The sequence below is a fragment of the Arthrobacter sp. 05L417 genome, assembly GCF_056397865.1.
In genome coordinates, this window is record NZ_JBFTOG010000015.1 from 1 (window position 1) to 101477 (window position 101477).

Annotated in this window: 88 protein-coding genes and 4 pseudogenes; 47 read left to right on the plus strand and 45 right to left on the minus strand. The window is 63.2% G+C overall.

The genetic code is table 11. The features are described 5' to 3' along the window. Nucleotides 1-283 precede the first annotated feature (283 nt). Nucleotides 284-1999, minus strand: coding sequence for an amidohydrolase (locus tag AC1DJW_RS12820; protein ID WP_476901573.1), 1716 nt, complete (start codon nt 1997-1999; stop codon nt 284-286). Nucleotides 2000-2336: 337 nt separating this feature from the next. On the opposite strand from AC1DJW_RS12820, the gene AC1DJW_RS12825 reads away from it, so the two are divergent. After that, on the plus strand, nt 2337-3509 hold the full coding sequence (locus AC1DJW_RS12825) for an MFS transporter (RefSeq protein ID WP_476901574.1): 1173 nt from the start codon (nt 2337-2339) through the stop codon (nt 3507-3509). Between the two features lie 71 nt (nt 3510-3580). Then, on the plus strand, nt 3581-4993 hold the full coding sequence (locus AC1DJW_RS12830) for a pyridoxal phosphate-dependent decarboxylase family protein (protein ID WP_476901575.1): 1413 nt from the start codon (nt 3581-3583) through the stop codon (nt 4991-4993). A 148-nt stretch (nt 4994-5141) separates the two neighbouring features. On the opposite strand, the gene atzF is transcribed toward AC1DJW_RS12830, so the two are convergent. Genes atzF through AC1DJW_RS12855 form a run of 5 tightly spaced genes read right to left on the minus strand, consistent with a single transcriptional unit; the run spans nt 5142 to nt 13910 of the window. Next, nucleotides 5142-7088, minus strand: a complete 1947-nt coding sequence (gene atzF, locus AC1DJW_RS12835) for an allophanate hydrolase (protein ID WP_476901576.1) — start codon at nt 7086-7088, stop codon at nt 5142-5144. Then, on the minus strand, nt 7085-10783 hold the full coding sequence (gene uca / locus AC1DJW_RS12840) for an urea carboxylase (RefSeq protein WP_476901577.1): 3699 nt from the start codon (nt 10781-10783) through the stop codon (nt 7085-7087). Before uca ends, atzF begins: the two co-directional genes overlap by 4 nt. Then, the gene (locus tag AC1DJW_RS12845) at nt 10780-11469 is read right to left on the minus strand and encodes an urea amidolyase associated protein UAAP2 (RefSeq protein WP_390280367.1); all 690 of its coding nucleotides are present in this window, start codon (nt 11467-11469) and stop codon (nt 10780-10782) included. The genes uca and AC1DJW_RS12845 overlap by 4 nt, the downstream gene beginning before the upstream one ends. Next, the gene (locus AC1DJW_RS12850) at nt 11466-12353 is read right to left on the minus strand and encodes an urea amidolyase associated protein UAAP1 (protein WP_476901578.1); all 888 of its coding nucleotides are present in this window, start codon (nt 12351-12353) and stop codon (nt 11466-11468) included. Before AC1DJW_RS12850 ends, AC1DJW_RS12845 begins: the two co-directional genes overlap by 4 nt. Nucleotides 12354-12395: 42 nt before the next feature. After that, nucleotides 12396-13910 (minus strand): amino acid permease, encoded by a 1515-nt coding sequence (locus tag AC1DJW_RS12855; RefSeq protein ID WP_476901579.1) that lies wholly within the window; start codon nt 13908-13910, stop codon nt 12396-12398. A 240-nt stretch (nt 13911-14150) separates the two neighbouring features. On the opposite strand from AC1DJW_RS12855, the gene AC1DJW_RS12860 reads away from it, so the two are divergent. Continuing rightward, nucleotides 14151-14834 carry a TetR/AcrR family transcriptional regulator gene (locus tag AC1DJW_RS12860; RefSeq protein WP_476901580.1) on the plus strand — a complete coding sequence of 228 codons (684 nt, stop codon included), beginning with the start codon at nt 14151-14153 and terminating at the stop codon, nt 14832-14834. Between the two features lie 337 nt (nt 14835-15171). Beyond that, nucleotides 15172-16305, plus strand: a complete 1134-nt coding sequence (locus AC1DJW_RS12865; protein ID WP_476901581.1) for an ABC transporter substrate-binding protein — start codon at nt 15172-15174, stop codon at nt 16303-16305. A gap of 190 nt (nt 16306-16495) precedes the next feature. Here AC1DJW_RS12865 and AC1DJW_RS12870 read toward each other — a convergent pair whose 3' ends face one another. From AC1DJW_RS12870 to AC1DJW_RS12905, 8 genes are all read right to left on the minus strand, one after another. Beyond that, the gene (locus AC1DJW_RS12870; protein WP_284755540.1) at nt 16496-17125 is read right to left on the minus strand and encodes a helix-turn-helix domain-containing protein; all 630 of its coding nucleotides are present in this window, start codon (nt 17123-17125) and stop codon (nt 16496-16498) included. Nucleotides 17126-17154: 29 nt separating this feature from the next. Beyond that, on the minus strand, nt 17155-18411 hold the full coding sequence (locus AC1DJW_RS12875; protein ID WP_476901582.1) for an allantoate amidohydrolase: 1257 nt from the start codon (nt 18409-18411) through the stop codon (nt 17155-17157). Nucleotides 18412-18493: 82 nt separating this feature from the next. Then, nucleotides 18494-19633 (minus strand): FAD-dependent oxidoreductase, encoded by a 1140-nt coding sequence (locus AC1DJW_RS12880; protein ID WP_476901583.1) that lies wholly within the window; start codon nt 19631-19633, stop codon nt 18494-18496. Continuing rightward, nucleotides 19633-21006 carry an FMN-binding glutamate synthase family protein gene (locus AC1DJW_RS12885; protein ID WP_476901584.1) on the minus strand — a complete coding sequence of 458 codons (1374 nt, stop codon included), beginning with the start codon at nt 21004-21006 and terminating at the stop codon, nt 19633-19635. The genes AC1DJW_RS12880 and AC1DJW_RS12885 overlap by 1 nt, the downstream gene beginning before the upstream one ends. 11 nt (nt 21007-21017) lie before the next feature. Continuing rightward, the gene (locus AC1DJW_RS12890; protein WP_390280381.1) at nt 21018-21728 is read right to left on the minus strand and encodes a GltB/FmdC/FwdC-like GXGXG domain-containing protein; all 711 of its coding nucleotides are present in this window, start codon (nt 21726-21728) and stop codon (nt 21018-21020) included. Beyond that, nucleotides 21716-22624, minus strand: coding sequence for a class II glutamine amidotransferase domain-containing protein (locus AC1DJW_RS12895; RefSeq protein WP_476901585.1), 909 nt, complete (start codon nt 22622-22624; stop codon nt 21716-21718). The genes AC1DJW_RS12890 and AC1DJW_RS12895 overlap by 13 nt, the downstream gene beginning before the upstream one ends. Nucleotides 22625-22653: 29 nt before the next feature. After that, on the minus strand, nt 22654-24057 hold the full coding sequence (gene glnT, locus AC1DJW_RS12900) for a type III glutamate--ammonia ligase (RefSeq protein WP_476901586.1): 1404 nt from the start codon (nt 24055-24057) through the stop codon (nt 22654-22656). A gap of 274 nt (nt 24058-24331) precedes the next feature. Continuing rightward, nucleotides 24332-25867 carry an APC family permease gene (locus AC1DJW_RS12905; RefSeq protein WP_476901587.1) on the minus strand — a complete coding sequence of 512 codons (1536 nt, stop codon included), beginning with the start codon at nt 25865-25867 and terminating at the stop codon, nt 24332-24334. Between the two features lie 476 nt (nt 25868-26343). Between AC1DJW_RS12905 and AC1DJW_RS12910 the strand changes: the two genes are divergently transcribed. The 8 genes and pseudogenes from AC1DJW_RS12910 to AC1DJW_RS12945 all read left to right on the plus strand — a co-directional run bounded on the left by AC1DJW_RS12910 (nt 26344) and on the right by AC1DJW_RS12945 (nt 32623). Beyond that, nucleotides 26344-27147 carry a hypothetical protein gene (locus AC1DJW_RS12910; RefSeq protein WP_476901588.1) on the plus strand — a complete coding sequence of 268 codons (804 nt, stop codon included), beginning with the start codon at nt 26344-26346 and terminating at the stop codon, nt 27145-27147. A 44-nt stretch (nt 27148-27191) separates the two neighbouring features. Next, on the plus strand, nt 27192-28559 hold the full coding sequence (locus AC1DJW_RS12915; RefSeq protein WP_476901589.1) for an NAD(P)-binding domain-containing protein: 1368 nt from the start codon (nt 27192-27194) through the stop codon (nt 28557-28559). A gap of 51 nt (nt 28560-28610) precedes the next feature. Beyond that, nucleotides 28611-29045: a cupin domain-containing protein gene (locus AC1DJW_RS12920; RefSeq protein WP_390280395.1), complete on the plus strand. Its 435-nt coding sequence runs from the start codon at nt 28611-28613 to the stop codon at nt 29043-29045. Between the two features lie 3 nt (nt 29046-29048). Then, nucleotides 29049-29570, plus strand: coding sequence for a dimethylamine monooxygenase subunit DmmA family protein (locus tag AC1DJW_RS12925; protein ID WP_476901622.1), 522 nt, complete (start codon nt 29049-29051; stop codon nt 29568-29570). After that, complete coding sequence (locus AC1DJW_RS12930; protein ID WP_459341838.1) at nt 29567-30538, plus strand: PDR/VanB family oxidoreductase; 972 nt, start codon at nt 29567-29569, stop codon at nt 30536-30538. The genes AC1DJW_RS12925 and AC1DJW_RS12930 overlap by 4 nt, the downstream gene beginning before the upstream one ends. Next, nucleotides 30538-31521: a heme-dependent oxidative N-demethylase family protein gene (locus AC1DJW_RS12935; RefSeq protein ID WP_459341839.1), complete on the plus strand. Its 984-nt coding sequence runs from the start codon at nt 30538-30540 to the stop codon at nt 31519-31521. The genes AC1DJW_RS12930 and AC1DJW_RS12935 overlap by 1 nt, the downstream gene beginning before the upstream one ends. Nucleotides 31522-31927: 406 nt before the next feature. Continuing rightward, nucleotides 31928-32164 (plus strand): annotated as a pseudogene (locus tag AC1DJW_RS12940) (cellulase family glycosylhydrolase); the annotation flags it as partial. Nucleotides 32165-32245: 81 nt separating this feature from the next. Next, nucleotides 32246-32623: a X2-like carbohydrate binding domain-containing protein gene (locus AC1DJW_RS12945; RefSeq protein WP_284755544.1), complete on the plus strand. Its 378-nt coding sequence runs from the start codon at nt 32246-32248 to the stop codon at nt 32621-32623. Between the two features lie 353 nt (nt 32624-32976). Here the strand turns inward: AC1DJW_RS12945 and AC1DJW_RS12950 are convergent. The 4 genes and pseudogenes from AC1DJW_RS12950 to AC1DJW_RS12965 all read right to left on the minus strand — a co-directional run. Then, nucleotides 32977-34046, minus strand: a pseudogene (locus AC1DJW_RS12950) (maleylacetate reductase); the annotation flags it as partial. Then, on the minus strand, nt 34043-34393 hold the full coding sequence (locus AC1DJW_RS12955) for a GNAT family N-acetyltransferase (RefSeq protein ID WP_390280404.1): 351 nt from the start codon (nt 34391-34393) through the stop codon (nt 34043-34045). The pseudogene AC1DJW_RS12950 and the gene AC1DJW_RS12955, both read right to left, overlap by 4 nt. 20 nt (nt 34394-34413) lie before the next feature. Then, the gene (locus tag AC1DJW_RS12960; protein ID WP_390280551.1) at nt 34414-34926 is read right to left on the minus strand and encodes a YceI family protein; all 513 of its coding nucleotides are present in this window, start codon (nt 34924-34926) and stop codon (nt 34414-34416) included. 253 nt (nt 34927-35179) lie between these two features. Continuing rightward, nucleotides 35180-35650 carry a MarR family winged helix-turn-helix transcriptional regulator gene (locus AC1DJW_RS12965; RefSeq protein WP_459341842.1) on the minus strand — a complete coding sequence of 157 codons (471 nt, stop codon included), beginning with the start codon at nt 35648-35650 and terminating at the stop codon, nt 35180-35182. A 191-nt stretch (nt 35651-35841) separates the two neighbouring features. On the opposite strand from AC1DJW_RS12965, the gene AC1DJW_RS12970 reads away from it, so the two are divergent. The 3 genes from AC1DJW_RS12970 (at nt 35842) to AC1DJW_RS12980 (ending at nt 38078) form a co-directional block, all read left to right on the plus strand. Next, the gene (locus AC1DJW_RS12970) at nt 35842-36813 is read left to right on the plus strand and encodes a ring-cleaving dioxygenase (RefSeq protein ID WP_390280409.1); all 972 of its coding nucleotides are present in this window, start codon (nt 35842-35844) and stop codon (nt 36811-36813) included. 7 nt (nt 36814-36820) lie between these two features. Beyond that, nucleotides 36821-37459, plus strand: a complete 639-nt coding sequence (locus AC1DJW_RS12975) for an alpha/beta hydrolase (protein WP_476901590.1) — start codon at nt 36821-36823, stop codon at nt 37457-37459. Between the two features lie 199 nt (nt 37460-37658). Beyond that, nucleotides 37659-38078, plus strand: a complete 420-nt coding sequence (locus tag AC1DJW_RS12980) for a hypothetical protein (protein ID WP_476901591.1) — start codon at nt 37659-37661, stop codon at nt 38076-38078. Nucleotides 38079-38163: 85 nt separating this feature from the next. On the opposite strand, the gene AC1DJW_RS12985 is transcribed toward AC1DJW_RS12980, so the two are convergent. The 3 genes from AC1DJW_RS12985 to AC1DJW_RS12995 form a co-directional block, all read right to left on the minus strand. Beyond that, nucleotides 38164-38511: a hypothetical protein gene (locus AC1DJW_RS12985; RefSeq protein ID WP_460455360.1), complete on the minus strand. Its 348-nt coding sequence runs from the start codon at nt 38509-38511 to the stop codon at nt 38164-38166. Then, entirely contained in the window at nt 38468-38698 is a 231-nt protein-coding gene (locus AC1DJW_RS12990) for a DUF1508 domain-containing protein (RefSeq protein WP_390280415.1), read from the minus strand. The genes AC1DJW_RS12985 and AC1DJW_RS12990 overlap by 44 nt, the downstream gene beginning before the upstream one ends. Before the next feature lie 100 nt (nt 38699-38798). Next, nucleotides 38799-39146, minus strand: a complete 348-nt coding sequence (locus AC1DJW_RS12995; RefSeq protein WP_390280417.1) for a fibronectin type III-like domain-contianing protein — start codon at nt 39144-39146, stop codon at nt 38799-38801. Between AC1DJW_RS12995 and AC1DJW_RS13000 the strand changes: the two genes are divergently transcribed. Beyond that, on the plus strand, nt 39133-39597 hold the full coding sequence (locus AC1DJW_RS13000) for a GH36 C-terminal domain-containing protein (protein WP_476901592.1): 465 nt from the start codon (nt 39133-39135) through the stop codon (nt 39595-39597). The two genes, AC1DJW_RS12995 and AC1DJW_RS13000, sit on opposite strands and share 14 nt — an antisense overlap. A gap of 75 nt (nt 39598-39672) precedes the next feature. Here the strand turns inward: AC1DJW_RS13000 and AC1DJW_RS13005 are convergent, their stop codons facing one another. Beyond that, nucleotides 39673-40293 carry a hydrolase gene (locus AC1DJW_RS13005; protein WP_459341847.1) on the minus strand — a complete coding sequence of 207 codons (621 nt, stop codon included), beginning with the start codon at nt 40291-40293 and terminating at the stop codon, nt 39673-39675. 257 nt (nt 40294-40550) lie between these two features. Between AC1DJW_RS13005 and lpdA the strand changes: the two genes are divergently transcribed. Both lpdA and AC1DJW_RS13015 read left to right on the plus strand, forming a co-directional pair. Next, nucleotides 40551-41954, plus strand: a complete 1404-nt coding sequence (gene lpdA, locus AC1DJW_RS13010; RefSeq protein WP_390280423.1) for a dihydrolipoyl dehydrogenase — start codon at nt 40551-40553, stop codon at nt 41952-41954. A gap of 43 nt (nt 41955-41997) precedes the next feature. Further along, complete coding sequence (locus AC1DJW_RS13015; protein ID WP_459341849.1) at nt 41998-43620, plus strand: MFS transporter; 1623 nt, start codon at nt 41998-42000, stop codon at nt 43618-43620. A gap of 75 nt (nt 43621-43695) precedes the next feature. Here the strand turns inward: AC1DJW_RS13015 and AC1DJW_RS13020 are convergent, their stop codons facing one another. Genes AC1DJW_RS13020 through AC1DJW_RS13040 form a run of 5 tightly spaced genes read right to left on the minus strand, consistent with a single transcriptional unit; the run spans nt 43696 to nt 50111 of the window. Next, entirely contained in the window at nt 43696-46092 is a 2397-nt protein-coding gene (locus AC1DJW_RS13020; RefSeq protein WP_476901593.1) for a bifunctional salicylyl-CoA 5-hydroxylase/oxidoreductase, read from the minus strand. 14 nt (nt 46093-46106) lie between these two features. After that, nucleotides 46107-47762, minus strand: coding sequence for an AMP-binding protein (locus AC1DJW_RS13025; protein WP_476901594.1), 1656 nt, complete (start codon nt 47760-47762; stop codon nt 46107-46109). Nucleotides 47763-47798: 36 nt separating this feature from the next. Next, complete coding sequence (locus tag AC1DJW_RS13030) at nt 47799-48716, minus strand: acyl-CoA thioesterase (protein ID WP_476901595.1); 918 nt, start codon at nt 48714-48716, stop codon at nt 47799-47801. Nucleotides 48717-48720: 4 nt separating this feature from the next. Next, the gene (locus AC1DJW_RS13035) at nt 48721-49209 is read right to left on the minus strand and encodes a cupin domain-containing protein (RefSeq protein WP_476901596.1); all 489 of its coding nucleotides are present in this window, start codon (nt 49207-49209) and stop codon (nt 48721-48723) included. Between the two features lie 5 nt (nt 49210-49214). Continuing rightward, nucleotides 49215-50111 carry a fumarylacetoacetate hydrolase family protein gene (locus AC1DJW_RS13040; RefSeq protein WP_476901597.1) on the minus strand — a complete coding sequence of 299 codons (897 nt, stop codon included), beginning with the start codon at nt 50109-50111 and terminating at the stop codon, nt 49215-49217. A 159-nt stretch (nt 50112-50270) separates the two neighbouring features. Between AC1DJW_RS13040 and AC1DJW_RS13045 the strand changes: the two genes are divergently transcribed. Continuing rightward, entirely contained in the window at nt 50271-50669 is a 399-nt protein-coding gene (locus AC1DJW_RS13045) for a RidA family protein (protein WP_390280437.1), read from the plus strand. Nucleotides 50670-50810: 141 nt separating this feature from the next. On the opposite strand, the gene AC1DJW_RS13050 is transcribed toward AC1DJW_RS13045, so the two are convergent. Next, complete coding sequence (locus tag AC1DJW_RS13050; protein WP_459341855.1) at nt 50811-51236, minus strand: acyl-CoA thioesterase; 426 nt, start codon at nt 51234-51236, stop codon at nt 50811-50813. A 192-nt stretch (nt 51237-51428) separates the two neighbouring features. On the opposite strand from AC1DJW_RS13050, the gene AC1DJW_RS13055 reads away from it, so the two are divergent. Beyond that, entirely contained in the window at nt 51429-51569 is a 141-nt protein-coding gene (locus tag AC1DJW_RS13055) for a hypothetical protein (protein ID WP_390280439.1), read from the plus strand. 65 nt (nt 51570-51634) lie between these two features. Next, a complete protein-coding gene (locus AC1DJW_RS13060) occupies nt 51635-52498 on the plus strand; it encodes a PaaX family transcriptional regulator (RefSeq protein ID WP_476901598.1) in 864 nt (287 codons plus the stop codon). A gap of 116 nt (nt 52499-52614) precedes the next feature. Here AC1DJW_RS13060 and AC1DJW_RS13065 read toward each other — a convergent pair whose 3' ends face one another. From AC1DJW_RS13065 to AC1DJW_RS13090, 6 genes are all read right to left on the minus strand, one after another. Beyond that, nucleotides 52615-54291, minus strand: coding sequence for a thiamine pyrophosphate-binding protein (locus AC1DJW_RS13065; protein ID WP_476901599.1), 1677 nt, complete (start codon nt 54289-54291; stop codon nt 52615-52617). After that, the gene (locus tag AC1DJW_RS13070; protein WP_476901600.1) at nt 54288-55064 is read right to left on the minus strand and encodes a cyclase family protein; all 777 of its coding nucleotides are present in this window, start codon (nt 55062-55064) and stop codon (nt 54288-54290) included. Before AC1DJW_RS13070 ends, AC1DJW_RS13065 begins: the two co-directional genes overlap by 4 nt. An 8-nt stretch (nt 55065-55072) precedes the next feature. After that, nucleotides 55073-56662: a phytoene desaturase family protein gene (locus AC1DJW_RS13075; protein WP_459341858.1), complete on the minus strand. Its 1590-nt coding sequence runs from the start codon at nt 56660-56662 to the stop codon at nt 55073-55075. A 15-nt stretch (nt 56663-56677) separates the two neighbouring features. Further along, nucleotides 56678-58462: a flavin reductase gene (locus AC1DJW_RS13080; RefSeq protein WP_476901601.1), complete on the minus strand. Its 1785-nt coding sequence runs from the start codon at nt 58460-58462 to the stop codon at nt 56678-56680. 51 nt (nt 58463-58513) lie between these two features. After that, a complete protein-coding gene (locus AC1DJW_RS13085) occupies nt 58514-59755 on the minus strand; it encodes a styrene monooxygenase/indole monooxygenase family protein (protein WP_284753018.1) in 1242 nt (413 codons plus the stop codon). A gap of 195 nt (nt 59756-59950) precedes the next feature. Then, nucleotides 59951-60745, minus strand: coding sequence for an SDR family oxidoreductase (locus tag AC1DJW_RS13090; protein WP_390280451.1), 795 nt, complete (start codon nt 60743-60745; stop codon nt 59951-59953). Nucleotides 60746-61044: 299 nt separating this feature from the next. Between AC1DJW_RS13090 and AC1DJW_RS13095 the strand changes: the two genes are divergently transcribed. After that, nucleotides 61045-62028, plus strand: a complete 984-nt coding sequence (locus tag AC1DJW_RS13095) for an AraC family transcriptional regulator (RefSeq protein ID WP_476901602.1) — start codon at nt 61045-61047, stop codon at nt 62026-62028. A 39-nt stretch (nt 62029-62067) separates the two neighbouring features. After that, nucleotides 62068-62406 (plus strand): hypothetical protein, encoded by a 339-nt coding sequence (locus tag AC1DJW_RS13100; protein WP_459341863.1) that lies wholly within the window; start codon nt 62068-62070, stop codon nt 62404-62406. 4 nt (nt 62407-62410) lie between these two features. On the opposite strand, the gene AC1DJW_RS13105 is transcribed toward AC1DJW_RS13100, so the two are convergent. Beyond that, nucleotides 62411-63001, minus strand: a complete 591-nt coding sequence (locus AC1DJW_RS13105; RefSeq protein WP_459341864.1) for a TetR/AcrR family transcriptional regulator — start codon at nt 62999-63001, stop codon at nt 62411-62413. A gap of 121 nt (nt 63002-63122) precedes the next feature. Here AC1DJW_RS13105 and AC1DJW_RS13110 point away from each other — a divergent pair, with 121 nt between their 5' ends. Both AC1DJW_RS13110 and AC1DJW_RS13115 read left to right on the plus strand, forming a co-directional pair. Then, the gene (locus AC1DJW_RS13110; RefSeq protein ID WP_459341865.1) at nt 63123-63476 is read left to right on the plus strand and encodes a cupin domain-containing protein; all 354 of its coding nucleotides are present in this window, start codon (nt 63123-63125) and stop codon (nt 63474-63476) included. Between the two features lie 30 nt (nt 63477-63506). Further along, the gene (locus AC1DJW_RS13115) at nt 63507-64820 is read left to right on the plus strand and encodes a flavin monoamine oxidase family protein (RefSeq protein WP_459341866.1); all 1314 of its coding nucleotides are present in this window, start codon (nt 63507-63509) and stop codon (nt 64818-64820) included. Nucleotides 64821-64855: 35 nt separating this feature from the next. On the opposite strand, the gene AC1DJW_RS13120 is transcribed toward AC1DJW_RS13115, so the two are convergent. Further along, nucleotides 64856-65467 carry a TetR/AcrR family transcriptional regulator gene (locus AC1DJW_RS13120; RefSeq protein ID WP_390280462.1) on the minus strand — a complete coding sequence of 204 codons (612 nt, stop codon included), beginning with the start codon at nt 65465-65467 and terminating at the stop codon, nt 64856-64858. A 224-nt stretch (nt 65468-65691) separates the two neighbouring features. Between AC1DJW_RS13120 and AC1DJW_RS13125 the strand changes: the two genes are divergently transcribed. The 6 genes from AC1DJW_RS13125 to AC1DJW_RS13150 all read left to right on the plus strand — a co-directional run bounded on the left by AC1DJW_RS13125 (nt 65692) and on the right by AC1DJW_RS13150 (nt 71697). Next, a complete protein-coding gene (locus AC1DJW_RS13125; RefSeq protein ID WP_476901603.1) occupies nt 65692-67146 on the plus strand; it encodes an APC family permease in 1455 nt (484 codons plus the stop codon). Nucleotides 67147-67190: 44 nt separating this feature from the next. Continuing rightward, nucleotides 67191-67994, plus strand: a complete 804-nt coding sequence (locus tag AC1DJW_RS13130; RefSeq protein WP_459341868.1) for a MoaF C-terminal domain-containing protein — start codon at nt 67191-67193, stop codon at nt 67992-67994. A gap of 49 nt (nt 67995-68043) precedes the next feature. Continuing rightward, nucleotides 68044-69456 (plus strand): aldehyde dehydrogenase family protein, encoded by a 1413-nt coding sequence (locus tag AC1DJW_RS13135; protein WP_476901604.1) that lies wholly within the window; start codon nt 68044-68046, stop codon nt 69454-69456. Beyond that, the gene (locus AC1DJW_RS13140) at nt 69456-70304 is read left to right on the plus strand and encodes an SDR family NAD(P)-dependent oxidoreductase (protein ID WP_476901605.1); all 849 of its coding nucleotides are present in this window, start codon (nt 69456-69458) and stop codon (nt 70302-70304) included. Before AC1DJW_RS13135 ends, AC1DJW_RS13140 begins: the two co-directional genes overlap by 1 nt. Before the next feature lie 511 nt (nt 70305-70815). Further along, nucleotides 70816-71394, plus strand: coding sequence for a VanZ family protein (locus AC1DJW_RS13145; protein WP_284753030.1), 579 nt, complete (start codon nt 70816-70818; stop codon nt 71392-71394). A 114-nt stretch (nt 71395-71508) separates the two neighbouring features. Further along, nucleotides 71509-71697 (plus strand): hypothetical protein, encoded by a 189-nt coding sequence (locus AC1DJW_RS13150; protein ID WP_476901606.1) that lies wholly within the window; start codon nt 71509-71511, stop codon nt 71695-71697. Here the strand turns inward: AC1DJW_RS13150 and AC1DJW_RS13155 are convergent. The 5 genes and pseudogenes from AC1DJW_RS13155 to AC1DJW_RS13175 form a co-directional block, all read right to left on the minus strand. Further along, on the minus strand, nt 71694-72380 hold the full coding sequence (locus tag AC1DJW_RS13155; protein ID WP_390280474.1) for a glycoside hydrolase family 25 domain-containing protein: 687 nt from the start codon (nt 72378-72380) through the stop codon (nt 71694-71696). The two genes, AC1DJW_RS13150 and AC1DJW_RS13155, sit on opposite strands and share 4 nt — an antisense overlap. A 265-nt stretch (nt 72381-72645) precedes the next feature. After that, the gene (locus AC1DJW_RS13160) at nt 72646-73173 is read right to left on the minus strand and encodes an NAD(P)H-dependent oxidoreductase (protein WP_476901607.1); all 528 of its coding nucleotides are present in this window, start codon (nt 73171-73173) and stop codon (nt 72646-72648) included. A gap of 16 nt (nt 73174-73189) precedes the next feature. Continuing rightward, nucleotides 73190-73495 carry a tautomerase family protein gene (locus AC1DJW_RS13165; protein ID WP_284753033.1) on the minus strand — a complete coding sequence of 102 codons (306 nt, stop codon included), beginning with the start codon at nt 73493-73495 and terminating at the stop codon, nt 73190-73192. 148 nt (nt 73496-73643) lie between these two features. Next, entirely contained in the window at nt 73644-74603 is a 960-nt protein-coding gene (locus AC1DJW_RS13170) for a GlxA family transcriptional regulator (protein WP_476901608.1), read from the minus strand. Nucleotides 74604-75319: 716 nt separating this feature from the next. Beyond that, a pseudogene (locus tag AC1DJW_RS13175) lies at nt 75320-75718 on the minus strand (FadR/GntR family transcriptional regulator); the annotation flags it as partial. On the opposite strand from AC1DJW_RS13175, the gene AC1DJW_RS13180 reads away from it, so the two are divergent. Then, on the plus strand, nt 75712-75876 hold the full coding sequence (locus AC1DJW_RS13180) for a LamB/YcsF family protein (RefSeq protein ID WP_476901623.1): 165 nt from the start codon (nt 75712-75714) through the stop codon (nt 75874-75876). The pseudogene AC1DJW_RS13175 and the gene AC1DJW_RS13180 overlap by 7 nt on opposite strands. A gap of 98 nt (nt 75877-75974) precedes the next feature. Here the strand turns inward: AC1DJW_RS13180 and AC1DJW_RS13185 are convergent, their stop codons facing one another. Beyond that, nucleotides 75975-76934, minus strand: a complete 960-nt coding sequence (locus tag AC1DJW_RS13185; RefSeq protein ID WP_476901609.1) for a 2-hydroxyacid dehydrogenase — start codon at nt 76932-76934, stop codon at nt 75975-75977. Beyond that, on the minus strand, nt 76931-78130 hold the full coding sequence (locus AC1DJW_RS13190) for a pyridoxal phosphate-dependent aminotransferase (RefSeq protein WP_476901610.1): 1200 nt from the start codon (nt 78128-78130) through the stop codon (nt 76931-76933). Before AC1DJW_RS13190 ends, AC1DJW_RS13185 begins: the two co-directional genes overlap by 4 nt. A 254-nt stretch (nt 78131-78384) precedes the next feature. Here AC1DJW_RS13190 and AC1DJW_RS13195 point away from each other — a divergent pair, with 254 nt between their 5' ends. Further along, a complete protein-coding gene (locus AC1DJW_RS13195; protein WP_476901611.1) occupies nt 78385-80541 on the plus strand; it encodes an amylo-alpha-1,6-glucosidase in 2157 nt (718 codons plus the stop codon). A 284-nt stretch (nt 80542-80825) separates the two neighbouring features. Here the strand turns inward: AC1DJW_RS13195 and AC1DJW_RS13200 are convergent, their stop codons facing one another. Beyond that, complete coding sequence (locus AC1DJW_RS13200; RefSeq protein ID WP_390280526.1) at nt 80826-81506, minus strand: GntR family transcriptional regulator; 681 nt, start codon at nt 81504-81506, stop codon at nt 80826-80828. 119 nt (nt 81507-81625) lie between these two features. Between AC1DJW_RS13200 and purU the strand changes: the two genes are divergently transcribed. The 4 genes from purU to AC1DJW_RS13220 all read left to right on the plus strand — a co-directional run bounded on the left by purU (nt 81626) and on the right by AC1DJW_RS13220 (nt 86728). Further along, nucleotides 81626-82540, plus strand: a complete 915-nt coding sequence (gene purU, locus AC1DJW_RS13205; RefSeq protein WP_476901612.1) for a formyltetrahydrofolate deformylase — start codon at nt 81626-81628, stop codon at nt 82538-82540. Between the two features lie 61 nt (nt 82541-82601). Further along, the gene (locus AC1DJW_RS13210; RefSeq protein ID WP_476901613.1) at nt 82602-85094 is read left to right on the plus strand and encodes a GcvT family protein; all 2493 of its coding nucleotides are present in this window, start codon (nt 82602-82604) and stop codon (nt 85092-85094) included. A 135-nt stretch (nt 85095-85229) separates the two neighbouring features. After that, the gene (locus AC1DJW_RS13215; protein ID WP_390280531.1) at nt 85230-85856 is read left to right on the plus strand and encodes a cyclodeaminase/cyclohydrolase family protein; all 627 of its coding nucleotides are present in this window, start codon (nt 85230-85232) and stop codon (nt 85854-85856) included. After that, nucleotides 85853-86728, plus strand: coding sequence for a bifunctional 5,10-methylenetetrahydrofolate dehydrogenase/5,10-methenyltetrahydrofolate cyclohydrolase (locus AC1DJW_RS13220; protein WP_476901614.1), 876 nt, complete (start codon nt 85853-85855; stop codon nt 86726-86728). Before AC1DJW_RS13215 ends, AC1DJW_RS13220 begins: the two co-directional genes overlap by 4 nt. Nucleotides 86729-86794: 66 nt before the next feature. Here AC1DJW_RS13220 and AC1DJW_RS13225 read toward each other — a convergent pair whose 3' ends face one another. Then, on the minus strand, nt 86795-87460 hold the full coding sequence (locus AC1DJW_RS13225) for a GntR family transcriptional regulator (protein WP_476901624.1): 666 nt from the start codon (nt 87458-87460) through the stop codon (nt 86795-86797). Between the two features lie 189 nt (nt 87461-87649). Between AC1DJW_RS13225 and AC1DJW_RS13230 the strand changes: the two genes are divergently transcribed. The 10 genes and pseudogenes from AC1DJW_RS13230 to AC1DJW_RS13275 all read left to right on the plus strand — a co-directional run. After that, nucleotides 87650-89989, plus strand: a complete 2340-nt coding sequence (locus AC1DJW_RS13230) for an FdhF/YdeP family oxidoreductase (RefSeq protein ID WP_476901615.1) — start codon at nt 87650-87652, stop codon at nt 89987-89989. Further along, nucleotides 89982-90586, plus strand: a pseudogene (gene folE, locus AC1DJW_RS13235) (GTP cyclohydrolase I FolE). The gene AC1DJW_RS13230 and the pseudogene folE overlap by 8 nt, the downstream one beginning before the upstream one ends. 271 nt (nt 90587-90857) lie before the next feature. Beyond that, the gene (gene fdhA / locus AC1DJW_RS13240) at nt 90858-92075 is read left to right on the plus strand and encodes a formaldehyde dehydrogenase, glutathione-independent (protein ID WP_476901616.1); all 1218 of its coding nucleotides are present in this window, start codon (nt 90858-90860) and stop codon (nt 92073-92075) included. A gap of 188 nt (nt 92076-92263) precedes the next feature. Further along, complete coding sequence (locus tag AC1DJW_RS13245) at nt 92264-93523, plus strand: molybdopterin molybdotransferase MoeA (protein ID WP_476901625.1); 1260 nt, start codon at nt 92264-92266, stop codon at nt 93521-93523. Nucleotides 93524-93589: 66 nt separating this feature from the next. After that, nucleotides 93590-94393, plus strand: coding sequence for an IclR family transcriptional regulator (locus AC1DJW_RS13250; protein WP_284753068.1), 804 nt, complete (start codon nt 93590-93592; stop codon nt 94391-94393). Between the two features lie 192 nt (nt 94394-94585). Next, nucleotides 94586-95683: a quaternary amine ABC transporter ATP-binding protein gene (locus tag AC1DJW_RS13255; RefSeq protein WP_476901617.1), complete on the plus strand. Its 1098-nt coding sequence runs from the start codon at nt 94586-94588 to the stop codon at nt 95681-95683. Continuing rightward, a complete protein-coding gene (locus AC1DJW_RS13260; protein WP_476901618.1) occupies nt 95680-97767 on the plus strand; it encodes an ABC transporter permease in 2088 nt (695 codons plus the stop codon). The genes AC1DJW_RS13255 and AC1DJW_RS13260 overlap by 4 nt, the downstream gene beginning before the upstream one ends. A gap of 10 nt (nt 97768-97777) precedes the next feature. After that, nucleotides 97778-98758, plus strand: coding sequence for an ABC transporter substrate-binding protein (locus tag AC1DJW_RS13265; RefSeq protein WP_476901619.1), 981 nt, complete (start codon nt 97778-97780; stop codon nt 98756-98758). A 331-nt stretch (nt 98759-99089) separates the two neighbouring features. After that, a complete protein-coding gene (locus AC1DJW_RS13270; RefSeq protein WP_476901620.1) occupies nt 99090-100592 on the plus strand; it encodes an MFS transporter in 1503 nt (500 codons plus the stop codon). Between the two features lie 395 nt (nt 100593-100987). Continuing rightward, the coding region (locus tag AC1DJW_RS13275) for a radical SAM protein (protein ID WP_476901621.1) at nt 100988-101477 on the plus strand (490 nt) is incomplete at its 3' end.

The window sequence follows — 101477 nt, forward strand, 5'->3', positions numbered from 1 at the left end:
GCATCCCGGCGGGCCCGCTGCCCACGATGAGCACGTCGACCTCCTCCGGAAGGTCCACGGGCCTGTTGACGCCGACACCGGCGGCCGGCTGGACCCGCGGGTCACCGGACACATAACCATGATGGTGGAACTGCATGGGCTTTCCTCACTTCGTCGTGTGGTTGTTCATCGCCACCCTTTGTGGTTGGGTACTCGGCAATTGAACACGGTATTCAATAGCCAATGCGTGGTTCAGATCCGTTCGCTGCCTAGAAGGACCATGCAGTGCGGATTGCCCGAGGTCTTACATGACGGACTGCCTTCGGTCATAGACTTTCTTGCCTTCAAAGTACGTTGCTTCGACTCTTGTCGCATGAATCTCATGCGCGTCGATTGCGAAGATGTTTTGATCCAACAGGATGAAGTCGGCGGACAGTCCGGGTTTGATCGAACCCGTTACCGCGCCCAGACCCATGGCGGCTGCCGGGTTTCTAGTGAATGCGGCTATGGCATCACTAACAGTCAGCTTCTGTGAGGGGTTGAGTTCGCCAGCTACAGTCGGGTCAATGTTGGCCCTGGTCACAAGTGTTTGAATTCCGATCCATGGGTCCGGAGAAGGCAGTACGCACGGCCAGTCGGAGCCGGCTGCAAGAAGCGCCCCGGAATCAATCAAGTCCTTTGTGGCCCAGCTTGCATTCACAGTCTCAGCGGGGATTTGGTTCCCGATGCTTTCCTGAATGACGCCTGGGTACCAAATATACGGAGAGGCATCAGGTATTACTCCCAGCGCCGCAAATCGTGGAACGTCCGCCGCGTCCACGAACTCGACATGAGCGATCTGGAACACCGGACCCGGCCCGCGCCTTTCGCGCATGATTTCGATTGCGTCGAGCGCCAGCCGAACGGACGCGTCGCCCGTGGCGTGAAGTTTTCCGCTCAGGCCGCGGTCGTAGCAGAGCTCAATGGCTTCGAGGAGCTCTTCAAGGGTCCAGTACGAGGAACCGACGTAACCCGGGTCTTGCTGGTCATGGCAAACATAAGGCCGCAGCATCGCTGTGGTCCGCGTCATCGGAACGCCATCGAGCACAAACTTGACGAAATCCGGGCGCAGATGTTCACTCCTGTATCCGGCGGCAATTCCGAAGAGCTCTTCGCCGACATACCCGGATTCGATAAAGGGGCGCGCAGGCATGGACCCTACAACCCAGGCAGACATCTCACCACTGGTTTCGATGGCCGAAAGCGCCTTCCAGGAATACTCCATGGTCGCGGCGTCTTGAACCGCCGTGATCCCGAAGGAGTTCACGACCTCGAGGGCCTTTTTCAGTGACGCAATGTTGCGAGAGTCGGGATCCGCGATCGAAGAATCAAATGCTGCCTCGGCGTTTGCCGAGGCGAGTTCATGCAGGACCCCGGTAAGCCGACCCGTGGTGTCGCGAACATAGCTTCCGCCTTCAAGATCCGCAGTGTCACCGGTAACTCGCATCAGATCGAGTGCGCGCGTGTTCACCCAGCGGTTGTGCATCGAGTCGTCTCGCAGGAGTACGGGTCTTCCGCCGGCCGCTTCATCGAGCGATGCCAGGTCGTATACGTTCATCACGGCGTCCATGACGGTGCTGCCGACAATGCCACCGACAATCCACTCATCGGGCCCCAAATTTGCAGACCAGCCCTTGATCTTCTCGAAGATTACCTCTTTCGAGTCGGTGGGCAGAATGGGAAGCTCCCATGCTGCCTGACTACCGCCGAGGCCCAGATGAATATGTCCATCACTCAGGCCTGGTAGAACAAGTTTTCCGCCGGTGTCGAGAACGGTCGTTGTATCAACTGCAAACCCGCGGATTTCGGCCTCTGAGCCGACCGCGACTATCTTTCCGTTCTGCACCGCAAAGGCTTCAACCCACTCAATTTGGGGGTCTGCTGTATAGACCGGGCCCCCGACCACGATGAGCTCAGGGGAAAGGACATCGTTCACGATTCTCTCCTTGGGATTTGATGCGCTTGAACACTGGGTTTTCATTGCCCAGTGTCCTCTGCAAGGTTGCAGGTAGTCTTCGCCTCACGCGCACAGGAGTATTCGCAGGGCGCACAGATATTGCAGCCCGGGCATTGGCGGGCAGAGGTTGGATCTCCCGGCTATCGGTTCGGTGGCTTGGAAATCCCCCGGACGATCCAGTGACAGCCGCGATCGATGAGTGCTCCTATATTTCCCGGTGCAGGATCGCGAGGCCCGTAGTGAACTCCGCCCAGGCAGCTTTAGTCAACTTCTCTGCGCGCAAAGAAAAGTGCGAGATATAGGTCACATCTACATTAGGTCTATTCGACGAACAACCATTCCTCATTGAAAGCCACTTCCAATGACAAGTCTCATCAAAACCCCTGGAGCCGCAGTGTCGACCTCAAGCCGAGGGACATACACGTACATCGCCGCATACAGCGCCGTGCTTTACACCGTACTCCTCATTGCCCCCGTGATCGCAGGCAAGTTGATAACTCAGTTCGCACTGACGCCAGTGCAGGTGGGGGCCCTGTTCTCCCTCGAACTAGGCGCCTTCAGCTTGGCAACGGTCCCCGCCTACCTCTGGCTCAATCGCGTAAACCTGCGGACGGCCACCTACGTTTTCACTACTATCGTAATAGCCGGCAACGTCGTGTCCGGATTGCTTGATGACTTCGGCCTGCTGATGGCTACACGCGTCGTTACATCGCTCGCGGCAGGGTCCATTACGGTGATTATTCTTACGTTGAGCGGCAAAACCGCCAACCCGAGCAGAGCGTTTGGCGTTTTCGTCGTGTGCCAACTGGCTATGGGTGCACTGATCCTGGCCGTCTTTCCGGCATTGTTCTCTCAGGCGCCTGTGTCAGCTATCTACTGGACGCTAGCCGGGCTCGACGTTCTCTGTCTACTGGTGGTCAATGGCATCGACGGAAACGCGCTAAGACAGTCGATTCCCCGGGACCACACCCGCGCTAGGGTTCCTGCGGTCAGATTTGCATTGGGCCTGGCCGCGGTCCTGTTGTTCTATGTTGCACTCAGCGGCGTGTGGTCCTTTATCGCACAGATTTCTGCGGGTGCTGGAATCGATCTATCTTCGAGCAGCCTTGTTCTGTCACTCGCCACGGTCGCGGGTATCGTGTCCGCATTGACGGCGACGATTCTCGGCGACACCCCACAAAGGAAGCTCTACCTCATCGCGGGATACGCGGTCATGTCGATAAGCGTCGCTTTGCTCTTTGGAACACCAGGGCTGGCGCGTTTCGCAATGGCCGCCGTCATCTTTAAGTTCGCTTGGACCTTCATCCTGCCCTACCTGCTATCCACGCTTGCTGATCTTTCCGGCGGTGGCCACATCATGAACACAACCAACCTCATGATCGGCGCCGGTTTTGCCATCGGGCCAGTGGTCAGCGGAGCTTTAATCCAGTCCGCCGGGGGCGCGTTTACAGGCATGCTCATGCTCGGCGTAGTCGGTGTGTTGACCTCCTTGGTCTGCATTTTGACAGCACAGCGGAAAGTAGTGCACGCCTGATTCCCGTACGACCAAAAATACCGTAGGCCCCACAGCGCTGCGGAACCCCCGACAATTCAAAGGACAAGAACATGACCTCGATGCTTCCGGGAATGAGCGCGGATGCAGAACTCCCACTGAAGGATTCGGTTGAGAAGGCGATTTCCGCAGTCTCTCGATGGATGGAAGAGTACGGGGACTTCAAGCCGCACCCAACGATGGACGTTAAGGCCGACCTCCTCGCTGCCGTCCACGATGATCTGATCAACAGGCTCCGTGATAACTATCCATTTTTTCATCCTCGTTACATCGGGCAGATGCTCAAACCGCCTCACCCCGCGGCGGTCGTGGCCTACGTCACTGCGATGTTGATTAACCCGAACAACCACGCCCTCGACGGCGGTCCGGCAACGGCCCGAATGGAGAAGGAGGTTGTCGCACAACTAGCCGAAATGTTCGGTTATGAAGAGCACCTCGGGCACCTGACCAGCAGCGGAACGATTGCCAATCTCGAGGCACTCTTTATCGCGCGCGAAATCCACCCGCGCAAGGGCATCGCTTATAGCGCGGATGCTCACTACACACACAGCCGCATGAGCCACCTTCTGGGCATGACCAGCCACTCAGTGCCCGCCGATGCCGCCGGCAAAATGGATCTGAAAGCCTTGGAGACGATTCTGTCCACTGGAACGGTCGGAACGGTTGTCATGACAGCCGGGACAACCGGACTCGGGGCAATTGACCCCATCGATCTGGCACTGCCAATCTGCGAAAGGTACGGGGTGCGGGTGCATGTGGATGCCGCCTATGGAGGGTTCTTCAGGATAATCGCCGACGACTCCGTTGACGGCGTGGCCCGCGCTCCCTTTGAAGCCATCGCTCACGCCGATTCCGTTGTTATCGATCCACACAAGCATGGCCTGCAACCATATGGATGCGGGGCAGTAATCTTCCGTGATCCAAGTGTGCAACGCCACTATGTACATGATTCGCCTTACACCTATTTCACTTCTGAGGATCTTCACCTTGGAGAGATTTCCATCGAATGTTCGCGTTCGGGAGCAGCCGCCGCAGCACTGTGGATGACTTTTCGGCTCCTCCCGCCGACTGAAGAGGGGCTCGGCCAAGTCCTGCGCGCGGGGAGACGTGCGACCGTTGCCTGGGCAGAGCGAATTAGAGCGTCCGAGGAACTTATCCTCTTCCAGGAGCCGGAACTGGATATCCTGACCTATCTGCCCGCCGAATCTACGTTGTCAGAAATCGATCGTGTCTCCGGCCATGTCTTGCAGGCCGGAATCGCACTTCCGCCAAGCGAGGCCCTGTATGTTGCTACCTATGACGTTTCGGCTGCAGACATGGCGCTTCGGGGCTTCAGCTTGGAGGCGGACATCGAACGAGGCCGCATCCTACGCAGTGTTCTCATGAAACCAGAGACTGAGGACATCGTCGAAGAACTCAACGAACGTGTCGAGAACCTAGTACGTTCAGCGCACGACAGATCGTGACACTAAGACACGGGACCGTCGGTGGCTTAGACAGCTGCTTGGGCGGGCTGCACTTCGGCCCCTCATGCCCAGCCCTGCTCCCGCTGCCGGAACGGACTCCGAGCCCGACAGACACGCCCGGGCATGTTGGCGGAGGCTCGCCTTCTTCCTAAGCTCTCCCCCGCTGCAGCCCCCTGACGAGCGCTTTGCCGACCTCGCGCCAAACGCCCTTCCAGGCCGGTTCCCGTTCCACCTCTGCCGTACCGTCGGCCTCCACCTTGGAGCCGGACTCGGCGGTCTGGGCCGCCTGGGCGGTCTGGGCGGCGAGCCAGTCTCCAAAGTGCGTAATGTCCTCGCCCCGGGACGCCGCGACCGCGTCGCACGCGAAGCCCACTGCGCTTGAACCGTCACTCAGCAGCACGGATCCCAACAGCATGGGTTCGGGCAGCTCCGAGAGGAAGGAGCCCAGGGCCGCCTGGGAGAGCAACCATCGCTCAGCGGCGAGTTCGGCGCCGTCGTCGGAGCGGACCACGCCAGGTTTGGGCGGCCGGGTGTCCAGCGAGACCATCCGGTACCGGGGCGCTGTCCTGACGGGACCGTCCCAGAAAGCGCCAAGCCGTTCCAATTCCGGGACCAACGGCTGGCCCTTCCGGTGGGCGCCCACCACCACCAAGGGCACGACGGCGGCCCCCGCCGCTGCGGGCCACGGCACCCGCCGCAAGGAGGCCGGGGCCGGCGCGGCGCCGGTCGCGAAAAGCCCTGGCCTCGCCGGGGTGTACTCGACGCGCCGCGCGATGTCGGCCACGACGGCGTCGTCGAAGGTCCGGCCGACCACCGTCAGGCCGAACTGCGATGCCCCCGGCGCCCCGCCGTCGTCGGTTCCGTCGCTGTCCACCACAATGCCGGCCGGAACAGCTACGGCGCACAGATCGAACAGGTTACAGAAGTTCGTGTACGTGCCCATGCGGGAATTCACGCCTAACGGATCCGCCGCGACCTCTGCCAGCGTCGGATGGAACGGCGCTGTCGGCACGATGAGGGCGTCAAAGCCTTCAAACCGGGACATCGCCTCGCGCTTCAGTTCCTCCAGCGCCCCGGTGTCCGCCACATACTGGTGGGCGGGCACGCGGCCGGCCGCACTGACGATGCCCGCCACGGTCGGATCCAGCCCGACGCCGGAGTCAGCTCCACCGGAAAGTGCGCTGTCGATGAAACTCCCGACGGCGGCATAGCGCTCGGCGACCAGCGCGCCGTCGTATAGCAACCGTGCCGCCTGCAGGAAGACATCGAATTCGATCGGCTCCGCATCCACGCCGGTAGCGCGCAGACGCTCGATCTGGACCCCGAACTCCACAGCCCAGGCGCGATCCAAGGCCGGGAGGTCCGCCGGATAGGCGACACGCGGCTTCGAGGGAGCGGCCATGCGGATGTTTGTGGGCCACGTCCGGCTCTGCCCGGCCATGACGCCCATCGCGAGTTCGGCGGTCTCCAGGTCCCGGGCGAGGATGGTGGCCGTGTCCCAGGATCGGCAGGCCGGGACTATGCCGGCGGTGGAGACCACGTTGAGGGTGGGTTTGATACCGACGATTCCCTGTAGTCCTGCCGGGACACGGCCGGAGCCGGCCGTGTCCGTACCGATGGCGATGTCCACGAGTCCCAACGCCACAGCCACAGCCGAACCCGAGCTGGATCCCCCGGAGATCCGGTCAGGCCGGCGTGAATCCCGGACTGGACCGTAGGGGCTCCGCGTGCCCACCAGGCCCGTGGCGAACTGGTCAAGGTTTGTCACGCCGAGCACCAGGGCGCCCGCATCGCGCAACCGCGCCACGGCTACCGCGTCCTCCGTCGGCACATAACCGAACCCCGGGCACGCCGCCGTCGTTGTGAGGCCGGCAACGTCCACGTTGTTTTTGACCGCCAGCAGGAGCCCAGCCAGCGGCAGTTCGGAGCCGGATGCCACCGCGGCGTCAATGCGGGCCGCTTCGGCCAGCAACTCTTTTTCTCCGCGGATTTCAATCCAGATCTCGGGCCGGTCCACGTCGTCAATGGCGGCCAACGCGTGCTTGACGCGTTTGGCGGCCGTGGCTGCACCGATCTTTGTCTCCTGGGTGGTCATGCTGCTGCCTCTTCCAGTTCAGGTTCGCTCAGTTCATCCGCGCCCACGAGCACCACGATGGCCTCACCGGCCACCACTTGGGAGCCCGCGGTCGGCAGCACTTGGTGGACCACCCCGTCGCACGGAGCTGACAAGACGGTTTCCATCTTCATGGCCTCAAGGGAAACCAGCGGCTGTCCTTGTGTCACACGGTCTCCGGGGGCGACGTCCACCTTCCAGACGCTGGCGGCGAACGGCGCCGTAACGAGTGTTCCGCCGTCGGGCACCACTACTTCCCCGGGATCGGGAACGGCGACGGCGGCTACGGCTTCCGCGCGATCAAACTCGCCGGCGTTCTCCCAGGCCCGCCGCTCGATCGCGAATGCCGCCGCCTGCCGCTCCCTGAAGACGCCGATCGATTCGCGGTTCTCCGCCAGGAACGCCTCGTGTTCGGCAAGGGAGAAGGTGCCGTCCTCGATCTCGACACCCCGGCCGCGGCCGGCGGCCATGTCGGCGCGCAGGTCCAGCAGCTCTTCGGGGCTGACGGGGTACCAGGAGATGCGGTCGAAGAAGCGCAGCAGCCACGGTGATCCGGGTTCGAAGGGTGCGGAGTCGGCGTAGCGGGACCATACCTGGGTGGTGCGGCCGACGAACTGGTAGCCTCCGGGGCCTTCCATGCCATAGATGCACATGTAGGCCCCGCCGATGCCCACCGCGTTCTCCGGCGTCCAGGTCCTGGCCGGGTTGTATTTGGTGGTAACCAGCCTGTGCCGCGGGTCAAGCGGCGTGGCCACGGGCGCGCCGAGATACACGTCGCCTAGGCCGAGCACGAGGTATTCGGCGTTGAAGACGGTGTCGAAAACGTCATTCACCGAATCCAGGCCGTTGATGCGGCGAATGAACTCGATGTTCCACGGGCACCATGGAGCGTCGTCCCGGACACCGGTCATGTAGCGTTCGATCGCCTCGCGCGTGGCGGGGTCGTCCCAGGACAGCGGCAAGCTGACGGTGCGGCTCGGCACCACGAGCTCGGAACTGGCCGGCAGCGCGGCCTCGATCTCCTGGACGAGGCCCAGCAGCAGCCGGGTGGGAAGGATCGATGGGTCCACCTTGATCTGCAGTGAGCGGATCCCGGGCGTAAGGTCCACCACTCCGGGGATGCGGGCCTGCTCGATGTGCTGGTGCAGGGCATGGACCCGCGCGCGCAGGCCGAGGTCCAGCACCATGTCGCCAAACTCCACCAGAAGATTGTCGTCCCCGGACCGCCGGTACGTGACCGCGGGCCGTCCCTCGCTTCCCGCCACGCGACGCAGCACGCCGTCGTCGCCGTCGCCCTTTGGCGTCCGGGCTCGCACGACGGCGGCTAGGCCGTTTGTGCCGGTGCCGGCACCGCCCGGCAGGATCAGCTGCCGTCCCGGGCCAAGGTCCTTCGCCGACGGAGCCTGGGAGTCCGTCACCGGCACGAAGCGGACTTTATCGCCCGGACGCAGCTGGCCGAGCTTCCAGCGTTCTCCGCTCACCACCGTGACCGGGCAGACGAAACCGCCGAGGCTCGGGCCGTCAGGGCCGAGCAGGATGGGGGTGTCGCCGGTGAAGTCCAGGGCGCCCACGGAGTAGGGGGTGTCGTGGATGTTGGAGGGGTGAAGCCCTGCCTCACCGCCGTCGGTACGTGCCCAACGCGGCTTGGGGCCGATCAGCCGCACACCTGTCCGTGCCGAGTTGAAATGCACCTCGTAGTCCGTCGCGAAGAGTTCGTCGATGTCCTCGCGCTTGAAGAACTCCGGGGCGCCGTGTGGACCTTCGACCACCCTCAGTTCCCAGTGGGACGTCAGGGCGGGGCGGCTCTCGACGGGAACCGGCCACGAAGGGAGGTTGTCCGATGGCCCGCCAGCCGAACGCAGCACGTCACCGGCGCGGAGCACGCGGCCGCCGTGGCCGCCGAACTGACCAAGGGTAAACGTGGAGGCACTGCCGAGGTAGTGCGGGACATCGAGCCCGCCTTGGAACAGGACATAGCCGCGCAACCCGGCCGCATCGGCGGAACCGATGTCCAGCAGGCCGCCCGCGGGGACCGTGATGGGTTCCCAGGCTGGGACAGATTCGCCGTTGAGGGTGAGGCTCACGTCGGCCCCGGTCACGCACACGGTAGTGGCGTGGGTGAACCGCAGAGCGGGCCCGGCCATGGTGAATTCCAGGCCCGGGGCACCCTCCGGATTGCCCAAGGCCTTGTTCCCCAAGCGGAAGGAGAGATCATCCATCGGGCCGCTGGGCGGCACCCCGACCTTCCAGAGTCCGGTTCTGCCCGGCCAGTCCTGAACGCTCGTCTGGAGGCCCGGGCGTTCCACGGTGATGCGGGGTTCGGGATCGCCCACGGTGTCCAGGGTCCCTGTGGAATGGTTCGCGGCCCGAACCGCGTCGAGTCCGGTTACTGCGCGCAACATGCCCAGATTGGTCTCGATGCCGTCGATGCGGGTCTGAGCGAGAGCATCTGAGAGGGCGTCAAGCGCGGCATCACGGCTGTCGCAGAAGGTGATGAGTTTGCCGAGCAAGGGGTCGTAGTTGGTGGACACCTCGCTGCCGGTCTCCACCCACGCGTCCACCCGCACGACGTCGGTGCTCGGGTACTGCGCGTTGGTGACGGTACCCGCACTGGGCTGGAAGTTGCGGGCAGGGTCCTCGGCGTAAATACGGGCCTCGACCGCGTGGCCCGTCACCGGAACGCTTTCCGGGACACCCGCGAGGACAGGCCGTGCTTGGGCCAGGTTGAGCATCCACTCTACGAGGTCAACGCCGGTGATCGCCTCGGTCACCGGGTGCTCCACTTGTAGTCGGGCGTTGACTTCAAGGAAGGAGGCCTCCTTCCGGACGGGATCGTAAACGTACTCAACGGTCCCAGCCGAGCGGTAGCCCACCGAGGCACACAATGCACGGGAACTGCGGTGGAGCTCTTCCCGGAGCGCTGCCGGCAGGTCCGGCGCAGGGGCTTCTTCGAGCACCTTCTGGTGCCGGCGCTGCAGGGAACAGTCGCGATCTCCGAGGCTTACCACCCGGCCTTCGCCGTCGCCGAAGATCTGCACCTCAACGTGGCGGGCGTGTTCGACGTAGCGCTCGGCGAACACTCCCGCGGTGCCGAAACTGGAGCTCGCGAGGCGGGCCACGCGGGCGTAGCTTTCAGTCAGTTCTGCTTCGTTCCGGCATACGGCCATGCCGATACCGCCGCCGCCGCCGGTAGCCTTCAGCATCAGGGGGAACCCGATCTCCCCGGCGGCTCCGATGGCGGCGTTGAGGTCTTCAAGCAGGCCGGAACCGGCAATCATGGGCACGCTCGCTCGCTGCGCCGCGTCCCTGGCGGTGTGCTTGGTGCCGAAGATCCGCAGTTGTTCGGGGGTCGGACCGACGAACACCAGCCCGGCGGCTTCCACGGCCCCGGCGAACCCGGCATCTTCGGAGAGGAAACCGTAACCGGGGTGGATGGCGCCGGCGCCGGTGGAGGCGGCGGCCGCCAGGATGGCGTCGACCCGGAGGTAGGACTCCTTGGCCGGCGCCGGTCCGAGCAGCACGGCTTCGTCTGCGAGGCGAACATGCTTCGCGCCGCGGTCCGCCTCGGAGAATACCGCGACGGTCCGCAGCCCGAGCTTTCGGGCGGACTCGATGATCCGGCAGGCGATCTCGCCGCGGTTGGCGACAAGGAGGGTATCAAAACGGTTCACTGTCATGCCTCCGGGCGGGTGACGATCATGCGCACGGGCGTCGGTTTGAAGCCGTTGCAGGGGTTGTTGATCTGGGGGCAGTTTGAAACCAGGACCAGCACGTCGGTTTCGGCCCGGAGCGCCACGCGCTTACCGGGAGCGGAGAGCCCATCCACGATGCCGAGGGCACCGTCGGGATCGACCGGCACATTCATGAACCAGTTGATGTTGGAGACGATGTCCGGCTTTCCCAGTCCCCATTTGGACCCCTCGATCAGGAAGTTCTCCACGCAAGCATGCTGTTCATGGGTGTGCTGGCCGTAGCGCAGTGTATTTGATTCCTGCGAGCACGCTCCGCCGATGGTGTCGTGGACACCCACCTCGTCAGCCTCCACGGTCATCAGGGCGTCGCCATCGTCCGAGCGGAGGACGGACCCCGTGGTCAGAATGATGGACTGCTGGGCGGCAATGGTGACGGCGGCAGAATAGCGAATGGCGACGTCGGTCGCCGAGTAGAGAAGGCAATCCACGGCCTGGTTGCCCTCGAGGTCCACGATGGTCAGGACATCCCCCGCTGCGACCACGGCCGACCAAGGGCCTCGGGCTTCAACGTATTCGTCAAGGATGACGCGTCCGGACACCAGCGCAGCGGACTGGACGCCTGGCTGGCAGTGGACGTCTGGCTGGGGAGCTGTGGCAGTGGCGGCGGTCATGCGGAGGTCCTCGCTTTGTGGTCGTGTTCGGTGTTCTGCAGCGCCAGAAGCTGCTCGGGGCCCGGTTTTAGCCCAAGTTCTCCCGCGGCGAGTGCCCACAGGTCCTGCGGCGCCTGCCAGGCGACGATGTCCACTGCACTGCCCGTGAAGGTCGGGCGGGGGTCGAGGGGATGGGCGGTGTTGGCGAGGACCAGCACCAGGTCCATGTGGAGCAGGAGTTCGACGCCGGGCCCCGCACCGGCACTGCCGTCGAAACGGATGCCGCCGCCGGGGTCGACCGTGATGCCCTTGAAGAAGGACACCGACGGCGGTAGCTCGCGCTGGCTGATCCCGTGCTTGAGTGCGCCAAGGGTCAGCAACTCGCGGCCGGCCGGTGACGCGCTGTGTGCGCTGCCGGCACCGTACTTGGCCTCGTTGCCGGCCCGGTTTGTGGTACCGGTGAGGGCGTCGTGGCGCCCCGAGGAGTCGGCGACGACGGTGGCCATCAGTCGGCCGGCGTCGGAAAGCAACGGATGGCCTTGCCCGAGGTAAGCCTGCCACGGGACCTTGACGGTATCCGCGACGTTGATGCGCTCGTGGTGGGAGCCGCCGCGGAAGAGAACCGCGTGGACGCAGGCGTCGCCGTCCGTGTCGGTCAGACGGATCCGCGTCCCTCGCGCTAGTTCGATGTGCGTGTAACGACCGAAGGCCAGCGATTCGGCCCACGTGACGGCTTCGCGAGCCCGGGCGTCCAGCCGGGCCGTGAGCCGTTCCGGAGCCGATACGGCGGGCACGTGGATCATGGTGTTGGCAGTTCTGGCGTGCTGTGAGCGTGCATGGGCGCGGGCGCCTGCTGTCGTCGCCGTCCCAACGACCGTTTCAGTGGTTTCAAGAGTGTGCGTCATGTCAGTTCGTTTCTGCGTGGCGGTTTCGTTTTCGTGTCGGCGTCAGTCGGCCCGTGTGAGGTCAGCTACCTTCCGCTTCCGCACCCAGATGCCAAGGAGCAGCACGGCGCCCACTATCAGCGGAGCGGAGAACAGCAGTAGTCCGTTGTCGCCAGCGGGGTCATAGACCTCGGGCCGGGGCCAGGCGAGGTTCACCACCATCAGGGCGCCGTAGAGGACTGCGAGGATGTTGACCGGAAGCCCCCAACGTCCGAGCGAGAACAGCCCTTCGGGCATCGTCTTGCCCGTGCGGACCCAGTCTCCGCGCAGCCGGTTGATCAGCAGCGGCACCGTGACCAGCAAGTAGGCGAGGTAGAGCATCACGATGCAGACGCTGCACAGGGACGTGAACAGCGCTGGATTGCCGATGTTGATGGCCAGTACGGCGATCGCGAGCAGGCCCACGATGACTGAAGGCCACAGTGGGGTGCCGCTGCGCGGGCTGACGGAGGACAGTGCTTCCGCCGCGGGGAGCTGGCGGTCGCGGGCCATGGAGAAGACCAGGCGCGAGCCGGCAGTCTGGATGGCGAGGGTGCAGACGAAGATGGCGATCGCGACGTCCACCAACAGGATCTTGCCCCAGAAGGTCCCAAGAACGGCGGTCAGCACGTAGGGCAGGCCTTGGCTGGCCAAGTTGCCGTCATCGAGGCTCGGGGCCGCCATGAGGGCACCGATGATCATCAGGCCGCCGCCGAGTCCGGAGATCAGCAGGGCGGAAATGATGGTGCGAGGCGTGGTGCGCCGCGGGTTCTTGGTCTCCTCGGACAGTTCGCCCGCGGAATCGAACCCGACCATCACGTAGGCGGCCATCAGGCCGGAAACGAGGAACGCGCCCACCGGGCCGAGGTCCGAACCGCTGACGAGCTGCGTGTCCTGGACGACGTCGGGGCCGCGCTGCGCCACGGAAACAAGCGCCAGGATCACGGCGGCGACGCCGACCAGTTCGCAAGTGACGCCGATCGAATTGATGTGGGACATGAGCTTCACGCCGACAGCGTTGATGGCCGTGGTTGCGACCAGCAGCACAGCCCCGAGAATGACCGCATTGCTCGCCCCGGTGACCGTATTCAACGCGGGGTCGCCGCCGACGAGCTGAAATCCGTCCCAAAGCTGGGGCAGGACCACCTGAAGGGCGATCGCGGCCGCGGCCGCGGTGATCACTTGGGCGATGGACATGAACCAGCCGGCGAACCAGCCAACCGTTTCTCCGCCGACTCGCCGCGACCACTGGTAGACGGCACCGGAAATCGGGTACCGCGCAGCCAGTTCGGCGAAGTTCAACGCCACCAGCAGCTGGCCGAGCAGAACGATCGGCCAGGTCCAGAAGAAGGCCGGCCCGGCAAAGGAGTACCCGAAACCGAACAACTGAAAAATGGTGGTCAGGATGGAGACGAACGAAAAGCCTGCAGCGAAGGAAGCGTATCGGCCTAGTTTGCGATGCAACGTCGGCTGATAGCCGAGCGACGTCAGGTCTGCATCGTCGGCGTGGGAGGCCGCCGTCGAAAGGGTGGAAGTCATCGGTTTCTCCGTGTCTGGAACGGGGGGAGGGTGACCTCGGAAGCGGTAGTCTCTGACAGCATTCCGTAATACCGGTCAATTGATAGTTTTCCAGCGGGATGTCCCGTTCCCGTTTCGCCAATGTAAAAGGTGGATGACGGCGCATTTCAGGCTTATGAACATATCCTCACCGGAAGGCTGGACTGCCGGACGGCGTCGGAATCGGGCACGTCGGCACCTCAGGCGATGTAAGAATGTGGGGTGACCTCAGCCGGACCGGGCAGACCCCGCAAACAGCAGCCAGTTCGCCCAGGTGCCACCGCTCGGGACGAAATCCTCGATGCGGCGGCCGAGTTGTTCACCAGCCAGGGCTTTGCAAACACCTCCACCAGGGCCATCGCGGACGCTGTTGGAATCCGCCAATCGTCGCTCTACCACCATTTCGCCACCAAGGACGAAATGCTGGCGGAGCTCCTTGACGGCACAGTGGCAGGAGGGCTGGCCTTCGCGAACGCCCTACATGCCAGCCCGCCGCCGCCCAGTTCGCGCGCCGCGGCCGCACGCCTGCACGCCGTGGCACATTACGACGGAAGCCAGTTATGCAGCGCCCGCTGGAACCTCGGTGTCCTCTACCATCTACCAGAAGCCCGCGCGCCGAGGTTCCAGCGCTTCATGGATGACAGGCAGCGACTCCGGCAGTTGTACCGGGAGCTGGGGCAAGCCGTTGAGGAACTCACCCCGGAAGAGGACCAGCATGGCGCGGCATCGATTGGCGACCTCCTCTTCCGCTTGGTCGAATCCCTGATCAACCTGCGTGCCGATGGTTTGGTAGGCGCCGATTCAGCCCTGCAGACGGCAGACGCGGGCATTGTGCTTGCCGGGATGGCTGCAGACCTGGATGAAGTACGGGACATAAGCGCGGGGATGATCCGCGAATTCGGGTAGGTCCGCCATCTCAGGGCCTGGAATTCCAGCCTCGAAATGAGCAGGGAAATCCGCTTTCCGCAAAACTATTTGGCCAGCTGCGATCTGCCCGCCCTGCGAACCGTGAGATGAAGGTTTTAGTCCTCTCATGACGCTGTGCGTCGGGAAATTAATCTGCGCGTCTCCCAATTACCGCTGGTGTCATGTCCCGTTGTCCGCATGCAGCGGGCGTCCGTAATCTCAATCCATCCACGGCGTCCGAAGGGGCCTCGCGGATCATCCTCTTCACCCCCGACAACTCTCCGTTCCCAGGCCTGGACCACAGTGCAGGCCTCCCCAACCCTGAAGGAATACTTCCGTGTCATCACCTCATGACAACTCGACCACGCGCATCGTCGCGGGCGAGAGCAGCAAGCCCAAGCGCCGCCGCACGCTCGAGATCGGCATCGCCGTCGGGCTCGTCCTGCTGATCGGTGCCGGCGCCGCCGTCGCATCGGTCGTCGCGAAGAACAACGAAACCCAGGCCGCGGCCTCGACGTCTCCTGCCGCCGAGCTCCGGCTCGGCTACTTCGGCAACGTCACCCACGCCCCGGCGCTGGTGGGCGTGAGCAAGGGCATCATCGCGGGCAAGCTGGGCGGCACCAAGCTGAGCACCCAGATCTTCAACGCCGGACCGGCCGCGGTCGAGGCCCTGAACGCCGGCGCCATCGACGCCGCGTACCTTGGCCCGAACCCGGCCATCAACTCCTTCGTCCAGAGCAAGGGAGCGTCCATCAGCATCATCGCCGGCGCTGCCTCCGGCGGAGCGCAGCTGGTGGTCAAGCCCGGCATCAACACCGCGGCGGACCTCAAGGGCAAGACCCTCGCCTCGCCGCAGCTCGGCGGCACCCAGGACGTGGCGCTGCGGGCCTGGCTGGGCAAGCAGGGCCTGAAGACCAACCCGAACGGCGGGGGCGACGTCGCGATCAACCCGACGGACAACGCCCAGACCCTCAAGCTCTTCCAGGACGGAAAGCTCGAAGGCGCGTGGCTGCCTGAGCCGTGGGCCTCGCGCCTGGTGCTCCAGGCCGGCGGGAAGGTCCTCGTGGACGAGAAGGACCTGTGGGACAAGGGACAGTTCCCCACCACGATCCTGATCGTGAGCAAGAAGTTCGCCGCCGACCACCCGCAGACCGTGACCGCCCTGCTGCAGGGCCACGAAGCCTCCGTCAACTGGCTCAACACCGCCTCGGCCGCGGACAAGGCCGCCGCGATCAACGCCGCGCTGAAGGCGACCGCGGGCAGCACCCTGCCGGCCGACGTGATCGACCGCTCCCTGAAGAACATCACCTTCACCGTGGACCCGCTCGCGGGAACCTACAAGAAGCTCCTCCAGGACGGGGTCGACGCCGGCATCACCAAACCGGCCGACATCAACGGCATCTTCGACCTCCGCGCCCTCAACAGCGTGACCGGGCAGAAGACCTCCGCAGCCGGTCTCGGGCAGGAATAGCCCGCCAAGACCCAACTGGCTCGCAATAGTTGTCGTTTTGAGGCCTCAAAACGACAACAACTGCAGGGCCCACGCCGCCACCGCCTCCCTGGCCTCGCTTGCGAGGCCAGGGAGGCGGTGGGGACAGTTGGGTGCCTTCCTTTGCTCTCAGGAACGCTACGACCACGACCAGGTCCGGAGTGAGCTGTTACTAGTGCGCCTGCCTCGCCGCTATGGCGAGGAACCTGATGGGCAGGTCCAACAGTTCCAGGGGGCCATGAGGTCCTTCGCCGTCCAGAAGAAGTGAATCCCCGGGTTCCATTGTGTATTCGTACGCACCGTGACCGTAAATCATCTTTCCCGAGAGTATGTAGATGAATTCAGTTCCTGGGTGCTGGAACAGTGGGAAGACATCCGAGGCATCCGTGAGAGTCACCAGGGTCGGCTCTAGCGCGTCCGTGCGGCCCTTGAGGGTGCCCAGAACACGGTACTCATGCCCGTGCTGTGTTCCGCTGCGGACAGTCAGGCTGCCTTGGCCGTCCTTTGTAAACGTCGCGTCCCGGTCAGTGTCAGCGCCCCTGAAAAGTGCTGTGACAGGAATCTTAAGTCCATCGGCAAGTCTTTGCAGGGTGGTCAGCGAACAAGACGTGCTGGCGGTCTCGATTTTTGAAATCATCGCTTTGGACAACCCAGTCCGGGCTGCGAGTTCGGCCGACGAAAGCCCCTCTGCGTTCCGGTAGTGGCGGACTTGGCCAGCGATGATCCGCTCAAGCTTACCGGCCGCTTCTTCGGTCGCGGTCCGGTTGGTCGCGCCTATTTCTTCGCCAAGACTATTCATCATTCAGCCATCATAGGTGGCTACTGCCGTCCTTAACCGAGCACCCGCGCCTCGCCCAACAGACCTGCCAGAATATCTGCCAAAGCCGAGGCCCCTGCTTCAGCGTCCGCGTCCTCGACCAGTTCCTCGGGGGAATGCGAGATGCCGCTGGGGTTCCTGACGAACAGCATGGCGGTGGGGATGTGGGTTGCGAGCACTCCAGCGTCGTGGCCGGCCCCGGTATCCAGGACCGGCGCACCGGGGAGCAGGGCCTGGAGCTGGTCCCGCAGGCCGGTGTCGAAGTGGACTGTGGGGCTGAGCGATTCAGTGCCGAAGGTGACAGTGCAGTTTTCTTCGGCGGCGATGACCTGGGCGTTGAGGTGGATGGATTCGACGAGGGCGGCGGTGACTTCGTCCCTGGGGTGGCGGACGTCGATCCACAGGTCGACGCGGGAGGCGATGACGTTGGTGCCTCCGGGGACCGGCTGCAGGCGGCCCACGGTCGCGCGGGCGTCCCTGTAGTTCCTGGCCGTGTCGCGGATGCCGATCATGATTTTGGCTGCGGCGATCATCGGGTCTTTCCGGTCTTTCATGAGGGTGGTTCCGGCGTGGTTGCCCTGACCGTGCACGGAGAGCTTCCACCGCCCGTGGCCCAGGATGGAGGATCCGATCGCCACCGGTTTGCCCAGGTCGACCAGTCCCCTCCCCTGTTCGACGTGGAGTTCAACGAACAGGCCCAGTTCCTGGAGGGTTGTGTGGTCTGCGCCGATGAACCGGGGGTCTTGTCCATTGGCCGCAGCCACCTCGGCGTAGGTGTTGCCCTCGGCGTCTTTGAGCTTGCGGGTTTTGTCCGGGTCCAGGGCTCCGGTGAAGAGCCGGGAGCCCAGGCAGGCGACGCCGAAGCGGGATCCTTCCTCTTCCGGGAACACCGCGATCGCCAAGGGTCGGCGCGGCCGGACGCCGCGGGCCTTGAGGATGTCGACGGCGGCCAGTGCCGAGGCGACACCCAAGGGGCCGTCGTACTCGCCACCGCCGGGAACGGAGTCGAGGTGGCTGCCGGTGACGACGGCGTCCTTGCGAATGCCGGTGCCGGTGTCCCACCAGGCCCAGATGATCCCGTTGTTGTCGGTGGTGACCTCCAATCCGCGCCGGTTCGCCTGTTCGATGAACCAGCTTCGCAACTCGGTTTCCGCGTGGGAGAAGACGGGGCGGGAGTAGCCGCCGCGGTGTGCATCCATCCCGACGCGGGAGATGTCCCGCATGAGGGCGGTGACGGTGCCGGTTGCCGCTTGGGTCACCGAGGAGGTCATTGGCTGGGTCCGTTTCTGTGGGTGTGTCGTCTGGCTTTCAGGGATTAGTCGGCGCTGAACCGCCTAGGCGGTGCTGAACGGGTCAGCTGGCGCCCACCTTGGCGGTTGCGTGGCGGAACCGCGCCGGGATCTTGCCGGTCCCGGTCGCCAGCTCGGCGGCCCATTGCCCGATCAGGGGCGCGAATTTCGCGCCGTGCCCCGAGCAAGGCGAGACGATGGTGAGGCGGCCGGTCTGGTCGATGAGGAAGTCCTCGTTGGGGGTGTTGGTGAACAGGCAGGTGGTTTCCGCGTACGGTTCGGGGTCCAGGCCAGGCAAGTACTTCCGGACGTAGTCCACCACCCGCCGTCGGTTGACCGGGTCCACCAGGCCGGTCTGCTGAAGAGCCGAGGGGATGAATTTGCCGCCGTTGTATTCGGCGACCTTCTGGCCGGCGAAGCCGGCATCCCGTCCTCCCGGCAGCCCGTACGTCTGGATGTCCGCGCTCTTGTGGATGAAGGTGGGCCACGGAGCATCGTCGGAGCGGTAGCGGAAGTGGTAGGCCTGTTCCTGCCGGACGGTGAACTCCGGCAGCCCGGCCAGGAACCCGGCAGGAAGGGACAACTGTCCCAGCAGTGAAGGCAGCCAGCCGCCGGCGCTGATGATGACGTTGCCGGCGTCGAGCGTTTCCCAACCGTCAGAAGACAGCCTGTAGCCGGATCCCCGTTTGTCCACCCGTGCGACGTTCCAACCGGTCAGCAGCCTCGCGCCGAGCTTGACCGCCTGTTCGATCATGGCGTTGACTGCGCTCTCGGCGTCGATCACGCCTGCACCGGGGTGCCAGAGCACGGCGGTGTCGAAGGCGATGTGCGGCCAGTGCTCCCCTGCTTCTACCGCGCTGAGGAGTTCGTGTTCGACGCCGGTCTCGGCGAGGATCCGGGCGAGCTGCTCCGGTTGCCGCTCGGGGCCGTAGTCCACCGCCCCGAAGGGCGTGATGAGTTCCAGTCCGCTGGCCCGGTGCAGTTCATCCCACAAGGCTTTGGATTCAATGACCGCCCGGGTGTAGAACTCGTCCGGGTAGGCGTAGCGGAAGATCCGGGCGGACCCATGGGAACTGCCGTCGTGGGCCGCCGGCTGCGTGCGTTCCAGGATCGTCACGTCATGGCCCCGCAACGCCAGCTGCCAGGCCGTGGCGGCACCGGCAAGACCGGCGCCGACCACGACGTATTCGGAAGACTCCGGCATCACTTCGCCCCGGGAATCCAGTTGGTGCCGGCCAGGGGCACCCGCGCCATGGCGGAGGCTTCGATGGTAAGGGCCACGAGGTCCTCGGGTTCCAGGTTGTGCAAGTGGGATTTCCCGCAGGCCCGGGCAATGGTCTGCGCCTCCATGGTCAGGACGCGCAGGTAGTTGGCCAGGCGCCGCCCGCCCGCCACCGGGTCCAGCCGGGAGGAAAGCTCGGGATCCTGCGTGGTGATGCCGGCAGGGTCGCGTCCGTCCTGGAAATCGTCGTAGAACCCTGCAGCCGATCCCAGGGCGGCGTATTCGGCGGCGTAGCGGGGGTCGTTGTCCCCCAGCGCGATCAGCGCGGCGGTGCCGATGGCGACGGCGTCGGCACCCAGGGCCATGGCCTTGGCGACGTCGGCTCCGGTGCGGATGCCGCCGGAGACGATGAGCTGGACCTTGCGGTGCAGGCCCAGTTCCTGCAGGGCCTGGACCGCCTGCGGAATGGCGGCGAGGGTAGGGATCCCGACGTTTTCGATGAAGACCTGCTGCGTGGCGGCGGTGCCGCCCTGCATTCCGTCGACGACGACGACGTCGGCTCCGGCCTTCACGGCCAGGGCGGTGTCGTAGTAGGGGCGGGAAGCACCGATCTTGACATAGATCGGTGTTTTCCAGTCGGTGATCTCGCGGAGTTCGCCGATCTTGATTTCCAGGTCGTCCGGCCCGGTCCAGTCCGGGTGACGGCTGGCGGAGCGCTGGTCAATGCCCACCGGGAGGGTGCGCATACCGGCAACCCGTTCGGTGATCTTCTGGCCCAGCAGCATGCCTCCCCCGCCGGGCTTCGCGCCCTGGCCGAGCACGATTTCGATCGCGTCGGCTTTGCGAAGGTCGTCCGGGTTCATGCCGTACCGGGAGGGCAGGTACTGGTAGACGAGGTGCTTGGACTGGCCGCGCTCCTCGGGCGTCATGCCGCCGTCGCCCGTGGTTGTGGACGTCCCCACTTCGCTGGCGCCGCGTCCCAGGGCCTCCTTGGCGTTGGCGGACAGCGCGCCGAAGCTCATCCCGGCAATAGTGACGGAGGTCTGCAGGTGCAGCGGCCGGCTCGCGTGCCGGTCGCCGAGGACGACGTCGGTATCGCACTTTTCGCGGTAGCCCTCCAGCGGGTAGCGGGACATGGAGGCGCCGAGGAAGAGCAGGTCATCGAAGTGCGGGACCTTGCGCTTGGCGCCCCAGCCGCGGATGTCGTAGACGCCGGTGGCGGCTGCGCGCTGGATATCGGCGATGGTTGCGCGGTCGAACGTGGCGGATTCGCGCAGGCCAAGCTCCTCGGTGTGCTGGGCGGGGATACCCCCGGCGCGAAGAACAGAGTCCTGGGGCAGTGAAGTGATGGTCATGGGAGTGTCCTTTAGTACGAGGCCGAGTTGTGGACGCTGAAGTGGTAGAGGTTCCGTGCCGAGCCGTAGCGTTTGAAGTCCGCCGGGTTGTCGGTGCGTCCGGCAGCGGCAAGCAGGCCTTCCAACTCCTCAAGGTGTTCGATGTTCATCGGCTTTTCGATGCAGTCCGCGCCCAGGGAAGCGACGGTTCCCTTGACGTAGATCCGGGCTTCGTAGATGGAGTCACCCAGTGCTTCGCCGGCGTCGCCGCAGACCACCAGCCGGCCGGCCTGGGCCATGAACGCGGACATGTGGCCGATGTTCCCGCCGACGACAATGTCCACGCCCTTCATCGAGATCCCGCAGCGGGCCCCGGCGTTGCCGTCAATGACCACGAGCCCGCCATGTCCGGTGGCCGCCGCCGATTGGGAGGCGTCGCCTTTCACGTGCACCGTTCCGGACATGATGTTCTCCGCGAGCCCGACGCCGGCATTGCCGCTGATGGTCACGGTGCCCGTTTTGTGCATCCCGGCTGCGTAGTAGCCGGCATGGCCATTGATGGCGACGCTGATGTCGGCGTCGATTCCGACGGCGAGGCTGTGCTTGCCGCCGGGGTTGGCGACGGTCCAGGACTGGCCGTCGGTGGCCTCGTGCAGGGCCTGGTTCAAGGCCCGGACCGGGCTGTCGGCCAGGTCAATGGTGGCTGTTGGGGTTGTTGTTTCGGGGGCTGTCAGAGTGACCATGTGTAGACCTTTCCGGGTTCCGGTTCAAAGATGCGGGCTGTTTCGATGCCGGGCAGGGACGCCAGGGCACGGTATTCGGACGCCATGGCCACGTAGTCCTCGGTTTCGGCGATGATGGCGGGCTTGCAGGCGATCGGGTCCCGGACCACGGCCATGCTGTCCGCGGTAGTGACGACCAGGGTGTAGAAACCGTCGAAGACCTTGCCGAGGTTGATCAGGGCCGTCTCCAGGTCGTCGCCCTGCTGCAGGCGCGAGGCGATGTAGCGGGCGCCGACTTCGGTGTCGTTGTCCGAATCGAACACGACCCCTTCGCGCTTGAGCTCCCGGCGGATGGTGGCGTGGTTGGAGAAGGAGCCGTTGTGGACCATGCACAGGTCGTCCGCCACTGAGAAGGGGTGGGACCCGCCGGCAGTCACGGCGGACTCGGTGGCCATGCGCGTGTGGGACAGGCCCTGGCTCCCGGCCATGGCCTCCAGCCCGTGCTCGGCGGCGATGTCCATCGGATGGCCGACGCTCTTCATGACCGCCACGTGTTCGCCGCGGCCGATGACGGTGGAGCCCGGGAGGGTTTCGCGCACCGCCTTCACCAGCAGATCGGTCCCGACGGCGGCGCTCACCAAGGTGGTGTCGCCCACGACCCTGACGGCCGGCGTCGCCGACGGCGAGAGCAGGCTTTCCAGTGATTCTGTGATCTCACCGAGCGGCAGGCCTTGGTCTTTGCCGAGGAGGCTGAGGGTGGAAGTGCCTTTGGAAACGAGGCCCGGGGTGTCGTAGACGGCCAGGCCGGCGGAGTCCGGTCCGCGGTCCACGATCTGGCACATCATGGAGGACAGGAGACTGCCCATTTCGGGATGCAGCGAGGGGTTGCGCAGCTGCAGCGCGGCAATTCCGCACATTGGTGTGTCCTTTGCTAGTAACGGGGTTGTCAGATCGAGGTCAGGTAGGTGCGGATTTCCCAGTCGCTGACCTGGTTGTGCCAGCTCAGGAACTCTTCTTCCTTGGCATCGGCGTAGTACCCGCCGATCGCCGCATCGCCGCTCAGGCTCGAGAGCATCACCGGGTCCCGACGCAGGGCCTCGACTGCGTGCAGGAGCGTCGCGGGCAAAAGGTGGGCACCTTCGCGTGCTTCGCCGGGGCCGGACGGCGCGCCGGGGTCGGTGCGGTTCGTGACGCCGTCGAGCCCTGCTTCGATGGCCGCGGCGATGGCCAGGTACGGGTTGGCCGAGCCGTCCCCCGAACGGAGTTCGATCCGTTTTTCGTCCGGGACCCGGATCATGTGCGTGCGGTCATTGCCTCCGAACGAGGCCTTGCGCGGTGACCAGGTGGCTCCGGATGAGCTGGTGGTGGCGCCCGAGCGTTTGTAGGAGTTGACCGTCGGGGCGAGGAACGCTTGAAGGGCCGGCGCATGCTCCAGGATGCCCCCGATGAACGAGTAGGCGAGGTCCGAAAGCCCAAGTCCCCTGCCGCCGTCGTCCGCGCCATCGTCGTCCCGCGGGAACAGCGCGTCCGCGCCGGACCACAGGGACAAGTGGAAGTGCAGGCCGGTGCCGGTCCGGTCGGTGAACGGTTTAGGCATGAACGTTGCGGTCATGCCGCGCTGTTCGGCGAGGATGTTCAGGATGTAGCGCAGCGTGATCACGCGGTCGGCCGTGGTGAGGGCGTCGGCGTAATTGAAGTTCTGTTCAAACTGCCCTGCGGCGTCCTCGTGGTCGTTGGCGTAATTGCCCCAGCCCAGGCCGTTCATCGCCTCCGAGATGGAGGTCAGGTGTTCGTACATGCGGGTGACGCCGCGGGCGTCATAGCAGGGACGCGGCGAGTCATCGCGGGCGTCGGCGGTGCTCAGGGAGCCATCGGGGTTCTTGTTGACCAGGAAGTACTCCACTTCGGCGCCGACCTTGGCCTGCATGCCCTTCTCCCCCAGGCGGGCGAGCGTGTTTTTCAGGATGACGCGCGGGGCGTAGGGCCACGGAGTGCCGTCCACGTGCGGGTCGCAGTGGATGATCGCCAGGCCCTCCTTGATGAACGGCACAGGCGTGAAAGAGGTGAGATCGGGTATTGCGATGAGGTCCGAATCCTGGGGCTTCTGCCCGATCAGCCCGGCGGCGTAGCCGGCGAATCCCATCGCGCCGGCCTCGAGCTCGTCCGCGGCTTCGACCGGGACCAGCTTGGCGCAGGGCTTGCCGGTCATGTCCACGAAGGTGGCCAGCAGGAAGCGCACGTCATGGGCCTTTGCGATGTCGGCCAGGGAAATCTGTCCGGCCTCGGCCGGCAGCCCGGCGTTTGATAGCGCTGATGCGCTCAGTACTGCAGGGGTTGCGACACTTGTCATCGGAACTGTCCTGTTCAATTTGGTGTTACCTAGCGGGAAACGTTGTTGAACCACAGTAGTCAGAGTGATGTTACAGCGGCTCTCCAGGGACGTTAAATCCATGTTTCGCGGTGAGAAGAAAAGTCAGCCGTATGCAACAGATGAACTGACACTGCGGCGACGCAGTTATGTGCCTAATGCGCTCAGCAGCCAGGCCCTCGTTCGGTTGAGGACCCGACTGCTGAGCTGTTGAGTGATTCTGTCCGGGCGAACGGGGGTTAGACGCCTGCCTTTTCTAGACGCCTGCCTTTTCCGGGACGAGGGAGAACGTCGCGATGCCGGTCGCGGGAATCGCATCGGCTGCCGGCGCGGTTCCGCGGAGGTAGGGTTTCTTCCACCGCATGTAGAGCAGGCCGGCGCCGACCACGAGCGCTGAACTCAGCAACGTCAGCCAGTTCTGCCACCATGGCCCGTCCGGAGTACGAGGCCACGCCATGTTGATCATGCCGGTCACTCCCCAAGCGAGTGCCAACACGTTTACGGGCACGCCCCATTTGCCCAGCTTGAACTGACCGCCGGGCTTCCAGCCTTTGAGTCGTGCCCGGAGGGCCGCAAGGACAACCATTTGGAATGCGAGGTAGATTCCCATCGTCGCGAAGGACATGATGGCCATCAGCCCCTCTTCAGAGAATTTCGAAAGCACGACGATCAAAGCAGGCGCGATTCCGGCCAGGAGCAACGCGAATGGCGGCACTCTGCGGCTCCCGCTAAACCTCGTCCATAGACCGCTCAGCGGCAGCATCCGGTCGCGGCCCATGGCGTAAGTCAGGCGGCTCGTCGCCGCCTGGAAGCTCAGCAGGCAGGAGATGAAGGAGATCATGACGACGGCGAGGACCACTTTGACTCCGACCGCTCCGAAGGCGGATGAGAGGACAGAGTGGACCGGGTCCGCGTCCGCGCCGGACATGACGGCACCGAAGTCCGGAACGGCGAGGAGTAGCGAGAGGCATACGAACATCGACGCCGCTCCCCCGATGTAGATTGTCACCCTCATGGCCTTAGGAATGGTTGTCCCGGGATTTTTGACTTCCTCCGCCACATCGCCACAGGCCTCGAAGCCGTAATACTGGAAAATTCCGATCAAACCGGCCGCGGCAAATGCGGCGAAGTACCCATCGCCTCCGCCCGCACCGAATGTCTGGAAAATGACCGAGATATCCTGGTTTCGGGAGGCGATCAGCAGCCAGCTGCCGACGACGATCGCCCCGCCGAGCTCGGCGATCAGACCGATCATTGCCACGGTATTGAGGATCTTGGTCCCGCAGAGGTTCAACGCGGTGGAGATGGCGATCAGGACGATTGCCGCCGCAATGGTTGTGTCTACTCCGGGTTCGAATCCCAAGAGGTCTGCCACGTACGGACCGGCTCCGTAGCCCACGGTGGCAATGCTCGTCAGCAGGGCGAACAGATAGATCCATCCGCTCATCCAACCCCATTTACGGCCCCAAAGGCGTCGCGACCAAGGGTAGATACCACCGGCCACGGGGTAGCTCGAGACTACTTCGCTAAAGACCTGGGCTACGAGGAACTGGCCGGCGCCCACGATAACAAGCGACCAGATCATCGGCGGCCCACCGATGCCAAGGGAGCTGGCGAACAGGGTGTAGATACCGACAACCGGTGACAGGTAGGTGAAGCCGAGGGACACATTGCCCCAGAACGTTACATCGCGCTCGAATTTCGTCTCATAGCTGTAGCCGAGTTCGCTGAGATGTTCGGCGTCCCCATCCGTCTCTGGCGAAGGGGGGTGGGGGGTTGTGATCGTAGTCATTACACTCCTTGGATCAAGGCAACTAAGGGTTGATACGGCTTGGGAAGGTGAAAGGTCTGGCGTCTTCGTCGGCGGCGAATATCTCAAGGGACCGAAGCCCGAGTTGAATGAGTGGCTCGACGTGGTTTTTCAGATGACAACTGATATGAAACCAGTGTGACTGACAGTGAACCAGCGGTGGGTTTCGGGGTTGTAAATTCCACGTTGCCTCTTGCCTTGGAAGCCTTTGGATCCCGCACGCGCAAGTGAGGCGGGAGGGGATGAGAGCTTCAAGGCCCCCGAGTGAAACGCAGACTTAACGCGGATGAAACCCACCGAGGTCCACTGTGGGTAATCATGGTTTCACAAGGCTAAATCAGGGCCGCGAAGCCACCTTGTGGCAGGCCAACGATTGGCCGGAACCCTTCCAGCTCTCATCAAGATTCCCGTGGCACGGCTGTGCCCGACGCGGGGCAAGACCGGCAGGAGCTACACGGATGCATGTTGCTAGCGACGTCAAAGAGCATCTCTTCGACGTGACCATCGACGGGTCTCCCCGCCGTCCCGGCGAAGTCATGGCCGGCTGGTCGCCACACGACCGGTTCGGCATCGTTGTGCGGGAACCCTTCGGGGCGCTGGGAGCGAGCCTTCTCATCCAGCTGGCCGCGCTGCAGTTCTACGAGGCCCGGACCGGAAGGCGCGACGAAAACCCGCAATACCCCCAGACCTACCTCTTCCACGTCGGCGGCGCCTTCGGAGATCACAGCAGTTTCGATGTCTGGCCCGCCCGGCATGAGGTCATGGTCACCGACGCCCCCTGCGCCCTTTTGGGGGAAATCAATGACAGGGGCATCACGCGGCTGGCGGTGCCTATCGGCCGGGCCAGGCCGCTGGACTACCTCCAGGCCCAAGCGAGCGGCTGGACCGACAGGTCCGCCGCCTTGGATCGGATAAGCAGTGTCCTGGTCTATTCGCCGGACGGCCACGTGCCTGACCACGATGTGACGGTACGCGCGGCCGACCGCCAGCTGGAACTGATGACCAGCTGGAGCCTTGACGCAGAGGGAACCAAGAGGCACTTCGACGGCCTGACGGACCAAGAGCTCGTCGAAATGGAAATCGGGCCGAGCACCGCGACTGACCTGCGGTCATGGACCGCGGCATTCGGCAAGAGAATCAACGAGATCCCACGATCACAACGCAAAGCCCTTGCCCTGCGCAGGCGCCAGGAAATGCCCGGACTTGTCCGTACCGAAACGTTCCGGCGCGTAACTGTGGACGAGGGCCTCGCGCTCCTTTGAACACGGATGTGTACCCCACCCATTCAGAATGGAGTTCTGTAGAAATGACCACGAAAAAATTGCGAGTAGGCATCATTGGTGCCGGCCCCAGCGGAATGGCGCAGCTGCGCGCCTTCGAATCCGCCCGAAGGCAGGGCGCGGACATCCCCGAGATCACCTGCTTCGAAAAGCAAGCGGACTGGGGCGGGCAATGGAACTACAGCTGGCGAACCGGCCTGGATGGCCATGGCGAGCCTGTTCACAGCAGCATGTACCGCCACCTCTGGTCGAACGGGCCCAAGGAATGCCTGGAATTCTCCGACTACTCCTTCGACGAGCACTTCGGACAGACGATTTCGTCCTACCCGCCTCGCTCTGCTCTCTTCGACTACATCGAAGGAAGAGCGGTCAAAAGCGATGTCCGCAAGTACATCCAGTTCAGCACTGCGGCGCGCTGGGTTGACTACGACGACGCCGCACGGGAATTTACGGTCCTGGTCGAAGACCTGGTCACCAAACAGACCCGGAAGCATGTCTTCGACAAGCTCGTCGTCTCTACCGGACACTTCTCTACGCCCAATGTGCCGGAATTCGAGGGCATAGGGACCTTCCCGGGCCCCGTGCTCCACGCCCACGACTTTCGCGGTGCGGAGCAGTTTGCCGGCAAGAACGTTCTCCTGATCGGGAGCAGCTACTCCGCAGAAGACATCGGCATGCAGGCCTATAAGATGGGCGCGGCATCGGTGACGATCAGCTACCGGAGCAAACCGATGGGTTTCCGCTGGCCGGAGGGAGCCCGCGAAGTCCCCACCATAGAGCGCATCGACGGACAGTACGTCCATTTCGCGGACGGCAGTTCGGGACGGTTCGACGCGATGATCCTGTGCACGGGCTACCGCCACAAGTTCCCATTCCTGCCTGGCAGCCTCGCGCTGAGCACGCCCAACGTCCTGTACCCGGCCAACCTCTATAAGGGGATTGTCTGGCAAGGCAACCCCGATCTCTTCTACATCGGCATGCAGGACCAGTACTACACCTTCAACATGTTCGACGCCCAGGCTTGGCTGGCCCGTGACTACATCATGGGGCTGCACGAGATTCCGGGGAGCATTGAGCGGCAGGAGGACATCCAGTTTTGGCTGCAGAAGCAGGAAGCCCTCCACACACACGAGGACGAGGTCGACTTCCAGACCGATTACGTGAAGGACCTCATAGCCCTGACCGACTACCCGCCGTTTGACTTGGACGCGGTTGCAGTCCTGTTCAAGCAATGGATGCATGACAAGGAAGAGAACATCCTGGGGTACCGCGACAGCGTCCACACTTCAGTGATGACGGGGACTACAGCCTCGGCGCACCACACGGCATGGCTGGACGCCATGGACGACAGCATCGAGGCGTACCTTTCCACCCCCGTGGTGTCACGGCCCTGACCGGGTCACGTCCCGGATCCAGGGAATTAACATCCCCGAAACCCATCGCAATTGAATTTCAGTAAAACTAGTTTCACCACAGTAAATCAAGCAGAGGACAACACCATGACTACAACTTTGAGCGGCACGATGTCCAAGGGCGGTTCCATCCACAAGGTCGAGAATGGCTTCCTGGACCTGCCGAAAATGGATGAAGAAGGATGCGAGGCGTTCATCAATGACTCCTTTGCGAACCCCGAAGGCTCCTCGATGTGCGCAGGGTTCTTCGAGCTCAAGGCCTCGGAGCCACTCGTCTACGAATACACCTACGACGAGATGAAGCTGGTTGTCCAGGGCGAATTCATCCTCACGGACTTGGCCACCGGAGCCGTCACGCACGCCAAGGAACGCGACGTCCTGTTCTTCCCCAAGGGAACCACGGTGAAGTTCGAGACACCGGACTACGCCCTGGGCTTCTTCACAGGCGACCGTACCTTCGCCCCGTAAGTGATGATTCCACGCCATTCCAGCGTGCCCCGGCCGGGGGCGGTTCCGTCCCCGGCGCGGGCCCGCGAGTACTTCGCAGTATCCATCGGAAACGAAGGATTCAAAGAATCGGATGCATGGCTGCGGCGGCTGGACCACTCCATCCAGCGCCAGCATGTGGCGTTCCGGACGGGCGACGACGCCGCAGCCGCCGCGCTGCAGGCGCGCCTGGCGTCCGCCGTCGTCGGGATCCGGGTGGTGTTGGCCGGGCCGGAGGCCGACGTCTACACCCTCCGGGCCCTTGCACTCAGAATGGGCGCCGTGGACGAGGAAGTGTTCCTGCTGGTGACGCCGGATGGTTCCCGACGGGTCCATTGCCCCCATTGCCAGTCCACGACTGTCACGGACCGGTCGGTCGGCGAGGTGGTCGTGTGCACGGGGTGCGAAAGAAGCCTCGTGATCTACCACCATTTCTCACGCCGCACGGCAACGTACCTGGGCTACATGGTGGATGCCGAAGAACGAGCTAAGGAGGATGCCGCATGACAGCGACAGCGGAAGCGTCGGCACCCGCGTTGCACGACGCCTTGGAACTTGTCCTCGCGGATGTCACCGACCGGACACCGTCAATCCGGAGCTTCACGTTCCGCGACCCAGCCGGAAACGAGCTGCCTCCCTACGTCCCCGGCAGCCACATAATTGTCCACTCCGGGGACAAGGCCAATGCCTACTCCCTCACCGGCTCGGGTGTACTTCCCGCTGAATACACCATCTCCGTACTGCGGGTCGACAACGGCGGAGGCGGCTCCGCCGCACTGCACCAGCTGGCGCCGGGTGCCCGGCTGAGTGTGTCCCGCCCGCGCAGCGCCTTCGCTCCCGTCGCGACGGCCAGGCACCATTTGCTCATTGCCGCCGGCATCGGCATAACACCCATGCTGTCCCATATGCGCGCCGCAACTGAATGGGGCCATTCCGCATCCCTGCTGTATGCCTACCGGCAGGGCGAGGGAGCCCATCTCGACGACGTTCGGGAACTGTGCGGGAAGAACCTGCTCGAGTGCACGGACCGAAGCAGTTTCCTGGCTGCGCTCGGCGTCCGGCTCGGCGAACAGCCCCTGGGCACCCACCTGTATGTGTGCGGCCCTCAGGGCTTCATGGATACGGTGCTCAGCGCGGCTGCCGTGGCGGGATGGCCGCCGTCGCGGCTTCATTCGGAACCGTTCGGCACCGCGGACCTGGACCCGGGCCAGCCGTTTAGCGTCACGCTTGGCCGGAGCGGCGCCGTCGTCGATGTTCCTTCCGGCACCTCCCTGCTCAAAGCCCTGGAAGACTCCGGCCACAAAGTGCCATTCATGTGCCGCCAGGGCGTCTGCGGCGAATGCATCCTGCCCGTCCTCCGTGGCACGCCTGAGCACAGGGACCTCTACTTGTCCGAAGCCGAGAAAACCGCCAACAATTCGATAATGTGCTGCGTTTCACGCAGCCGTGATGCCGGACTGGAGATTGACCTTTGATGTTGAGCACGCAGGAATCAACCCTCACGCCGTCCGCCCGGCGCTTCCCATTCCCATTCCGCGAAGACTCCTACCGGTACAGCACCAATGTGGAACCAGCCCCGCAGTTCGTGCCGACGGATGCCGGTGGATGGGGAGACCGGCTGATCGAAATCGATCCCCATTACGGTTCCGAACTGGAGGAACGGGCGGCAATACTCGACCGTGACCCGTCACGCATCGCAATGCTCCCGCATATGGGTCCAGCCGTCTGGGACACCATCACCACCTTGCTGCCAGTGCTGGCTGCCGACTATCCCGATGTCATGTGCTTCACGCGCGAAGGCCGCCGCTGCCATTGGCGCAACGACCTCTTGGGCTTGGATATCGACTTCGTCATAGGGGACGCCTCGACCCTGCCGATGGAGCCCCTGCGCTTCATCGGCAGCCAGATCCAGGACGACATCGCATTGCTGGATCAGCGCGAAGACGCCCTCTGGCTGGACGCCGGCGTGATCACCTTTGCCGCAGACTGGTCGTTAGGCTTCGACGTCGGCATGCGCTTCCTCGAGGTCCACGGCCCGGTGCCCCGGGTCCACGAAGAGCAGATCATTACGCGGGCCCAGCAATTCCTGATGAGGCTCCAGCCCGGAGAGAAGTTCCGGCGGACGAATTGGACCATGACCGTGGACCGGCGTCTCGACACCTCCACGGAGACCTATCCCGAATGGGGGCCGGACCGGCTAGAGGTGGTCGACGACCCCGACCTGCCCAAACGGCTCCACCTGCGCGTCGAAGTCCAGCACCTCATCCGGCTGCCGCATTCAGGCGCCATTCTCTTCCTCGTCCGCACCCACATGATCTCGTTGGCCGAAATTTCGGCCGTTCCGGCGTGGCGACAACGCCTCGGCCGGGTGCTGGCCGAGCTGCCGGAGGACATGGCGGACTACAAAGGAATCTCCCGATACCGCCATGCGGCGGCCCAGTGGCTGCTCGGAGGCTGAGGCCCATGCCCGGGCACCAAAGTCTGGCGCTTCTTCAGGGGTATTGCTGCGTACCGCAAAGCCGACAGGACCCTCATTAACCGGGCCGCCGGACAGCCAGTCGTTGCTGAGCTCACCGACGCGTTTGCCGAACCGTTCTGGCGCCCATTTCTCTGAATTCGTCCAACACGGCAATTCCCGAATCCTTTGAATGGGGTTGGCCCGGGATCGACTCCGTCGGCCGCCTGTGACCGTGCGCGAGCAAGAACGCCTTCGTGGTGGACTTCCGTTTCGGGCGTCATCGTGAAGACGATTGAAGCCGCTGCGATGGGCCCAGTGGGCCTGATCGGTTGCCCCCGCGAGGGGTGACTTCTGCGACAGAGGGAGTCAAGCCTCCGAAGCGCTTGGCGAGCCATACGGCTTCTGGCCCTTCAGCACAAACATCGCCGGCTACACCAAGCATGACCAGCAGGTGCAGGGAATGCTGGAGAAGAACTTCCAGAGTCAAGTCGATGCCTTCATTTCCAAGGGAATCCCGGTGATTATCGGCGAGTACGGCCTCCTCGACGGGTACGACAAGAAGGTCGAGCGTGGTGAGGCCCTGAAATTCTTCGAGGATTTCGGCTATCTCGCACGCACTTCGGGCATCACCACCATGTGGTGGGACAACGGTGATCGGTTCGACCGGGTCGCACTCAAGTGGCGTGACCAGGAGGAGTTCGACTACATCAAGACCGGGTGGACCATGCGCTCGGGTACAGCCTCCTCAGACCTCGTGTTCATCGACAGCTCAAGCAAGGTAAAGGACCAGACCGTCGCGCTCAACCTGAACGGCCTCAAGTTCAAGGAGCTCCGCTTCGGTAGCGAGGTTCTGAAGACTGGCCGGGACTACTCGCTCGACGGCGCTACTTTGACCCTCAAGGCGAAGCTGCTCAAGACTCTCCTCGGCGATCGCAGCGTCGGCAACAGCGCGCCGCTTACGGTGGGGTTCTCGGCGGGTATGCCGTGGAAGCTCAACGTGATCAGCTCCGCTGCGCCCGTCGTCCACGCTGCGACAGGAACCAACGCGTCGCTTCCTATCCCTACGGCCTTCAACACGAGCGTGAACGGCGTGGCCCCCTAAAACCGCTAGCCGTTCATGGGACCTTCTGCATGCAGCTTGCCGGCTCCTGGGCCTTCAAGGTGCACTGTGGCCCGGACCACCAGGCTATCCGGGGCGGTGTCCATCTCAACCAGGGTTTCGTGGGCGTTCAGGATGGCGAAGACTTCGGAACCGGCCTCGACCGTCAGTCCCTTGGCTTCCGCCGTCTGCCTGGCGTTGTCCAAAGCCTCGCGCTGAAGCTCCTCAACATACTTGCCGTCATCTTCGCGAGCGGCATCGCCGAATGCCCAGCCAAACAAAGTCCCGGTGTTGTCCATGGCAGCGATATTACTCGCAACGGCTCGGGAAGAGGTTTCGTAGCGGATATGCTCGCCCGGTCGGACACCGGCGTGGGCTGCCGCCAGCAACGCTGTGAGGTTTTCCTCGGTGACGGGACGGGGGTTGGAGGCAGGGATGGTGGGAAGGATGAGCTGGACAGCTTCGGTTATGCTCTCCTTGGCCAGTCCGAGGTCCTTGAGTGCAGTGGGTGTGCCCAGCGTGTCCTGCAGTGCGTTTAGGCCGTCCAAGGCGTTCTCGGTTCCGAAGGCAGCTGCGATTCTGTGGACTGCACTGGTGGCGGCGGGGGCGTTGAATGCCAGGACATATGGGAGCACGACGGCGTGGGTTTGGGCGTGAGGAAGGTTCCATCTGCCGCCCAGGACATGGCATATCTTGTGGTGCATCCCGGATCCCGCGGACGCGAAGGCAACGGCGGACAGATAGGCCCCGTACAGTGCCTGTTCCCTGCCGCGGAGATCGTTCAGGTTCCTGCCTATAACCGGAAGCGCGTCGTTCAGGGCGCGGATGCCTTCGACGGCAAGCGCCTGGTTGATGGGGTCGGTGCGGGGCGCCCACAAGGAGTCGATGCAGTGGGCCAAGGCGTTCAGGCCCGAGGCGATGCTCAGCTCCCTCGGCAGTGACAGGGTCAGCTCGGCATCGTAAATGACGGTCACGGGCAGCACACGGTCATCGACACCGGTGGTCTTGCGTGCTGCTTCGGTCAGCCCCCACACGTTGGTCGCCTCCGAGCCTGCATACGTGGTCGGAACGGCGAGGATGGGCAGGCCGGTTGTCAGGGCGATGGCTTTGGCGAGGCCCGTGGCGGAGCCGCCGCCGACGCTGACGAGCAGGTCGATGCCGTTCCGGATCGCCGCGTTTCGGGCCGTGTCGGCCTTGTGCAGGGGACGTGCGGGGCGACGTCGTCATAGCTCAGCGTCACGTTGATGCCGGCCGTGACCTTTTCGGCTTCTGGCCGTTCCCTGGCGGAAGCAATGACCATGACCTTCCTGGCTCCAAGGCGCTTGATCTCCCCGGTGAGGTGTTCGGCCGCCTTACCGGCGCCGAACAGCACCCGCTGGCCCAGGGTGATGTGTTCAAATGTACGTCCCGCGCCCGTTCCGCTCACGGCTTGTAGAAGCGGTCGACGGCGGCCAGGTGCCCGGGCCGGATCGGCGCGGCGTGCTGCTGGTAGTCCGGGTGGCGGCGTATCCAGGCCTTGATGTAGGGACACACCGGGATGATGGTCAGCCCGGCGGCTATGGTGTCGTCCAATGCATGCTTGGCCAGGACCGCGGCAAGGCCCTTGCCCGCGTAGGCCTCGCTGACTTCGGTGTGGTAGAAGATCCTTTCCCTGTCGGCCGGGTCGCTGGCGGGCACGTACTCGGTCTTGCCGATGGCGCTCTCCTCGTCGACGAGCTCGTAGCAGTGGTTGACGGGGACGTGCCGGACGGCGATGGTTTTCTCCGGATCCATTGTGACTCCCGGGTGACGCGTTAGCTGGCGGGGAGAACGAAGGCCGAGTCGATTGTGATGGTGACCTTGTCGCCGACGAGGACTCCGCCGGCTTCCAGGGCGGCGTTCCAGGTGATGCCGAATTCCTTGCGCGAGATCTGTGCGGAAGCGGAGAACCCGGCGCGGGTCGCCCCGAAGGGATCAATCGCCACGCCACCGAACTCAACGTCGAAGGTCACCGGCCTGGTGGTTTCCTTGATGGTCAGGTCGCCGCTGAGGCTGAACTTCTCCTGAGTTCCCTGGACCTCGGTTGCCGTGAAGGTCATGTTCGGGAACTGCTCCACGTTGAAGAAGTCCGGTCCCTTGACATGGGCGTCGCGGTCATTGTTGTTGGAGTCAAACGAGGCGGTCTTCACGCTGGCCTCGACGGACGAGGTGCCGAGGGTGTCGCCGATGACGAGCGTTGCGTCTGCCTCGGCGAACTGACCGCGGACCTTGCTGATGCCGGCGTGGCGGACGGTGAAGCCTACTTCGGTGTGTGCCTGGTCAAGCATCCAAGTGCCGGGGATGAGTTCAATCGTGGTCACGGTCTGTCTCCTTGGTTGGGTCGTCGCGCGTTGATTTACATGCGTATGCATATAACTATCGCCATACCCTCGGCGCTTGTCAACTGAGAAGATTCTTTTCGGCAAATAATTTGCTGGAAAGCTTTCTAGTGGCAGGCCTCCCTGGTTTCTACCTCAGGGGCCGGGCGACGACCGCCGCGGGACACGTTCGAGCCTCCTGCGCGCAGGGGCGGCCGAGAACCTACAAGGTGGAGTTGGCTTCGCGCAATTCGGCCATGGCTTCGGCGACCACTGCCGCCCTATCGGCCCCGAGAACGTCGATGTAGGTTTTGCGGACGATGTCCGCAACCAGGTTCTGGAGTTCGTCGGCCAACTTAACGCCGGCCGCGGTCAGTTCGAGATAGACCACCCTTCGGTCGTCGGCGCAAGGGGTTCGGACGACCAGGTCGCGTTTGGCCAGGCGGTCCGCGATCTTGGTAAACCCGCCCGTACTGAAGGCCGCCTCACGAGCCAGCGCCGCCATGGACATCCTGCGCTCGGGGCTGCGGGTGAGGCGCAGCAGCGTCTCGGCTTCGGCTGGATCCAGGGAGAAAGCGGCGGCCACCGCCCGGTGCAGCTTCCTGTTCGTGATCTGGAAGCCTTCGATAACCAGCCCCCACTGGGTGACCGGATCAAGATTCCGGCCGGCCACCGCTTCCGCATGCTCCGTCATGTCCAATCCTTTCCGTTCCCAATGATACTGCGCCAGAGAAGCTACTTCCGTGGAACCTACTTGCTCAGCACTATCTTGCCGCCTTGACGAATTTATCTTCCTAGGAAATAATTTTCTCGATAGATGCATTTGCATATACATCACCGGCCGGGGGCTTCCTGACCGGATCAGTCCGAACAGGAGGGGTCAACATGACCGCGAATACCTCAGGCTTGCACCACGTCACAGCTATCGCCGGCGATCCGCAGGCCAACATCGACTTCTATATAAGGGGCCTAGGCCTGCGCATGGTGAAGAAGACGGTCAACTTCGATGATCCGTCCACCTACCACTTGTACTACGGCGACGAGTCCGGCCGACCCGGCACCCTCATGACATTCTTCCCGTGGCGGGGCATCGCTCCCGGCCGCATCGGGGCAGGACAGTCGACCTCCACCGCGTTCTCGATCCCGGAAGGCACGCTGGGCTGGTGGCAGGAGCATTTCAAGGCACTCGGCGTCGAATCCACAATCACCCGTGAGTCTGCCGACGAAGAGCGCCTCTCCCTGCGGGATCCGGACGGGCTGCAGCTGGATCTGGTCGCATCCTCCACCAGCGATCCCCGGAACCCCTGGGATTCCGCCTCCGTGCCCGCCGAGTATGCCGTGCGCGGCCAGCACTCCTCTGTGCTCACCGTGGCCGACCCGGACAAGACCGTGGCCGTGCTGACCGAGGACCTTGGCCTGCACCTGGTCGGCACCTCCGGTAACCGCACCCGACTGGCGGCCGGCAACGGCGGTCCCGGAAACCTCATCGACGTCATCGCCGACCCCAAAGCCCAGCCCGGTCTCACCGCAGGCGGCACCGTGCACCACATCGCCTTCAGGGTCCCTGACGCCGCGACCCAGGAGAACTGGCGCCAGGAACTGGTCGGACGCGGTTTCCACGTCACGGACATCCTGGACCGCCAGTACTTCACCTCCATCTACTTCCGCGAACCCGGCGGCGTGCTTTACGAAATCGCAACCGACACCCCCGGCTTCGACGTCGACGAACCGCTCCTCGAACTCGGCCGCTCCCTGAAGCTGCCGCCGTGGCTCGAGCCCTCCCGCGAGGCCATCGAACATTCCGTGGCACGCATCGAATTGCCGGCCGAGAACAACCCCGCCCTGGCTGGACGGTAGTTCGCCGATGAGCACTCAAACCAGCATCGTCACCGGCCGGCCGCATCTTTTCAGCCCCGGCGAGGCAGGGACCCCAGTGCTGCTGATGCTGCACGGCACCGGCGGCAACGAGCACGAGATCGCCTCCCTCGCCGCCGAACTCCAACCCGACGCCGGCGTACTCGCACCCCGCGGCCAGGTGCAGGAGCACGGCATGCTCCGATGGTTCCGGCGCCACGGCGAAGGGCTCTTTGACGTCGACGACGTCATCGCAAGGGCAACAGATCTGGCAGTCTTCCTGGACGCCGCCCGAGAACACTACGGATTCGGCAACAGGCCCGTGATAGCAGTCGGCTTCTCAAACGGTGCCAACATTGCCTTGGCCGCAGCCATCCTGTACCCCCAGACCCTGGATCAGGTCATCGCATTTTCCGGCATGTACCCCTTTGGGGACCGGGAAAATGCGACCGACCTCAGTGGCAGCAGGCTGCTGATCCTAAACGGCGAGTCCGACCCCATGGCCCCGCTTCCCAGCGTCAGGACACTCATCGCCGCCCTCCACCAAAACGGCTCCGATGTAAAACAGGTCCTGCGTCCCGGCGGACACGGCATCGCGCACGCCGATCTCGAAGCCGCAAGACAGTGGCTGGAAGAAGCCAGCAGATAAACGAAAATCTCGATACGGTTTTGACTGAGAGGATGAACCGGAATTAGTGGGCCCAACATGAGCAGAAGGGGATTCGGTTCACGCTTTACCTGACCGGTCCCAAGCTTTCCTTAGCGCGCTACTGACTGAGCATTTCGTGCTGGAGTCTGCCAGGGGAATAACCGTTGCCGAGTCCGGCAGCAGAGCTTCGCTGTACTTGATGACACTGTCGAGTTCGCTGGTCGCGTATGGCTTCCTTGCACAGTCTTCTGTCGCCTTCCATTTTCTCGCTGTCGTCATTCCCGTGGTCGTTGTGCTGGGCCTCTTCACCTACGAGCGGCTGGTCCAGACTTCATTGGAAGACGTCGCCGCTTTGAACTCGATGCAGCGTATTCGCAGGTATTACGCCCGCATTCTCCCTGGGGCCGATGAATTCTTTCCCGTTCCACACGGACAACACGCACTGAATGAGCTACTTGAGATCGAAAGCCGAGGATCCTGGCGCGGCGTCTTCTTCACGATGTCTACGGCCATAGCTGTAGTGAATTCCATCGTGGCGGGCGCCGGCGTGGCACTTATCAGTGTCACACCACTGTCCCTGATTCGCATTATTCTTGCGGGACACCGCCCCCACCGATAGTGGCAGTTGCTCATCTGGCCCCATCGTTAGCTCCTGGCCGGCCAAGTGCTCAAGCCGTCGGTCAAGCTCTCGGGAACGGGGAGATTCATTGCCCTTTTCTGATAACAGGCAAAGGTGCTGTGTCGAAGAATCGGTATTCCCCCATGGGGGCGCGGATTGTTCCGGCGGCTTCAGCTTTCCCCCGGATGAAGTCATGGTCATCTCTGGACAGCACCACCTGTCCTTTCGGGTCAAACTCAATGTCCCCGCACGGGTCTTTGCGGAATTTCGCCGACATTGCCGGGGGCAGGAGCAGACTTGCCGGATTTTCCAGAAGCCATGTCCGGGTCTCGGAATCGAGCCGGTCCCACTCATCTCTAATGTTCACTGTGACCTTCCTTGACCGCTCGTCACGACTGTCGGGAATGGGATTTAGTTGTGCAGTCCACAACATGCGCCGTGGCCGCCTGTTCCCGGATGTCCCTGACGGCGGCGGCTGCTGTCGCCATGTCTTCGTACGCCTCCGACTTTGCCAGGGTTTCCCCGGCGGAATTGACGAGGTTTATCCGGACCCCTCGCGGTTCAGCGTCTACAAGTTCGAATTGGCCAGGCATCGGTGTCCCCTTCACGATTGGCTGCATTGACGTTCGTGCTGGCGAGCGTCGCCGAAACAATCATTATATGACAACTATGTCAATAATTATGAATTTGACGGAAAAAATACCTGTTATTCCTGCGCGGTCAGTTGATCGGGCCGCCGATCGACCATGGTGTGCGCAGCACGCGCTCCGCAAGCAGTCGCCGCTCGCCGATGATAGCCACCTCGGCCGTCACCGCGGCCTCGGCAGCCGACGGGCCAGCGATGAGCCGCAACGGGCCGGGGTCGGCTCCGAGCGCCCCGTCTTCGCCGGTGATCGCGAGCCGGGCAGCGTCCACGCGGAAGGAGACCGTCCGCGATTCACCGGACCCGATCGGGATCCGTGCGTACCCGATGAGTTGTACGGCCGGGCGAACTACGGGGGCCGACGGGAAGGCCGCGTAGAGCTGGTCGACCTCTACGGTGTTATCGCCGTCATTGCGTATCGTCACGGCCGCGTCGAGCGAGCCCCCAGTGCTGAGGTTCGCGGCGGCCCGCTGGATCTCCGCATATCAGGAGCATCGGGAACTCATCAGCACCGGCCGGGTCGTCGCCGACGGCGACTTTGACCCTGACGGGCCGGCCTTGCGCGGTGTCGTTGCCACCGACGGCTCGGAGGCGATCTACACAATCGTGACGCCGCCGCTGTCCGCGGATTCGCGACGTCGGGTCCGCCTGCCAGGACTTTTGGCAGAGGCACGGTACCGCGTCGAGTCCGCCCGCCCAGGCTCGCTCGGCCCCTCGTGGCTGAGCCCGTACTGGCTAGACGAGACCGCCGGTCTCGACTCCGTCGCCGAGGCCCCGTCCTACTCTGGGAGCCTTGTCCGGGAGGCGGGTCTCGACCTGCCCGCCTTCCACCCGGACCGGACCCTCGTCTTGCGGCTGGTCCGCGTCGACGCCTGACCCTTCGCGATCCGCCGCGCCCGCACACCTTCGGTACCGCCAACGACGTCAAATGCGCCCTATTTCAACGGTCTCCTAACCCAGCTTGAGGAAGATGCCTGCTTCAGTGAGTTCGTCGACGAACGCCTGGACCGTGTCGGTTCGATTCCAGTCCCGCTGCAGCTCGCAGGCCAGCTGGGCAATGCTGACCGGCTGGGCGCCAGCCCGTGTGACGCGCGTGATCGCTGTTTCGTGGGCGATGACCGAAGTGCCACCGACCGCGTCAACGACTGGAAAGACCTCAAAGCCCTCGCGCAGCGCATCGAGGGTGGGGAAGGTGAGGCATGCTTCGGTCCAAAGCGCGGCTATGATCAGCTTCTTTCGCGCGGTCGCGCTGACTGCCGCTCGAAATGCCACATCCTCCCACGCGTTGATTGATGTTCTGTCCAACGAGGGCACGCCGGTCAGTAAGTCGGCGAGGGCTGGGATAGTGCCCTTGTTTCGACCAGTGGCCACGTTTACCGTCGATAAGACGATCGGAATATCGAATGTGCGAGCGAGCTTTACCGTCGTAGCGATGTTTCGGATGAGTTGTGCCCTGTCGATCGAGTTGATCGACTGCACTTGTGTTGGCTGGTAGTCGATGACGAGGAGGGCGGAGTTTTCCGGGGTGAGAAGTCCGTCGGTGAGTGGATCGCGGCGAGGCTCGCTAGTCATTTGGGGAGCGCCTTTCGTGCAGGAGATGTTGATGGAGGAATGTCGCCGTGTAGTTGTGTGCGTCATCCAGAGCTGCGCTGGTTCCAAGCCTCTACCCCGGGTTCACTATCGTCAACGTCCCGCAGCAGGAGGCGCACATGTAATGCTGCCGGGGCGGGGAAGAGAATTTCACGGTTGCGCGGGACATATCGCAACTATGCTGAATCTGCTGTCATCGGTGGGCTACGCGCGCCCGAACCCAAGGAGAGTTGGTTGTCATGAGTGAACACTTCGACGTCGTGATTCTCGGGGCTGGCCCCGGCGGCTATGTCGCGGCGATTCGTGCCGCGCAGCTTGGTCTGCGGGTGGCGGTGGTCGAGAAGAAGTACTGGGGCGGCGTGTGCCTGAATGTCGGCTGTATCCCATCGAAGGCCCTGCTGCGCAACGCGGAGCTTGCACATATATTCAATACCCAGGCGGAAATGTTCGGAATCATAGGGGACGTGTCCTTTGACTTTGGCGCCGCCTTCGACCGAAGCCGACAGGTTGCCGATGGACGTGTCAGGGGCGTGCATTTCCTGATGAAGAAGAACGGGATCACCGAATACGACGGCTCCGGATCCTTCACGGACGCCCACAGCATGGACGTGGACCTGAACACCGGGGGAACCGAGACCCTCACCTTCGACCACGCCATCATCGCCACCGGATCAACGGTCCGAATGCTGCCAGGGGTCGTGGCAAGCGCGAATGTCGTGACATATGAGGAGCAGATTCTGGACCGGGAGCTGCCCCGATCCATCGTGATAGTCGGCGCCGGGGCCATTGGCATGGAGTTCGCCTACGTCCTGCGCAACTACGGGGTCGACGTAACGATCATCGAGTTCTTGGACCGAGCGCTCCCGACCGAAGACGCGGACGTTTCCAAGGAAATATTCAAGCAGTACAAGAAGCTGGGCGTCCCAATCCTCACCTCGACGAAGGTGGAAACGGTGCTGGATGAGGGATCATCAGTCACTGTCACCTACACCGGCCGCGACGGTGCGGCCGGAAGCCTCCGGACGGACAAGGTGCTGGTTTCGATCGGGTTTGCCGCGAACGTCAGCGGCTTCGGACTGGAAAGCACGGGGGTGGCTCTAACAACCGACCGAAGGGCGATCGCCATTGACGACTACATGCGGACCAATGTTCCGCACATCTACGCGATCGGCGATGTGACGGCCAAGCTTCAGCTCGCCCATGTCGCCGAGGCACAGGGCGTTGTAGCTGCCGAAACCATCGCCGGAGCGGAGACCATGCCCTTGGGCGACTACCGCATGATGCCGCGCGCCACATTCTGCCAGCCGCAGGTGGCCAGCTTCGGCCTTACCGAACAGCAGGCCCGCGACGAAGGCCGAGACATCAAGGTCACCACATTCCCGTTCACGGCCAACGGCAAAGCGCACGGCTTGGGAGGGCCCACGGGCTTCGTCAAACTGATCGCCGAAACGCAGCACGGTGAACTGCTGGGCGGCCATCTCATAGGGCCGGATGTCTCTGAGTTGCTGCCCGAGCTCACGTTGGCCCAGAAGTGGGATCTCACTGCCACTGAACTGGCACGGAACGTCCACACTCATCCGACCCTCAGCGAGGCCCTGCAGGAAACCTTCCACGGGCTCACAGGACACATGATTAATCTTTGAAAGGTACGGCAGACGGACGTGGCAACTGAGGCAGGTGGAGTCGATGGCTGACCAGATACGCCAGGGCACCGAGCCGTCCACCTGGGCGCCGATGGCCTCGGCGATCTTCCGGGGCCTCTGGTTCGCTCAGCTTGGCTCCAATGTGGGCACTTGGATGCAAACTGTAGGCGCTCAGTGGATGCTGGTCAATGAACCGAATGCGGCCGTCCTGGTTTCCCTGGTGCAAGTCGCGACCACGCTGCCGGTGATGCTGCTGTCCCTGCCTTCCGGCGTCCTTGCCGACCTGCTCGACCGACGTCATTTGCTCATTTCGGTGCAGACGGCGATGGCCCTGACGGCCGGCCTTCTGGCGGTCCTCACCTGGGCCGGGGTGACCACTCCGGTGGTGGTGTTGGTGCTTTTGTTCCTCATGGGATGTGGTCAGGCCCTGACTGCTCCGGCCTGGCAGGCGATCCAGCCGAGTCTAGTGCCAAGGGCGCAGATTCCAGCGGCTGCAGCGCTGGGCAGTATGAACGTCAACGTCGGGCGCGCCGTGGGTCCGGCAATAGCCGGGGTGCTGGTGTCGGTATCGGGCCCGACCCTGGTGTTCGGGCTCAACGCGCTCTCTTTCATAGGGGTCGTTGTGGTCCTCATTGCCTGGCGTGAGAAAAAGCCGGCCGCACAGGCCCTGCCGATGGAACGCCCCGTTGCTGCGTTGGGCTCCGGCCTGAGATTTATCCGCAACGCCCCCGCGGTGCGGCGAATCCTTCTGCGGTCGGTGTTGTTCATCGTTCCGGCCAGTGCCCTTTGGGCGCTGCTGCCCGTTGTTGCTCACGGCGCCCTGCACCTGGAGTCGGCGGGCTACGGTGGTCTTCTAGGTGCACTTGGGCTGGGTGCGGTGCTTGGCGCATTCGGCCTTTCCCGGCTCAGGATGCGGTTCAGCGCCAACGAGCTGATGGCGGCCTCAGCGATCGTTTTCGGTGGCGCGACGGTGGGGCTAGCCTTGGTCCCCTCCGTGATCGTGGTCGCGCTCGTCCTTATTCTTGCGGGGACCGCCTGGCTGGTGGTGCTCTCCACCTTGAATTCGTCGATGCAGCTGATGCTCCCCAACTGGGTGCGCGCACGGGGCCTGGCCGCATACATGGTTGTCTTCATGGGTGGCCAGGCGGTCGGGTCGCTACTTTGGGGAGGCGTTGCCGGGCTGACGGACACCGTCTGGGCGTTGATCGTATCCGCCATTCTGTTGGGTATTTGTGCCATGTCGGTGGCAACCTGGCCGCTGCCGCCGACTATTGGCCAGCTCGACCTCACGCCCTCGGCGCATTGGCCCGAACCCGCACTGGCCTTTGAACCCGACCCCTCAGACGGCCCGGTCATGGTCCTGAAGACCTATCAGGTCGCTGCGGAAGATATTGATTCCTTCACCTCGCTGATGTGCAAGGTCGGCGAGGCACAACAACGCTCCGGCGCAATGCAATGGGGGCTCTTTGCCGATGGCAACGCCCCCGGCCGTTTCGTCGAGAAGTTTCTGATTCGTTCCTGGGAGGGTCACCTGCGCCAACACCAGGAAAGGAATACCGCCGCCGATCAGGCCGTTCAGGCGCAGGCAGAAGCCCTGAGCATCGAGAGGCCAACCGTCAGGCACCTCATAGCGGCAACGGCTAACGCACCCCGGGGTGGAAAGTAGCCGGGTCCGCCTCCTGGCGGCACCCGGCCCTACCCGAGCCTTGAGTCGTCCGCGGCCCAGGTTACTCCCAAGCCGTCAGGGGGCCAGGACGCCTTCCGGTGCGAGGGCAGCTGGCGTCCAGCGCAGGTGTGACGTAGTCTGCACATCCGTATCCAGTTCCCTGAGCAGGGAGAGCCGGGGGCGGACTGCATCGGTGCGGCTGCTCGGCGGCTTCCGGCGTCCGGCCCTGAACTGCGGAACCCAGTCTGCTCCGTCGCCTTGGTATTCCTGCTCGGCAGCTGCATGCAGTGTCCACTGCGGGTCGTACAAGTGTGTGCGCCCGAGGGCCACGAGATCGGCGCGGCCCGCGAGCAGGACCGAATTGACGTCGTCGTACGTGGAAATGGCGCCGACGGCGATGACGGCCGCTCCCGCGGGCTCGGCGACTTCCTGTCGGATGCGGTCCGCGAAAGGCGTCTGGTAGCTGCGGCCGAAGGCCGGCTTCTCCTCCTTGGCGATCTGTCCGGTGGAGACATCTATGCCGGCAGCGCCGTGGGCGATAAAGGCCTTGGCTATGGCCAGTGAATCATCGGAGGTGTTGCCTCCTTCGATCCAGTCGGTCGCCGAAACGCGGACGGTCATCGGCTTGTGGGCAGGCCAGACCTTCCGAACAGCGTCGAAGACCTCCAGGGGGAAGCGCAATCTGTTCTCGAGGCTGCCTCCGTACTTGTCGGTCCTGCGGTTGGAGATCGGAGAGAGGAATGACGAGAGCAGGTAGCCGTGCGCCGCGTGAACTTCCAGGAGATCGAAATCGGCCTCGGCGGCCCGGTGTGCGGACTCCACGAAGTCAGCCTTGACACTTTCCATTTCGGCCCGGTCGATCTCGCGGGGGATCTGGTTTCCCGGGCCGTAGGGTAGCGCAGATGGCCCGACCGGCTCCCAGTTCCCTGTCTCCAGTGGCTCGTCGATGCCCTCCCACATCAGGCGCGTGGATCCCTTGCGGCCGGAATGTCCGAGCTGGACACCGATTTTCGCCGTCGACCGCGCGTGGACAAAGTCAACGATGGATTTCCAGCTGTCCCGTTGGCCGTCGGTGTAGAGGCCGGAGCAGCCGGGGGTGATACGGCCTTCGGCGGAGACGCAGACCATTTCCGTCATGACCAGCCCTGCTCCACCGAGTGCCTTGGACCCCAGATGCACCATGTGGAAGTCCCCGGGGATCCCGTCGGTAGCGGAGTACATGTCCATCGGAGAGACCACGATCCGGTTCTTCAGTTCCAGCTCTCCGATGCGGTACGGCTGGAACATGGCCGGGGCGACGGTCGGCAGTCCCTGGAGTTGGGCGAAGTTCCGGTCTACGTCGTGGGCGAATTCGGGGTCGCGGAGCCGTAGGTTTTCCTGGGTGATGCGGCGGGATCGGGTGAGCAGGTTGAACGCAAACTGGGTGGGGCCCTGGTTCCTGTATTGGCCGATCCTTTCGAACCATTCAAGCGAGGCCTGGGCGGCCCGCTGGGTGGATTCGACGACGGGCCGCCGCTCCACCTCGTAGGCGGACAGTGCGGACTCGAGGTCAGAGTGTTCATGAAGGCAGGCTGCCAGGGCCAAGGCGTCTTCCATGGCGAGCTTGGTTCCGGAACCGATGGAGAAGTGCGCGGTGTGGGCCGCGTCGCCGAGCAGGACGATGTTGCCGTGGCGCCAGCTGCTGTTCCGCACCGTGGTGAAGTTCAGCCATTTGGAGTTGTTCGCCAGGACTTCGTGGCCTTCCAGCTCGTCGGCGAAGATGCGGCGGATCTTCTCGATGGCCTTTTCATCGGAGACACCGGGCGGGAAAACCTCGCTGGCGGTTTCGTCGAAGCCGGCCGCCTCCCACACGTCGGGAGACATTTCGACGATGAACGTGGATCCTTCGTCAGAGTAGGGGTAGCCGTGAATCTGCATGACGCCGTAGTCGGTTTCTTTGACGAAGAACTTGAAGGCTTCGAAGACCAGGTCGGTGCCCAGCCACATGAATTTGTTGGCCCGGGGATCGAGCTTGGGGCGGAACGAGTCGGCGTATGTGGCTCTGATCTGCGAATTCACACCGTCCGAAGCGAGCACCAGGTCGTAGCCGGCTTCGAGCTCGTGGATGGGCGGGGCGAGTGTGCTGAACCGCACGTCCACCCCAAGTTCGAGGCAGCGGCGCTGCAGGAGTTCCAGCAGCTCCTTCCGGCTCATGGCCGCGAATCCCTGGCCTCCAACGGTCAGGGTTTCGCCGCGGAAGTGGATGTCGATATCCGACCAGCGTGCGAAGCGGCGACTCATGTATTCGGCCACCACGGGGTCGGCGTTTCCGATGCCGCCCAGCGTCTCGTCAGAAAACACGACGCCGAAGCCGAATGTGTCCGTGGCGGCGTTGCGTTCCCAGAGCGTGATGTCGTGGGCAGGATCAAGCTGCTTCATCAGTGCTGCGAAGTACAGGCCTCCGGGGCCGCCTCCGACGATTGCGATCTTCATGGATCGGGTCCCTTCTAGGCTTGGGTTGCGGCCGCGTCGGCCAGCTGGTCGTTCTCGTTTTCGAGGTACTGCCGCAGCCGGAAATGCTGCAGTTTTCCGCTCGGGTTTCGTGGCAGCTCATCCACGAAGCGGATGTCGCGCGGGTATTTGTACGGGGCAATCGTCAGTTTGACGAAGTCCTGGATTTCCTTGCGTTTGGCCTCACCGGCCTCCACGCCTTCACGCAGGACGACGAACGCGCACACAACGCTTCCGCGGTCCGGGTCGGGGCGGGCGACGACGGCATTTTCCAGAACGTCCGGGTGCTGGTTGATGGCCGCCTCCACTTCGGGGGCGCCGATGTTATACCCGGAGGAGACGATCATGTCGTCCGACCGTGACTGGTATATGAAGAAGCCGTCCTCGTCCTGGACGAAGGTGTCACCGGTGATGTTCCAGCCGTTCCAGACGTACTTGGACTGCCGCGGATCATCCAGGTAGCGGCACCCGGTGGGGCCGACCACCGCCAGCCTGCCGGGTTGGTGAGGACCCAGTTCGGCGCCGTTGTCATCGAGGATGGCCGCCCGGAATCCAGGGACGGCTTTGCCGGTCGCCCCGGGCCTGCTGTCCTCACCGGGTGCTGAGATGAAAACGTGCAGCATCTCCGTGGCACCGATGCCGTTGACGAGCCGGACGCCGGTTTCATCGTAGACGGCCTGCCACGTTTCTTTGGGCAGGTGTTCGCCGGCGGACACTGCGATGCGCAGGCGGCTAAGCAATTCACCGCGGCCGGCCTTCAGGATGGCGCGATACGCGGTAGGTGCCGTGAAGAGTATGGAGGCACCGGCGTCGGCCGCGTTTTCCGCAAGTTCCACCGGAGCCGCCCGCTCCGTCAGCAGTGCGGAGGCGCCAAACCGCAGGGGAAACACCACCAGGCCACCGAGCCCGAACGTGAAGGCGATTGGCGGAGACCCGGCGAACACGTCGTCCTGGGTTGGCTGGAGGATGTGGCGGCCAAACGTGTCGGCGATCGCGAGGATGTCGCGGTGAAAGTGCATGGTGACTTTCGGGTCTCCCGTAGTCCCCGACGTCGGACCCAGAATGGCGACGTCGTCCGCCGCGGTTTCGACGTTCGTGAAGGTTCCGCTCTTGGCAGCGCACCGCTGGACGAAATCTGCTCCGTCCGTGCCGCCGTAAGCCAGGAGGCTGACAGGTTCGCGTTCGGATGCGGAGGCCAGGTCTTCCATGAAGCGATAGTCCGAGACTGCGAGGACCGGCCGTGTGAGCCGGATAAGTGTCGCCACCTCTGAGGCCCGCAGCATCGGCATGGTGGTGACGACAACTGCGCCAACCTTGAGAACACCCAGCCAGGCGGCGACGAGCCAAGGGTTGTTGGGTCCGCGCAGTATGACGCGGTTGCCAGGGAGTACGCCGAAATCTTCGGTGAATACCTGGGCGGCTTGGTTGGAGCGGCGCTGCAATTCAGCGTAGGTCCATACGGTGCCGTCCGGCGTCCGGAGGGCCGGTCGCTCGCCTCCGAATTGCGTTACAGCCTCATCGATGAGAACTGCGGCCGCATTCAGCTGTTCAGGGTATTGGAGCTCGGGGAGGGTGAACTCCAATGCCGGCCAGGTTGAGGCCGGCGGCAGGTGGTCCCGCGTAAATGTGTCCACATGGGCCGATGTGCTCATGCCGCTCCTTCTAGGGTTCATGCTTCTGATGTCGGATTAGGATCCGGGCCGGATCATGCCTTCTTGGGCGACGGTGGCCAACAGGCGGCCGTCCCGGTCGAAGAAGTGGCCAAGAGCCATTCCCCGGTTGCTCTGGCCGGAGATGGCCTTCTGCACGTAAAGGACCCATTCGTCGGCTCTTCCGTCGCGGTGGAACCACATGGAGTGGTCCAGGCTGGCCGTGGTGAGGCCGGGCGAGGACCAGTGCAGGCCCTGGACCCGGAGGAGAGGCTCCAGGATGGTGTAGTCGCAGACGTACGCAAGGGCTGCGCGGTGCAGATTGGAGTTCAGTCGCTCGTCGCCGAGGTCGGGCAGGCCATCGAAGGCCTTCACCCAGATGGCCTGATGGGCCTCCCGTCCCCCTTCGACCTCCACGTAGACCGGGCCCGGGACGTGACGCATGTCGAAGCTGCGACCGGTGGACCAGTACTCAGCGGCGCGGCCTTCGACGCCGGCGAGGACCTCGGCCGCACTGCGCTGCGATTCCGGATCGAGTTCCGCGGGGGCTGCTTCCGCGGGAACAGGGGTCTGGTAATCGGTTCCGCCTTCCGGAACCTGGAAGGATCCCATCGCCGCGAAGACTGTCTTCCCGTTTTGATAGCCGCGCACGCTTCGTGTGGAGTAGCCGCGGCCATCGCGCAGGTGCTCGACTTCGTAGCGCACGGTTGATCCAACATCCACGGGACGCATGAAGTAGCTGTGCATGGAATGGAGCGCCCGATCAGCGTCGACCGAGCGCATCATGGCAGCGGCCGACTGTGCCACCATGTCTCCGCCGTAAGCCTTGGGCCAGGGAACGTACTGGGTGGTGGCCTCGTATGCCTCCTCGTGCACTTGGGCCGGAACCGGAGTCAGTTCCACGGCGCGGAGAAACGTCGCTGATGTCAGGGTCTGGGCCGGCGTTGTCGCATTCATGGTGCTACGCCCGGCGATAACCGGCGAGGGTGTCATCTGCAACATCTTCGAGGTTGACCACGATGTTCTCCGGCGTGCGGGTCGTGAGCCAGACCAGTTCCTCTGTCACGGACATGTTCGCCTCGACATGGGGCATGAACGGAGGAACGAATACCCAGTCCCCTGCCTTCATGTCCTGGTACTCGGAGAAGTTGTCGCCGTAGTAGATCCGGCCGTGGCCCCGCAATACGTATCCGCCGGTTTCGGCTTCGCCGTGGTGGTGGGGCAAGGAGCGGTATCCGGGGACGTTGGAAACTTGTCCGAACCAGATCTTCGTTGCCGGGGTGTGTTGTATCGAGACGCCGGATACCCGGACACAGTCTCCGGACTGGGCAGTGTTGGTGTCTTCCTGCCCGGCCCGGGTGACGACAGGAACAACTTTGCCGTCGGCTCCCGCGTAGATGGAGTTGTCTCCCTCGGTCCGGTACTGGGTCTCTGTAGTGAGGTCGGTCATGGTCTTCACTCCTTGGTGTTTGTGGTGGGCGCGGGGATGCGTGGGGTGGCCGCGCCATCGTTCGAATGGATACGGATCGGGTTTTCCAGGCGTCCGATGCCTGATATTTCGGTCGTCAGGACGTCTCCGTCCTGCAGGAAGCGGGGAGGGGTCATTCCCATTCCCACTCCCCCGGGGGTACCCGTGAGGACGAGGTCTCCCGGGCGAAGGATGGTGAATTGTGAGATATAGGACAAGAGGCGCGCAGGTCCGAAGACCAGTGTGCGGGTGTTCCCTTCCTGGACGAGTTCGCCGTTCACGTAACCGCGGACCTCAAAGTCTCCAGCGACGTCCTCGGGCGTGAGCATCACCGGGCCGACCGGGGTTGTCGCGTCGAAGGCCTTTCCTTGGAACCATTGCAGGGTGCGGTTCTGCCAGTCGCGCATCGAAACATCGTTGGCCACGGTGTAGCCAGCGATCGCCTCCTTGGCCTGCTCTTCGCCGGCCTTAAAGAGCGGGCTTCCGACGACGACAGCCAGTTCTGCTTCCCAGTCGACCTTTTCGCTTCCCCGGATGTCGATCACGTCGGTTGCGCCCGTCAGTGTGTCCGCGTGCTTGGCGAAGAGCGTCGGGTATTCGGGAAGATCCCGGCCCATCTCCTGGATGTGGTCACCATAGTTCAAGCCGCAGCAGATGACCTTCCCCGCCTCGGGCACCAGTGGCGCAAATATTGCACTACCGGCATCAATCGTCGTCCTGCCGGCTTTCGATCCCCCAACCGCGGCCTCGACGGTAGCGCGCCAGTTCGGATCGGCCAGAAGGGCTCCAACGTTCGGGTAGGACAACGGCAGAAACGCATCGGCGCCAAGCCCGATGACCGCCGTCGTGCCGCCCCAACTTGTGCGGAGTGTGGCAAGTTTCATCCGTCCGATTCCCTTCGGTCCGTGCCAGGTTGCGTGAGATTATTGATATGTCGACTTTTTTACGGTCGTCACATATGCTCAAGGTAGCACGACGGAATCGATCCGAACAAGGGTCTTTTTCATCCATAGGAACCACCACTCATTTTCAGGAGGAGCACCATGAGCAAGAGGACCGTCAACCCCGAAACACTGCCCGCGCCGTCCGGTTACGCCCACGGCATCCTCGCCGGAAACGCGGTTTACCTCGGAGGCCAGACCGCACTCGATCGCGACATGCACATCGTCCCCGGCGGCATCGTGGAACAGTTCAGGCAGGCGTTCTCGAACGTCCTGACCACCCTGGCGGAAGCCGGCGGCCAACCCGAAGATCTGGTGAGCGTCACCATCTACCTGACCGATGTGGACGACTACATTGCCAACGGGAGGGAAATCGGGCGGATCTGGCGCGAAATGGCAGGCTCGGAGTATCCCGCAATGGCAGGAATCGGCGTTACCCGCCTGTGGCAGAAGGAAGCCATGATCGAGATCCAGGGAGTCGCCGTCATCCAGGATCGCTGAAGGCCGACTTAAGAATTCCGACGGCGGGGACTCCCCACCCTCGGGACCGGAACCTCCGGTGACGCAGGCACGCTCGGATTGAGCCGCTGGGATCGCCGGAGGTTCTTTTGCGCCGCAATCCGCCCTGCTTGCGCGGGCCTGCTACTCCGCGTGCTGAGAGGCAACCGCATCCACGACGGCGGCAGGCCAGGGTTGCGCTTTGTCGGACCCGGGCGGGACGTGGGCGACCGTCACTGTACCGAAGGCGGCAAGGCCACCAGGCAGTTCGCCGTGCGGATGACTTCGAACCTCAAAGGCATATGTCATGGAAGCCCTACCCAGCTTGGAAATACCCACTGTTGCAGTGATGCGCTGCCCGAACCACAACTTGGCTTTGAAGTGGATCTCCTGGTGGACGCGAGGCACGCTGGGAAAATAGTCGGGCAGCTGGAGCCTGCGCAGGAAGAGCTCCGCCTCGGCAGACTCCACCCAGCGCATGATCGCCGAATTGTGTTGATGCCCGGACGCATCGGTATCCACCCACTCCACTGTGCGCTCGACACTGGCGCGGGGACTTATGCGGGACATGCGCTCCATAGCGGCTCCTCTCGACATTCCGAACCCCAGGATCGAAACTCCTGACGGTCCTAATTTCTCAACCATAACAATATATAGAGAAGTATTTACGAGCGTCACCATAGCGTCATACACTTGATTCATGCCGCATGTATCGCGGACACAAGAGTGTTCCGTTCTACTTGCATTTCCAAGGAGACGACGATGTCTGGTTCACGCTTTGAAGAAGACAAGGGAAATGCCCACGAACTGTCCGTGAGGGCCTTGCTTGAGGAAGAGTTCAGGGCCGTGTTTGGTGGCAGCACACCTGTTGCAACTGCCTGGGCCGGCCTGACGTTCATCTGACACCGGGGCCTGCCGATGTAGCCTATGACTGTCACTGAAACCCGAACCAATAGAGGTAGTACTGAATGGCCAACGCCGATGCTGTCCCCGACGTTGCCCCGATGCCACGCCATCAACACCTGATCGTTACCGTGTATGGCCTCTACGCCCGCAACCAGGACGGGACATTCGCTGTTGCCGACCTCATCCAGCTTCTAGGCGACCTGGGAGTGGAGTCGGCAGGTGTACGGTCTTCCGTGTCGCGGCTGAAGAAGCGCGGCGTGCTCGTCAGCTTGAAGCGTGGAGGCTCCGCTGCCTACAAGCTTTCACCCGAACTTGAGGACGTCTTCACGGCAGGCGACGAACGTATTTTCGCTCCGCGCCGCGCCAAGAAGGACGACGCCTGGCTCCTGGCGTCGTTCTCTGTCCCCGAGGCCCAGAGGCACCTACGGCACAAGCTGAGGACCATTCTGACCCGTATCGGGTGCGGCCAGGTGTCCCCGGGGCTGTGGATCGCACCCGGCAATTTGGCACACGAGGTGGAACAACTACTTCGACGCGCCGGCCTCATGGACTATGTCGATCTGTTCAAGGCGACTCACCTGACCGAGGGACACATCCACGAGAAAGTGGGGCAATGGTGGGACCTGCCCTCGCTTGAAGCGCTCTACACCGACTTCATGGAGCAGCACGAGCCTGTCCTCCAGCGGTGGTTGCAGCACGAACAAGAGGATTCCGAGTCCCCCGAGCTGCTGAAGCAGGCCTTCGCCGACTATGTCCCCATGGTCACCCAATGGCGTCGGCTGCCCTACATGGACCCTGGACTTCCCCAGGAGTACCTGCCCGATAACTGGCACGGCCTCGCCGCCCAGCAACTATTTACAAGATTGCACGAACTCCTTGGACCCAAGGCCCAGCGCTACGCCTTGTCCGTCGTCGGCGCAAATTAGTCCGGACAGCACAGCCGCCCGAAGGGGCCGGGCCCGTTGTGCCGGCCCCGGCCCCTTCGCTGAATCAACGCCCCTTCGTTGACGGCCCGGCCTGCGGGTTCCAGGCCGATGATGGGTCAGTGGCCTTGGAACGCCTCCGCCAGCCACCAGGATCCGCCATCCGAGGCGATCTTTGCATCGATCACGAGAGGGCGTTCCTGCTTCCCGTTGCGGTACAAAGCAACCCAGTCACGCACCGGCTGGAGGTCATCCACCGTGCGGACCGTGACGCCGTCGGCGCCGTATCCCCTGGCGATGGCTGCCACGTCGGTATCCGGGAAGCACACGGTGCCCAGCTCTGCGTCCTCGTGGTGTTCGGCGAAGTGGTGGACCTCGGCGCCGTAGGCGGCGTCGTTGTAGACGATGCAGACGAGGGGCAGCTTGAGGCGCACGGCCGTTTCCAGTTCCGTGATGCCCATCAGGAACCCGCCATCCCCTGCGCCGAGGACAGGCAGGCGATCCGGGCGGGCGACGGCTGCACCTATGGCCGTGTACAGGCCCAGGCCGATTGCCTGGAAGGCCTGGGTGAAGCAGAAGCCAAACTCGTCCGGCACCGCCAGATATTGACTCGGGTATCCCATGAAGTTGCCCGAGTCGACGGCGACAATCCTGTCAGCCGGGAGGATCGAATCGAGTTCCCGGCTGATCACCCGCGGATCGATGGACGTCGCCGTGGACAGGTCCGGTGTTTCAACGTCCCGCCACCGTGAGCCTTGCTTGATGATCAACGCGTTCTGCTCGGTGCGGTACTTTTCCGCGGAGGCCGGCTGGATCCTGCGCAAGGCCGCCACGGCGTCCTCCGCCACGAGGGCAGAGTCGCCCAGCACGCCGAGGGTGATCGGCCGGTTGGCGGCCAGGGCTGCGTCTTCGACGTCGATCTGGATCACTTTGGTGCCGGCGGAGATCAGCCTTCCGTGCCGCATGGTCCACATGTTCAAGGTGCAGCCCCATCCGACAATGAGGTCCGCTCCGCTGATGAGCTCCGCAGTAACCGGGGACGAAAAGCCACCGGAAATGCCCAGGTTGTGTGAATCGCCGTTGAACAGGCCGCTTGCGACGGCGGAAGTTGCCACGAGCGCCCCCGCATGCCGGGCCAATGCCAGTATGGAGTCCCTGGCGCTCCTCCCGCCGCGTCCCGCGACGAAGACCGGACGGCGGGCCTCGGCAATCAGGCCCACAAGTTTTTCCACGGCAGCGGCATCGGGCCTGATCCGGGATGGTTCCTGAATCCCAATATCGCCAAGCAGATCCGGCGCCGTTGCGTTTTGCACGTCGAGGGGCAGGTTGAGGACAACGGTGCGACGTTCATTGACGGCGGTCCGGAAGGCCCTCACCGTGTCTGCGATTGCGGTGTCGGCTGAGTGGATCCGTTCGGCCACAGCCCCGACGCTTCGGGCAAGCGCGTCCTGGTCAATCTTGAAGTTCGACCGGATCGCGGCGGCCTGGGTGTCGGCAGTGAGCACGATGAGGGGCGTGCGGCTCTTCGCTGCTTCACCGATTCCCGTGATGGCGTTGCTCAAACCGCAACCCTGGTGGGTTGTCACCACGCCCACCTTCCCGGACATCCTGGTGTAGGCATCAGCCATGGTGGCCGCCCCGCCCTCGTGCCTGGCCGCGGTATAGGGAATCCCTTCCTTGATGAGGGCATTGGTGACCTCAAAGTTGCCGCTGCCAACAACGCCGAAGACGTGTCCGACTCCCAAGCGGGCGAGGGTCCTCCCTACCAGCACGGACACTTGAGCCTTCCCGTTCATGAAGCCTCCACCAAGGCGTAGACACGGCTCGGGCTGCCGGTTCCACCAACGATCGGCAACGGCGCGACCACCAGGGTGGCGCCTACGACCGGGAGGCGGTCTAGCTGCCGGAGCGATGTCACTCCGTATTTGTCCGCCCCGAGGAGGAAGGAATGGACCGGGAACATGGGGTCCATGTTTGCCGCCTGGCCGGCATCGATGCCAACGGTTTCCACGCCGAACCCGCTGATTCTGTCGTTGCCGGCAATCCACTTGGCGCCTGCAACAGAAACTCCGGGAGTATGCGGACCGCTTTCGTCTGCATTGACGAAGTCCGCCGCATTTCGTCCGCGGGCGGACCAGCCGGTCCTGAAGATCACCCAGCAGTTCTCGGGCAGTTGACCGTGCTCTCGTTGCCACTGTTCAAGGTGCTCCGGTTCGAGCAGAAAATCAGGGTCCTGAGCTACCTCGGCCCTCTTGTCGATGACGACGGCGGGGCCCACCAGGCGCCGGGGCTCGATCCGGTCCACCGACTTTCCCTCGCGGCCCGTAATCCAGTGGACAGGTGCATCCAAGTGGGTGCCGGCATGCTCACCGACGGTGACGTTGTTCCACGCCCAGGCGGGTCCGGCGTCGTCGAAATTGCTCAGCGGCGAGAGCGTGAGACCTACAGTGTTGGCGAGCGGCTGCGGCAGGCTAAGTACGGGGGTATCACCGCTGAGGGGTGTCGTAAGGTCGATGACTTCGATCGAGCCATCGGACAGGGCCGCCATGAGCCCGCTGAGGACAGACATTTGTTCTCCTATGGTTTTGATGATTTGTTCAGTCTTTGGGCTACGAGGTGACCCGAGCCGCCGGAAAGCCCGGGACCGGGGTGGGTTGAAGCGCCTATATGCCACAACCCCCTGATCGGGGTCCTGTGTCCTGCGGCCTCAGGGAAGGGACGCCACAGCAGATTCTGGAAGAGCTCAGCAGATCCCCCGTAGGGGTCGCCTTTGACGGCGTTGGGGTTCTCCGAGGCCAGGTCAGTGGGTGCCAAGATGTCCCATGCCAGCACAGAGTCCCGCGTACCCGGCGCGAAGTGTTCAATCCGCGACAGGACACGTTCCATGTACTGTTCCTTCAGCTCTACGGACCAACCGTCGTCCACGGCAAGCACCCCTGCGGCATCCCCTTTGGGCGCGAAGGGCACTTCCTGCAGTTGCACCCAGAGCGTCGCCTTGCCACGGGGGGCCCGGGAAGGGTCGAGTACGCACTGCTGCCCGACCACCACGGTCGGTTCCGCCGGCAGCAGACCCGCTTCGGCCTGGGCGCACGCTATGCCTGTACTGTCGGAGCCGTTGCTCACGTGCACGAGGGGAACCGCGTTCAGCCTGGCGTCCAGCCATTCCACGGGTTTGTCCAGAGCGAGGTGGATCTGCATTGCGCCGCGGCCGTTCTGGTACCGTACGGCGGCTTTGGCTGTGCCGTCCGGTGCTTGGCTGAGCAGCCGGGAGTACAGGGCTTGCGGAGAGACGTTGGCAAGGACCGTGTTCGTGTCGATGGGGCCGTTGGACGTCTTGAGGCCCACAACTTTGCCGGCTTCCACGAGGACTTCGTCCACATCTGTATCCAACAGAATCCGTACGCCTTTTTCACGTAGCAGGGACTCAAAGGCGGCAACAAAGTTCGAGGCACCACCTTTGACCACGGGAAGGCCGTAGGCGTGCATGCTCATGGCCATGACGGGCAACATGACGCCGCCAGTGGCCTGGTCTGGGCCAAGACCGGCATGGAGCAGCCATGGGGACCAGAGCTGGTCTGCCTCCCACCCGTCGAACCGGCTCCTGAGGTAGTTCCGGCCGCTCATCACTGAGTCCCGCACGAACGCCTCCGTGCCCTTGATCTTCCCTCCCTTCAAGGCGCCGAAGGCGATTTTCAGGACCTGCTTGAAGGATCGAAGTTCAGCGCCGAACGCACCGAAAACGGTGCCGGCGTTACGGCCGAGATCTTCCAGCATCGTGAGGTAAGCGCCTTCGTCCTCCGGGGCATGGAGCCCCGCCGCAGTGACACTCGGGTCGCGGTGGGCTATGACAACCCGCTGTGCGCCGGTCCGGGGGTCGCCAGCCACGCTGGCTGTTACGGCGCCGTCCGTGTTGCAGTATTCCAGCCCCCTGGCATGCAGTTCCCGTCCCAAGGACTGATAGGCGCCTCCCGACACGAACAAGGGATGCCACGAGGAAAAGGTGTCGTGGACAAAGCCCGGCAGTGTCCGTTCCGAGGAGTGGATGAAGCCGCCGAGCCTGTCCTGCCGTTCGATCAGGCACACCTGCTTCCCCGCGAGGGCGAGCTCCGCTGCGGCCACCAGGGAATTGATCCCTGAACCGATGATCGCTATTTCAATGGAGGTCATGCGGTGCCTCCTCTCTCAGAAGTCCGGATGGCTGGCGGTGGCGTGGTACTTCCCGCCGTGGAACACCAGGGGCGCCCCGCCCGGGTTTTCGTATTTCTCCACCACGCCCACGTAGATCACATGGTCGCCGGCGTCGTGCCGGGATACGGTCCTGCACTGGAATGTGGCCACCGCCCCGTCCAACAGTGGAACTCCCGCAATTCCTTCCGATGTCTCGGCTCCCTCGAACTTGTCGATAGAGGGAGTGGCGAATTGCCGCGACAGCACGTGCTGGTCGCTCGCAAGGATGTTGATCGCGAAATAGGTGGATTCCTCAAAGTCGGTGAGGCTTGGAGCCCGCTTGCTGGGGCACCACAGCACCAGAGGGGGTTCCATGGAGACGGAGGTGAAGGAGTTGGCGGTCATGCCCACTTTCCGTCCGTCCGCCGCAAGGGTGGTGACCACGGTGACGCCGGTGGCAAACTGTCCAAGCGCGCCCCTGAAGTCCCTCAGGTCAAAGGCGGCGGAGTCTTCCGATTTCTTGGACTGCACGAAATCTTCCGCTGCCGCGGGGTCAAACCACCATGGATGGAAGGTTCGGGGATCATCAAATCCGGCCGCGATGCTTGAAGCCAGGGCAGGATGCTCCGAGGCCTCGCCCAACGCCGCCTTTTGGTGTTCCCTGCGTGGCTTGAGCATGTCATTCGTCCACGTGACCGCCCATTGACCCCAGCCACGCCAGAATTCGTCGAAGGTCCTTTCCATCCATTTCCGGTCGAAGGCTTCCTGCCCCCTGCGAACGATGGAGTCCAGGTAGTACCGGGAAGCCAAGGTTGCGTTGTTTGAGCCTTGGCCCGTGAGCGGGTCGTTGAGCAGCACCGCATCTCCGAGGCCGAAAACCAGTCCGCCGTTGCCCAACTCCCCCACTGCGGAACGCACGGTAGGGGTGATGCGTCCCAGGAGAGTCGCACCTTCGTCCGTGAGGACTGCATCCGCAAAGTTCTTTGCTTCATGCGGGAAGTGTTCCTCCAGGATTTCCAGTGAACGCTGAAGCTGCTCGACCGGCGTGCGGACGTCGCTCCAGCGGTCCATAGGACCACCCACGACTCCCTCGAAGACCATCATTTGGCAGGGCCCTGAGACGGTCAGTCCGGGAAAAGTGAAGAACTCCCCGACCCCGGGCACCATGGACATGCGAATGCTGTCATCGCGCTGCCCCGGCAGCTCTCCGGCACCGGGCTCTTCTTCCGCCCCAGGCTGCTCCCCGCCCGGCTTGCCAACGCTGACATAGTTGAGCGCGAGGACCCGCTGTGGACGATCGAAGGGTGACTTGGCCTTGTCCCTGGGAAAGATCTGGCCGATCTCGCCCTTGCCGGTGCTGACGATGACCAGTTCGTAGTCGCGTGCGAGTTCCTCGAGCATGCGCGGAGTGACCTTCTCGATTCGGAAGTCCCCGCCGGCGGCTACGAATGCCTCGATCCACGCGGCACTCTTGATCCGCTGGTCGATCGAGCGTGCCGGCGCATCCAAGGGGGCCTCCCAGTCAATCGGATCCGCCGAGCCTCCCCCGTCGACCCGCACTCGGATGGCATTGATGGCGGGCACCGCCCCGCTGTCATAGAGTCCGCTTAGCGCCGGGCCCAGCTGGGCCTCCGCGGCGAGGGCGGTGGCAAACATGCACTGGCTGGACATGACCTTGCCCGTCCGGATTTGGATGGCTGAGCGATCCGAGAAGAGCGTAATCGCGTACCCCTCCCGCTGCAGGCCCAGGGCCAGCTGGGCGCCGGATTCGCCCGCACCGATAATTGCAATCTTTCGCATTTCCAGACTTCCTTCACACGACGTTGTTCAGCAAATTGCCAGAGGGCGTGGCTAGGAGACCCTGGCGGCGTCGACGCTCGCCAAGTAGGCGGCCGCCTTGTCCGGGGACATGAACCACTCCTGGAAGTCCGGCGGGTTGTTGAATCCGTTCACGAACCGGTTGGCGATTTCCGCCGACTGGTTCGCTGCACCAAGAAGCTCCAGGACATGCGGCGGGGGCGGCGCGAGGAGGGCATTTGTCCATTGGGCTACGTGCTTGGCGTAATTCCAGTAGCTTTCGAAGGTGGCCTGCATGAAGGCAGCGTCGAAGACGCCGTCACCGTGTTCTTTGATGCTCTTCAGGTAGGAAGCTGCGCATTTGCTGGCGTTATTGGATCCTTGGCCGGTAATTGGATCGTTGAGGACCACGACGTCGGCCAGGCCCAGCACCTGCCTGCCGCTGGGCAACGTAGCGATGGGGTGGCGGACCGTCGGCGGGAACCGTCCCTGCAGGAAACCGTTCGAATCGGTGAGTTCGACGCCGGAAGCACGGTCTGCTTCCCACGGGAGGAAGGCTTTGAGGATGTTCTTGGAGGTTTCCAAGTGCTCCTGCGGCGTGAGGCCTTTCCAGCAGTCCATCGGGCCGCCTGGAATGCCTTCGAAGACCATGATTTCGCAGGGTCCCGTGGTTGTCAGCGCGGGGAAGGCGAAGTATTCCCCGACCCCGGGGATGAGGTTGAAGGAAACGGCAGAATATTCCTCCCGGGGCGTCATGCCGTTCACGTACGTCAGCGCAAGTGCTCGCTGCGGTGCGTCGTAGGTGCTTCGCCCGGCGTCCCGGGTGAAGAGCTGCGCAATTTCGCCCTTACCCGCTGCGACAATGACGAGATCCGATTCCCGTGTGTATCTTTCGAGTTCCTCTACTCCCGCATCCTCAAATATCAGTTCGCCGCCTCGTTGAACAAAGGCTTCCATGAAGCGCGGGAATTTCACTCGCTGGTCAATCGACTTGGCAGGGTTGTCCAGCCGGGAGGCCCAGCCAATGGCCTTCTCTCCCGGATTTTCAGGATGGGGAACGGTGAACGAGATCCCGTCGACAGTCGGGGCGTCCGGCCAGAAATCCAGTTCAAGGCTGCGTTCGTGTTCCAGCGCGTCGTGGAAAATGCACTGGCTTGAGGAGACCTTGCCCTCCCGGATTTCCTCGGGAGTTCGGTTGGAAACCATGGTTACGGCGAACCCGCCATCCAGCAGCCCGATTCCCAGTTGCAGCCCCGACTGCCCTGCTCCAACGATGGTGATGTGACGTTGTGTCATGTTGTTGCCCCTTTGTCCTTAGATCTTCTCGGCATGTCTGAATGATTTGGGTCCCGCTGCCGCGAACACGGTATGGGAATCCAGCCCCATTGGGAGGGGAAAACTAGTTGATGGCCGGCCTTGGCGCCGGTTTGGGCAAGTTTGTTCCCATCCCTGGCGCGGTTCGTGAACCACCTTGACGTTCTTCACTTGCACTCACCTCTCTTCAGCCGCGAGCAGGGGTATGGTCTCCTCGGCACGTTCCGGGCCCAACGCGGAGTACCCGCCGTCGACCGCCCAGTCAGCACCGGTGACGAAACTTGCCCGATCACCTGCGAGGAAGGCGACGACGTCGCCGATCTCCTCAGGACGGCCAACCCTCTTCAGCACATGAAACGGCGCGGCAACAGAATCCGTCTTGCCGATGTTTCCGTTGCTGAGGGTATCCATGATGTTGCTCCAGACCCACCCCGGACTCACCGAGTTGACCCTGATCCCGTCCTCGGCGAAATCGACCGCCATGCTTCTGGTCAGCTGAACAAGGGCCGCCTTGCTGGCGGGGTAAAGCCATCTCCCCGTCTGGGCAACGGAACTGGAGATCGAAGTGAAGTTCACGATGGCGCCGTGCCGGGAGGCCTTCAGGTGGGGCCGCGCGGCCTTGGCAGCCATCACAGCGCTGACCAGGTTGACGTTCAGTGCTTCAAGCCAGTCGCTCCGGCCGGATTCCGCACCGTCGTCCTTATAAGTGCAGGCCAGGTTCACGAGGATGTCGACGCTGCCGTGCCGTGCGACAGTTTCATCCATGAGGCGGGACAGCGCCGCATCGTCAGTGATGTCGGTCTGCGAAAAGTGGATGCCGCCGCCCAGGGCATCCACCTGGGCGCCTCCTGCGGCGTCAATATCTGCGACGACGACGGCGGCGCCCGCGTCGCGTAGTGCGGCAGCTACGCCCTGGCCGATCTTTGTCACGCCTCCGGTAACGATTGCGGTCCTGCCTGAGAGTCCGGACATCGCCAAACCTTTCATCGGTAATCAGTGGGATGGTTGATTGCTTGGGTGGGACGGTCGCTTACTTCGCGGACGGTCTTGGGATTGGCCGTGGGTGAGTCCGTTCCCACTCCACGCGCCGCTCGTGCACGAGCTTGACGTTCTTCATTTCCGCTCACCTCGCTAAGGTGGATTCGTTGTTGCTGTTGCATGACCTGCGTCATACTTGTCCTAGAAGTGACTCTATTCACACCCTGAAAACCGGTATATCCACTTGGCGCAGGGCACATCCGAAAAGCGAAACCCTGGGAAAGTCGGTGCCAATGGTCAGGATTCTTCCGCGCGACGTCTTGAGGGGCCTCCCCACGGTCGCCACGACCGACGTCGATGACGCACACGAGAAGATTGCCAATTTGTTCTGCGGCCACGACCTCGTTCCTCGCACGCGTGGAACGTCGGTGGACATGAAGCTACGCTCCCTGCACAGAGGCGACGTCGGAATCGAGTACCTGGACTACGGTGCGGACGTCCGGATCGCCCCCCAAGGCCTGGAAAACTTCCATCTGATCCAGATTCCACTGGCGGGGCACGCCCGCATGGACGTGGGCTCAAGCACCGTGGATTCCAGCCCCAGGGTCGCGACCGTTCCACCCGTCGATCGTCCTTTTTCAATGGCCTGGGATCAAGGAACCCCCCATTTGATCGTCTACGTGCGCCGCCTGGCACTCGCTACCGTGGCCGAACAGGTCTATGGTGAGGCTGTCAGCAAGGCGGTGGACTTTGGCTATTCGATGAACCTCGCCACAGCCGCCGGACGCGCTTTCCTGAGATCCGTCGTCGAACTCCACGACGACATGATCAGCGAGGCCGACGGCGCCGCGCCCGTTTTTGTCCAGAAGCTTCTGGTGGACACCATGCTGTCCCGACTGCTCATGGCGATGGACGACGCCCCCGCGGAAAGCGGTGACCGCAACCCGGATTCTGAGAGCAGATTGATTCGGCGCTTCAGGGAGCTCCTGGAACATCATTCATCGGAGGATCTTGCCGTCCCGGACATAGCGGAGAACCTCGGGGTTTCGGTCCGCACCCTTCAACTCGCCCTACGCTCCGAGACAGGGGCAACGCCGTCGGAACTGCTGCGGAGGGTACGGCTGGACCGTGCCCGGGAAATGCTTCTCGAGGCCGAGCCGGGCGAGCAAACCATCATTTCGATAGCCGAGCGCTGCGGATTCTCCCATCAGGGACGTTTCTCTGCTTTGTATCTGGACACCTTTGGGGAACTGCCCTCGGAAAGTCTGCGGCGGTAACAGAGAACGCTTCCGCGATGGCACGGGACCGGTGAACTCATGCCGGAAAAGATGATCGCGCTGATCGGCATTCCGAGGCAGCGCGCCATGTCGGCAGGGACACCGCGGCACACGATCCGAGTCAGTGACGAACTGCGGAACGAAGCCCACCGCAAAGCAGTGCGGGAAGGCACGTCCGTGTCCGAACTCATCCGCACCCGGCTCCGTGACTACGTCTCGGCGCCGGCCGAGCACCGGCACACCATCGCCGACTCCCTCGTCTACTTGGTCCCTAACCATTTCAACGACCTGCACGGCCCCGCGACCGGAACCATGGAACTCCCCCTGCACCTGGCTGATGGTTTCCTCCTCGCCGGCGGCCAGGCCCTGATGAGATAACCCTTCACGCCTTGAGGTTTGGCAGGGATCCGGCTTCGGCCGACCGGGCCAGGATTGTCCACAGATAGCGGATGGCACGCTCAACGCCTTCCTCGTCCACGCCGGCGATAAGTTGGAGCACCAGGCCGTCGAGGGCCGCGAAGGCGGCCTGCGCCGCCCCCGAATCACTGCCTAATCCCAAGCGGCCAAGTCCGGCCGATAGCGCCGAAATGTAGCTTTCGTAGAGGTGGCGGACCGCGCCAGCGAGTTCCGGACGCCGTCTTGCCTCCAGGATCATTTCGTACTGGAACGTCTGCAGGTCCGGGTTTTCGCGTATGAGCGCCATGAGGCTGCGGCAAAAATCGTCTTCATTCGAGGGCAGGTTCTCCAGCCCGGACAGGCCAATCGACCGGCTGACCGACCACTCCAGCGCCGCCTCGATCAGGGCATCCCGGCTACCGAAGTGATGTGCAACAAGCGTGTTGTTAACGCCGGCGATGTCAGCGACGGCACGGTACGTGAGCCCTCGCAGCCCCTTCCGTGCCACCACGTGAACCGTAGCGGCGAGCAGGGCTTCCCTGCCGGTGCCATAACCGGCACTGACGAACTCTTCCATAAGGCAGAGTCTAATGCCCTTCGAAACAGTCTTGACGGCATAGCTAAGCAGATGCTTAGATGTGATCCTCACCACAACTAAGCATCTGCTTATTTTCAGCATCAAACACCAAGGAGACACCATGTCCACACCCACGTCCGCACTTGAATTCACCGTCCACGACGCCTTTGACCCGGAAAAGTATGAGCCGTTCGACCGGGGACGGGTGCAGTGGGTCCGCCGGCCGGGCGACGGGAACCGCGCCGCCCTGTCCGCCGGATTCTGGCACGTGACACCCGAGGAAGCACCGGAGCCCTTCGATTTGCTGATCGAGGCCGACGAGACCATCCACATCATCGAAGGACACCTCCTGATCGAAGTTGAAGGAAGCGAGAGCTTTGACCTGAAGCCAGGTTCGGCTGCGTCCTTCAACAAGGGCGCCCGGACCCGCTGGAGCGTCGTTGAAACCACCACCGAGTTCTTCGTCTACTCCTAACCCGACTCCCCGAATAGGACCACCAAAGGCATGATGATGAATGAATCCATCTCCTGGACCGAACACGCAGACGTCGTCATTATCGGTGCCGGCTTTGCAGGTCTGACGGCCGCCCGCGAACTGCGCCAGGCCGGCCGCTCCGTGATCGTTGTGGAAGCGCGTAACCGCATCGGGGGGCGGACTTGGCTCGACACCCGATTGGGCCGCCCGCTCGAGATTGGCGGCACCTGGGTGCACTGGACCCAGCCGTACGTCTGGGCAGAAATGAAACGGTACGGCCTGGGGACCGTGCAGAGTCCGGTCCCGGAGACCGCCTATTGGTGGGCGGACGGGAAGCGACACCAGGGCGACCCAGAGCAACTGCTAGGTGATATCGACGCATCCAACCGTAGGCTCATGGACGAATCACGCCGGTATTTCCCAGAGCCCTTCATCCCGTGGGCGAATCCGGAAATCAGGGAAATTGATGCAACGCCACTGCCGAAGAAGATCGCAGAGCTGCAGATCACCGACTATTCCAAGGACATCCTGGAATCCTTCTGGGCACTGAACTTCAACGGACCCCTAGACGATGCGGCATTTACGCAGGCCCTCCGCTGGGTCGCGCTCACCAACGGGGACTGGATGGTCAGCTTTGAAGCGTGCGCCACGTTCAAAATCCAGGGCGGCACCGAGGCGCTCATCCAGGCCATGGCCGCGGGCACAGCCATCCGGCTGAATGAGACGGTGGTTGCGGTCGAACACGACGAGGCGGGCGCTACCGTCAGGGCCGCGGACGGCTCCATCTATCGGGCGAATCACGTGGTCTGCACTCTACCCCTGGGCGCAATGCATAGGATCTCCTTCGAGCCACCGCTCCCGGAATCCAGCAAGAAGGCCGTTTCCGAGGGGCAGGTCTCCCAAGGCATCAAAGCCTGGATCAAAGTCAAAGGAACGCGGAAGCCATTTGTTGCACTGGGGTCCGCCGGTTGGCCGCTTAACTTTGCCCAGACAGAGTATGACCAAGACGAAGACACCATCCTTGTGGCCTTTGGCCCCGATTCCTCAAAGCTGGACGCCTCGGACCTCGGCCAGGTGCAAGCCGCCATCGACCTACTAGTCCCCGACGCGGAAGTTCTCGAGGTCGCAAGCCATGACTGGACGGCAGACCCCCTGTCCGGGGAGACGTGGCCCATGCATCGCCCCGGATATCTCACCGAGGCTCTGGCCGTTTTCCAGAAACCACAGGGCCGCCTCCTCTTCGCCGGCTCTGATTTCGCCGCCGGCTGGGGCGGTTTCATCGACGGAGCCATCGAGAGCGGCCTCGAAGCAGCCCGCACCATCCAAGACGCCACGCCGGTTTAACATGAAGTGCTGCAATGCCGGCCGGGACTAAATGCTCAGCTGGTGGTTGCCGGGCGCCGGGATTCGCCGGAGGCGTCGCTGGAATTCGGCAGCCCGGACACCAGCTTGCCCACCTGGATCACGGCCGACCTGATTTTCGCGGGGTCGGTGATCGTGAGGAACTGGAGCATGAGGCCGTCCAGGGCGGCAAAGATGGCCAGGGACGCTTCGCCGGTGGTGTCGAGACCGCGCTGGCTCAACGCCTCTTCGACGGTGCCCACGTAGGTCTTGTAAAGCCGTTCCACCATCGCCAGGATCTTCGGGTTGCGCCTGGACTCGAGGAGCATTTCAAACTGGAAGAGCTGCAGTTCGGGTTCAGCCGACACCGTAGCCATGAGCGAGTCGGCGAATCCTTCATCAAAGTCCGCGATACCGGCCAGGCCCGTCTCCTCGATGGAGCGCTGAACGGCCCACTCCATGGTGGCAGCCAGAAGTCCCTCGATGGATCCGAAGTGGTGGGTAACAAGCGTATGGTTCACGCCGGCCCGAGCGGCCACCGCGCGATACGTGACACCCCTGAGGCCTTTTTCTGCGACGACGTCGATCACCGCCGCCAGAAGCGCGTCGCGGCCGTCTCCGTACGGCAACCTCCGTGAATGCTGGCTCATAAGGCGAGTCTAGCCTCGTCGGCTGGCACCGAAAGGCCGTTGACAGAGAAAACTATACAGATGTAGAGTTCTGGATGTGGCCGGGATCACTCCCAGGGTCGCAGTCCTCGAAAAGAGCTTCGGACCTACCCGCTACCGCGCATTGGCGCGCGAAAGCAGGGCTTTCTAAATTTCCCCTTCAGCATCGGCGTTTCCGCCATTTGCGCTTCTGAAAGAGCCATCTCATGAATCAAGAACAAGGCGAGACCTCGGCAGGTCTCGGATTAGTAGAGCCGATGTCCAACGTGCCCACAGTGCGATTGAAGCCGAACAAGCTCGGCGTCATCGCTGTCGCCTTTTTTTCCATCGCCGCGGCCGCTCCCATGGCCGCCGTTGTAGGTGCCAGCCCGGTGCTTTTCTCGGCAAGCGGCCCCGGGACCCCGGTGATTTACACCATCGCGGCCCTGCTCGTTGCTCTGTTCTCGGTCGGATACCTGCGGATGAGCCACCACATCACCAACGCAGGAGGCTTCGTCGCCTACATTGCAAAGGGACTGGGCAACAAATGGGCCACCGCCGGGGCCGGCATCGCCATCCTCACCTATCTCAGCCTGCAGATCGGTCTCTGGTCCCAGTTCGGGGTCTTCGCCCAGCAACTCGTTGAAAGCCTCACCGGAATCGGCATACCCGTCTACGTTTGGATCGTCGTCGTCCTGGCATTGACGGCAGGACTGACGATGAAGGGCGTCGACGCGAGCCTAAAGGTCCTGGGAGTTTTGATCCTTGGAGAAACCCTCGTGGTCGCGGCCCTGGTGTTTTCCCTTATTGCCCAGAAGGGGCTGGGAATCTTCACCTTCGAGGGCTTCACGGCATCGAACGTCTTCGGTCCAGGCCTGGGGATCTCGATGCTTTTTGCCTTCGCCTGCTTCACGAGTTTTGAAGCCACGGTGGTCTTCGCCGAAGAGGCGAAAAATCCAAGGCGGACTATTCCCCGGGCGGCATACCTCGTCATCGCCTTCGTCGGGGTGTTCTACACACTGTCCACCTGGGCCATCAGCGGTTCCATCGGAATAGACCACATCCAACAAGAGGCAAGCGACAACCCCGCGGGCATGATCTTCGACCTCGCCAATGCCAGCGCCGGCCCATGGCTAAGCGTCGCCATGCAGATCCTTGTGGTCACGAGCTTCATCGCCATGCTCCTGGGCCTGTCCAACATGTTCTCCCGGTACCTGTTTGCGCTTGGCCGGGCCGGAGCCCTGCCCGCCAGGCTTTCCTCCGTCTCCAAAACCGGAGCGCCGTCCTTCGCCGGCTTCGTCAACGCCCTGGTCGTCCTGATCGTGATCAGCGCCTTCCTGCTGACCGGAGCCGACCCCATCGGCATCGTCTTCTCCTGGTTCGTCGCCTTGGGCACGGCCGGCTTTATCACCATCCTGCTGCTGACATCAGTCGCGATCGTCGCGTTCTTCGCCCGAAACGGCATCCGGGACAATCTCTGGGTCACCGTGATCGCCCCGTCACTGTCCGTCCTGGCCTTCATCGTCATCGGATACATGACGCTGGATAACTACGACGCCCTGCTCGGCGGTGCAGGAGGAGTCGCGCGCTGGCTCCTTCTTGGCATACCGATCTTCCTCGCGGCTGGACTCGTACGGGGAACGCAAAAACCCTCGATCGACTACGCCGCGGAAATCCTCTAGCGACCGACATCAAGCCCTTCATGACTACCAAAAGGAACCACACCATGACCTCAACGGAACTTCAGGACTACATCCCCGAAGACCAGTGGCCCCCAGTATCCGCCATGCTGGACGGCTTCGGAGACCAGACCCTCCCGGCCTCCGAAGCGCTTGCAGGCACCGTCCTCCGCCTCCCGGCAGAGGACGGGTCCACCACTGAATACGGGTTCGAGGATGCATCTTCTCTCACCTGGCGCGTCTCAGGACGTGACGCCAATCAGAGCGGCACAGCCACCTACAAGGCCATCGAAGCACGCCCCGGAATCTTCATCATTGACTCCGTCCGCGGCCAAGGCGTCGACGCCGAGAACGTCACCGTCATTCTCGACCGCAACACCGGGGCCGTCACCGCCGGCGTTTCCACGTTCGTCACCGTCGACGGCAAAACCCGAAGCACCACCGAATTCATCCACACGAACCCATTTGGCTCAGCCGCTGTACATCACCGCTCCGCCGGGTTGGTCGGAAAGCGAATCTTCTACCGGTACAGCGACGTCGAGACCTACGAACACATCTACCTGAACCCGGGCACCTTCACCTGGAACTGCATCCGGGGCGGCGAGGCCGGACTCGCCGACACCGACCGCTGCATGACCTGGGACGTCGCGGATGACCTGTACATCTTCTTCTGGACAGAGAAAGTCATGACCGTCGAGGCCGTGCTGCTGGTCGATCTCCGGGAACAACGCTCGATCGGACGCATGTTCGGATGGGACGATCCCGCCGCGGAACCCGTGATCCTGCCATTCAACTCCCGGCTGAGCGTGCTGAATACCACTGAATACCCGCAGGACACCCACAAACACTAACTGGATATCGAGCCAAGGCTTCACTTAGCTACTCGAAGAGGAGTACCCCATGGAAACGTACGATTCAATGCTCGCCAGGATCTCCGCGGCCCCCGGCCAAGGCAGCCGCACCATCCTGGACCCAGCCACGGGCGAACCCGTCGGGCAGGCGCCCGTGCACACTGTCGACGACCTCGAGCACGCAATCGCCGCCGCAGCAGCCGCCCAGCCGGCGTGGGCCGCTCTCGGCCACGACGCCCGCTCCGCCGCGCTCCTGAAGGCCGCCGACGCCGTCGAACGCTCCGCCGAAGAACTCGCTCAACTGCTCTCCCGCGAGCAAGGCAAACCGCTGAATGGCCCGAACGCCCGTTTCGAAGTCGGCGCCTGCGCGGCCTGGCTCCGCGCCGCGGCCGCCACGCCCCTGGCGCCTGAGATGGTGGTGGACGACAGCGAAACCCGCGCCGTCCTGGATTACCGGCCCATCGGCGTCGTGGGAGCGATCGGTCCCTGGAACTGGCCGATGATGATCACCATCTGGCAGATCGCACCCGCGCTGCGCATGGGCAACGCCGTGGTCGTCAAGCCGTCGCAAAACACGCCGCTGAGTGTGCTGGCGCTGGCCGCCGTTATCAACGACGAACTACCCGAAGGATTGCTTTCCGTAGTCAGCAGCGGACGCGACGTCGGCGCCCGCCTGGCCGAACACCCGGCTATCGGCAAGGTCATGTTCACCGGTTCGACCGCCGCCGGCAAGTCGATCATCAAATCCTCGGCCGGCACCATCAAGCGCCTCACCCTGGAGCTCGGCGGAAACGACGCCGGGATCGTCCTGCCCGACGCCGACCCCAAAGCCATCGCCGAAGGCCTCTTCTGGGGCGCGTTCATCAACACCGGCCAGACCTGCGCGGCGCTCAAACGCCTCTACGTCCACGACGACATCTACGACGTGGTGTGTTCGGAACTCACCAAAGTCGCCGCCGCGATGCCCATGGGCGTTGGCCTCGACGAGGCGAACGTGCTCGGACCCCTGCAGAACAGGCAGCAGTATGACATCGTCGCCCGGCTCGTCGACGCCGCCCGCGACTCCGGCGCCCGCATCCTGCTCGGCGGCAATCCGGACCCGGGCCAGCCCGGCAACTTCTACCCCACCACCCTCGTGGCCGACATCGACAACGACAACCCGCTCGTCGCCGAAGAACAATTCGGCCCCGCCCTGCCCATCATCCGCTACAGCACGGTGGACGAAGCAATCCACATGGCCAACGGGCTCGACGTCGGACTCGGCGCCTCCGTCTGGTCCTCCGACCTCACCGCCGCCCGCGACGTCGCCGCGCGGCTCCAGGCCGGAACCGTCTGGATCAACAAACACGGCAACGTGGACCCCCGAATTCCGTTCGGCGGCGCCAAACAATCCGGCTACGGCCTCGAATTCGGCGTCGAAGGCCTCAAAGCCCTGGGCATTCCCCAGGTGATCAACGGCTGATGAACACGAACCCACACCCCGTGGCCATTGTCACCGGTGGAGGCACAGGTATCGGAGCAGCGTCAGCGGCAGCCCTTCGCGCCCAAGGATGGGACGTTGTAATCTGCGGGCGTCGCTCCGAGAACCTGGCAGCCGTTGCCGCGTCTACCGGCGCCGTCCCCTTCGTGGCTGATGCCGCATCGAACGCTGACATCCACCGGCTTGTTGAAACCACCGTTGGCCGGTTTGGATCCATCGATGGCCTGGTGCTGAATGCGGGCATCATCCGGGCCGGAGCTGTGGGGGACCTCGAACCCCGAGACTGGGATGACATGGTCCGCACCAACCTGACAGGCCCCTTCCTCCTGGCCAAGGCAGCAATGCCACACCTCATTGAAGCCCGAGGCGCCATCGTCGGAGTCGCATCTGCTGCGGCGCTCAGGGCCAGCGAAGGCATCGCCGGCTACAACGCAAGCAAAGCGGGGCTGGCCATGCTCATCCAGTCTGTCGCAGTGGACTACGGACCATCCGGCGTCAGGGCGAATGCTGTATGCCCAGGATGGACCCGGACGGAAATGGCAGACCGGGAAATGGCGGAGTACGGGGCAGAACTTGGACTGGAACCCCAGGACGCATACTCTGTCTCCACCTCCTTCGTGCCAAGTCGCCGGCCGGCCGAGGCATGTGAGGTGGGACGGGTCATCGCCTGGCTGCTCTCAGATCAAGCGTCGTACATCAACGCCGCCGTGTTGCCGGTCGACGGCGGCATGATCGCCGTCGATCCCGGTTCCCTCGCCCTTGATCCACGCGTCAAAATTGCCAATGTTCAGACGACCCGATCCCAAGGAACGCCTAACCTTCAACGCTAATCGACATACGAACGCTAACTGAGTGAGATGATCCCGGGCAGCCACGTCAGGTCGCCCGGGGTCATCCGACCTTCGTTTCGCGCGAGAGGCCTATGACCCGCCACCTACAACAAAGGCGATTTTTGGGTGGTCGAGCCCTTGCGAGCAGCACCTCAAGGCCTTGTGGGGATCCCCCAGTGAGACACACTCGGTGAGACACTTCTGGTCGTATAACGGGTGAAAATGCGCATGCCGAAGACTGCTTCGCTAACCACCAAACGCCAAACGCCGGACACACGGACGCATCGCTGATGAATGATGCCGGCGAACTGGCTCAGCTCGGATGCGGCCAAGGGACCAGGTTGATTGCCGTAACGCAGGCCCCCTGGGCATCCTGCTAAATCCGGCATCGTCGCGGCGGTGGCTTTCGTGCGGCCTGGATCCAAGGTCGGCCACGTTGCGCTCATCTGCGGCGGCTGTCGAATCCAGGTCTCACAGGAGCACCACAGGTTGCCTCTGTATCGTCCTGCGGATGTGTGTACAGCCGAAACCCACCGCGGTCACGGATGATGTGCCGAGCAGGCGACTCACCACGAAACGGGCGAAAGCGGAGACCGCGGCCATCTTCGCCGTTTTCGCCCTCTACGCGGCCTTCCTGCTGAAGCTGCTTCTCTTCTCTCGTGTACCGGGTTCGGAAAGATCGATCAATCTCATCCCGTTCGCAAGTATCGCGGAATACGCGTTCAGCCACTCACCCGGGACCGAGAAAGTGGCGTTCGCCAACGTCGTCGGGAACATCCTGACCTTCATCCCGCTCGGAGTCTACGCATCGTGGCTCCGACATCGGGCGGCCGCATGGCCGACCATACTCACGGTCGCCTCGGTCAGCGTCGCCGTGGAGATCATCCAAAGCGTGTTTGCGGTTGGAGCATCGGACATCGACGACGTGATTCTGAACTGCGTCGGAGGACTCATCGGAATGCTCGCATTCTGGCTGCTCTCCGCGATCCTGCGCGAGCGATCCCGGGAACGGACCGCAATGGGCGTGTTTTCACTGCTTTCGATGCCCGTCTGGGTCTACTTCTTCTTCATCATCCGACTACACATGTGAATACAACCATAATCTGGCCTCCGAGCAGAGCGGCCCTAGGGTTGCTAGGCCCCTTTGAAGCCCCCGGATGGGGTTGTCTAGTGCCGCGGGGAATCGTTTTGGTATCTATGAAGCGTGGCCCGTGATTGGGCCGCTGTTTCCAGCATGGAAGGGTTGCTGAGGGAGGAGCGGGAAACCGGCCGGCAACTGGGCAACACGCCGCAGGCGTTCAGCCACTTTGCCGTGGTCATGAGCGCGCTGGCCCTGCACGAGGGCAGCGTGAACCGCTGCGACGTACCGGTGCGGGACACTGAGACCGACTAGCGCAAGAAGTCCGGGTTGAAGGAGTTGAGGTCGACGTGGATTCCGCCGATGTCCTGGCCGAGTTTTTGCTGGACACCGACACGCATGTTCCCCGGCACGTTCCAGCCGCCGTAGGAAACCGGCGCGGGCGAAAGAAGGTCTGGAGTCCAATGCGCGTAGTCGAAGTCATGGAAATCCCCGTCCCACAGCGGAAGATCCGAGAACTCGCTGCTATCGCCCATTATCAAGGGCCAGTGCGTGTGAATGCCGTAAACAATGGGCCGCACGCCCATGTCCCGGATTCCGTCCACCATGTTCCTGGTAATGGGTGGTTCGCCTAGCTCGACGTCCAGTGCAAAGAACTCCAGCTGCTCACGGTACGGACCGGTGGCCTCTATGCCGCCCTCCCAGCATTCCGCGTTGCGGGTGTAGACGGCAATCCTGAGTCCGGCGTCCAGCGCCATCTTGAGCTGCGTTTGTGTCCGGTCCCATGGAGTACAGGTCCCCCATGCGGTTGAATGCATCACGTACAGACGGAAGCCCGCATTGTAGGCACTGACGAACCAGCCCGGGTCGGTGATGGTGGCGGTGGTGTCCAGGACTTTCACCGACGCTTCCGCCGAATGCGCCGCGGGGGCAGCCAGGGCGCTGGCCACGGCCAGGAGCGAGGCCAACACCACTGTCAGTATCTTCCTCTTTTTCATCGGGTCTCCCGGGTGGTCCTCCCGCACAGTGTAGGACTCCCGGGGCTGAAGAGGAATAGCCCGCCGTCTGGCGGGATTCCAGGCCCGCGCCGGCCTGCCGCACAGTTACATTGGGTTCAACTGGAAGCCGACACCGAATCAATTTCCGCGGGCACTCTTCTGCCCATTCGACGTGAGAAGGGCCTACAAATGTTTCCGGGGCCGGTGGGCCCAGAAACAGTTGACATCGCCGGCCTCGTCAATGTCGTCGAGATCGGTGACATAGCTAGCGATGACTACAAAGCAGCTGATGAAAGCTGCTTCGAAGGCGCTGAATGCCGGCGTCATCCAACTCCCGGACGCCGTGGATGACCAGCGGTTCCCGCCATGCCATGCCGAGTCGCCGCGCTGTTGCTTTTAGCGGCACAAGCATTGCTTCGTACTCCCAGCCATGGAGGCCGTTTGGACCGTAGCCGTCGAAGGCACCGCCAGTGGTTGTGACAATCCGGAGCGACTTACCTGCCAGGGCTCCGGGAGTGCCGGTCCCGTAGGCCCAACCCCGGGTCAGGACCTCGTCCAGCCAGCGTTTGAGAATTGAAGGCATGGCGTACCAATAGGTGGGGTATTGCAGCACGATGTGCTCTGCCCCCGCGATGGCTTCCTGTTCGGCCTGGATATCAATGGAGTCCGTCCCATACAGCTCGGAAAGAACCCGGGTGTGAACCTCCTCAATGGACTTTGACTCCTCGAGTAGTGCGGCGTTGATGCGTGAACTGCGCAGGTCCGGGTGGCCGACGATAAGTGCTGTCTTCATGCTGTGCTCCAACGACTCACTCACTTTCCTGCACAGGTGCCTTCTCGGCCAGTTCCGGTCGAGTAACCGGGTGCCCGTCGATGGACTCGTAAAGGCTCTTGGAGCGGGCCAGTCCGTCCATCAGGCTGGCCGGTCCCCTGAAAGGCAGGCCGCCGATGTGCCAACCGTCTGTGTGCAGTTCCTCAATGAGCACCCAGACCACCTCGCGGAAAGCTTCAGATCCTTCGAACTTCACCATGACGTCGGTGAGGGCTGCCGCCATCCGGTGCTTTTCATCTTCCGTGAAGACGCCGTCGACGAGCTTGACATTTACGAACGGCATTGCGTTCTCCTCTTTGTAGGTGCTCCGGATTGCCCGGATATACCAAGCTTTGACCACGGGCGGCGTCGGCGGACCCGCGAATGCCGTCAACCACCCCACAGATACGGTCAGGGTGTCTCGGAGGCAGATGGTGAGGTCCCGGGAACCATCAGGGCTGCGACAGGAGGCGTTCCAGATAGAGCGAGGGACTCATTCCGATCTTCTGCGTGAAGACCCGCCTCATCGTCTCAGCACTTCCAAAACCGCTTGCGGCAGCCGCAGCGGCGACGGTGGCTCCCCTCTGGAGCATTGCCTGAGCCGCTTCGATCCGCACCGTTTCGACGTATCGACCAGGGCTGGTGTTGGTCCCCTCTTGAAACAGCCGCGCAAGGCTGCTGGCGCTGAGATTCGTCAAGGCAGCCATAGCGTCAATCGAGTAATCCGCACCGGGATCGGCCGTAATGCGGTCCAGGAGCTTTCTGAGGACGTGGTCCCGGGGAACGCCCACCCGGACGGCGACAGAGCGCTGGGATTGCCCTCCGGGCCGTTGATTGAAAATGACCATTTGACGGACTACGGCCCGGGCAACGTCCGGGCCGTAGTCCTCCTCAACCATGAACAACGCCAGATCCGTCCCGGAACTGATGCCCGCCGAGGTGATGAACGAACCGTCCTGCACAAACAACGCATCAGGCACGACATGCACCAGCGGATAAGACCTCCTGAACCGTTCGACCTGGGTCCAATGAGTGGTCGCGTTCCGGTAGTTCAGCAAGCCCCCGTGTGCCAGGAGAAATGCACCGGTACAGACGGAAGCGACCCGCCCGGCACCGTTCGTTAGATGGGAAACCGCCTCGACAAGTGCCTGCTCGAAAGGCCTGGCTACCATCCCATATGCGCCCGGAACGATGACGGTGTCCAAGGCGCCTGTCTCTCCGGCTGCTGCCTCGGCGGTCAAATAGTGTCCGTTGGAAGCTCGCTTGGCTTTGCCGTCGCTGGACACCAAGACAGTGTCGTAATGGGCCCCAAAGGCATTCGCATGATGAAACACGTCAGCGGGCCCGGCAACATCGATCATTGTCACGTTCTCATGGATCAAGAACCCGATAGCCCGGCTTCGATCACTCACTTCTCACCGTAGTCTCTCCAAAATGTGGCGCAGCGCACAGCGTGCGCCAACAGGCACGCGTCTGGATGCCCTTCAATAATCATCAAACTTGACCCGTAGGTTCGCGCCGGACGACACTCGATGCAAGCACAGGACGACTCAAACACCGTCATCATGCCGATGTTGCTCATCACCCTTCCGGGTTGAAGAGATCCGTAACCTTGTTACCCAGTTCCGTTTTGGTTTCTATGCATTCACTGATTGCTTCGGTGCCGGTTCTTAAATTGTAGGTCTCAAAACCACGGGATTAGCAGTGGATGCGGAACCCCCGTTTCCTTGAGAAATCGACGCTTTCGGAATCTTGCCCATCGGCCCCGCTATCAGAACGACAACCCAAGACTGACAGGCAGCCTGGACTGTCAGCGGCGAATCAATGCGGATGTACCCGAGAACAAGAAATGCAAAACGGTGACGTCCACGGGCCGTTCTCTTTCGGACGTCCTGCCGGTCGAGACCACATCCAGCCGTGGAAGCATCCGACCACCGAGACGGCGCCCCCAACACCCCGCCAAACCAACGGCCACCAACAAAAACGAGCCCAGAATGGCCCAATCTGGCCAGGCGACGGCATGTCCTGGACCGGCGGCTGGGCCGACGGAGCCGTGACCACGGGCCTCAATGCCGTGTGGGGCGTCATGACGCAGCTGGGCGGCAAGACCAATCCGGTCCGTGTGTTGCGCCCAAACGGCTTCGCGGTCCAGCAGATCGACGAACACGGTGTTGGTGGCCGGCCGCATGAGATGCACCGACATGGCGAGTTCGAGAATCTGGTTCTTTGCGGCCCTGGTGATCGCTGTGTGGAACTCAATGTCTAGCTGGAGCCATTCAGCGAGATCGAGATCGGGGTTCGAAGCGAGGTGTATCGGTTGGTGGATGGCCTCGAGGTCGTCCTCGGTGCGCCGCCGTGCGGCCAGGTCGACGCACTGCATTTCCAGCACCCAGCGGGCCTCGTCCACGTCGTGCAGGGAGACGTTGCCGGCCCGGTACCACAAGCGGATCGCGTCACTGAGCTGTTCGGCGACGGTCTCAGCATCAGGCACCGCAACATAGGTCCCTCCCCGAATCGGGGATCGCACAAGCCGTTCAACGCACCCACCGATACCTGGAGGAGGGAACGATAGCTTCGGTGACGGGTGAAACCGTCATCGTCAGGGCGGACACCATCTGTATCCACTCCGACCAGGCAAATTCCGTTGAACTGGCCACCGCAGACCGGGACGTCCTCAACACCTGATCCGCGCCCACCAAGCCCGCCAAAGCCGGGTGCCTGCCAAACCCAGGCACCCGGCTTCGCCATATCAAGAACGGTTGGTGTTTTAGTAGATATTGCCTCTAATTGATCGGTGCAGGGGGCTGTTCACCGCTGAGCACGGCGAGTGCGTTGTCGGCGGCCAGCATCGCCATCGCGGTGCGCGTCTCCACTGTGGCGGAGCCCAGATGCGGCACGAGCACCGCGTTCTCCAGCTCCAGCAATTCGGGATGGACCTGGGGCTCACGCTCGAAGACGTCCAGCCCGGCACCGGCGATGACGCCCTCGCGAAGTGCAGACGCGAGGGCTGCTTCGTCGACGATCGGTCCGCGCGCGGTGTTGACCAAGAACGCCGAGCTCTTCATTGCAGCGAGTTGCTCGGCGCCGATCAGATGATGCGTGGCAGGCCCGTACGGGCAGTGCAGCGAGACGACGTCGGACACAGCCAGCAACTCGTCGAGGTCGACCCGCCGTGCGCCCAGCTCGGCGGCGATCACCGGATCGAGCTCACTGCGCGACTGGTAGACGATTTCCATGCCGAAGGCCTTGGCCCGGCGCGCGGTCGCCTGCCCGATGCCGCCCATGCCGACGACCCCGAGGATCTTCCCTTGCAGGCTGGACCCGAGCAGGAAGAACATCCCCCACTTCCAGGCCTGGCCGGAGCGGATGAGCCTCTCCCCCTCGCCGAGCCGGCGGGTCGCCATGAGGATGAGGCCCATGGCGATGTCGGCTGTGGCGTCCGTGAGCACCCCTGGCGTGTTGGTGGCCACGATGCCCCGTTCCGTGCAGGCCGGGACGTCGATGTTGTCATAGCCCACCGCGACGTTCGCGACGACCTTGAGCTGCGGGCCGGCGGCGTCCAGCAGCTCGGCGTCGATGCGTTCAGTGAGCAGGCTCACCACGGCATCTGCCCCGGCTACGCGGCGCAGGAGCTCCTCGCGGCCGATCGACTCCGAACCAGTCCACGCATCGACCTCGTGCTCGGCGCGAAGCTTTTCGATCGCGGTTTCGGGAATACGTCCCGTGACGACGACCCGGCTCATGCCGTCTCGATCCACTCGCGCAGGCGGCCCAGGCCCTCGCTGATATCCGGCACCTCGATGCCCGAGTACGCGAGTCGGATGTACTGCCGCTGCTCACCGGGCAGGCGGCGGCCGAAGTGCTCACGCGTGCAGAAGGAAACGCCGGTCTTGTACAGGGCATCGGCGGCGAAGTCTCCGACTGCCGTGTATCCCATGCGCTCCATCGCCTCGGTGACATCAGGGAACAGGTAGAACGTCGATTGCGGCACGGCGACGCGCATGCCCGGGATGGAATTCACGAGCTCGCAGGCGGTGTCACGACGCTTCTGCAGGACGTCAAGCATCTGCTGCACGGATTCCTGGGGGCCGCGGAGTGCTTCGACGCCGGCCCACTGCACGTAGTGCGTCGTGCAGGACTCATCGTTGGTGTTGAGCGTGCTGAGCACCTTGGCGATCTCGAGCGGTGCGACGGCGCAACCGAGACGCGAGCCGGTCATCGCGAACTTCTTACTGAACGTGTAAAGGATGACGGTGCGCTCGGCCATGCCCGGAAGAGATGCGACTGAGCTGGAAACGCCCTCATAGCGGGTCTCGAAGTACGCCTCGTCGGAGAGCACCCACAGGTCGTTTTCTATCGCGAGCTGTGCGATGGCCTCCCGCTCGGCCGCCGTCGACTCGGCCGAGATGGGGTTTTGCAGGTCGTTGTAGATGATGGCGACGGTATTCGGGGTGATCGATGAGCGCACCTGGTCGAGGTCGATCGAGAAGCCCTCGCTCGTGGGCAGGTAGCGGTACGGCACAGCCGTGCCGCCAAGGTACTCGATCTGCGATTCGTAGATCGGGAAGCCGGGGTTCGGGTAGAGCACTTCCTGGCCGGGGTTCATGACCGCCTGCAGGAACTTCGTGATGACGGGTTTGCCTCCCGTCATCACCACCACGTTGTCGGGCGAGAACTCGATGCCACGGCGCGGGCCGATGTCATCGGCCAGTGCTTCACGCAGTTGGGGAATGCCCGGGCCGGGGCAGTAGCCCGTGTAGCCGTCCGCGATTGCCCGGTTCATTGCTTCCACGATGTTCCCGGCAGTGGGGATGTTGATGTCACCAAGATGGAAGGGGTACACACGGTTCCCCTTCGCCTTCCAGGCGGCCGCGGCCTGGGCGACGCTGAAGGCGGTTTCGGTGCCCAGTCGTTCGAGCCGGTGCGCGAGTTGCTGCATACTGTTCCACTCCTCGTTGAGTTGACTATCAATTCTCCGGCGAATTTCAGATCAAGTTTAGGACTAATATATCAAACCATGAATTAAGATATACGAACAGTCTCAAGGGGAACAAAGGTTCTTATTTACGAGACAAGTCGTCCTCTGGCGCGAGGTCCTGGACGGGCGTAGCGTCGGTTACATCCACGCGGGAGCAGCGAAAGTCAGCCCGCGCCCCGCGCGGCCCATAATGCATTCGTATGAAGGAGCCGGCAGTGGCTGGATGGAATGCTGACACGGCGGCTGGACCCCTTGGGTCAGGCACAGTGACTTTGGTTGAAGGATCGTCCTTCTGCATTTCATCGGCCAATGGAGACATCCATCCCGAACTCCCGCACGGGGTCTTTCACCTGGATACCCGCATCCTTTCCCGCTGGAATCTCACTATCAACGGCAAGCCCCTCGAACCCCTGGCTGCTGAAACAAAGGAACCGTATCGGGCCCTATTCGCTGGCCGCCTGCAGCTCTCGGATGGGTATGCGGACAGTCCATTGATCGTGGAACGGCGGCGTGAGGTGGGGGCAGGGATCCGGGAGCGGATCACCATCCGCAATTACTCGGCTGAGCCGGCTGAGTGCCAGATTGTGCTGGCCATTGAGGCGGATTTCGCCGACTTGTTCGAAGTGAAAGAGGCACGGATCCAGCGGCGCTGGGCGGAGACACGCGATCAGGACGGCGACTCGCTGGAAATCCAGGCCAGGTGGCAGGACGTCAGGAAGGGCGTAGTCGTCAAGGCGGATGGGGCCAATGCCACGGCCGACGGGCTGACATTTGAGATAGTGGTCCCGCCCTATGGGCAGTGGAGTACTCGATTGAATGTTGTGCCCACGGACAACGGCGCTCGCCCCGACGCACCGTTTGTTCATCCGGCGCCTGGCGAAATGTCTCCGAGTGACCGGCGTCGTCAAGAGTGGGTGGCGAAGATTCCGACGCTGCAGATGGGCAACCGTTCCATCCAGCGGACGCTGCGGCGGAGCTACGACGACTTGGGAGCGCTGAGAATCGAGGACCCTGGGCATCCTGAACGGGTGGTTGTCGCCGCCGGAGCGCCCTGGTTCATGACCCTGTTCGGTCGTGATTCGCTCTGGGCTTCGGAAATGTCGCTTCCTGTGGATCCTTCCTTGGCACTGGGAACTCTGAAGACGCTGGCTGACCGCCAGGGCACCGTTGTGGACGTGATGAGCGAAGAGGAGCCCGGCAAGATCCTGCATGAGGTGAGGCTCGATGTCTCCAGCGGGCTGGCGCTGGGCGGCAAATCCGCCTACTACGGAAGCGTCGACGCAACTCCGCTGTTCGTGGTCGTGCTGGGGTCCGTCAGTCGCTGGGGTTTTGACAAAGAGACCATCGCCACCCTGTTGCCCAACGCTGACCGTGCCTTGGAGTGGATCCGCGAATACGGGGACCGGGACGGGGACGGCTTTGTCGAGTATGAGCGCCTCAACGATCATGGGTTGGTCAATCAGGGATGGAAGGATTCCTGGGACGGCATCAACTTCGCCGACGGAACCCTCGCGGAGCCACCGATCGCACTGTGCGAGGTCCAGGCCTACGTCCACGGCGCATACGTGGCGCGCTCCTGGATGGCATACGACGCCGGCGACCTCGCCTTGGCAGCCGAGCTTCGAGACCGGGCCGCGACGCTGAAGCGGCGGTTCAACGAACAGTTCTGGCTCCCGGACAAGGGGTACTACGCCATCGCGTTGGACCGCGATAAGCGGCCGGTGGATGCCTGCGCTTCCAATATGGGCCACTGCCTCTGGTTCGGCCTTGTGGATGAGGACAAGGCGCCACAAATGGTCGAGCGTCTGATGTCCCCGGAGATGTTCAGCGGATGGGGCGTACGGACCCTCGCCAGCGACATGCGGGCGTATAACCCTGCCAGCTATCACAACGGGTCGGTCTGGCCCCACGACAACGCGCTCATTGTGGCAGGGCTGCTTCGGTATGGGTTTGTGGAAGAGGCACAGCGGATAGCGACTGCCCTGCTGGAAGCGGCCGAATACTCGGGCGGTCGATTGCCGGAGCTGTTCTGCGGCTTCAGCCGCGACCAGTTTGCCGAACCCGTGCCCTACCCCACGGCCTGTTCGCCACAAGCTTGGGCCGCCACCACACCGATCCTGCTGGTGACCAGCCTGATGCGCTACGACGCACACATTTCCCAAGGGGGGCTATGGCTGGACCCTGTCCTGCCGGATTCCTACGGCAAACTGCACATCACGAACGCGCCTATGGGCTCCGGCCGGATCACCATCGACATATCCGGTTCAGCAGCCTCCGTTCAGGGCATACCGGAGGGCTTGGTGCTCCACCGCGGGCAACGGCCGTGGATAACCGATCTCGTGGAGCAAGCCAAACTGCATCCGGAAAAATAGGGAATGGAGGACAGGATTGATCGACCTGTCCCTGCCCGCCCGTCGCCGCGAAAGGTGAGTGACCGGCGTCGTACATAGCGGGGGTGCGAGGCGTGGGGCGGTGTGATCCGGCAGCGCAAGGCGCCGGACGGTGTGATCCGGCAGCGTGCGTAAAAGGGCCCCCGCCCCTCACCGCCGCAAAGCCGCGGCAGCAGAACGCGGGGAATAGCACGCCGAGGATCAGCGCCGTCCGGCGCCAACCACAGCGCCGCACCCCGAAGGCGGGAGGAGGGTGCTGGTCTTCTCTAGGCAGCAAACAGCGCTGAACGGACGGCCTTTTCGAAGCCGTCGACGTGAATTCGCGCCAGTTCCGCAGCCCTGGCCTCGTCGCCGTCGATCACCGCACCGAGAAGATCAAGGTGTTCATGCACGTGGCGGGAAAGATCAGGCAGGCGATCGAGGACCATGCACCAGATCCGTGTCGCCAGGTTGTCGTAGCGGATCAGCACATCCTCCAGGTGCGGATTTGCCGCTGCCGCATAGATCCCCTGGTGCACGCGGGCATCAAGTCGGAGCGTCTCCACCACGGAGGCGCCGTCGACCTCGAATGACTCGACTGCACGCATCACGGAGCGCAAGTTCTCCCTGGCTGCCGGTGTCGCAACCCGAGCCGCCCGCGCGGCCGCCAGTGGTTCGAGCTGGGCGCGGATCTCCGAAATAAACGCCAGATCGGTCACCTCTACGCGCGTGGCGAAAGTTCCCCTTCGCGGATAGCTGATGACCAGACGGTCCAACTCGAGGCGCTTCAACGCTTCCCTCACAGGAGTGCGCCCCATGCCAAGGTCCCTCGCCAGCGCATCGTCGTTCAACAAGTCGCCCGGCCTGATGTCCAGCGTCAGGAGCCTGTCGCGTATCCGCTCGTAGGCCACTTCAGCCAGGGACCTCGGACTGGCGGCATCCACCACTTCCAGCGCTTCAAATACCACGGTACCGACCTTTCGCGTCCAGCCAAACGGACTATTGACCTCACTCGAACTCCAGTATACGCTAGTTCCCAGTCTGATATATCAGTAGCTGACTTGAAAATATATCTTTAGGAGGAGACATGACGCTCGTGGAGACGACTCCAACACAAAGCACACTTCCGCAGGCGAGTGCCTCTGAAGACGACCGTTCCCGGAAGTTCGTGCTCACCCTGTCATGTATTGAACGGGCCGGCATCGTACAGGCGGTCACCACCTTCCTGTTCGAACGCGGTTTCAACATTGAAGAGCACCAGCAGTTCGACGACGGACTCCGCCAGACACTGCACCTGCGCACAGCGTTTTCCGGATCCCCGGAGTACTCACCGGAAGCGCTCGAAGAAGAGTTCCGGGCGATCGCTGAGCGTTTCGACATGAAGTTCAGCTTCCATGACCAGACCAAGCAGCGCGTCCTCGTCATGGTGTCCAAGTTCGGGCACTGCCTGAACGACTTGATTTTCCGCTGGCGCGGGGGCAGCCTGGGCGGGGACCTGGTGCTGGTAGTTTCCAATCACGAAACCCACCGGGCCATGGCCGAGGCTGCCGGGCTTCCATTCGTACACATTCCGGTGACCCCGGACACCAAGGCGGATGCGGAGCGGCGCCTGCTCGAACTGGTAGACGAGTACAACATCGATTTGGTGGTTCTCGCCCGCTATATGCAGGTTCTGTCCGACGAACTGAGCCGCGCCCTGGAGGGCCGAGCGATCAACATCCATCACTCATTCCTGCCCGGCTTCAAAGGTGCCCGTCCTTACCACCAGGCGTACGACCGCGGCGTCAAGCTGGTGGGTGCCACGGCGCACTATGTCACCGCGGATCTTGATGAGGGACCGATCATCGAACAGGAAGTGATCCGCGTAGACCACAGCTATGGGCCGACTGCCCTTTCCACGGTCGGGCAGGATGCCGAGGCGCTCGCGCTTTCCCGCGCCGTGCGCTGGCATTGCGAGCACCGCGTGCTGTTGAACCAAACCAGCACCGTCGTCTTCCGCTAGCCGACGCCCAACAACAAGCAGCAGCAGTAGCCCACACACGAGAAATAGCAGGAGAAACCACATGGCATCGACGCCACGCATTGTCATCATCGGAGCTGGGATCGTCGGCACCAACCTGGCAGATGAACTGGTAGCCCGCGGCTGGAACAGCATCACTGTCCTGGACCAGGGACCGTTGAACATGCCGGGGGGCTCCACGTCCCACGCCCCGGGGCTGGTCTTCCAGACCAACGCCTCCAAGACCATGGCAACCTTCGCCAAATACACGGTCGAAAAGCTCCTGTCGCTCACCGAGGACGGCGTCAGCTGCTTCAATCAGGTAGGCGGACTGGAAGTCGCCACCACCGAGACCCGCCTCGCCGACCTCAAACGCAAGCTCGGCTACGCTGCATCCTGGGGAATCGAAGGCAAGATCCTTTCCCGCGAAGAGTGCAAGGAGCTCTACCCGCTCATCAACGAGGAAGACATCCTTGGGGGCCTCCATGTACCCAGTGACGGGCTGGCCCTCGCCGCCCGCGCAGTCCAATTGCTGATCAAGCGCACAGAGGCAGCCGGGGTGGAGTACCGCGGCTCCACCACCGTGACCGGGATCGAGCAGACCGGCCGCCGCGTCACGGGAGTCCGCACCTCCGACGGCGTCATCCCTGCGGACATCGTTGTCTCCTGCGCAGGCTTCTGGGGTGCCAAGATCGGCGAAATGATCGGCATGTCCGTCCCCCTTCTGCCGTTGGCCCACCAATACGTCAAGACAACTCCGGTGCCGGCACAGGAAGGCCGCAACGAACTACCCAACGGCGCTTCCCTGCCGATCCTGCGCCACCAGGACCAGGACCTCTACTACCGCGAGCACGGCGACCGCTACGGCATCGGCTCCTACGCCCACCGCCCCATGCCGGTGGACGTCGAGGAACTCGGCAGCTACGCGCCGGACAGCATCAGCGAACACAACATGCCTTCCCGCCTTGACTTCACCCTGGAGGACTTCCTCCCGGCCTGGGAGGCGACTAAGCAGCTGCTTCCGGCCCTGGCGGAAAGCGACATCGAAGACGGCTTCAACGGCATCTTCTCCTTCACCCCCGACGGCGGCCCTCTGGTGGGCGAATCCAAGGAGCTCGATGGCTTCTTCGTCGCGGAAGCCGTGTGGGTGACCCACTCGGCCGGCGTTGCCCGCGCTGTCGCCGAATTGCTGACCACGGGCAAGTCCCGGATCGACCTGGGCGAATGCGACATCCACCGCTTCGAAGACGTCCAGCTAACCCCCGAATACGTCAGCGAAACGTCCCAGCAGAACTTCGTGGAAATCTACGACGTCCTGCACCCGCTCCAGCCCAAGCTCTCCCCCCGCAACCTCCGCGTCAGCCCTTTCCACGCCCGCCACAAGCAACTGGGAGGATTCTTCCTCGAATCCGGCGGCTGGGAACGCCCCTACTGGTTCGAAACCAACGCCGAACTGCTGAAGGAAATGCCGGCCGAATGGCAGCCCCCGGCCCGCGATGCCTGGTCCGGAATGTTCAGCTCGCCCATCGCCGCTGCCGAAGCGTGGAAGACGCGCACCGCGGTGGCAATGTATGACATGACACCGCTCAAGCGCCTTGAGGTCTCCGGCCCCGGAGCACTCAAGCTGCTCCAGGAACTGACCACCGCGGACCTGGACAAGAAGCCAGGCGCCGTGACCTACACCCTCCTGCTGGACCACGCAGGCGGCATCCGAAGCGACATCACGGTGGCCCGCCTGGGCGAAGACAGGTTCCAGCTCGGGGCCAACGGAAACATCGACACCGCCTACTTTGACCGGGCCGCGCGCCACCAGACCGAAAGCGGCTCCGCGAGCGACTGGGTCCAGGTGCGTGACACGACGGGCGGCACCTGCTGCATCGGTCTCTGGGGCCCCCTCGCCCGGGACCTCATCAGCACGGTCAGCACCGACGATTTCTCCAACGACGGCCTGCGCTACTTCCGCGCCAAGAATGTCGTCATCGGCGGAGTCAACGTCACCGCCATGCGCCTGTCCTACGTCGGGGAGCTCGGCTGGGAGCTTTACACCAGCGCGGACAACGGCCAGCGCCTCTGGGACGCGCTGTGGAAAGCGGGGCAGCCCTTCGGTGTCATCGCGGCCGGCCGGGCCGCTTTCAGCTCGCTCCGGCTTGAAAAGGGTTACCGCTCCTGGGGCACCGACATGACCACCGAGCACGACCCCCTCGAAGCAGGCCTCGGATTCGCTGTGAAGATGGCCAAGGACAACTTCGTCGGAAAGGCCGCTTTGGAAGGCCGCACCGAGGAAAACTCCGCCCGCCGCTTGCGCTGCCTGACCGTCGACGACGGACGCAGCATCGTCCTGGGCAAGGAACCGGTTTTCTACAAGGACCAGGCAGTCGGCTACGTCACCAGCGCCGCCTACGGCTACACCGTTGCCAAGCCGATCGCCTATGCGTACCTCCCGGCGGCCGTCTCCCTCGGTGACTCCGTCGAGATCGAGTACTTCGGACGACGCATCCAGGCCACCGTCACGCCCGATCCGCTGTACGACCCGACGATGACCAGGCTCCGCGGCTAGCACCACGGCCATCCAAAGGCTCGCGGTCCGGACTCATCCTCGCAACCAGAGTCCGGGCCGCTGTCTTTCCCCTCGACTCTTCTACCGCCCCAGCTCTCCAAGCCCAGCCTCGGAAGACCCAGCCCAGGAAGACCCATGATCAGTTCAGAAACAATCAACAATTACCTCACCAGGCTCGCATCACGGCAACCCACCCCCGGCGGAGGCGCAGCCGCTGCGCTTCACGCCGCCCAAGGGGCCGCCCTCGTTGCAATGGTCGCCAGGTACACCACGGGCGCCAAATACGAGCAACACGCCGCACTGGTCTCAAGGATCATCGCGGCCGCCGACGAACTTGTGGACGAAGCCCTGCGACTTGCGGACGCCGACGAACTAGCGTTCCAGGCTGTCATTGATTCCTACAAGCTGCCCTCCGGGACCGAGGCCCTCAACGAAGCGCGGTCCGCAGCAATCCAGGATGCCCTCGTTCACGCTGCACGGACCCCGGCACAGCTGATCAAGGTCTCAGGAGCCGTCGTCGAACTGGCCACGGAACTGTTCGACGCGGCAAACGCCAACGTGATCAGCGACATCGCAGCCGCCGCGGACGCTGCCCGCGCGGCCGCCACCACGGCGCGCGTCAACATCGACATCAACATTGTGGCCATCGAGGACGGCGCGACCCGTGCCCGGCTTGCCGAGCAGACCGACGGGATCGAAGAGAAGGTCGTCCTTGCGGCAGACTCGCTCGCGAAGCGCGTGCGCGAAAGGATCCTCGGTTGAACGCCACCCTGCTTTCCGGCAAGCCATTGGCCGCGCTCATCCAGCAAAGGGCCCGGGATGAGGCACGGAACCTCGAAAATGACGGAGTGCGCCCGGTCCTCGCGGTGGTCGTGGCAACAGACGACGAGTCCACGCATTGGTACGTCCGCTCCATTGAGCGCGCGGCCGAACGCGCGGGAATCGGCTGCCGGATTCTCGACCTCGGCCACGACGCCACAGAGCAAGTCCTGGCCAGCGTCCTGAAACACCTCAGCGCGGAACCGTCCGTCAACGGAATCATCTTGCAGGCGCCCCTGCCCGCCGGGGTCAGGACCGATGCCCTGGTCAGCCACATCGCACCGGAGAAGGACATCGACGGCGCGAACCCGCTCAGCCTCGGCCTGCTGGCCGTGGGGCAACCCGCCTTCGCACCTGCTACGGCCCGGGCCGTCGTCGAGATCCTCGACCACTACGACATCCCGGTGCCGGGCCGGAACGTCGTCGTCATCGGCCGTTCCGCCGTCGTGGGCAAACCGTTATCACTGCTCCTGCTGGAACGCGACGCCGCGATCACCGTCTGTCATTCCAAGTCGGGTCCGCTCGAGAGATACACGCAGACTGCCGACATCGTCGTGGTCGCGGCCGGGCGGACCGGCCTGCTCACCGGCGCCCACGTTTCCTCCGAGTCGGTAGTGATCGACGTCGGCACGAACGTCCTGCCCGACGGATCCCTCGTGGGAGACGTGGACGAAGCCAGCGTGCTGGGCGTCGCCGCAGCACTGACGCCCGTTCCCGGCGGCGTCGGCACCGTCACCACATCGCTGCTGCTCCTGCACACAGCCGAGGCCGCAAGGGAACAGTTCCGCTCGTTGATCGCCGGACCTGTCGGCTGACACAAGGGCAAAACCATGCCCGCCCCGAGGGCAACGGGTGCCGGGCATCCGGGACACTCAGTTTTGCTAGAGGACCGCCCGGATCAGGTTCTCGAAGTCGGTAACGTGCTTGGCGGTCAGGTCTGCGGCCGCTTCTGCCTCGCCATCGGCAATGCGTTCAAGCAGCTCCACGTGCTGGGCGATGTGTTCGGAAACCGGGGGGAGCTTCTCCAGCACGAGACTCCAGATACGGGTCGCCAGGTTGTCGCAGCGAATCAGGACATCCTCGAGATGCCGGCTGCCAGTCGCCCGGTAGATGCTGCGGTGCACTCTCATGTCCAAGCGCATGAGGTCCCGCTGTGCCAGATGGCCGGCCAAGAGCTGCCGAACCTCCCGGGCAAGCTCCCTTAGCTCCTGCCGCGTCCGGTCCGAAGCCATTCGAGCGGCACGTGCAGATGCCGCAGGCTCCAAAAGCTGACGAATCTCTGAGATTTCAGCAAGGTCCGTAATATCCACGCCCGCGGCAAAGGTTCCCCTGCGTGGATAGGCAACCACTAGGTGGTCGCCCTCCAGCCTCTTCATGGCTTCCCGGATAGGCGTTCTTCCAACACCAAGCCGACGCGAGATCAAATCATCATTCAAGGGCTCCCCAGGCTTGATATCAAGAACGATGAGCTCATCACACAGCACCCGGTACGCATACTCGGCATAGGACTCGTCATCCTGCCTCGCAGGCAGCTCCGACTCCCCCATGACCGATAACTTGCCGCTGCTCTCCACGTCTGATCCTTCCCGTTCGGTGACGGCGCCTTGACTCACCGGCCCCGTGAACATATTATCCCTACAACTGATATATCAAGACCAGAGGGATAAGAATGTCACGAACTTCCTCCTCCTCACCGCCAGACCTCTCTATCCGGCCAAGATCTGAAGGTAAAGCCCATGGCCTCAAAAGCCCCCCGTGAAAATATCGACGAGTCAAAGCTGACTGTCACCAAACCCAAATCAAAGGCCGTGGGCCTCCCTGCCGTCACCAACGCGCTGAAAATCTCCCTCGAGCAGATGGGCCCCCTGCGCAGCGTCCAAACTTTGCTGGCGGTCAACCAGGTGGACGGGTTCGACTGCATGGGCTGCGCCTGGCCGGAACACGACAAACGCCATACAGCCGAGTTCTGCGAGAACGGTGCCAAGGCCGTCGCGGAAGAAGCCACACGCCGCCGCGTCACGCCGGAGTTCTTCGCATCGCATTCCATAGCTGAACTGAAGACGCGGGACGACTACTGGCTGGGCCAGCAGGGGCGGCTGACGCACCCCATGCTCCTGGACGAGGGCGCAACGCACTACAGGCCCGTGGATTGGGACGATGCCTTGGAGCTCATCGCACAGGAGATCAGGGACATGGACAACCCGGACCAGGCGGTGTTTTACACCTCCGGCCGGACGTCAAACGAGGCGGCCTTCGCCTACCAGCTCCTCGTGCGCGGCGTGGGGACCAACAATCTTCCGGACTGTTCCAACATGTGCCACGAGTCCTCCGGTTCGGCACTCGTCGAGACCATCGGCATCGGCAAGGGCTCAGTGAGCCTCAAAGACGTGGAAACGGCGTCGCTGATTTTCGTGGCGGGCCAAAATCCAGGCACGAACCACCCGCGCATGCTCAGCTCACTGGAGAAGGCCAAGAAAAACGGTGCGGTTATCGTGTCCGTGAATCCACTTCCTGAAGCCGGACTGCTCAGATTCGAAAACCCGCAGAACCCCGTTGGCATGCTGGTTGGCACCGAACTGACCGACGACTTCCTGCAGATCAGGGCCGGGGGCGATCAGGCGCTTTTCCAGGGACTGGGCAAATACCTGCTGGAGGCCGAAGGTGCTGGAAGGACCAGCCCGGGCCTGCAAACCGTACTCGACCATGACTTCATCAACAATCACACCGTCGGCCTCGATGCCTACCTGAAGCAACTGGAAGATGTTGCGTGGGAGGACATCCTCGAAGCGACCGGGCTGACGATGGACCAGATCAGGACTACCGGTGAGCGCCTGCTGGCGTCTAAGGCGACCATTGTCTGCTGGGCCATGGGCCTGACACAGCACAAGCATTCCGTGCCCACGCTCCGCGACGTCGTCAATGTCCTCCTTCTCCAGGGCAACATCGGCAAGCCCGGGGCCGGAGTCTGCCCCGTCCGCGGACATTCCAATGTCCAGGGTGACCGCACCATGGGCATCTTCGAGCAAATGCCGGAGAAATTCCACGACAGGCTGGACCACGAGTTCCAGTTCCTCTCCCCCCGGGCCCATGGCTACGACACCGTCGCGGCCATCCGTGCGATGCGGGACGGCAAGGTCCGGGTTTTCGTCGGGATGGGCGGCAATTTTGTGCGGGCGGCCCCGGATTCTGAAACCACGGAGCAATCCCTGGCCAACACCCGTCTTACGGTCCAGATCTCCACAAAATTGAATCATTCCCACCTGGCGACGGGGCGGCGCGCCCTGATCCTTCCCACGCTCGGACGCACCGAGAGGGACACGCAGAGGACAGGTGACCAAAGAGTAACAGTGGAGGATTCCATGAGTGCCGTCCATGCCTCCCGTGGACGGCTCAAGCCCGCGAGCGAGCACTTGATGTCAGAAGTGGCGATCGTCTGCAACCTGGCCCATCGGCTCTTCACGGACCGCGACGGCCACCTCCTGCCCAACGCGCCCAAGGCCGCTTGGCTCGCACTCAGGGACGACTATTCGCTGATCAGGAAACACATCGAAGCGGTACTCGACGGCTTCGAAAATTTTGAGGAGAAGATCCAGAACCCGGGAGGCTTCGTCCTCCCCCACCGGCCCCGGGATGCGAGGGAATTCGACACCGCTTCCGGCAAGGCCCACTTTACGGCGAACGACTTGGAGTACCTCCGCGTCCCGGAGGGCCGCCTCATCCTCCAGACGTTGCGCTCCCACGACCAATACAACACCACCATCTACGGCAAGGACGACCGCTACCGTGGCATTCACGGCGGTCGCCGGGTGGTCCTCGTGAACGAATCAGATGTGGCCGAACTGGGTTTTGAGAACGGCGACATGGTTCACCTGGTATCCGAATTCCGGGGCACCGAGCGACGGGCCGAGAATTTCCGCATCGTCTGCTATTCGACGCCAAAGGGCTGCGCCGCAGCCTACTACCCGGAGACCAACGTCCTCGTGCCGCTGGACTCGGTAGCCGACGTGAGCGGAACCCCGACGTCAAAGTCAGTCCTTGTCCGCCTCGAGCCGGCAAGCGCAGGCAGCTATGAGTGACAGCCGGACCGCGGTTGCGGTGTCCTCCCCGGGGGTTGACCGTCCGCGGGTGGAGCGGGCCGTCCGGGAATTCCTCCTGGCCGTTGGCGAAGACCCGGACAGGCCCGGCCTGGTTGAGACCCCCGCGCGCGCGTCGCCCGCGCTGCGGCGGAAATGTACGGCGGCCTCCACGAAGACCCCCTCGCCGTGCTGGACAAGACGTTTGACCTTGGCCATGAAGAACTCGTCATCGTCAAGGACATACCCTTTTACTCGACCTGCGAGCATCATCTGGTCCCGTTCCACGGCGTAGCCCACGTCGGATACATCCCCTCCCCGGATGGATTCGTCACGGGGCTGAGCAAACTCGCCCGGCTGGTGGACACCTTCGCTCGAAGGCCCCAAGTTCAGGAGCGGCTCACGACGCAGGTGGTTGATGCCCTGGTCACTTCGCTTCGGCCCCTCGGTGCGATCGTCGTCGTCGAGTGTGAACACCTGTGCATGTCCATGCGGGGCGTCAGAAAACCAGGGTCAAAGACCATCACCTCCGCGGTGCGGGGCGAGCTCCGGCTGCCAGCCGCCCGCGCAGAAGCACTCAGCCTGATACTCGGCCGCTGAAAAACCTCTGGACATGACCCGTTCGGCTCACGTAACATATTTCTGATATATCTTTAAGAGAAGATCGACATATCAGCGTGGTTGCCTCTCTCATCCCCTGAACCGGTCTTGGGGAATCGCGTTTCCCGTAAGCGGTGCTTCGGTGGCCTGAATGCCTGGGGAGGTGAGCGCCGGAGCACCGCTTACGGGCAACGGGCAACCGTTGGCAACGGTTTCAGCGAACGTCCAACCACTGAATCAAAACACCATGAAATGGCCCTTAGGAGTGTCCATGTCAGGAAACAGAGCAGTCGCATACAAGGAACCTGGCGTAGTCGAGATCATTGACACCGACTACCCGACGTTCGAGCTCAAGGACGGCCCCGGCGTCAACCCCGCCAATGTCGGCCGGAAGGTGCCCCACGGAGCGATCCTGCGCACCGTGACCACAAACATCTGCGGCTCCGACCAGCACATGGTGCGCGGCCGCACCACCGCACCGCGGGACCTGGTCCTCGGTCATGAGATCACCGGCGAAGTGGTGGAAGTTGGCCCGGATGTGGAATTCATCAAGGTGGGCGACATCGTATCGGTGCCTTTCAACATCTCCTGTGGCCGCTGCCGGAACTGCAAGGAACGCAAGACCGGCATCTGCCTGAACGTCAACCCGGACCGGCCAGGCAGCGCCTACGGCTACGTCGACATGGGCGGATGGGTCGGAGGGCAGGCCGATTATGTTCTGGTGCCTTATGCGGACTGGAACTTGCTGAAGTTCCCGGACCGGGACCAGGCCTTGGAGAAGATCATGGACTTGACCATGCTCTCGGACATTTTCCCCACCGGCTTCCACGGAGCAGTCACGGCCGGGGTCGGCGTCGGCTCTACCGTCTATATTGCTGGCGCGGGTCCGGTCGGCCTGGCGGCCGCCGCCGGCGCGCAACTGCTCGGCGCAGCAGTGGTCATTGTCGGTGACATCAACGAAAACCGCCTTGTCCAGGCCAGGTCATTCGGTTGCGAAACCGTCAATGTCTCCAAGGGCGACCCCAAGGACCAAATCGAGCAGATCCTCGGCGTGCCCGAAGTGGACTGCGGCGTGGACGCCGTCGGCTTCGAAGCCCGCGGACACGGCAAGGACGCCTCGCACGAAGCGCCGGCCACTGTGTTGAATTCCCTCATGGAAATCACGGCCGCCGGAGGCGCCTTGGGCATCCCTGGCCTGTACGTCACCGGCGATCCAGGTGGAATCGACGACGCTGCCCAGCACGGTTCCCTCTCGCTCTCCCTAGGCACCGGATGGGCCAAATCCCTGTCCTTCACCACAGGCCAGTGCCCCGTGATGAAGTACAACCGGCAACTGATGATGGCGATCCTGCACGACAAAGTCCAGATCGCCAAAGCCGTCAACGCCAAGGCCATCGCGTTGGAGGACGCTCCCCGCGGGTATGCCGAGTTCGATGCGGGAGCCGCAACGAAGTACGTGCTGAACCCCAACGGTTACGTCAAGGCCTAGCCGCCACGATTTAGGGGCCGGACCTAATCTGGCCCGCTCCCCGGGAACGGCGTTAAGGCCCAAGAAGGTGCCTTATCGCCGTTCCCGGGGAACAGCATCCCATTCGGAAAGCCTTCAGATAGGGGCACGGCTTGCCTGCTCACGATTTAGCCGATCGCGGCGGTCAACCGCGTCGGCCTTCGGGTCCACTGGCTGCTCGAAAGTCCGCGACGAGCTGGTCAGAGGCCCGCCGACTGGCATTCGATTGTGCCTCCCCCATCCCGGCGATGCCCGTGCCCCTGGCGGAAACCATCGGACGCACGCTTGCGCGAGCCGTCACAACGAGTCAAGACCTACCGCACTACGCATCCTCGGCCATGGACGGCTGGGCCGTCAGTGGCAGCGGACCCTGGACCTTGGTCAAACCGGGTCAACCTCTGGCACCGCACCATGCCAGCCCTATAGCCACCGGCGGACTGGTGCCTGTCGGTACCGACGCCGTATTACGCCGCGAAAGTGGCCGGACAAGCGATGACATAGCGGGTGTGCCCACGCTGACCCTCGGCCCCGAAGCAAGGCCCGGCGAACCGCGAAGCGAACAGCATATCCGCCAAGCAGGCGAGGAAGCCGCTGCAGGCGAAGTGCTGATCCCCGCAGGCACCGTACTCAATCCCGCCCATATCGCCCTTGCCGCGATCGCCGGCCACGACGAGCTACACGTCTTTGGCAAGCCACGAGTCGCGATCCTTTTGACGGGCTCGGAAGTGGTCACCTCCGGGACGCCCGCGCCGGGACAGGTCAGGGACGCATTCGGCCCGCAGTTGGGCACGGTCCTTGCAATGCTGGGAGGCGACCCGGTGGGACAGCGAAGAATCGGGGACTCATATCAGGAGTGGCTCGCCGCCCTCAGCGATACGGGCACCCGCCCGGCGGAGCGGCCCGACGTCGTGATCACCACAGGCGGAACCGGCCGTTCCGGAACGGACCACTTCCGCAACGCCATGGCCGCGCTAGGCGGGAGGCTGCTGCTGGACGGCGTCGCCATGCGTCCCGGACATCCCGCGGTACTGGCCGAACTGCCGGACGGGCGCTTCGTCGTCGGACTGCCTGGAAACCCGCTGGCCGCCATGATGGCACTGATTACCATTGGTGCGCCCCTGATCGCGGCATTAGGACACCGTCCGCTTTCGAACCTCAGCCTGGTAGCGTCCGGTACCGCGATTGGCGCCGATCCGGGCCGCACCCGCCTTATGCCCTTCCGCTTTGACAACGGGCTGGCCTCCCCTGCCCATCACACTGGCCCGGGAATGATGAGGGGACTCGCCTGGGCCGATGGTGTCCTGGCTGTGCCTCCTCACGGCGCCCAGCCAGGGGACCCGGTTCCCGCCCTGCCACTCCCATGGACCCCGTCCCTGACCGCCGGCTCGGCGGGAAGCCACCTGTTCAATGCCCCTACGGTTCCGGTCTAGGATTTAGAGAAACAAGAGGGAGGTTTCAGCCTCTTGTTTCGCCGCAGAAAGACGTAGGTATGGCTCATGGCCACAATTGACTTTGACTCCGAAAAAGGCGGAAACGGGCAGCCCGGTGGTGTGCAGTCCGTTGACCGTGCCCTCCAGATCCTTGAAATCCTTTCCCGTGACGGACACGCCGGCGTGAGCGAAATCGCCGAGGAAATCGGCATCCACAAATCCTCGGTCTCTCGACTGCTGGGCTCGTTGGTGAGCAGGGAGATGGTCCATCAGAACAGCGACCGGGGAAAGTACCAGTTGGGCTTCGGCATCCTGCGGCTCGCCAGTTCGATTCCCGGCCGGCTCAGCCTGGTCCGCGAGGCCCGGCCCGTGTTGGAGAGTCTTGCGGACGAGTTCAAGGAGACCGTGAACCTCGCTGTCCTGAGATCGAACTATGCCGTTAACGTGGATCAGGCCATGGGACCGTCGTCGTTGGCCACTTATGACTGGGTGGGCGGCTTGACGCCGCTCCACGCCACCTCAAGCGGGAAGGTTTTGTTGGCTGCACTGTCCGCCGACGAACGGGACCGCATCCTGACGGAAGCGGGGTTTTATGCCAGGACTCCCCGCACTATCACCAATCGGGAAGACCTCGAGAAGCAGCTGATCGATGTGGCCCACGATGGATATGCGGAGACACGCGAGGAACTGGAGATCGGCCTGAACGCGATTGCGGTTCCGATCTACAACCACTTGGGAACCGTCATCGGAGCCGTCAGCATCTCCGGACCCGCGTTCCGGTTTGACCCGCAGAAGATCCCCGGACTTATTGACGCCCTTCGTCAGGCCGGAATCCGGATCAGCGTGCAAATGGGCTACACGCACCGATGACCCCGGGCACTGGGGCACGGGGTCATCGGTAAATGGCTGGCGGGGATATCTACCTCCAGGAATCCGACGAGGCCCCCAGCCTCCCTCCCGGTATCACCGTGGACTGTCACGCCTAGCAGCCACGCGTGACAGCCAAGCACTGCAGATGCATCATCAATAGAGGGGTAGTGATAGCGGAAAGAGCAGAACAGCATGAGCACGCACACCGCGACAGAAGAGACCCCCAGCTCCAACGCGACTGAGTCCGCGCTCAAGGTCGATGGACTATGGAAGATCTTCGGTCAGAAGTCCGATGGGATCATCGGCACCCCGGACGAGCACCTCTCGCGCAAGGAGCTCCAAATCAAGACCGGCTGCGTCGCAGCCGTCAAAAACGTCTCGTTCGAGGTGGCCCCTGGGGAGGTCTTCGTGGTCATGGGACTCTCCGGCTCCGGCAAATCGATGCTCGTACGCCTGCTCACCCGACTGATCGAGCCGACGGCAGGAAGCGTCACGATCGGCGGCGAGGACGTTATCCACGCGAGCAAGGCCCGCCTCCGGGCGATGCGCCGGACCCACATGGCGATGGTATTCCAGCAGTTCGGCCTGCTCCCGCACCGCAAGGTGATCGACAACGTCGCCTACGGCCTCGAAGTCCGCGGGGAGGGCAAGTCCCAGCGCCGCGCCCGGGCCCAGGACATGGTCGACCTCGTCGGCCTGACCGGGTACGAGAATTCGTTCCCCGACCAGCTCTCTGGCGGCATGCAGCAGCGCGTCGGCCTTGCCCGGGCACTCGCCGTGGACCCGCGGGTCCTGCTCTTCGACGAGCCGTTTTCCGCCCTTGACCCGCTTATCCGCCGCGACATGCAGAACGAGGTCCGCCGCCTGCACGAGGAGGTGGGGAAGACGATGGTCTTCATCACCCACGACCTCCAGGAGGCCCTCAAGCTCGGTGACCGCATCCTCATCATGCGCGACGGAGGGGTCGTCCAGATCGGAACCCCCGCCGACATCGTCGCCAACCCCGCTGACGACTACGTGCGCGGCTTCGTCTCGGATGTCCCCCGCTCACACGTGCTCACGCTGCGCTATGTGGTGCGGCCCCCGCGCGAGGGCGAGGCCCTCGACGGGCCTGTGATGCAGGCCGACCGCATCGTGCGCGAAGCCGCCCGGCAGGTCCTCCACTCGGAGCTGCCTGTAAGGGTTTTCGACGGCGAGGAGTTCCTCGGCATCGTCGACGACGAGGATATCCTCCGCGTCGTCGTCGCCGAGGAGCCGTCCCCGGCTTCCCACCAAGGCGGCGCCGGGTGAGCGTCGCCACAGAGCGGGCCAACCGTCGACGACGGTTAGGGGGCGCGCATCCCGACTCACCTGGAGGACGAACCCCTGCCACCCCGTCCGGAGGCCCTGCTGTCCTGGGATTCTGCCGACGTCATTGGCGCCCGGTCTCGCTCGTGGGGATTTGCGTCGTCTGGCTCGTGCTCTGGGCCACGCTCAAGGGCCTGGACACCCTCGAGTTGGGCGGCGCAGACAAGACGGACTTCCAACTCTGGCTGAACAGCGTCCGCGACGCCTTTGACAGCGCCCGCACCAACTCCTTCGTCTTCCAGCACATCGTCCAGCCGATCACGGACGGAGTCAACGGGCTTGTCACCTCTCTCCAAGGCATCTTCAGCCAGGCCTCGGACGGACGCCCGGTGCCGGAGATCGGCTGGCTCGGCGTCGTCGCGCTCCTCGCCTGGCTGGCCCTGGCGTTCGCCGGCGTGCGCTCGATGCTCCTCGTCGGCGTTTGTGTGCTGCTCTTCGGGTTCTTCGGCTACTGGGCACAAAGCATCGACACGCTCATCGTCACGTTCTTTGCAGTCGGCATCTGTACAGTCGCGGGCCTCCCGCTAGGCATTGTCATGGCCCGAAGCCGCCGAGTCTCGGCCGCGGTCTCACCTTTGCTTGACCTCATGCAGACCCTGCCGTCGTTCGCCTACCTGGCCCCGCTCGCATTGGTCTTCGGCATCGGCCCGGCCGCCGCGATTGTCACGACCATCATCTACTCGCTCCCGCCGCTCGTGCGCATCACCGAGCACGGCATCCGAGGGGTCTCACCGGCCACCCTCGAGGCTGTCACGTCCATGGGCAGCACGCCCTGGCAGGCCCTCGTGAAGGTGCAACTTCCCATGGCCCGGCGCACTATCGTGGTCGGCATCAACCAGTGCACGATGGCGGCGCTCTCGATGGCCACCATAGCCGCGCTCATCAACGGCCCGGGCCTGGGCACGCCGGTGCTCCAGGCGCTCCAGTCGCTCGACGTCGGCTCGGCGTTTGTCTCCGGCCTTGCCATCGTGCTCATGGCGATCATGCTCGACCGCACCACGACGAGAGCCTCCGAACGCTCAGGCATCGAAGCCCGCATACTGCGCGGGTCCGGAATGGCTCAGGCCGGCACATTCGGGGGCCAGCAGATGCGTCGGACCGTTATCATCGCAGGCGCCGTCGTCGCCGCTGTCGCCATATATCTCTCGCACATCTATCTTGCGCTCTCGAAGTTCCCGGCTTGGCCCGACCTCGGCACCCCACTAGCGAAGGCCGTCTCTACCACCACTGACTGGACGGTCGGCACGTTCTCAGGCTTCACGGAATGGCTCAAGAACACCGTCACCGCGCTTCTCGTCGACCCACTCCAGTCGGTGCTCGCACAGTCCCCGTGGTGGGCCATGGCGCTCGTGCTGCTCGGAATCGCGTTCGTGCTCGCCGGCCGGCGGGCCGCCACAGTCACGATCGTGTGCGAAGCCGTTATCCTCGGAAGCGGGCTGTGGAATGAGAGCATGAAGACGCTCGCGACCACGCTCGTAGCCTCGTTCGTTGTGGTCCTCGTCGCCGTCTGCCTGGGCGTCTGGATGGGTCGGAGCAAGCCCGCCGACTCGGTCATCCGACCCGTGCTCGACGCCTTCCAGACCATCCCGTCCTTCGTGTACCTAGTGCCGGCCCTCGCCCTCTTCGGTCCCACACGATTCACGGCGATCGTCGCCGCGTTCGCTTACGGCGTGCCCATCGCGACGAAGCTAGTTGCCGACGGGATCCGAGGCGTATCGCCAGTTGCCGTGGAGGCCGCGGAATCGCTCGGAACAACGTCGTGGCAGATGATCGCGAAGGTCCAGCTCCCCATGGCCCGCGCGGCAGTAGTCCTCGCCGCCAACCAGGGCTTGCTCTACGTCCTGTCCATGGTCGTCGTCGGCGGACTCGTCGGCGGCGGAGGACTCGGCTATCTCGTAGTCGCCGGTTTCTCCCAGAGCCAGCTCTTCGGAAAGGGTCTTGCCGCCGGCATCGCCATCACCGCGCTCGGAGTCATGCTCGACCGCATCACGCAACACGCCACTGCCCGCTTCGGCAGCACCCGATAGAGGAAAAGCCGTGAAGAAATCACTGACGGACCCTGGCCTGAAGATTAGGAAGAGAGCGTCTGCCGCAATTGTCCTCACCGCGGTCCTCGCGCTCACGGCATGCTCCGGCGATATCCCTAGCGCAACCCCGCCAAGCGGAAAGAGTGCATGCGGCGCGTTCAACGTCGCCGTAAACCCTTGGGTCGGCTACGAGGCGGACGCCTACGTCGTAGGGACCGTGGCCAAGGAAAAGCTAGGCTGCACCGTAAATTACAAGACCCTCAAGGAAGAGGTGTCATGGCAGGGCTTCGGCAGCGGCGAGGTAGACACCGTCCTTGAGAACTGGGGCCACCCCGAGCTCGCGGACAAGTACATCAAGCAGCAAAAGACTGCGGTCGACGCCGGGCCGACCGGCAACACCGGCGTGATCGGCTGGTACGTGCCGCCATGGATGGCCAAGCAGTACCCGGACATCACGGACTCCAAGAACCTCAACAAGTACGCTGACTTGTTCAAGACCTCCGAGTCCGGAGGCCAAGGCCAACTCCTCGACGGCGACCCCTCCTTTGTCACCAACGACGCAGCCCTCGTGAAGAACCTTGGCTTCAACTTCAAGGTCGTGTACGCGGGCAGCGAACCAGCGCTCATCCAGGCCTTCCGGCAAGCCGAGCAGAACAAGACCCCGCTGATCGGCTACTTCTACGAGCCCCAGTGGTTCATGGCGGAGGTCCCGCTCGTCAAAGTCAACCTCCCTGCCCACACGCCCGGCTGCGACGCCGACGCGGCCAAGGTCGCCTGCGACTACCCCAAGTACGACCTAAACAAGATCGTATCGACCAAGTTCGCCAACTCCAGTAGCCCCGCGTATTCTCTCGTCAAGAAATTCACGTGGACGAACCAGGACCAGAACACGGTTGCCGGGTACATCGCCAAGGACAACATGAGCCCGGATGCCGCCGCCCAGAAGTGGATCGACGCGAACTCGGACAAGGTCGCCGCCTGGCTCAAGTAGGTTCGTTGTTCCCAGGGACCATCGGCCGCAGCCGAAGGACTATACGCAACAAGAATCACGATAAGCAACACATTTGCGCAACATCCTTGACAATCACTGTGATCTAACGCACTCTGTTGCTTATGGCGAATTCTGTTGTTCCATGCGGAACGATTAGGAATTGGCGCCTACCGGTATTTGCGAGTCCCTTCCCAAATGAAGGAGAGGTGCTTCATGCCCAAGGCCTGCGAGGGAAGCACTACGCCTATCCACCGACGAACCGAACCTGTCACAAGGTGCCGGCCGACGGCCACATATGAGCCAATTGCAATATTGAGCAAAAGGAACCGTTATGACCCAGAAACCGAAGCTCCTCAGACACAGGCGGCTAGAGGTGTCCGACGTCAACGTCGTCAACCAGCCGATGCTCAAGAAGGCACTCGGCGGTACGATCGTCGGCAACACCATGGAATGGTACGACGTGGGCGTTTTCGGCTACCTGATAACCACCATGGGCCCCGTCTTCCTCCCCGAAGCTGACAGGTCCGTCCAAACCTTATTCCTGCTCGGCACCTTCGCCGCAACATTCATCGCCCGCCCGCTGGGCGGTGTCATCTTCGGTTGGCTCGGCGACAAGATTGGCCGCCAGAAGGTGCTGGCGGCGACGCTCCTGCTGATGGCGGCAAGTACCTTCGCCGTCGGACTCCTTCCCGGATACGCTCAGATCGGCGTATGGGCCGCCGCCCTGTTGGTGATCCTGAAACTCGTCCAGGGCTTTTCCACCGGCGGCGAGTACGCAGGCGCCACTACCTTCGTCTGCGAATACGCCCCCGACAGGCGGCGCGGCTTCTTCGCGAGCTTCCTGGACATGGGCTCGTATCTCGGCTTCGCGTTGGGAGCTGCGATCGTGTCCGTGCTGCAACTGTCTCTGGGCCAAGCGGCCATGGAGGAATGGGGCTGGAGGCTGCCCTTCCTGATCGCCGGGCCGCTCGGTGCGATCGCCGTCTACTTCCGGAACAAGATCGAGGAATCCCCCCAGTTCCAGGCAACCCTCGACGCCCAGCAAGCACTTTCTGCAGATGCTGCCGCAGCCGACAAAGCCGTGGCCAAGGGACCCCTGCCCATCATCAAGGCTTACTGGCGCCAAATTATTCTCGCCATGATCCTTGCCGCCGCTGCCAACACCGTAGGTTATGTCTTGACGTCGTACATGCCGACGTACCTGACCGAGTCCAAAGGCTACGACCCCATCCACGGCACGCTGCTAACCATTCCCGTGATGGTGATAATGGCGGCCTGCATACCGCTGACCGGGAAACTGTCCGACCGCATCGGCCGCCGCCCCGTCCTCTGGATCGGTGCCGGAAGCACCATCGTGTTCGCCATCCCGGCATTCCTGCTGATCGGCGTCGGCAATGTCTGGTCCACGCTCGCTGGCCTTGCCCTTGTCGCCTTCCCCGTGACGTTCTATGTCGCAAACCTCGCCTCGGCGCTTCCCGCGCAGTTCCCGACGTCGGGCCGCTATAGCAGCATGGGCATTGCCTACAACTTCTCCATGGCGCTTTTCGGCGGCACAACGCCATTCATCGTCCAAGGCCTGATCGAGGCTACGCACAATGACATGGCCCCTGCCTACTACCTCATGGGCACTTCCATCATCGGTGCGATCGGCATCTACTTCCTGCGCGAATCCGCCCGGCGGCCGCTGCCCGGCTCCATGCCGAGCGTTGATACTGAGGCCGAGGCCCGCGAGCTGGTCGCTACCCAGGACAACAACCCGCTGATCGACCTGGACGGAATGCCGTTCCTGGAGGATCTGGCATTCGAAAATACGGCCAGACCTTCACTGCGATGATTCTCGAGGACTGAACTAATGCCCCGGAGCTCGGCCGACGGCGTGAGTTCTCCGACCGGCTGACCTGGCCGGACCGCACGCACGGTTCGGCCTGGTCAGCTCCGTGCCCCTGCCTGCAGCCCCCAAAAGAAAGAAACCAAATGAATGATTCTCAGTCGCAGGAAAACGTACTTCGCATCTCAGGTGCTGGCACCGATCCGATAGTCCTCAACTTCGAAGCCTCCGAATCCGTCACGGTCCGGCTGCAAATCGACGCCAAGTGCAACTGCCAAGACGAAAGTGGCGCCGCCAGCCGGCCGGGTTCGTATGCCTATAGCGATCCGGCGGGCCGAACGAAGCCAAGCAACGTTATCGATGCTCCATCGTGGCCTGGAAACATGGGTGTTTAGCTGAACATGCCCCAGCCGCGGAGCGGAAGCGATCCCGCGGGGTCGCCGATGCTGAGACGGCCGTCCGGAACTCCGGCGGGCCTGTTCGACCGTTATGGACGCCGGGCCACCGACATGCGCTTGTCCCTGACGGACAAATGCAATCTCCGATGCACGTACTGCATGCCGGCCGAGGGCCTTGAATGGTTGTCCAAACAAGCCGTCATGACCGCATCCGAGATCGTCCGGCTGGTGCGGATCGGCGTCGAACACCTCGGGGTCCGCGAACTCCGCCTCACCGGCGGCGAGCCCTTGGTCCGAGCCGACCTCGTCGACATCATCTCAGCCCTCCGCGACGCGCACCCCGAGCTGCCGATCTCCATGACCACCAACGGCGTCGGACTCGACAAAAAAGCGGCGGCGCTCAAGGAAGCCGGACTCACCCGCATCAACGTCTCCCTCGACTCCCTGCACGAAGAAACCTTCACCAAGCTCACCCGCCGCCCCTTCCTCGACA

Bases quoted from the DNA above. Each gene is read 5' to 3' on its own strand.
- AC1DJW_RS12825 (WP_476901574.1), top strand. From the start codon at position 2,337: ATGACAAGTCTCATCAAAACCCCTGGAGCCGCAGTGTCGACCTCAAGC.
- AC1DJW_RS13065 (WP_476901599.1), bottom strand. From the start codon at position 54,291: ATGAACGGGAAGGCTCAAGTGTCCGTGCTGGTAGGGAGGACCCTCGCC.
- AC1DJW_RS12830 (WP_476901575.1), top strand. From the start codon at position 3,581: ATGACCTCGATGCTTCCGGGAATGAGCGCGGATGCAGAACTCCCACTG.
- atzF (WP_476901576.1), bottom strand. From the start codon at position 7,088: ATGACCACCCAGGAGACAAAGATCGGTGCAGCCACGGCCGCCAAACGC.
- AC1DJW_RS12970 (WP_390280409.1), top strand. From the start codon at position 35,842: ATGACCGCGAATACCTCAGGCTTGCACCACGTCACAGCTATCGCCGGC.
- uca (WP_476901577.1), bottom strand. From the start codon at position 10,783: ATGACAGTGAACCGTTTTGATACCCTCCTTGTCGCCAACCGCGGCGAG.
- AC1DJW_RS12855 (WP_476901579.1), bottom strand. From the start codon at position 13,910: ATGACTTCCACCCTTTCGACGGCGGCCTCCCACGCCGACGATGCAGAC.
- AC1DJW_RS12935 (WP_459341839.1), top strand. From the start codon at position 30,538: ATGTTGAGCACGCAGGAATCAACCCTCACGCCGTCCGCCCGGCGCTTC.
- AC1DJW_RS13155 (WP_390280474.1), bottom strand. From the start codon at position 72,380: ATGAAAAAGAGGAAGATACTGACAGTGGTGTTGGCCTCGCTCCTGGCC.
- AC1DJW_RS13210 (WP_476901613.1), top strand. From the start codon at position 82,602: ATGGCATCGACGCCACGCATTGTCATCATCGGAGCTGGGATCGTCGGC.
- AC1DJW_RS12880 (WP_476901583.1), bottom strand. From the start codon at position 19,633: ATGCCGGAGTCTTCCGAATACGTCGTGGTCGGCGCCGGTCTTGCCGGT.
- AC1DJW_RS13225 (WP_476901624.1), bottom strand. From the start codon at position 87,460: ATGGGGGAGTCGGAGCTGCCTGCGAGGCAGGATGACGAGTCCTATGCC.
- AC1DJW_RS12925 (WP_476901622.1), top strand. From the start codon at position 29,049: ATGATTCCACGCCATTCCAGCGTGCCCCGGCCGGGGGCGGTTCCGTCC.
- AC1DJW_RS13215 (WP_390280531.1), top strand. From the start codon at position 85,230: ATGATCAGTTCAGAAACAATCAACAATTACCTCACCAGGCTCGCATCA.
- AC1DJW_RS12945 (WP_284755544.1), top strand. From the start codon at position 32,246: ATGCGCTCGGGTACAGCCTCCTCAGACCTCGTGTTCATCGACAGCTCA.
- AC1DJW_RS13160 (WP_476901607.1), bottom strand. From the start codon at position 73,173: ATGAAGACAGCACTTATCGTCGGCCACCCGGACCTGCGCAGTTCACGC.
- AC1DJW_RS12990 (WP_390280415.1), bottom strand. From the start codon at position 38,698: ATGCAGCCAATCGTGAAGGGGACACCGATGCCTGGCCAATTCGAACTT.
- AC1DJW_RS13040 (WP_476901597.1), bottom strand. From the start codon at position 50,111: ATGAAACTTGCCACACTCCGCACAAGTTGGGGCGGCACGACGGCGGTC.
- AC1DJW_RS13105 (WP_459341864.1), bottom strand. From the start codon at position 63,001: ATGGAAGAGTTCGTCAGTGCCGGTTATGGCACCGGCAGGGAAGCCCTG.
- AC1DJW_RS13025 (WP_476901594.1), bottom strand. From the start codon at position 47,762: ATGAGCACATCGGCCCATGTGGACACATTTACGCGGGACCACCTGCCG.
- AC1DJW_RS13130 (WP_459341868.1), top strand. From the start codon at position 67,191: ATGACCTCAACGGAACTTCAGGACTACATCCCCGAAGACCAGTGGCCC.
- AC1DJW_RS12905 (WP_476901587.1), bottom strand. From the start codon at position 25,867: ATGACTACGATCACAACCCCCCACCCCCCTTCGCCAGAGACGGATGGG.
- AC1DJW_RS13075 (WP_459341858.1), bottom strand. From the start codon at position 56,662: ATGACCTCCATTGAAATAGCGATCATCGGTTCAGGGATCAATTCCCTG.
- AC1DJW_RS13140 (WP_476901605.1), top strand. From the start codon at position 69,456: ATGAACACGAACCCACACCCCGTGGCCATTGTCACCGGTGGAGGCACA.
- AC1DJW_RS13230 (WP_476901615.1), top strand. From the start codon at position 87,650: ATGGCCTCAAAAGCCCCCCGTGAAAATATCGACGAGTCAAAGCTGACT.
- AC1DJW_RS13090 (WP_390280451.1), bottom strand. From the start codon at position 60,745: ATGTCCGGACTCTCAGGCAGGACCGCAATCGTTACCGGAGGCGTGACA.
- AC1DJW_RS13255 (WP_476901617.1), top strand. From the start codon at position 94,586: ATGAGCACGCACACCGCGACAGAAGAGACCCCCAGCTCCAACGCGACT.
- AC1DJW_RS12985 (WP_460455360.1), bottom strand. From the start codon at position 38,511: ATGTTGTGGACTGCACAACTAAATCCCATTCCCGACAGTCGTGACGAG.
- AC1DJW_RS13030 (WP_476901595.1), bottom strand. From the start codon at position 48,716: ATGAATGCGACAACGCCGGCCCAGACCCTGACATCAGCGACGTTTCTC.
- AC1DJW_RS13095 (WP_476901602.1), top strand. From the start codon at position 61,045: ATGGTCAGGATTCTTCCGCGCGACGTCTTGAGGGGCCTCCCCACGGTC.
- AC1DJW_RS13035 (WP_476901596.1), bottom strand. From the start codon at position 49,209: ATGACCGACCTCACTACAGAGACCCAGTACCGGACCGAGGGAGACAAC.
- AC1DJW_RS12820 (WP_476901573.1), bottom strand. From the start codon at position 1,999: ATGAAAACCCAGTGTTCAAGCGCATCAAATCCCAAGGAGAGAATCGTG.
- AC1DJW_RS13135 (WP_476901604.1), top strand. From the start codon at position 68,044: ATGGAAACGTACGATTCAATGCTCGCCAGGATCTCCGCGGCCCCCGGC.
- AC1DJW_RS12975 (WP_476901590.1), top strand. From the start codon at position 36,821: ATGAGCACTCAAACCAGCATCGTCACCGGCCGGCCGCATCTTTTCAGC.
- lpdA (WP_390280423.1), top strand. From the start codon at position 40,551: ATGAGTGAACACTTCGACGTCGTGATTCTCGGGGCTGGCCCCGGCGGC.
- AC1DJW_RS12915 (WP_476901589.1), top strand. From the start codon at position 27,192: ATGACCACGAAAAAATTGCGAGTAGGCATCATTGGTGCCGGCCCCAGC.
- AC1DJW_RS12910 (WP_476901588.1), top strand. From the start codon at position 26,344: ATGCATGTTGCTAGCGACGTCAAAGAGCATCTCTTCGACGTGACCATC.
- AC1DJW_RS12845 (WP_390280367.1), bottom strand. From the start codon at position 11,469: ATGACCGCCGCCACTGCCACAGCTCCCCAGCCAGACGTCCACTGCCAG.
- AC1DJW_RS12930 (WP_459341838.1), top strand. From the start codon at position 29,567: ATGACAGCGACAGCGGAAGCGTCGGCACCCGCGTTGCACGACGCCTTG.
- AC1DJW_RS12980 (WP_476901591.1), top strand. From the start codon at position 37,659: ATGACACTGTCGAGTTCGCTGGTCGCGTATGGCTTCCTTGCACAGTCT.
- fdhA (WP_476901616.1), top strand. From the start codon at position 90,858: ATGTCAGGAAACAGAGCAGTCGCATACAAGGAACCTGGCGTAGTCGAG.
- AC1DJW_RS13165 (WP_284753033.1), bottom strand. From the start codon at position 73,495: ATGCCGTTCGTAAATGTCAAGCTCGTCGACGGCGTCTTCACGGAAGAT.
- AC1DJW_RS12850 (WP_476901578.1), bottom strand. From the start codon at position 12,353: ATGACGCACACTCTTGAAACCACTGAAACGGTCGTTGGGACGGCGACG.
- AC1DJW_RS13005 (WP_459341847.1), bottom strand. From the start codon at position 40,293: ATGACTAGCGAGCCTCGCCGCGATCCACTCACCGACGGACTTCTCACC.
- AC1DJW_RS13110 (WP_459341865.1), top strand. From the start codon at position 63,123: ATGTCCACACCCACGTCCGCACTTGAATTCACCGTCCACGACGCCTTT.
- AC1DJW_RS13050 (WP_459341855.1), bottom strand. From the start codon at position 51,236: ATGTCCCGCATAAGTCCCCGCGCCAGTGTCGAGCGCACAGTGGAGTGG.
- AC1DJW_RS13085 (WP_284753018.1), bottom strand. From the start codon at position 59,755: ATGACACAACGTCACATCACCATCGTTGGAGCAGGGCAGTCGGGGCTG.
- AC1DJW_RS13055 (WP_390280439.1), top strand. From the start codon at position 51,429: ATGTCTGGTTCACGCTTTGAAGAAGACAAGGGAAATGCCCACGAACTG.
- AC1DJW_RS12960 (WP_390280551.1), bottom strand. From the start codon at position 34,926: ATGCTTGACCAGGCACACACCGAAGTAGGCTTCACCGTCCGCCACGCC.
- AC1DJW_RS13015 (WP_459341849.1), top strand. From the start codon at position 41,998: ATGGCTGACCAGATACGCCAGGGCACCGAGCCGTCCACCTGGGCGCCG.
- AC1DJW_RS13070 (WP_476901600.1), bottom strand. From the start codon at position 55,064: ATGTCTGTCCTCAGCGGGCTCATGGCGGCCCTGTCCGATGGCTCGATC.
- AC1DJW_RS13125 (WP_476901603.1), top strand. From the start codon at position 65,692: ATGAATCAAGAACAAGGCGAGACCTCGGCAGGTCTCGGATTAGTAGAG.
- purU (WP_476901612.1), top strand. From the start codon at position 81,626: ATGACGCTCGTGGAGACGACTCCAACACAAAGCACACTTCCGCAGGCG.
- AC1DJW_RS13250 (WP_284753068.1), top strand. From the start codon at position 93,590: ATGGCCACAATTGACTTTGACTCCGAAAAAGGCGGAAACGGGCAGCCC.
- AC1DJW_RS13115 (WP_459341866.1), top strand. From the start codon at position 63,507: ATGATGATGAATGAATCCATCTCCTGGACCGAACACGCAGACGTCGTC.
- AC1DJW_RS13145 (WP_284753030.1), top strand. From the start codon at position 70,816: ATGTGTGTACAGCCGAAACCCACCGCGGTCACGGATGATGTGCCGAGC.
- AC1DJW_RS12870 (WP_284755540.1), bottom strand. From the start codon at position 17,125: ATGATGAATAGTCTTGGCGAAGAAATAGGCGCGACCAACCGGACCGCG.
- AC1DJW_RS13045 (WP_390280437.1), top strand. From the start codon at position 50,271: ATGAGCAAGAGGACCGTCAACCCCGAAACACTGCCCGCGCCGTCCGGT.
- AC1DJW_RS12965 (WP_459341842.1), bottom strand. From the start codon at position 35,650: ATGACGGAGCATGCGGAAGCGGTGGCCGGCCGGAATCTTGATCCGGTC.
- AC1DJW_RS12890 (WP_390280381.1), bottom strand. From the start codon at position 21,728: ATGGTCACTCTGACAGCCCCCGAAACAACAACCCCAACAGCCACCATT.
- AC1DJW_RS13120 (WP_390280462.1), bottom strand. From the start codon at position 65,467: ATGAGCCAGCATTCACGGAGGTTGCCGTACGGAGACGGCCGCGACGCG.
- AC1DJW_RS13080 (WP_476901601.1), bottom strand. From the start codon at position 58,462: ATGCGAAAGATTGCAATTATCGGTGCGGGCGAATCCGGCGCCCAGCTG.
- AC1DJW_RS12875 (WP_476901582.1), bottom strand. From the start codon at position 18,411: ATGACCTCCTCGGTGACCCAAGCGGCAACCGGCACCGTCACCGCCCTC.
- AC1DJW_RS13060 (WP_476901598.1), top strand. From the start codon at position 51,635: ATGGCCAACGCCGATGCTGTCCCCGACGTTGCCCCGATGCCACGCCAT.
- AC1DJW_RS12895 (WP_476901585.1), bottom strand. From the start codon at position 22,624: ATGTGCGGAATTGCCGCGCTGCAGCTGCGCAACCCCTCGCTGCATCCC.
- AC1DJW_RS13185 (WP_476901609.1), bottom strand. From the start codon at position 76,934: ATGAGCCGGGTCGTCGTCACGGGACGTATTCCCGAAACCGCGATCGAA.
- AC1DJW_RS12955 (WP_390280404.1), bottom strand. From the start codon at position 34,393: ATGGATCCGGAGAAAACCATCGCCGTCCGGCACGTCCCCGTCAACCAC.
- AC1DJW_RS13270 (WP_476901620.1), top strand. From the start codon at position 99,090: ATGACCCAGAAACCGAAGCTCCTCAGACACAGGCGGCTAGAGGTGTCC.
- AC1DJW_RS13020 (WP_476901593.1), bottom strand. From the start codon at position 46,092: ATGAAGATCGCAATCGTCGGAGGCGGCCCCGGAGGCCTGTACTTCGCA.
- AC1DJW_RS13100 (WP_459341863.1), top strand. From the start codon at position 62,068: ATGCCGGAAAAGATGATCGCGCTGATCGGCATTCCGAGGCAGCGCGCC.
- glnT (WP_476901586.1), bottom strand. From the start codon at position 24,057: ATGACAAGTGTCGCAACCCCTGCAGTACTGAGCGCATCAGCGCTATCA.
- AC1DJW_RS12885 (WP_476901584.1), bottom strand. From the start codon at position 21,006: ATGACCATCACTTCACTGCCCCAGGACTCTGTTCTTCGCGCCGGGGGT.
- AC1DJW_RS13190 (WP_476901610.1), bottom strand. From the start codon at position 78,130: ATGCAGCAACTCGCGCACCGGCTCGAACGACTGGGCACCGAAACCGCC.